At 69.2% G+C, this 113,519-nt stretch carries 100 protein-coding genes, 19 pseudogenes and 1 CRISPR repeat array (1 of these 120 running past the window's edge); of the genes and pseudogenes, 75 read left to right on the plus strand and 44 right to left on the minus strand.

The window, feature by feature from the left end:
- Positions 1-1,027 precede the first annotated feature (1,027 nt).
- From ACQF4J_RS00005 to ACQF4J_RS00020, 4 genes are all read right to left on the minus strand, one after another.
- Positions 1,028-1,393 (minus strand): DUF4440 domain-containing protein, encoded by a 366-nt coding sequence (locus tag ACQF4J_RS00005; RefSeq protein ID WP_427164072.1) that lies wholly within the window; start codon positions 1,391-1,393, stop codon positions 1,028-1,030.
- Positions 1,394-1,588: 195 nt separating this feature from the next.
- Positions 1,589-1,903 carry a hypothetical protein gene (locus ACQF4J_RS00010; RefSeq protein WP_427164073.1) on the minus strand — a complete coding sequence of 105 codons (315 nt, stop codon included), beginning with the start codon at positions 1,901-1,903 and terminating at the stop codon, positions 1,589-1,591.
- A gap of 4 nt (positions 1,904-1,907) precedes the next feature.
- The gene (locus tag ACQF4J_RS00015; protein WP_427164074.1) at positions 1,908-2,399 is read right to left on the minus strand and encodes a nucleotidyltransferase domain-containing protein; all 492 of its coding nucleotides are present in this window, start codon (positions 2,397-2,399) and stop codon (positions 1,908-1,910) included.
- A gap of 192 nt (positions 2,400-2,591) precedes the next feature.
- Positions 2,592-3,104: a hypothetical protein gene (locus ACQF4J_RS00020; RefSeq protein WP_427164075.1), complete on the minus strand. Its 513-nt coding sequence runs from the start codon at positions 3,102-3,104 to the stop codon at positions 2,592-2,594.
- Positions 3,105-4,184: 1,080 nt separating this feature from the next.
- Here ACQF4J_RS00020 and ACQF4J_RS00025 point away from each other — a divergent pair.
- Positions 4,185-4,403 carry a hypothetical protein gene (locus tag ACQF4J_RS00025; protein ID WP_427164076.1) on the plus strand — a complete coding sequence of 73 codons (219 nt, stop codon included), beginning with the start codon at positions 4,185-4,187 and terminating at the stop codon, positions 4,401-4,403.
- A gap of 134 nt (positions 4,404-4,537) precedes the next feature.
- On the opposite strand, the gene ACQF4J_RS00030 is transcribed toward ACQF4J_RS00025, so the two are convergent.
- From ACQF4J_RS00030 to ACQF4J_RS00045, 4 genes and pseudogenes are all read right to left on the minus strand, one after another.
- The gene (locus tag ACQF4J_RS00030; RefSeq protein WP_427164077.1) at positions 4,538-4,849 is read right to left on the minus strand and encodes a hypothetical protein; all 312 of its coding nucleotides are present in this window, start codon (positions 4,847-4,849) and stop codon (positions 4,538-4,540) included.
- Positions 4,850-5,016: 167 nt separating this feature from the next.
- The gene (locus tag ACQF4J_RS00035; RefSeq protein WP_427164078.1) at positions 5,017-5,571 is read right to left on the minus strand and encodes a hypothetical protein; all 555 of its coding nucleotides are present in this window, start codon (positions 5,569-5,571) and stop codon (positions 5,017-5,019) included.
- 190 nt (positions 5,572-5,761) lie between these two features.
- Positions 5,762-5,962, minus strand: a pseudogene (locus tag ACQF4J_RS00040) (hypothetical protein); the annotation flags it as partial.
- A 428-nt stretch (positions 5,963-6,390) separates the two neighbouring features.
- On the minus strand, positions 6,391-6,894 hold the full coding sequence (locus ACQF4J_RS00045; RefSeq protein WP_427164079.1) for a MarR family winged helix-turn-helix transcriptional regulator: 504 nt from the start codon (positions 6,892-6,894) through the stop codon (positions 6,391-6,393).
- Between the two features lie 129 nt (positions 6,895-7,023).
- Between ACQF4J_RS00045 and ACQF4J_RS00050 the strand changes: the two genes are divergently transcribed.
- A complete protein-coding gene (locus tag ACQF4J_RS00050; protein WP_427164080.1) occupies positions 7,024-7,491 on the plus strand; it encodes a DUF6069 family protein in 468 nt (155 codons plus the stop codon).
- A gap of 148 nt (positions 7,492-7,639) precedes the next feature.
- Here ACQF4J_RS00050 and ACQF4J_RS00055 read toward each other — a convergent pair whose 3' ends face one another.
- A complete protein-coding gene (locus ACQF4J_RS00055; RefSeq protein ID WP_427164081.1) occupies positions 7,640-7,807 on the minus strand; it encodes a hypothetical protein in 168 nt (55 codons plus the stop codon).
- Between the two features lie 475 nt (positions 7,808-8,282).
- Positions 8,283-8,744 (minus strand): iron chaperone, encoded by a 462-nt coding sequence (locus ACQF4J_RS00060; RefSeq protein WP_427164082.1) that lies wholly within the window; start codon positions 8,742-8,744, stop codon positions 8,283-8,285.
- Positions 8,745-9,301: 557 nt separating this feature from the next.
- Here ACQF4J_RS00060 and ACQF4J_RS00065 point away from each other — a divergent pair.
- The 6 genes from ACQF4J_RS00065 (at position 9,302) to ACQF4J_RS00090 (ending at position 12,428) form a co-directional block, all read left to right on the plus strand.
- The gene (locus ACQF4J_RS00065; RefSeq protein ID WP_427164083.1) at positions 9,302-9,826 is read left to right on the plus strand and encodes a DUF1877 domain-containing protein; all 525 of its coding nucleotides are present in this window, start codon (positions 9,302-9,304) and stop codon (positions 9,824-9,826) included.
- A 148-nt stretch (positions 9,827-9,974) separates the two neighbouring features.
- Positions 9,975-10,370, plus strand: a complete 396-nt coding sequence (locus tag ACQF4J_RS00070) for a transposase family protein (RefSeq protein WP_427164084.1) — start codon at positions 9,975-9,977, stop codon at positions 10,368-10,370.
- A gap of 74 nt (positions 10,371-10,444) precedes the next feature.
- Positions 10,445-10,663, plus strand: coding sequence for a transposase (locus ACQF4J_RS00075; RefSeq protein WP_427164085.1), 219 nt, complete (start codon positions 10,445-10,447; stop codon positions 10,661-10,663).
- A gap of 34 nt (positions 10,664-10,697) precedes the next feature.
- The gene (locus tag ACQF4J_RS00080; RefSeq protein ID WP_427164086.1) at positions 10,698-11,201 is read left to right on the plus strand and encodes a hypothetical protein; all 504 of its coding nucleotides are present in this window, start codon (positions 10,698-10,700) and stop codon (positions 11,199-11,201) included.
- 3 nt (positions 11,202-11,204) lie between these two features.
- Entirely contained in the window at positions 11,205-11,567 is a 363-nt protein-coding gene (locus tag ACQF4J_RS00085) for a transposase (RefSeq protein ID WP_427164087.1), read from the plus strand.
- Positions 11,568-11,948: 381 nt separating this feature from the next.
- The gene (locus ACQF4J_RS00090) at positions 11,949-12,428 is read left to right on the plus strand and encodes an HIT family protein (protein WP_427164088.1); all 480 of its coding nucleotides are present in this window, start codon (positions 11,949-11,951) and stop codon (positions 12,426-12,428) included.
- Between the two features lie 164 nt (positions 12,429-12,592).
- Here the strand turns inward: ACQF4J_RS00090 and ACQF4J_RS00095 are convergent.
- The 4 genes and pseudogenes from ACQF4J_RS00095 to ACQF4J_RS00110 form a co-directional block, all read right to left on the minus strand.
- Positions 12,593-12,694: pseudogene (locus ACQF4J_RS00095) on the minus strand (aldo/keto reductase); the annotation flags it as partial.
- A gap of 482 nt (positions 12,695-13,176) precedes the next feature.
- A complete protein-coding gene (locus tag ACQF4J_RS00100) occupies positions 13,177-13,338 on the minus strand; it encodes a hypothetical protein (RefSeq protein ID WP_427164089.1) in 162 nt (53 codons plus the stop codon).
- Between the two features lie 237 nt (positions 13,339-13,575).
- Entirely contained in the window at positions 13,576-14,148 is a 573-nt protein-coding gene (locus tag ACQF4J_RS00105; RefSeq protein WP_427164090.1) for a dihydrofolate reductase family protein, read from the minus strand.
- A 536-nt stretch (positions 14,149-14,684) separates the two neighbouring features.
- Positions 14,685-15,323, minus strand: a complete 639-nt coding sequence (locus ACQF4J_RS00110) for a ScbR family autoregulator-binding transcription factor (RefSeq protein ID WP_427164091.1) — start codon at positions 15,321-15,323, stop codon at positions 14,685-14,687.
- Positions 15,324-16,203: 880 nt separating this feature from the next.
- Here ACQF4J_RS00110 and ACQF4J_RS00115 point away from each other — a divergent pair.
- Positions 16,204-17,214 carry a ScbA/BarX family gamma-butyrolactone biosynthesis protein gene (locus ACQF4J_RS00115; RefSeq protein WP_427164092.1) on the plus strand — a complete coding sequence of 337 codons (1,011 nt, stop codon included), beginning with the start codon at positions 16,204-16,206 and terminating at the stop codon, positions 17,212-17,214.
- 459 nt (positions 17,215-17,673) lie between these two features.
- Here ACQF4J_RS00115 and ACQF4J_RS00120 read toward each other — a convergent pair whose 3' ends face one another.
- Complete coding sequence (locus ACQF4J_RS00120) at positions 17,674-18,009, minus strand: relaxase domain-containing protein (RefSeq protein ID WP_427164093.1); 336 nt, start codon at positions 18,007-18,009, stop codon at positions 17,674-17,676.
- Positions 18,010-18,371: 362 nt separating this feature from the next.
- Between ACQF4J_RS00120 and ACQF4J_RS00125 the strand changes: the two genes are divergently transcribed.
- Both ACQF4J_RS00125 and ACQF4J_RS00130 read left to right on the plus strand, forming a co-directional pair.
- Complete coding sequence (locus tag ACQF4J_RS00125) at positions 18,372-20,351, plus strand: hypothetical protein (protein ID WP_427164094.1); 1,980 nt, start codon at positions 18,372-18,374, stop codon at positions 20,349-20,351.
- Between the two features lie 81 nt (positions 20,352-20,432).
- The gene (locus ACQF4J_RS00130; protein WP_427164095.1) at positions 20,433-21,023 is read left to right on the plus strand and encodes a hypothetical protein; all 591 of its coding nucleotides are present in this window, start codon (positions 20,433-20,435) and stop codon (positions 21,021-21,023) included.
- Positions 21,024-21,411: 388 nt separating this feature from the next.
- Here the strand turns inward: ACQF4J_RS00130 and ACQF4J_RS00135 are convergent, their stop codons facing one another.
- Positions 21,412-22,002 carry a phosphohydrolase gene (locus ACQF4J_RS00135; protein ID WP_351581754.1) on the minus strand — a complete coding sequence of 197 codons (591 nt, stop codon included), beginning with the start codon at positions 22,000-22,002 and terminating at the stop codon, positions 21,412-21,414.
- A gap of 642 nt (positions 22,003-22,644) precedes the next feature.
- Between ACQF4J_RS00135 and ACQF4J_RS00140 the strand changes: the two genes are divergently transcribed.
- Positions 22,645-23,928: a hypothetical protein gene (locus ACQF4J_RS00140; protein WP_427164096.1), complete on the plus strand. Its 1,284-nt coding sequence runs from the start codon at positions 22,645-22,647 to the stop codon at positions 23,926-23,928.
- A 300-nt stretch (positions 23,929-24,228) separates the two neighbouring features.
- Here the strand turns inward: ACQF4J_RS00140 and ACQF4J_RS00145 are convergent, their stop codons facing one another.
- The gene (locus tag ACQF4J_RS00145; RefSeq protein ID WP_351581685.1) at positions 24,229-24,354 is read right to left on the minus strand and encodes a hypothetical protein; all 126 of its coding nucleotides are present in this window, start codon (positions 24,352-24,354) and stop codon (positions 24,229-24,231) included.
- A 39-nt stretch (positions 24,355-24,393) separates the two neighbouring features.
- Here ACQF4J_RS00145 and ACQF4J_RS00150 point away from each other — a divergent pair, with 39 nt between their 5' ends.
- From ACQF4J_RS00150 to ACQF4J_RS00180, 7 genes and pseudogenes are all read left to right on the plus strand, one after another.
- A complete protein-coding gene (locus ACQF4J_RS00150; RefSeq protein WP_427164097.1) occupies positions 24,394-24,822 on the plus strand; it encodes a hypothetical protein in 429 nt (142 codons plus the stop codon).
- 331 nt (positions 24,823-25,153) lie between these two features.
- Positions 25,154-25,978, plus strand: coding sequence for a radical SAM protein (locus ACQF4J_RS00155; protein ID WP_427164098.1), 825 nt, complete (start codon positions 25,154-25,156; stop codon positions 25,976-25,978).
- Positions 25,979-25,982: 4 nt separating this feature from the next.
- Entirely contained in the window at positions 25,983-26,126 is a 144-nt protein-coding gene (locus ACQF4J_RS00160) for a hypothetical protein (protein ID WP_351581679.1), read from the plus strand.
- 66 nt (positions 26,127-26,192) lie between these two features.
- Entirely contained in the window at positions 26,193-26,993 is an 801-nt protein-coding gene (locus ACQF4J_RS00165; RefSeq protein ID WP_427164099.1) for an aminoglycoside phosphotransferase, read from the plus strand.
- A gap of 188 nt (positions 26,994-27,181) precedes the next feature.
- A pseudogene (locus tag ACQF4J_RS00170) lies at positions 27,182-27,370 on the plus strand (IS110 family transposase); the annotation flags it as partial.
- 48 nt (positions 27,371-27,418) lie between these two features.
- Entirely contained in the window at positions 27,419-27,727 is a 309-nt protein-coding gene (locus ACQF4J_RS00175; RefSeq protein ID WP_427164100.1) for a hypothetical protein, read from the plus strand.
- Between the two features lie 43 nt (positions 27,728-27,770).
- Positions 27,771-28,165: direct repeats of the CRISPR family, unit length 29 nt; unit sequence GGGACCATCCCCGCGGGTGCGGGGAGCAG.
- 605 nt (positions 28,166-28,770) lie between these two features.
- Positions 28,771-29,340 (plus strand): FG-GAP repeat domain-containing protein, encoded by a 570-nt coding sequence (locus ACQF4J_RS00180; RefSeq protein ID WP_427164101.1) that lies wholly within the window; start codon positions 28,771-28,773, stop codon positions 29,338-29,340.
- On the opposite strand, the gene ACQF4J_RS00185 is transcribed toward ACQF4J_RS00180, so the two are convergent.
- The 7 genes and pseudogenes from ACQF4J_RS00185 to ACQF4J_RS00215 all read right to left on the minus strand — a co-directional run bounded on the left by ACQF4J_RS00185 (position 29,318) and on the right by ACQF4J_RS00215 (position 36,478).
- Positions 29,318-30,337, minus strand: a complete 1,020-nt coding sequence (locus ACQF4J_RS00185) for a carbohydrate kinase family protein (RefSeq protein WP_427164102.1) — start codon at positions 30,335-30,337, stop codon at positions 29,318-29,320. The two genes, ACQF4J_RS00180 and ACQF4J_RS00185, sit on opposite strands and share 23 nt — an antisense overlap.
- A gap of 60 nt (positions 30,338-30,397) precedes the next feature.
- Entirely contained in the window at positions 30,398-31,234 is an 837-nt protein-coding gene (locus ACQF4J_RS00190; protein ID WP_427164103.1) for a carbohydrate ABC transporter permease, read from the minus strand.
- A gap of 2 nt (positions 31,235-31,236) precedes the next feature.
- Entirely contained in the window at positions 31,237-32,169 is a 933-nt protein-coding gene (locus ACQF4J_RS00195; RefSeq protein ID WP_427164104.1) for a carbohydrate ABC transporter permease, read from the minus strand.
- 125 nt (positions 32,170-32,294) lie between these two features.
- Positions 32,295-33,638: an ABC transporter substrate-binding protein gene (locus tag ACQF4J_RS00200; RefSeq protein WP_427164106.1), complete on the minus strand. Its 1,344-nt coding sequence runs from the start codon at positions 33,636-33,638 to the stop codon at positions 32,295-32,297.
- 75 nt (positions 33,639-33,713) lie between these two features.
- Positions 33,714-34,223: a GH32 C-terminal domain-containing protein gene (locus ACQF4J_RS00205; RefSeq protein ID WP_427168541.1), complete on the minus strand. Its 510-nt coding sequence runs from the start codon at positions 34,221-34,223 to the stop codon at positions 33,714-33,716.
- Positions 34,221-35,153: pseudogene (locus ACQF4J_RS00210) on the minus strand (glycoside hydrolase family 32 protein); the annotation flags it as partial. The gene ACQF4J_RS00205 and the pseudogene ACQF4J_RS00210, both read right to left, overlap by 3 nt.
- Positions 35,154-35,428: 275 nt before the next feature.
- A complete protein-coding gene (locus ACQF4J_RS00215) occupies positions 35,429-36,478 on the minus strand; it encodes a LacI family DNA-binding transcriptional regulator (protein ID WP_427164107.1) in 1,050 nt (349 codons plus the stop codon).
- A 136-nt stretch (positions 36,479-36,614) separates the two neighbouring features.
- Between ACQF4J_RS00215 and ACQF4J_RS00220 the strand changes: the two genes are divergently transcribed.
- Positions 36,615-38,774: a glycogen debranching N-terminal domain-containing protein gene (locus tag ACQF4J_RS00220; RefSeq protein ID WP_427164109.1), complete on the plus strand. Its 2,160-nt coding sequence runs from the start codon at positions 36,615-36,617 to the stop codon at positions 38,772-38,774.
- A 449-nt stretch (positions 38,775-39,223) separates the two neighbouring features.
- On the plus strand, positions 39,224-39,505 hold the full coding sequence (locus ACQF4J_RS00225) for a hypothetical protein (RefSeq protein WP_427164110.1): 282 nt from the start codon (positions 39,224-39,226) through the stop codon (positions 39,503-39,505).
- 455 nt (positions 39,506-39,960) lie between these two features.
- Here ACQF4J_RS00225 and ACQF4J_RS00230 read toward each other — a convergent pair.
- Both ACQF4J_RS00230 and ACQF4J_RS00235 read right to left on the minus strand, forming a co-directional pair.
- Positions 39,961-40,176 (minus strand): annotated as a pseudogene (locus ACQF4J_RS00230) (hypothetical protein); the annotation flags it as partial.
- 240 nt (positions 40,177-40,416) lie between these two features.
- The gene (locus ACQF4J_RS00235; RefSeq protein WP_427164112.1) at positions 40,417-41,037 is read right to left on the minus strand and encodes a TetR/AcrR family transcriptional regulator; all 621 of its coding nucleotides are present in this window, start codon (positions 41,035-41,037) and stop codon (positions 40,417-40,419) included.
- Between the two features lie 162 nt (positions 41,038-41,199).
- On the opposite strand from ACQF4J_RS00235, the gene ACQF4J_RS00240 reads away from it, so the two are divergent.
- The 6 genes and pseudogenes from ACQF4J_RS00240 to ACQF4J_RS00265 form a co-directional block, all read left to right on the plus strand.
- Positions 41,200-41,658 carry a cupin domain-containing protein gene (locus ACQF4J_RS00240; protein WP_427164114.1) on the plus strand — a complete coding sequence of 153 codons (459 nt, stop codon included), beginning with the start codon at positions 41,200-41,202 and terminating at the stop codon, positions 41,656-41,658.
- Positions 41,659-41,709: 51 nt separating this feature from the next.
- A complete protein-coding gene (locus ACQF4J_RS00245; RefSeq protein WP_351583323.1) occupies positions 41,710-42,531 on the plus strand; it encodes an alpha/beta fold hydrolase in 822 nt (273 codons plus the stop codon).
- 14 nt (positions 42,532-42,545) lie between these two features.
- Positions 42,546-43,961, plus strand: coding sequence for a DHA2 family efflux MFS transporter permease subunit (locus ACQF4J_RS00250; RefSeq protein ID WP_351583320.1), 1,416 nt, complete (start codon positions 42,546-42,548; stop codon positions 43,959-43,961).
- Positions 43,962-44,046: 85 nt separating this feature from the next.
- Positions 44,047-44,307, plus strand: a pseudogene (locus ACQF4J_RS00255) (transposase); the annotation flags it as partial.
- A 208-nt stretch (positions 44,308-44,515) separates the two neighbouring features.
- Entirely contained in the window at positions 44,516-45,757 is a 1,242-nt protein-coding gene (locus ACQF4J_RS00260; RefSeq protein WP_427164115.1) for an IS110 family transposase, read from the plus strand.
- A gap of 135 nt (positions 45,758-45,892) precedes the next feature.
- Positions 45,893-46,037 (plus strand): annotated as a pseudogene (locus ACQF4J_RS00265) (transposase); the annotation flags it as partial.
- A gap of 862 nt (positions 46,038-46,899) precedes the next feature.
- Here ACQF4J_RS00265 and ACQF4J_RS00270 read toward each other — a convergent pair.
- On the minus strand, positions 46,900-47,487 hold the full coding sequence (locus ACQF4J_RS00270; RefSeq protein ID WP_385246487.1) for a TetR/AcrR family transcriptional regulator: 588 nt from the start codon (positions 47,485-47,487) through the stop codon (positions 46,900-46,902).
- 142 nt (positions 47,488-47,629) lie between these two features.
- On the opposite strand from ACQF4J_RS00270, the gene ACQF4J_RS00275 reads away from it, so the two are divergent.
- Together ACQF4J_RS00275 and ACQF4J_RS00280 are read left to right on the plus strand one after the other, a co-directional pair.
- Positions 47,630-48,691 carry a glycosyltransferase gene (locus ACQF4J_RS00275; RefSeq protein ID WP_427164116.1) on the plus strand — a complete coding sequence of 354 codons (1,062 nt, stop codon included), beginning with the start codon at positions 47,630-47,632 and terminating at the stop codon, positions 48,689-48,691.
- Positions 48,692-48,795: 104 nt separating this feature from the next.
- Positions 48,796-49,011, plus strand: coding sequence for a hypothetical protein (locus ACQF4J_RS00280; protein ID WP_351584970.1), 216 nt, complete (start codon positions 48,796-48,798; stop codon positions 49,009-49,011).
- Between the two features lie 270 nt (positions 49,012-49,281).
- On the opposite strand, the gene ACQF4J_RS00285 is transcribed toward ACQF4J_RS00280, so the two are convergent.
- Complete coding sequence (locus ACQF4J_RS00285; protein WP_351584972.1) at positions 49,282-49,728, minus strand: hypothetical protein; 447 nt, start codon at positions 49,726-49,728, stop codon at positions 49,282-49,284.
- Between the two features lie 188 nt (positions 49,729-49,916).
- On the opposite strand from ACQF4J_RS00285, the pseudogene ACQF4J_RS00290 reads away from it, so the two are divergent.
- The 6 genes and pseudogenes from ACQF4J_RS00290 to ACQF4J_RS00315 all read left to right on the plus strand — a co-directional run.
- Positions 49,917-50,189 (plus strand): annotated as a pseudogene (locus ACQF4J_RS00290) (site-specific integrase); the annotation flags it as partial.
- 323 nt (positions 50,190-50,512) lie between these two features.
- Positions 50,513-51,166, plus strand: a complete 654-nt coding sequence (locus ACQF4J_RS00295; RefSeq protein WP_427164117.1) for a tyrosine-type recombinase/integrase — start codon at positions 50,513-50,515, stop codon at positions 51,164-51,166.
- The gene (locus ACQF4J_RS00300) at positions 51,163-51,549 is read left to right on the plus strand and encodes a hypothetical protein (protein ID WP_427164118.1); all 387 of its coding nucleotides are present in this window, start codon (positions 51,163-51,165) and stop codon (positions 51,547-51,549) included. Before ACQF4J_RS00295 ends, ACQF4J_RS00300 begins: the two co-directional genes overlap by 4 nt.
- A pseudogene (locus ACQF4J_RS00305) lies at positions 51,501-52,061 on the plus strand (DUF5994 family protein). The gene ACQF4J_RS00300 and the pseudogene ACQF4J_RS00305 overlap by 49 nt, the downstream one beginning before the upstream one ends.
- Before the next feature lie 10 nt (positions 52,062-52,071).
- Positions 52,072-52,347: a hypothetical protein gene (locus ACQF4J_RS00310; RefSeq protein ID WP_427164119.1), complete on the plus strand. Its 276-nt coding sequence runs from the start codon at positions 52,072-52,074 to the stop codon at positions 52,345-52,347.
- Positions 52,348-52,414: 67 nt separating this feature from the next.
- Entirely contained in the window at positions 52,415-52,726 is a 312-nt protein-coding gene (locus tag ACQF4J_RS00315) for an STAS domain-containing protein (protein ID WP_351584881.1), read from the plus strand.
- A 612-nt stretch (positions 52,727-53,338) separates the two neighbouring features.
- Here the strand turns inward: ACQF4J_RS00315 and ACQF4J_RS00320 are convergent.
- Both ACQF4J_RS00320 and ACQF4J_RS00325 read right to left on the minus strand, forming a co-directional pair.
- Entirely contained in the window at positions 53,339-53,485 is a 147-nt protein-coding gene (locus tag ACQF4J_RS00320) for a hypothetical protein (RefSeq protein ID WP_427164121.1), read from the minus strand.
- A gap of 123 nt (positions 53,486-53,608) precedes the next feature.
- A complete protein-coding gene (locus tag ACQF4J_RS00325; protein WP_249837557.1) occupies positions 53,609-53,845 on the minus strand; it encodes a hypothetical protein in 237 nt (78 codons plus the stop codon).
- Positions 53,846-54,134: 289 nt separating this feature from the next.
- Between ACQF4J_RS00325 and ACQF4J_RS00330 the strand changes: the two genes are divergently transcribed.
- The 9 genes from ACQF4J_RS00330 (at position 54,135) to ACQF4J_RS00370 (ending at position 63,081) form a co-directional block, all read left to right on the plus strand.
- Positions 54,135-54,605 carry a hypothetical protein gene (locus ACQF4J_RS00330; RefSeq protein WP_427164122.1) on the plus strand — a complete coding sequence of 157 codons (471 nt, stop codon included), beginning with the start codon at positions 54,135-54,137 and terminating at the stop codon, positions 54,603-54,605.
- A 377-nt stretch (positions 54,606-54,982) separates the two neighbouring features.
- Entirely contained in the window at positions 54,983-55,648 is a 666-nt protein-coding gene (locus ACQF4J_RS00335; protein ID WP_351584886.1) for an HAD family hydrolase, read from the plus strand.
- 100 nt (positions 55,649-55,748) lie between these two features.
- The gene (gene tkt, locus ACQF4J_RS00340; RefSeq protein ID WP_427164123.1) at positions 55,749-57,986 is read left to right on the plus strand and encodes a transketolase; all 2,238 of its coding nucleotides are present in this window, start codon (positions 55,749-55,751) and stop codon (positions 57,984-57,986) included.
- A 63-nt stretch (positions 57,987-58,049) separates the two neighbouring features.
- Positions 58,050-59,150: a transaldolase gene (gene tal, locus ACQF4J_RS00345; protein ID WP_351584888.1), complete on the plus strand. Its 1,101-nt coding sequence runs from the start codon at positions 58,050-58,052 to the stop codon at positions 59,148-59,150.
- A 259-nt stretch (positions 59,151-59,409) separates the two neighbouring features.
- Positions 59,410-59,862, plus strand: coding sequence for a DUF5994 family protein (locus ACQF4J_RS00350; RefSeq protein WP_385245507.1), 453 nt, complete (start codon positions 59,410-59,412; stop codon positions 59,860-59,862).
- A 381-nt stretch (positions 59,863-60,243) separates the two neighbouring features.
- On the plus strand, positions 60,244-60,447 hold the full coding sequence (locus tag ACQF4J_RS00355) for a cold-shock protein (RefSeq protein WP_014145516.1): 204 nt from the start codon (positions 60,244-60,246) through the stop codon (positions 60,445-60,447).
- Between the two features lie 342 nt (positions 60,448-60,789).
- Positions 60,790-62,283 carry a DEAD/DEAH box helicase gene (locus ACQF4J_RS00360; RefSeq protein ID WP_427164124.1) on the plus strand — a complete coding sequence of 498 codons (1,494 nt, stop codon included), beginning with the start codon at positions 60,790-60,792 and terminating at the stop codon, positions 62,281-62,283.
- Between the two features lie 50 nt (positions 62,284-62,333).
- Positions 62,334-62,690, plus strand: a complete 357-nt coding sequence (locus ACQF4J_RS00365) for a CBS domain-containing protein (RefSeq protein WP_427164125.1) — start codon at positions 62,334-62,336, stop codon at positions 62,688-62,690.
- 82 nt (positions 62,691-62,772) lie between these two features.
- On the plus strand, positions 62,773-63,081 hold the full coding sequence (locus ACQF4J_RS00370) for an SCO5918 family protein (RefSeq protein WP_351806773.1): 309 nt from the start codon (positions 62,773-62,775) through the stop codon (positions 63,079-63,081).
- Positions 63,082-63,237: 156 nt separating this feature from the next.
- Here ACQF4J_RS00370 and ACQF4J_RS00375 read toward each other — a convergent pair whose 3' ends face one another.
- Both ACQF4J_RS00375 and ACQF4J_RS00380 read right to left on the minus strand, forming a co-directional pair.
- Positions 63,238-64,923: a ribonuclease J gene (locus ACQF4J_RS00375; RefSeq protein ID WP_058920489.1), complete on the minus strand. Its 1,686-nt coding sequence runs from the start codon at positions 64,921-64,923 to the stop codon at positions 63,238-63,240.
- Between the two features lie 201 nt (positions 64,924-65,124).
- Positions 65,125-65,448 carry a MerR family transcriptional regulator gene (locus tag ACQF4J_RS00380; protein WP_351585173.1) on the minus strand — a complete coding sequence of 108 codons (324 nt, stop codon included), beginning with the start codon at positions 65,446-65,448 and terminating at the stop codon, positions 65,125-65,127.
- A gap of 546 nt (positions 65,449-65,994) precedes the next feature.
- On the opposite strand from ACQF4J_RS00380, the pseudogene ACQF4J_RS00385 reads away from it, so the two are divergent.
- A pseudogene (locus tag ACQF4J_RS00385) lies at positions 65,995-67,152 on the plus strand (HAD-IC family P-type ATPase); the annotation flags it as partial.
- 543 nt (positions 67,153-67,695) lie between these two features.
- On the opposite strand, the pseudogene ACQF4J_RS00390 reads toward ACQF4J_RS00385, so the two are convergent.
- Positions 67,696-67,896 (minus strand): annotated as a pseudogene (locus ACQF4J_RS00390) (transposase); the annotation flags it as partial.
- 905 nt (positions 67,897-68,801) lie between these two features.
- Here ACQF4J_RS00390 and ACQF4J_RS00395 point away from each other — a divergent pair.
- Positions 68,802-69,383, plus strand: a complete 582-nt coding sequence (locus ACQF4J_RS00395) for a hypothetical protein (RefSeq protein WP_427168708.1) — start codon at positions 68,802-68,804, stop codon at positions 69,381-69,383.
- Positions 69,361-69,729 (plus strand): annotated as a pseudogene (locus ACQF4J_RS00400) (hypothetical protein); the annotation flags it as partial. The gene ACQF4J_RS00395 and the pseudogene ACQF4J_RS00400, both read left to right, overlap by 23 nt.
- A gap of 13 nt (positions 69,730-69,742) precedes the next feature.
- Here ACQF4J_RS00400 and ACQF4J_RS00405 read toward each other — a convergent pair.
- A complete protein-coding gene (locus ACQF4J_RS00405; RefSeq protein ID WP_351988141.1) occupies positions 69,743-69,985 on the minus strand; it encodes a hypothetical protein in 243 nt (80 codons plus the stop codon).
- Positions 69,986-70,117: 132 nt separating this feature from the next.
- Positions 70,118-70,861, minus strand: a complete 744-nt coding sequence (locus tag ACQF4J_RS00410) for an IS110 family transposase (protein WP_427164127.1) — start codon at positions 70,859-70,861, stop codon at positions 70,118-70,120.
- A 321-nt stretch (positions 70,862-71,182) separates the two neighbouring features.
- Between ACQF4J_RS00410 and ACQF4J_RS00415 the strand changes: the two are divergent.
- The 6 genes and pseudogenes from ACQF4J_RS00415 to ACQF4J_RS00440 all read left to right on the plus strand — a co-directional run.
- A pseudogene (locus ACQF4J_RS00415) lies at positions 71,183-71,518 on the plus strand (ISL3 family transposase); the annotation flags it as partial.
- Positions 71,519-71,553: 35 nt separating this feature from the next.
- Positions 71,554-71,898, plus strand: coding sequence for a hypothetical protein (locus ACQF4J_RS00420; RefSeq protein WP_427168709.1), 345 nt, complete (start codon positions 71,554-71,556; stop codon positions 71,896-71,898).
- Positions 71,899-72,517: 619 nt separating this feature from the next.
- Positions 72,518-73,081 carry an RHS repeat-associated core domain-containing protein gene (locus tag ACQF4J_RS00425; protein ID WP_427168542.1) on the plus strand — a complete coding sequence of 188 codons (564 nt, stop codon included), beginning with the start codon at positions 72,518-72,520 and terminating at the stop codon, positions 73,079-73,081.
- Between the two features lie 24 nt (positions 73,082-73,105).
- Positions 73,106-73,648: pseudogene (locus ACQF4J_RS00430) on the plus strand (transposase); the annotation flags it as partial.
- A gap of 52 nt (positions 73,649-73,700) precedes the next feature.
- Positions 73,701-74,861 (plus strand): IS30 family transposase, encoded by a 1,161-nt coding sequence (locus ACQF4J_RS00435; RefSeq protein WP_427164128.1) that lies wholly within the window; start codon positions 73,701-73,703, stop codon positions 74,859-74,861.
- Between the two features lie 25 nt (positions 74,862-74,886).
- A pseudogene (locus tag ACQF4J_RS00440) lies at positions 74,887-75,122 on the plus strand (transposase); the annotation flags it as partial.
- A 14-nt stretch (positions 75,123-75,136) separates the two neighbouring features.
- Here ACQF4J_RS00440 and ACQF4J_RS00445 read toward each other — a convergent pair.
- Positions 75,137-76,828: a hypothetical protein gene (locus ACQF4J_RS00445; RefSeq protein WP_427164129.1), complete on the minus strand. Its 1,692-nt coding sequence runs from the start codon at positions 76,826-76,828 to the stop codon at positions 75,137-75,139.
- Positions 76,829-77,039: 211 nt separating this feature from the next.
- On the opposite strand from ACQF4J_RS00445, the gene ACQF4J_RS00450 reads away from it, so the two are divergent.
- Entirely contained in the window at positions 77,040-78,596 is a 1,557-nt protein-coding gene (locus ACQF4J_RS00450) for a hypothetical protein (RefSeq protein ID WP_427164130.1), read from the plus strand.
- A 205-nt stretch (positions 78,597-78,801) separates the two neighbouring features.
- On the opposite strand, the gene ACQF4J_RS00455 is transcribed toward ACQF4J_RS00450, so the two are convergent.
- The gene (locus ACQF4J_RS00455; protein WP_427164132.1) at positions 78,802-79,731 is read right to left on the minus strand and encodes a hypothetical protein; all 930 of its coding nucleotides are present in this window, start codon (positions 79,729-79,731) and stop codon (positions 78,802-78,804) included.
- A 215-nt stretch (positions 79,732-79,946) separates the two neighbouring features.
- Positions 79,947-80,351: a winged helix-turn-helix transcriptional regulator gene (locus ACQF4J_RS00460; protein ID WP_067253666.1), complete on the minus strand. Its 405-nt coding sequence runs from the start codon at positions 80,349-80,351 to the stop codon at positions 79,947-79,949.
- 144 nt (positions 80,352-80,495) lie between these two features.
- Here ACQF4J_RS00460 and ACQF4J_RS00465 point away from each other — a divergent pair, with 144 nt between their 5' ends.
- Entirely contained in the window at positions 80,496-81,368 is an 873-nt protein-coding gene (locus ACQF4J_RS00465) for an SDR family oxidoreductase (protein WP_351581022.1), read from the plus strand.
- Between the two features lie 28 nt (positions 81,369-81,396).
- Here ACQF4J_RS00465 and ACQF4J_RS00470 read toward each other — a convergent pair.
- Both ACQF4J_RS00470 and ACQF4J_RS00475 read right to left on the minus strand, forming a co-directional pair.
- Positions 81,397-82,463, minus strand: a protein-coding gene (locus ACQF4J_RS00470; RefSeq protein ID WP_427164133.1) for an IS630 family transposase whose coding sequence is annotated in 2 segments (ribosomal slippage) — positions 81,397-82,017 and positions 82,020-82,463 — 1,065 coding nt in all. Because the reading frame shifts where the segments join, the coding sequence is not laid out codon by codon here.
- A gap of 1,025 nt (positions 82,464-83,488) precedes the next feature.
- Positions 83,489-84,154, minus strand: coding sequence for a TetR/AcrR family transcriptional regulator (locus ACQF4J_RS00475; protein ID WP_351581028.1), 666 nt, complete (start codon positions 84,152-84,154; stop codon positions 83,489-83,491).
- Positions 84,155-84,263: 109 nt separating this feature from the next.
- Here ACQF4J_RS00475 and ACQF4J_RS00480 point away from each other — a divergent pair, with 109 nt between their 5' ends.
- Complete coding sequence (locus ACQF4J_RS00480) at positions 84,264-85,211, plus strand: SDR family NAD(P)-dependent oxidoreductase (RefSeq protein ID WP_351581030.1); 948 nt, start codon at positions 84,264-84,266, stop codon at positions 85,209-85,211.
- Positions 85,212-85,892: 681 nt separating this feature from the next.
- Here ACQF4J_RS00480 and ACQF4J_RS00485 read toward each other — a convergent pair.
- Both ACQF4J_RS00485 and ACQF4J_RS00490 read right to left on the minus strand, forming a co-directional pair.
- Positions 85,893-88,571 carry an ATP-binding protein gene (locus ACQF4J_RS00485; protein WP_427164134.1) on the minus strand — a complete coding sequence of 893 codons (2,679 nt, stop codon included), beginning with the start codon at positions 88,569-88,571 and terminating at the stop codon, positions 85,893-85,895.
- A gap of 16 nt (positions 88,572-88,587) precedes the next feature.
- On the minus strand, positions 88,588-89,391 hold the full coding sequence (locus tag ACQF4J_RS00490; RefSeq protein WP_427164135.1) for an intradiol ring-cleavage dioxygenase: 804 nt from the start codon (positions 89,389-89,391) through the stop codon (positions 88,588-88,590).
- 1,143 nt (positions 89,392-90,534) lie between these two features.
- On the opposite strand from ACQF4J_RS00490, the gene ACQF4J_RS00495 reads away from it, so the two are divergent.
- From ACQF4J_RS00495 to ACQF4J_RS00515, 5 genes and pseudogenes are all read left to right on the plus strand, one after another.
- A complete protein-coding gene (locus ACQF4J_RS00495) occupies positions 90,535-91,587 on the plus strand; it encodes an alcohol dehydrogenase catalytic domain-containing protein (RefSeq protein WP_427164136.1) in 1,053 nt (350 codons plus the stop codon).
- Positions 91,588-93,553: 1,966 nt separating this feature from the next.
- Positions 93,554-94,444, plus strand: a complete 891-nt coding sequence (locus tag ACQF4J_RS00500; RefSeq protein WP_427164137.1) for a glycoside hydrolase family 19 protein — start codon at positions 93,554-93,556, stop codon at positions 94,442-94,444.
- Positions 94,445-94,650: 206 nt separating this feature from the next.
- On the plus strand, positions 94,651-94,776 hold the full coding sequence (locus ACQF4J_RS00505) for a hypothetical protein (RefSeq protein ID WP_351581042.1): 126 nt from the start codon (positions 94,651-94,653) through the stop codon (positions 94,774-94,776).
- Between the two features lie 411 nt (positions 94,777-95,187).
- Complete coding sequence (locus ACQF4J_RS00510; protein ID WP_385245756.1) at positions 95,188-96,036, plus strand: hypothetical protein; 849 nt, start codon at positions 95,188-95,190, stop codon at positions 96,034-96,036.
- Positions 96,037-96,356: 320 nt separating this feature from the next.
- Positions 96,357-96,527 (plus strand): annotated as a pseudogene (locus ACQF4J_RS00515) (helix-turn-helix domain-containing protein); the annotation flags it as partial.
- Here the strand turns inward: ACQF4J_RS00515 and ACQF4J_RS00520 are convergent.
- Positions 96,473-97,189 carry a methyltransferase domain-containing protein gene (locus tag ACQF4J_RS00520; protein ID WP_427164139.1) on the minus strand — a complete coding sequence of 239 codons (717 nt, stop codon included), beginning with the start codon at positions 97,187-97,189 and terminating at the stop codon, positions 96,473-96,475. The pseudogene ACQF4J_RS00515 and the gene ACQF4J_RS00520 sit on opposite strands and share 55 nt — an antisense overlap.
- A gap of 212 nt (positions 97,190-97,401) precedes the next feature.
- Between ACQF4J_RS00520 and ACQF4J_RS00525 the strand changes: the two genes are divergently transcribed.
- The 3 genes and pseudogenes from ACQF4J_RS00525 to ACQF4J_RS00535 all read left to right on the plus strand — a co-directional run.
- Positions 97,402-100,038 (plus strand): fibronectin type III domain-containing protein, encoded by a 2,637-nt coding sequence (locus tag ACQF4J_RS00525; RefSeq protein WP_427164140.1) that lies wholly within the window; start codon positions 97,402-97,404, stop codon positions 100,036-100,038.
- 419 nt (positions 100,039-100,457) lie between these two features.
- Positions 100,458-101,009 (plus strand): annotated as a pseudogene (locus tag ACQF4J_RS00530) (FAD-dependent monooxygenase); the annotation flags it as partial.
- 8 nt (positions 101,010-101,017) lie between these two features.
- A pseudogene (locus ACQF4J_RS00535) lies at positions 101,018-101,617 on the plus strand (response regulator); the annotation flags it as partial.
- A 14-nt stretch (positions 101,618-101,631) separates the two neighbouring features.
- Here the strand turns inward: ACQF4J_RS00535 and ACQF4J_RS00540 are convergent.
- Positions 101,632-101,756 (minus strand): annotated as a pseudogene (locus ACQF4J_RS00540) (helix-hairpin-helix domain-containing protein); the annotation flags it as partial.
- A 184-nt stretch (positions 101,757-101,940) separates the two neighbouring features.
- Between ACQF4J_RS00540 and ACQF4J_RS00545 the strand changes: the two are divergent.
- The 11 genes from ACQF4J_RS00545 to ACQF4J_RS00595 form a co-directional block, all read left to right on the plus strand.
- On the plus strand, positions 101,941-102,972 hold the full coding sequence (locus ACQF4J_RS00545; protein ID WP_351581056.1) for a lytic transglycosylase domain-containing protein: 1,032 nt from the start codon (positions 101,941-101,943) through the stop codon (positions 102,970-102,972).
- Positions 102,973-103,086: 114 nt separating this feature from the next.
- The gene (locus tag ACQF4J_RS00550; RefSeq protein WP_427164141.1) at positions 103,087-104,106 is read left to right on the plus strand and encodes a sigma-70 family RNA polymerase sigma factor; all 1,020 of its coding nucleotides are present in this window, start codon (positions 103,087-103,089) and stop codon (positions 104,104-104,106) included.
- 459 nt (positions 104,107-104,565) lie between these two features.
- Positions 104,566-105,507 carry an ABC transporter ATP-binding protein gene (locus tag ACQF4J_RS00555; RefSeq protein WP_427164142.1) on the plus strand — a complete coding sequence of 314 codons (942 nt, stop codon included), beginning with the start codon at positions 104,566-104,568 and terminating at the stop codon, positions 105,505-105,507.
- Positions 105,504-106,274, plus strand: coding sequence for an MlaE family ABC transporter permease (locus ACQF4J_RS00560; RefSeq protein ID WP_361264054.1), 771 nt, complete (start codon positions 105,504-105,506; stop codon positions 106,272-106,274). Before ACQF4J_RS00555 ends, ACQF4J_RS00560 begins: the two co-directional genes overlap by 4 nt.
- 3 nt (positions 106,275-106,277) lie before the next feature.
- Positions 106,278-107,081: an MlaE family ABC transporter permease gene (locus tag ACQF4J_RS00565; RefSeq protein WP_142146582.1), complete on the plus strand. Its 804-nt coding sequence runs from the start codon at positions 106,278-106,280 to the stop codon at positions 107,079-107,081.
- A gap of 5 nt (positions 107,082-107,086) precedes the next feature.
- A complete protein-coding gene (locus tag ACQF4J_RS00570) occupies positions 107,087-108,319 on the plus strand; it encodes an MCE family protein (RefSeq protein WP_427164144.1) in 1,233 nt (410 codons plus the stop codon).
- Positions 108,316-109,353 carry an MCE family protein gene (locus ACQF4J_RS00575; protein ID WP_427164145.1) on the plus strand — a complete coding sequence of 346 codons (1,038 nt, stop codon included), beginning with the start codon at positions 108,316-108,318 and terminating at the stop codon, positions 109,351-109,353. Before ACQF4J_RS00570 ends, ACQF4J_RS00575 begins: the two co-directional genes overlap by 4 nt.
- Before the next feature lie 203 nt (positions 109,354-109,556).
- Positions 109,557-110,597, plus strand: a complete 1,041-nt coding sequence (locus ACQF4J_RS00580) for an MCE family protein (protein ID WP_427164146.1) — start codon at positions 109,557-109,559, stop codon at positions 110,595-110,597.
- Positions 110,598-110,605: 8 nt separating this feature from the next.
- Positions 110,606-111,712: an MCE family protein gene (locus ACQF4J_RS00585; RefSeq protein WP_427168543.1), complete on the plus strand. Its 1,107-nt coding sequence runs from the start codon at positions 110,606-110,608 to the stop codon at positions 111,710-111,712.
- Positions 111,709-112,986: an MCE family protein gene (locus tag ACQF4J_RS00590; protein WP_427164147.1), complete on the plus strand. Its 1,278-nt coding sequence runs from the start codon at positions 111,709-111,711 to the stop codon at positions 112,984-112,986. Before ACQF4J_RS00585 ends, ACQF4J_RS00590 begins: the two co-directional genes overlap by 4 nt.
- Positions 112,983-113,519, plus strand: partial view of an MCE family protein gene (locus ACQF4J_RS00595; protein ID WP_427164149.1) — the start only. Its footprint extends 741 nt past the window's final position; only the first 537 of its 1,278 coding nucleotides appear in the window; it begins with the start codon at positions 112,983-112,985; its stop codon lies beyond the right edge, outside the window. Before ACQF4J_RS00590 ends, ACQF4J_RS00595 begins: the two co-directional genes overlap by 4 nt.

Raw genomic sequence — 113,519 nt, forward strand, 5'->3', positions numbered from 1 at the left:
CCAAAGACGGCACACCCGCTGCACCCATGTCGGCTCCTTATCGGCTGCCGCCACCGTCCGCCACCGCACTACAGGAACACCTCAGCCCCGCTCAAGAACCACCCGAACCCCCCACCGGCCATTACCTTCCGCCACCGATCCCCCCCGGGACCGAGACAAACACCGGCAGGACGAGGGCAGGCACCCCGGCGGCGCCGGCAGCGACTGACCACGGGCCGCGGGCCGCTCCCTCACAGCCGCCGCCCCCGCCGAGGGGCAGCGACGAACACGGGCAGGTATCCGGTACGAAACCCCCCGGGAAGCGAGCGCCAAAGGGCACGGGCCGCTCAGCCACCCCTCCCGCCCCGCCCGCACCGCCGGCCCAAGCCCCCGACCACCCCGGCCCCCCGGGGGCAGCCGGCGCACCCGGCCGCCGCCGAAGCCGCACCCGCCGGCCGCCGGCACCCCGGCAGCAGGCGCGCATCGCAGCACCCGCCCAACAGCCCCCGAACCACAGCCACTTCACTGGCGCGAACACAAACCCGGCACGCCCCGCAGACCGCCGCCGAAACGATCTGCCAGGCCAGCGCCCCGCCCACCCACACCGAAACCGGGCACTCCCCGCCCCTCCCTCACCGCCCTCCCCCACGCCCGGCAGCACCCGCTTGCGCCGGCGCCCCCTTGCGCCGGCGCCCCACGGCGGCACCGCCCACCCCGGGACGCCCCCCGCCGACACACCCCCCTCCCCCCACCCGCCCGCGCCGACGACTGCGCAGGGTGGGGGCCAGAGGCAGCGCACCGGGGCCCGCCCCCCCTCCCCGACCGGCCGCAGGGCACACCGGGCCGCTCCCCCCTTCCCGGGACAGGCACGGCCCCTGCCGGCCACCGCCCGGCACCGGATGCCGCACAGCAGTCCTCGACCGAGGCCGCCAGAGACAGATGCCGCCCGCCCGGCCGGGCGGCCGCCACCGACGGGCGGCACGCGGCAAGCCCCGACCACTCAACCACTCAACCACTCAACCGGTCAGCCCGTCAGCCCGTCAGCCCGTCAGCCCGTCAGGGTGCCCTGGTGGAAGTACATCCGCCAGCCCGCCTGCGTCAGGCGCCACAACGAGCTCCGCCATACCCGGCGGCCCCGGTTGTCGGCGAAGTACGTCAGATGAACGACACCCGGAGCGACAACCGCCCCGGACATCTCACTGACCTCGACCGGAGAGTCCGGAGAGATCGAGCCGCCGCTGGTCACCGTCAGGATCGACTCCACATCCCACCGGCGTCCCGAAGCCCCGATCTCGGTGAAGTCCGGGTCCAAAAGCTCCAGGACACGCTCCGGCGACGCACGCACCTCGGGATCAAGAAGCCGCCACTCCCCCTCGATGGCCGCCCGCACGGCCCGCTCACTGTCCTCCGTCATGCCGAAAACACTACGGCCACCGCCCGCCCGGGCCCAGCGCATTGATCACTCCACGCGGCGCCGCCGAAACCCCCGACACCTCTCGACGGCGAGGCGATCACCGGCTTCCTCCGCACCCCCGGCCCCCATGCCGGTGCCGAACGGGTTCCGGCCACGACGTGCGGGAAGCAGCTACGAACGGTGATGAGCAGGTGTTCACAAGAGCGTGGAGGATCTGCCGCGCCTCCTGCCTCCCCCGGCGCCGGCACGGTCCACCCAGCCGACCGCCAGGCCTGATCCCCCGACCACCCGGACCAGCGCGCGTTTTGCCAACGTACGAAGGCGGACGGGCAGTTCGGGCAACGGCTCCCCGGAGCCGCCATCAAGGTCGACCACGACGGGGCTGCCCGGCAGGGCGCCGGCGACGAGAGCGCCCGGCTTTGTCGATGACCAGGAACAGCGCATGCCGATGAGTTCTGGCAGCACGTGCTCCGCAAGCGCGAGAATGCCGGTGCGTTTCGACACCGCCATGAGTTCAAAAGTGCGTGGCGATCCCGAAGACGCGGCGAAGCTGTGCCATGTCGTGCCGGTCGCGTTCCGAGGGTTCGTAGCCCTGGTGGAAGTAGACCTGCTGCTGGGCGGACAAGCAGGGCACAGGCGCCCTGTGGACGGTGCCCGTCACGAAGCATGAAGAGGGATAGGTGAAGGGCCGGTGCGGTTCGGGCGAGGCCTGCACTGCTGAGCCGTCATCAGCGAAGACCAGCGGATGAAGGTCAATCTCCCGTCCGTCCGCAGCCGTCACGACGAACCGGATGGGCCTGCAGTTCAGGCTCTGAACGAAACCCGCCGCGGACAGGGCGCCCTGCACAGCGGCTTCCTGCTCCTGGCGGTGCATCAGGTCCAGATCGCGATGGTCCCGGGTCTGCCCCCCGATCAGAGCGTCGATTCCCCATCCGCCACCGACCCAGACATCCACCTCCGCCCGCTGCAGCAGGGCCAGCACGAACAACACGTCCTCAGCTGTCATCACCCCACGCAGGCTAGGAACCTCAGCACCGGGCGGCGAACGATTTCCTTCGGAACACACAGGATAGTCCCCTCCGGCGAGGCCCGCTGTGATCGTCAGTCGGCTGCCCTCGGGAACTCAGGCACACCTGCCGTGCCCCACAGGTTCCGGCACGAGGTACGGGAACCGGTCAGGGTGGGCATGCGGCGCAGCTCAAAGGCCGTGGTTGCGGTGCGCTTGTGCGGCGAGAAAGTCTCGCGCGGCGGAGGTGATCCGCTCGCCAAGGGGCGGCTGGTGCGGAGGTCGGGTGTCCGGCGGGCCGGGTGCTCTCGCCAGATCGACGAGGGGCTGCAACGCGTCGGGGTAGCCGAGTTCGGCGGCAGCTTCCTCATGGATCAGCTTCGCTCCGTGCACGGGATCGATACGGCATGCCACGATCTGGCTGGCCCACCACCACGCTGCGGTCCATCGCGCCTCGGCAAGGTCTTCCAAGGCCGGCGGCAGCAGACCCAGCTCTTCCAGCACCAGGCCGAACAGTTCGCGGGCCTGGGGGTATTCACCACGGGCGAGGCCGGCCAGCAGAGCAAGCGAGGGGGCCTCGAGGCCGGCCAGCAGGGCGTCCAGGCCCACCTGGACCAGGCACGCGTCCGAGGGGCGCTGCCAGGGCTCGCCGGCCAGGTCTGCAGCGGCCATGCGGATCAGGCTGATCGCCACTACCGCGTCCACGCTGCCGCCTCCTGCCCCATCTCTTGCCGTAGAGGGAAGTCCTATCACCGACCACCAGGGCGGGGTTGATCAGGTGGCCGGCAGTACACGCATGCGCAGCGGGCCGCAACCGGCTCGGCCGAACATCCAGCGCTTGAGCAGCTTGAGAGCAGTGGACGTGCCCATTCGACGATGTCGACGACGCCGGAGTCCCCGTGCAGAGCCAGACCCACGATGACCACGTCCCGGCCCCGGCCGACGCCGGCCGCGAGGGTGTGAAGCTGTGAGGGCTGGGAGGGCCGTCCTGGCGGACGGCGTCGCGCCACGGCGGGAGCCGTTCCCCCGCCGTTCGGTGAGCATCCGGGCGACGGGGCGAAGGACCGGACGTGATGGGCCAGGACCGGGAGTTCAGGGCGGTCGGCAAAGCGGGCCTTGAGCCGGAACTGTCCGGGGCGCGGCCGGCGTCCGGGACCGGCTGAGGATCCATCCCGCCACACAGCGCACCCCGCTACGCGCACCCCGCCGCGGCCCACGCGGTGACCGACCGTGGCGGTGCGCCCCCTCGCCTGCAGGCGCTGCCCCGGCCGCAGCCGCCTCGACAGCCCAAGGAAACGATCTCCCCCCAGAGCCTCCGGGCGCCGGCGCGGCCCCCTCGTCCCGGCGTGCGTCCAGGCAGAGCTCGAAACTCACCGGGGACGGAGATCCTGTGGCGCTGCCACTGACCGCGAAAGAAGCCCCCCGGCTCCGCAGCGCCGGCGAGGCGCTTGACCGTGCGACGGTCACGAACGCCCCGGTCAGAAGAACCGCCCGGACCCGCAGTCGCCGGACCACCGGACGTCCCCCGCTCGGCACGTCCACGGGAAGGCTGCAGGCAAGTCCGCCACCGGCATCCGGTCCCGGGCCCCGGGCCTCCTTCGCCCGGCCCGGACCACCGCCGGCGCACGACCACTGCTCCCCGCACCCGCGGGGACGCTCCCGCAGGACCGCGACAGCACCCGATGCCCCCTTCGCCCGGCCCGCCGCGTAGCGTTGCAGCAGCCGGACTTGGGGGCGGGGCAATTGATGACCTTCGGTGGACTCCTGGCGTTTTGCCTCCTCGCCATGGCCGTGGTGGCAGTGACGGGAACCGGGATCGGCATCTACGCCCTGATCAGCAACCGGGTGCCAGGACGACGGCTCGGCAAAACCGTACGCAACCCCAGACTCTGGGGAACCGGAGTACTGTTCATGGTCTGCGGTCTCGCCTTCGTCTCATGGAGCCCTGTCATCATCGGGCTCGGGATCACGGTGGTCGGCCACGCCGTCAAACCCACCGGATGATGCGACGCCCGGCCCGCGCGTGACGGCACCGGCGCCGCCCGGGCAGGTCACAGAGACAGACCTAGCCGGCCGGGCGCGACGCCCCGCGCCGACGCCGGCGTGGGCGCCGGCTGTCTGCACACCGCCGTCGGCCGTCACGGCCGCCTCACCCACGGGCGAGTCCCACAACAGGCCGACAGATCCGATCCGTCCCCGACCACCCGCTCCAGTGCCCGTCCGGCCAACCTGCGCAGGCGGGCAGGCAGTTCGGGCAGTGGCTCCCCGGGGCCGTCATCTGGGTCGATCACGATGGGGCTGCCCGGCAGGGCGCCGGCAACGAGAGCGCCGGCGGCAACGGCCTGGGCCCCGTCCCCGCCCTCGACGCGGACTGCCCAGCCGGTGACGCGCTGAAATGCCCGCTCCAGCCGTCCGATGACCTGCCGGGGGGTGAGTCCCTGGGAGTCCATCGACGAAGTCTGCGGCGGTCACCGTCAAAGGGGTCGGTCCTGTTTCGTCGGCCCCCGGACCACGCCGCAGAACCCACCAAGGCCGGCTGATGCCTGCACCGTGCCGACGACTGGCGCCGCCTCTCGGGCGGGAGGGTGCAGGTCCACGCTGACTGGCTCAAGCCCGGTCAGCGATCGGAGACTCGCTGGCCGTCATCGCACATTCCGGTCCGGCAGCACACGGGCAACCAGTCGGCCGCAATCTCCCGAAGGCGTTGCAGGCGAGCCCTGTCGGGCTCCACGACCGTGAGGATCTCAAAGGCGGTACCCGCCCCGACGGACCGATTCGACATGACCTCCGCATAGAGCAGCCAGCTGCCTTGCACGGCACGATCTCGGCACAGCTGCGGAAGATCCAGTCCTCGTCGGGCAGACGCGGACTCCCCGGCCGTGCCCTCGCCCGCCACCAGGTGCTGCAGCAGGTCGAGAAACCACTCGCGGGCTGGCGGTGCAACGCCGTCCGCGAGGGCCGCCAGGGCGACCGAGGTCACCGCAGGCGCCGGCTCCCACAGCACCACCGCAGACCAGACATGGTCTTCGAGGCTGACATGGCACGGCTGGTGCCCCGGGCCCCTGCCCGCAAGCTGCAGCAGATCCCCGGCCAGGTGCTCTGCCGAGCCGCCGCACCCGCACCGCATGCCCGTCCAGTCCTGCCGGGCAATCTCCCTCTCGACCCCTCGCACAGCCCCACACCCTAGACGGCGCCTGTGAGGCCCAACGACACCCAGGGTGCTGTCAAAAACCCGGACACATCCCAAAGTTGGTCGATCGACAACTGCTGTTCACACTCCCCGGCACATGCTGTCCCCAGAACGGAACGGAGTCGGCCCAGCAACCAGCCACCAGCCCCCGCCGTCTGCCAGGGCGGTTGCTTCAGCCGACGGCCCGCTTGACCAGCGCCGCGATCCGCTCCTCCACCTCGGCCGTCACCTCACTCAGCGCGAACCCGGTCGCCCACATCGACCCCCCGTCCAGCCGGGCCGCATCGTTGAAGCCGAGCGTTGCATAGCGGGCCTTGAACTTCGCCGCGCTCTGGAAGAAACACACCACCTTGCCGTCCAAGGCGTAGGCGGGCGGGCAGTTCGGGCAGTGGCTCCCCAGGGCCGTCATCGGGGTCGATCACGACAGGGCCGCCCGGCCAGGCACCGGCGACGAGAGCGCCAGCGGCAACGGCCTGGGCCCCCTCCCCGCCATCGACGCGGTCCGCCGAGCCGGTGACGCGCTGAAATGCCCGCTCCAGCCTTTCGATGACCTGCCGGGGGGTGAGTCCCTGGGAGTCCATCGACGACGTCTGCGGCGAGGTCGCCGTCAAAAGAGGCCGGTTCCCCACGTCCCCCTGCACGGCTCCCCACATACGGCTGCCCCCGACGACGGCATGATGCCAGCAACCACTGACATCGCTCACTCAGCCAGGAGCACCTGCGCGCTCGCGCCGCAACGCGGTGATCAGCTTGCCGAACTGACGCAGGCTCAACCCGGTGAAGGTGGGCAGATCCTCGGAGTCAGCGGCGATGCCACGGCAGGGCCGCCGGGTAGGCGTCCTCCTCGCTGGCCTGCTGGAGGGAGGCGACCACGGTGGCGGTGATGGTGGCGAGTTGCTCCACCTGTTCGGGGCTGAGCACGTCGAACACCACACGGCGTACGGCAGCAACATGGCCGGGGGCGGCCTTGGCCATCAACTCCATGCCGGCATCGGTGAGTTCGGCCAGCTGTCCGCGCCCGTCGGCCGGATCCTCCCGGCGCCGCACGTAGCCCGACTCCTCCAGACGGATCACCGCGCGCGTGAGGCGGCTGCGGGTGAACTTCAACTGCTCGGCGAGCAAGGACATCCCCAGGGCACGGTCGGGTGCCACGGACAGGCGGCCAAGGAGGCTGTAGTCCGCGTGCGTCATGGCCGCATCCCGCCGCAACTGCTGATCGAGGTAGTCGTTCAGCAGCGTCGAGCAGTCGAGGTAGTTGATCCAGGCTCGCAGCTCTTCGGGAGCCAGCCACCGGGGGGACGTCATGGGGCCACCCTAACCGAGATGTTTGCCTGATCAAACACTTCGGGGTAGCGTTCCACATGTTTGAGAAATCAAACGTCTGCCTTTCCGGTGCTGCACCTGTCGTTGTCGAGCTCTCCGCAGGAGGACCCCATGTCCGGTTCCGTCCCCGAAGCCGCCCCGTCCGCGCCGTCCGCGCCGTCCACCCCGCCCGCGCCGCGCTCCCGCGGCCTGACCGTGCTCGCGGGCCTTCTCGCGGCGGCTGTCGTGGCCGTCCTCGCAGACGCGGTGGTCGCGCTGCTCGCCCGCGCGGCGGGGGCGTCGGGCGATTTCGCTCCGCTGCACCCCTCCGCGTACGGGCCGCTGACGGTGTTCGGCGTCGTCCTCGGCGCCATAGGCTGGGCAGTCGTCCGTCGTGTCGCCAAGAACCCGGCCGGGCTGCTGCGGTGGCTGGTACCCGTGCTCGTGGTCGTGTCGTTCGCGCCCGACCTGTCCCTGCTCGGAGGCGGCACGCCCGGCAGTGGGCCGCTGGCCGTCGCCGCGCTGATGGTGATGCATGTGGTGGTCGCGGCCGTCGCCGTCGCCGCCTACCGGCGCGTCCTGCCGCTGCCTGTCCGCTGACGCCGCCCGGCGTGCGCGACGTGCCGGCCGGCCCGCAAGCCGGCTGGCTGGCAGCCGGCGGTGTCCCTGAGGCCGGGACGGAACGAGCTCCGGGACACCGCCCTTCGCCCGCAGGAACGGTCGTACGGATCCACAGCGGGCCGAACTCCTACAAGGCGAACACCCGGCCTAAAAAGCGGTCGAGGACCTCCTCAATCCGCTCCGGCTTCGCCTCGCGGTCGGCGTCCGGGGATTCCATCCACGTCTTGGTGCGCGGGAAGGCAATGCCGCGGCGGGCGAGCAGGCAGCGCAACGCCGTGCGGCCGATGCGGATCACGTGGCCGTGGGCGTTGCGCGGGCAGGCGACGAGCTTGCGCTGGGACCAACGGGGGTGCAGGGCCGGCCGAGTCCGGCCGGGCGGGTGACGACCGTCTGGACAACGAAGCCTTCGTTCCCCAGCACTGAGTTGGCGAAGGACGGCCTCCCGCCCACCGAGGGTCCAGGCAGGCCAGGCCGAACTCGTTGAACCGTGGATCAGGCCCCGGACGGTGTCCTCGACGGCCTGCACCAGCCGGGCGATCACAGGCACCCGGTTTTGCCGGCCGAGACCAGCAGCATCATCACGCGCCGACAGCGCACCAAGCCGGTGCCGCCCCGACCCACGATCTGATGCCCCTCCTGCCCCTCCTGACCGGTCAGCCTGCGCACACCGACAGGCCCGGCCACTCACGCCTCCAGCGGTCAGAATCGATACGTCACCACCATCCAACCGCCACGACCACCCAACCGATCAACCTTTGCCGGTCACAGCCCTAGCCGACGGCCCGCTTGATAAGCGCCGCGATCTGCTCCTCCACCTCCGCCGTCACCTCCGCCAGCGCGAAACCGGTCGCCCACATCGCCCCCTCGTCCAGCTGGGCGGGGTCGTTGAAGCCGAGGGTGGCATAGCGGGCCTTGAACTTCGCCGCGCTCTGGAAGAAACACACGACCTTGCCGTCCAAGGCGTAGGCGGGCATGCCGTACCACAGCTTCGGCGCGAGCTGAGGAGCGCTGGCGGTGACCACGGCATGCACCCGCTCGGCCTTCACCCGGTCCGCATCCTGCATCTCAGCGATCTTGCCCAGCACGTCCCGCTCCGCCAACGCCGCCTTATCCCCCTGCGAACCACGCCGCGCCGCCGCCTTCTGCTCCGCGGCGTGCTCCTTCATCGCGGCCCGCTCCTCGGCCGAGAACCCCTCATACGAGCCGCTCTCGGTGTTCTTGGTACTGCTCATACTCACTCCCCAAAGCCCATCCATCACCAAGACCGGACTCCCGGTGCGCGCGGCCAGGCCCGGTCCCTGCCGCCAGTACAACATCCCCCCACACCCAAACCCTCGAAGCCTGCTCAAAGACCACTCGAACCCCCTGCGCCCCCACCCCCGGCGGGCACGCCGCACCACCCACCGCGGCCGGCGGCCCGGCTCTGCCTCGACGCGACCGAGCAAACGCTGCGGCCCCGCCGCACCGATGACCGCTCCCCCCTCCCCCGCCGGCGCCCGTCCCGATGCGATACGTGTGGCGGGTAGGTGGGTGTCCCATGCGTTGGCAGCACCTGGCGACCGACGAGGCCCACGAGCCTTTCACCTGCCCGTGCCGACGGCCTCGAAGCCGCGGACAAGCCCAGGGTGGAGCGGCCCATGCCCTACGTCCTCCCGGACCGGCTGATCAACACCAGCCACCAGGTCATCATGAACGGCCCCAGCTACCGCCCCAAGAACCACCGCCGACAAGAACGGCAAGACCTCAACCAGGCAGGAAAACCGGTGGACGCCGTCGGGATACTGCCGCCATGGCCGTCACCCAGCAACTCGCCCGCGTCCCGGTGCGGTATCTCGCCGCCTGCCGCCGGTCAGCCGGAACATCGGCCGATGGAGATCCCCACTGGGATCCGCCGCCGGCGGACGTCCTGGACCTGGACTGGGCACCGGCCATGTTGCAACGGGTCTGCGAGTTGGCAGGTCTGGACGACGCCCACCTCGATGCTCTCCGGCAGGCCACCGAGGGCGACTCGGCGATCGAGCTCGCCTTCCTCAACACACACCCGCATGCCATCGGTCCCTTCGGACCGCCTCCCACCGCCCTTTGCGCAGCTCAAGTGGCCCGCGTCTCGGAACTGCTTGGTCACATCGACTTCCCCGCCGTCCTGGCCGGCCTGCCGACCCAAGACACCGAGGCCGCTTCCTTGATCGGTCATGGAGCGGACAAGATCGCCGGTGGCCCGAGGAAATACCTGCTGGGACACTTCAATGCCCTGCGCGAGTTCTACCTTGCTGCATCCCAACAACACCTTCTCCTCGTGCTCTGGTGGGACTGACCCGGACCTCATAGCCGGCTCACGCCCCAGTCCCCGGGGGAATTGCGTGAGGCTCCGGCTGGGGAATTACGCGGCTCTGTCCGCAGTTCCGTGAATCCCCAGGTCAGCTGCAGGAACGCGGGATCGTTTCGGCAGCGTAATTCCTGCCGTGGCGAGCAAGACGGTTGAGGATGTGCTGTTCCCCGGAATCGCTGTGCGGGTGGAAGGGGTGAGTGACTCCTCCGGCATCCTGGTGGTGGACGCGGTGTCGACGGCCCGCCCAGGCCGGTGCCCGGACTGCCGCAAGCAGGCGAGGCGCGTGCACAGCACGTATCAACGCACCCTGTACAAACGGCCGTTGGGATCGCACCGAGTCGTCGTCCGGCTGCGGGTACGCCGATATTTCTGCGACTGCAGGGGGTGCTCCCGCACGACGTTTGGCGGGCAGGTGCCGGGGCTGTCCGCGCGCTACAGCCGTTCCAGCACCGGGCTGGCGGGCTGGCTGCGGTCGATAGAGCTCGGCGGGGCCGTCCTGCCGCACGGCTGTGCCGCCGGTTGCGGCTGACCGCGGGCCGGACACGGCTGCTCAGGCTGTTGACGGCGCCCTCGGTGCCGGCCCGTGCGCCGAGGGTGCTGGGGGTGGACGAGTTCGCCTTCCGGAAGGGCTGCGCCTACGGCACCGTGCTGGTCGACGTCGAGGCCGGCCGGGTCGTCGACGTGCTGCCCGACCGCACCTCCGAGACCCTCGCGGCCTGGCTCACCGAGCACCCCGGAGTCGAGATCATCTGCCGGGACCGGGCCACCGCCCACACCAAGGCGGTCAGGGAAGCCGCCCCCCAACGGCCTCGAAGTCGCTGATCGCTGGCATCTGCTGCAGAACCTGTCCGCTGCGGTGGAGAAGACCTGCCACCAGCACCGCGACTGCCTGCGCAAACGGTTTGAGGAGGAGCCGGTGACCGAAGTACCCGAGGTGGCCCCGATGCTGTTACCGCTCGTGGAACTGCCCCGCACGCAGATCATCGAGCGCACCCGCCACCGCTACGAGGACATCCACCGCCTGCTGGAGAAACGCTGGACGGTCAGCGCGATTGCCCGACGTCTGAACCTCGACCGCAAGACCGTGTGCCGCTTCCGCGATACCGACCTCGACCAGCTGCTCGCCTCCGCCCGCGAGCGTCGCCCCAACGGCGTCCTGGAGCCGTTCAAGGCATACCTCAACGCCCGTTTCACCGGGGCGCAGGGGCAGGTCAGCGGCACCCGGCTGGTTCTGGAGATCCAGGCGCGCGGCGAGCGCGGCAGCCGCCAGGTCGTCCGTAAACACCTTGCCGCCCTCCGCGCGGGCACCGCCGAACCAGTCCGGGCTGACATCCCCAGCCCTCGCAAGATCACCTCGTGAATCATGCGACCCCAAGAGACGCTCACCGAAAGCCAGGACGAGCGACTCCTTCAAGTCCGGCCCGCCTGCCCGGACATCACCCGAGCCCGCGATCTCGCCCGGGCCTTCGCCCACCTCTTCCGCCACCAGCGCGCATACCTGCTGCCGGAGTGGATCCGCCAGGCCGAGCAGGGCGCACCGAAGCCCATGAAGGGCTTCGCCGGCTTCCTCCGCCAGGACCTCCACGCCGCAACCGCCGGCCTCACGCTCCCCCGGAGTTCCGGCGTCGTCGAAGGACACGTGAACCGGGTGAAAACGCTCAAGCGAGCCATGTACGGCCGAGCCTCGTTCGAACTCCTGCGGACCCGCATCCTCACCCAGCCGTGAGTCTCCGAAAGCTGGGCATACAGTCAGGACCCATGAAGTCGCCACAATCCACGGATCCGCAAGCCGAGGCCGCACAAGGCCGTATCGCTCTATGGCTTGACCCGGAGGACTTGCGCCGGCTGGCGCAGCACTGCTGTTGCGCCGACGACGCAACCGACGAAGACAAGGACCGCTGCGGACGGCTCCGCTTCCGTGCTGGCGCAGCCCTGCACAAGCATCAGCACTCGCCATGAGGACGTAGGCCGTCACGGAACGCGGCCAGAGCCGTGAAAACGGCCGGAGTCGCTCCTCGCCTCGCTTGCTTGGTTCTTGATGTATGTGCGGCGGTGGGGGAGCGAGCGAAAACAGCGAACCTTGATCACCTGTGGCTAAGTTGGGGCCATGACTGCTGACTGGCGGATGGATCGAATCGGGGCTGCTCTGCGAGGTGAGAACCCGACCGTGCTGCGGCGGCTCGAGTCGGGGTTCGCGGTGATCGGCGACGTTCAGTTCTTGCCGGGTTACTCGGTTCTCCTCATGGACGAGCCAGGTGTTCAGCGGCTGTCTGATCTGCCGAGGGCGAGGCGGCTGTCGTTTCTGTCTGACATGGACCGGCTCGGAGAAGCCGTTGAGCGTGTCTGCCGACGCCTGGACCCCGGCTTCCGCCGGGTCAACCTGGAGATTCTGGGGAACACTGACCCGTTTTTGCATGCCCACGTCTGGCCGCGGTTCGAGTGGGAGCCGGCCGAGTTGGTGGGCAAGCCTGTGTGGCTGTATCCGGGTGACCGGTGGAGTGAAGAGGGGTTCAGGCTGGGGCCGCAGCATGACGTGTTGCGGGACGAGATCGGGAGTGAACTGGATCGGTTGCGCTCGATGGGCTGACGGCGTGAGCCCGCCGACCATCACGCGGCCACTTGCTGACGCGAGAGGGGCCGGCTGAGAGTTTGGGACGGTGGAGGCAGCTCAAGGCCACGACGGCAGAGAAACGGTCTCACCGAGACGACGCGCGCGGATTCCGGGTTGTGCAGAAACACCAGGTCCGGCTACCGCCCGAGGCCTCTCGCCGCGTCTTCCACGGCCGAGTTCAACCGCGTGGGATCGAGGGAGTACTCCGCACCGTCGGGCCCCGGAAAGTAGCCGACCTTCATGGAGAGCGTGAACTTCGGCAGCAGGTCAGCGCCACGGCCTGCCCCTCGAACCGCCCTGTCCGGTCAGGCAATGCCGGGCGCGCCACGAGGTGACGGCCCCGCCGGCGGGACGAGAGTCCATCCACCGGGGGGATCACGGCTTCGCAGCGGTGAGGAGTGGGTCATGCCGCCGCGGGCCGGGCGGCGGAGCATGGGCCAGCCACAGGCCCGCCCGGCCGCCCACCGCTTCGGTATGGCGGCGAATCCTCTGTCCTCGGCTCGGGGAAGATGTGGATGGTGACGCACCGGCGGTCAGCTTCTGCCTCGACCCACTCCAGCTGGTGTGTCCGGCACCGTCGACCAGTACCAGCCAGCACCGCTGACGTTGCGGATCGCGGACCTCGGCCCGCGCGAACGCGGCGCTCACCACGTCGCCGGCGTCGTGTTCCGCCGAGGCGGTGAGCCATTCCGCGCGGGCCTTGGGCCCTTTACGCGGGGTGCGTTCACCGGTGGGCCATCGTCTCGCGGGTGATCTCCAACCGAGACAGGACCGCCTCCTGATCCTCCAGACGCCCGGTCAACTCGGCGACGTGCGCGCGCAGTTCCCCCATCTGCTCCCGCGTGGCGGCCTCCCGCCGATCGGCCTCCTCCGATGACGCCACCATAGCCGCCTCCACGACCGCGTCCAGGGACACGACGATTCCGCCCTCCGACCACGAACGGCAACAGCGCACGGCATCACCAGCTCACTTCACTCAAAGCTCGCGCCTTGAAGATGCCGCTCACAGGGCTGGTGGGGATCCTTGATCGCGTGCTCGTGCTCGTACTCGTACTCGTGCTCGTGCTCGTGCTCGTGCTCGTTACAGGCGACTGCCCACGCTCAAGTCCGCCTGCCCGTGCGCTCAGCGACGGACGCGGTAGCGGATGTGGGTGGCCTGCGGCGTGTCGATCACCCGGACGATCTCCAACTCGATCTCCGACGGCAACACATCGAACAGCCGATGGCCACGCCCGAGAAGCACCGGGATCTGATGGATCTGCACCTCATCCAGCACCCCGGCCTCGAGCGCCCGCTGCGCCGTGTACGCGCCACGCACCTGCACGTCTTTGCCTCCGGCCGCAGCCTTGGCCTGTGCCATCGCGCTCTCGATCCCCTCGGTCACATACGTCACCAGGGGATAACCCCAGCGAGCGGCAGGCCCGGGCGGCCGGTGGCTGGGCACAAAGATCGGCAGACCGCCGTGATCACCACCCCAGTGATCCATGAGCTCGGCAGTCCGCCGTCCCACGAGCACCGCACCGGCCGCATCCCACTCGTCCTGGAATTGCCCAGCCGGCCCGGACGGCCGCCCGGACTCCCCCTCGGCGTCGGCCCACTTGTGCAGCCGCTCGCCATCGTCGCCGCCGAGGAAATCGTCGGTATCGGCGATGTACCCATCGAGTGACACCGACATATCCAGCACTGATCTCGACACTTCGACCTCCTGTGGCCTTCCTCCAGACCCGGTTTCCCTGCGTGTAGACCTGGCGCGGCGGCATTACTCATCGCCCTGACAGACGATTCCCCCTCCGGGCACCCGCCCGCGACCCGACGGCCATCCACCGACACCAGCCCCGACGACCAGCCCTTTCCCCAGATACACACCGCTGACTGCAGAAGAGCCGCACCCTGGCGGGATCCGGCAACGGGTGGAGATCAGGCAGTCCGGCTCGGCCAGCACCAGGGGGTGCTTCCACGCGAACGTCCCGTGGTGCGGGAACGCGCCAGGGCCATCCGAAGCGATGTCACCGCCTTGCCCGGCTGCGCGTGGCGTCAGAGCCCTTTCCGAAGGTGTTGCCACAAGCGCCCCACCGGCGGCGCAACGGTTTCGGGCAGGACGGACCTGCCCTACAGCGCCATGCTCCGCCACCCGCCCCCGACCCGCCCGCCCGGCCGGCCGAACACGGGTCGGCAGAACGAGGCCGACAGGGCCGGGTGCGGGCCCGAGGCAGAACGCGGGTCCCGGTGCGGTTACCCGGGGCGGGAGGCTGCGGCCGGGGTGCCGCCGGCCTGCAGCCCGTTCAGGATCTCGGGCGAGGCCAACCGGGGCAGCAACAGGTCCCAGAACTGCACCAGCGTCTGCGCCGACACCCACACCGGGTCCTCCGCGCCCAGCTGCTCGAACCCGACGGTCGCCGCCACCACCGTGACCGCGGCATCCGCCGCGGACACCCCCGGGGCCAGGACGCCGTCCCGCTCGGCATCCTTGAGGACCTCCTCCACCCAGCCCTGCCACTGCCCCCGCAGATCTACGGCCCCGTCCCGGCGCGGCGGGCCGCTGCCCAGCTCGAAACCGGCCCGCACCACCACATCCCGCTCCAAGCGCTCCATCAGAGCATGCGTGGCATCGATGAGCCGCTGCAACGGACGGATGGCACCCGCCCGCGCGGAGGCCCCGATCGCCCGCAGCACCGCGGCCGCCTCCTCCTCCACCGCCCGCGCCAGCGCCTGCTTGCTGGCGAAATGAAAATGCAGCGCCCCGTTACTCACACCCGCCCGCTTGCTGATCGAGGTCAGCGACGCCAGCACGAAACCGTCCCGGGCGAACACCTCGGCCGCCGCCCGCACCAACGACTCACGCGTCCGCGCAGCCCGCTCCTGCTTCACCATCACCCGAACTCCCCTTGCCCTTACGGCCCACGACCAGCCACCACCGACCGGCCCCCACATCTCCCACCCGCCCGCGCGGCCCACCCCCGCCGGACCGCCCCGCCCGCACGTGTCACCACGCCCCGACAACAGACCAGCCCGGGCAGGCAGGGCCGTATACGGCCCCGAACCAAAAAACCCGGGCACGGATTCGCAGGTGTCCAGGCGAATCGGCACGATCCCGCCCACCGGGCCGCACGACACGACCCACATGAGCCGGGAACGCACACACGCTCCCCGGCCGCCGGGCCGTCGCCGCCGGTCGACCCACAGGATTGTAACAAACCGCACACGCGGTCTCTATTTTAAATGTGAAGGTCTTGCAGAGCCAAGGGCCGCGCCCATGCGGTTTTCCGGGGACTTAAGCGCGGGAGCCGGGACATCAGTGGCGACCAGGCCGCCGCGCCCCCTCCCCGCACCCACCAAACCCTCCTGCCCGGCGGGCTCACCCCCGGGCCGCGGCCACCGGCCCTGCCCCGCACGAACCCCTCCCGGCCCGCCGCGATCAGGGAATATGCCGTGCGCATGGGAGACGCCCTCGGTCAGGCCGCTCGAGAACGGCTCGAGAAGACGGGCGGATGACACCCCGCCGACCCCGGGGACCGCCGGAGGCTCCACGGCGCCACCAGGGCGCCGGAGGTGCCCGTTTAGCAGGGGTAGAGAGCGCTTCGAGCACTCCTGCACGGATAGGGAACGCGGTGCTCCACATTTTGCCCACGGGAACTCCGCATTCCTTCTAGAAATTAAACCGGGTGGTATGTATCTTCACTGTCCTCGGCGCTCCACCACCCACATTCCGGCCACACTCAAGGCCACGGCGGCTCGGGGGAAAACCATGTCCATGTCTGCGAGCACCTACCGCACCACCCGCGTGATACCCGGCCTGACGCACCCGCAGCACCCGAGCGCCCCCGCCGGCGCCGCCCCCCTCTTCCAGCCACTGACCAGCACCGTCCCCAAGGAACTCGTCCACCGCGCATCCGTCGCCGAGGTCATGCTGACCGACTGGGCCCGCCGCGGCGAGCACCACTTCGTTCTGGCCGCCCAATGGCCGCGCGGACACAGCTTCTTCACCGCCATCGACGGCTGCCACGACCCCCTCATCGCCGCCGAAACGATCCGCCAGACCGGCCTGTTCCTCGCCCACGCCGAATACGGCGTCCCCCTCGGTCACTGTTTCCTCGTCAGCGACCTCCATGTGACCGTGGCGCCCGCGCAGATGCGCGTGGGCGCCGCCCCCGCCTCCCTCGAACTCGACGTCCGCGTCGGTGATGTGAAGGAGCGCCGCGGCGAGGTGACCGGGTTCCGTATCGACGTGGCCATCCACCGCGACGGCCACCTCGCCGCCACCGGAGGCGGCACCCAGACCTGCATCTCCCCGCGCGTCTACCAGCGCCTGCGGGCCGCCCGCGGCCCCGGCAGCACCCAGGTGCTGCCCCTGACGGCCCCCGAACCGCCGCAGAGGGTGGGACGCATGTCCCCCATGGACGTCGTCCTCTCCCCCCTCCGCGCCCCCGACCGCTGGCAGCTGAGGGTGGACACCCGCCACCCCGTCCTCTTCGACCACCCCCTCGACCACGTCCCCGGCATGCTGCTGATCGAAGCCGCCCGCCAGGCCACCACCGCCACCCTCGGCCACGCCTCCCTGCCCCTCACCGTCGCCAGCGAATTCCTGCGCTACGTCGAACTCGACACCCCCTGCACCATCCAAGCCACCCCCACCACCGGCACCGGCACCGGCACCGGCACCGGCACCGGCCCGGGAGGCAACCGGACCGTTCACATCACCGCCCGGCAGAACCAGACAGACGTCTTCCGCTGCACCCTCACCACCGCCCCACCCCAGAAGTAACCCTCACGGTCTTCAGGGAAAACACAGGCCGCCTGAGCGCACCCGGCGGCCCAGTGGCCGGCCCGGCGGGCGGCCCGCCTGAACATGCCGACGGCGACCACGTCGAAGCAGCGGCACGGCACAAGGGGGCCCCGCCCCGTACACAGACCCAGCCTCCTCACCCGTCCCCGCCCAACGCACCGCTAGACAACCGGCCAGACGACCGGGTCGCCGCAGAACCCGCTGCCACACCCCGTAGCCGAACGGCAAAGCCCCGACGCAGACGCAGATGATGGCCGGACGAAGGCCGTGTTCACGTCCCGGGAATCCCCGTGCGGGCTGATCACGTTCAGGGCATCGTTCGACGCCAACTGATACGTCCCCCGGACAGCGAGAGAATCGTGGTCAACCACCGCTACCTCTCCGAAGCCTCCAAGGCCGAACTCTTCACTGCTCAGCCAACCCCGCCAGAACCGCAGATCACCCCGCAACCGGAAGCGAAACAGCTGCCGTGACTACACCACCCAGCGGGACATGACCCTTGGCCAGCCGGTCGGCCTCGATCTGGTCTGCGTACGGGTGTCGGCCTCGCTCACCGAAAAGGTTCCGCAGCTGGCTCTCGGTGACCTCCTGCCCCCGCATCAGGCCGAGCGCGGCCAGGCCGCGGCCCATCCATCGCCCGGTCGGGACACCGGCTTGCTCCTGAGCCTCGAGCAGCGCGCGCGGGGCCGTGCGGCGGCCGTCGCCGACAACGGTCTCGCGCAGGTAGTAGCGGCACCTCTGACCGGCCCGGATGACCTTGATATCTGCGGTCATGCAGACCACGCCAAACGGCTCTGAGCTGCAAGAAAAGGCCGATCGGCAGGGCGTCCCGCCAGGCGGGAGCAGCGGCCGAACTTTCTTCTCAGGCGCCCGTCACGCGGGAAGCGGCCCCGAGCCGGCAGCAAATGTCATCGCTCTCCGGCAGCCCTCACACCAGCACCCGGACGCCCCTCGCAGCTGTTTCTGTGGGCCGCCTATGGAGTGACCGTAAATGGTCTTCAACTTCCATGATCTTCCCCCATAGGGTCTTGCGCCGTGCGATGAATCGCACACCTGTTTGAGCATTCTGACGGGGAAGGACCCGAATCTTCGTGGATCGACATAAACGCTGGTGGGTACGTGCGGTTTTAGGCGCGATGCTGCTGACGCTGACCGGTGTCGTGCCGGCCTCTGCCGAGACGGCCCCGGTCGACCCCACTACGGCCCGCAGGCTGGATCTGCCGCCGTCGGCCACGCCGGCCGCAGGACCTGAACTGCACGGCGAGGCCCTCGCGGCTGCCGGTGGGCGGCCTGTCTCGGGCAAAAATCCGGAGGCCGGCCCGGCATGGAAGAAGGTGGGGGATACCTGGCAGGTGGATCGCACCACCGTGACCCTGCGCAACACGGTGACCGACCCGGACGGCGACCAGAGTGATCTGACGTTCGATGTGTGGACCGTGAACGCGGACGGCTCGCCCAAGGCGCACGTTGACACCGACAAGAACCAGTACGGCATGCCGGTCTCCGGCTTCGTCAAGTCCGGCGAGAAGGCCTCCGTCACCATCGACTACGGGTACCTCAAGCCCAACACGACGTACGTCTTCCGTACTTCCGCCTACGACGGCAGCCTGTACGAGACTGAGTGGTCCCCGTGGGCGAAGTTCACGATCCGGAACCACACCGTCGACATCACCTTGCCTGAGCCCAACAAGGACGCTCCCGCCGTCGACCTGGACCAGTACCAGAAGCCGCAGGTCACCAACGACCATGTGAATGCGTCCCCGGGCAACCCCGCCTCACTGACCCGGAACGAGCTGCCGGCACCGCTCGGCAAGGGCTGCAAAGAGACAGGCGCCAGGATCTACTGCGCCACGGTTGGCAGACCTGCGGACATGACGCCTGACGAGCGTTCACAGGTGGCAAAGGGACTGCGCACCATCGGTGTCTCCAGTCTCGTCTCCTGGTGCGATAGCGCTGCCGTCGGCCAGGACTACATCAAGCGCACCGAAGGCTGCGTGAAAAAGGCGAACGAAATCACCAACACGATCTATTCCAAACTTCCCAACGGGGAAATCTGGCCGGTGGGTCGCGCGATTTTCGCCTCGCAGATCGCGATCAAGACAGACATCAAGTCCAATACGTTCACGCAGGAGTGGAGCCTGAAGCCCCTGTCCTTCCGCGACGCGACCGGCGAGGCTTCGGAGTGGGGACCACTCACCTTGCGGCCCAAGTTCACCTGCACCCCTCAGTGCATCACCAGTGCCCCCACGTGGTCGGCGCCTGCCACCTGGTCGACGACCGGCGTCGACTACCATGAGGCAACCGCGACGTTCACGCACACTGTCAGCGGCGTGCAGGCCGGCGCCATCGTCCCCGTGCAGCTCATCTGGAAGTGGGACAACACCGTCCCGAATCAGCTACCGGACGCGTTCCCCGACGGAGACATCGGCAACTCGGTCCCTGATCTCGACATCCGCTGTGATGCCGTTGCCACGGCTACGCCGGGATGTGTGTTCTCCGCCTACAAGCCGACCTGGGTCATGAACTTCAAGAAGTTCCCGGCCTCCGTCGCGCACGCCTGGCTGACCCAGACCAAGCTGCCCAACCATCCCGGAAGCCAGACAGCCGGCAAGCCGCTGTTGTACCTGCCAGCTAGCGGCTCCATCACCGGGCGTACACCGACTCAGAACCGTGCCGTGATCTGTCCGTCAGGTTGGGCCGCAAAGTCAGGCAACCCCGACACGACCACACTCCCGGGCAACACACCCAGCGGCAACGATCCTCTGTCGTGCGACGAGTTCGCCTATGCCGCCACCTACAACAGCGGCGGCATGCCAGCCCCCGACGGACTCAACCCCGTCGCGTCGGGTAATCAGTGTGTGCAGACATACTCACAGCGCACCCAGACCGATGTGTGGCACTTCTACGACGACATGCGCCAGGCTGCGCCAACGTGGAAGGAAGTCTGCGGACGCTCCACCATGTCGAACTGGATGAACACGCAGTCCATGCAGCCGTTCCCGGCACAGTTCACGCAGCCGAACCGGCTGCTCGAAGAGGACCCCTACTGGTACTACGCTCCCGAGTTCTCAGGGTGCAGCGCTGCCGCAGCGACCGTGAAGTGCACGGTCAAGTGATCTGAACGACCTGTGGGGGCGGTGCGCACCGACTACGGTGGCGCTGCCCCCGCTCCTTTCCCGACGGGAGACACTGCTTTCATGACCGACGGCCTCCAGTGGCTCGAAGACCCGATTCCGCTCCCCGGCGGCTACTGCACCATCTTCGCGCGCGGTATCGACTCCGAAGACCTCGTACGCCGGCTCGTTCCTGGTACCGAGCCACGCTTCATCGGCCTGCGCACACATCAGGCGTTCGAGGCCGACCTGTTCCAGCTCGACCTCAGCAAGCCCGTGGACACGACCGTAGGCGTCCGTTACGGATCCGTCGGTGACCTTGCTTTCTCCATCGGATACGGCCCCTGGCAGGAAACCCTCAGCCAATTCGACACTCCTGAGCTCTCTCACGGAGGTGCGCGTACATACGAGCTCTATTTCATGGCCGAGCACCCTAACGTCCCTCCCCCGCATTTCCGTTACAACCATGACGGCGTGTACGAAGTGATGTGTGATCTCAATAACGACGACTGGACAGGAGTCGTCAACGTCCTTGGAGACAACGCCGCACTAGTCGCCGCACTGGAAGCCGACAAGCGGCGCCCCATGGAGATCCTGGAACAGCGGTTCGGCCTGACCCTGCCGAAGGAAGCGATCCTCACCGGCACCCTGCCCGCCGCGATCATCAAAACCTGACAGCAACACAACCGGCCCCCTGAGACCCCAGCCGACCAGTTCCGCTCCCCTCCCCACCAACGCAAGGCGACCCGCCCCCCACCGTGGCGTGGTCGGCCGCTCACGCCAGCAGCACCCTTCGCCGGCCAGGTCCACAGCGTGGTCGTCGCCCATCGTGTTCCCTTGTACTGCATACGGCCTACCCGCGCCCGTCGACCCACAGGACGAGGTGCGCTGCGGGCAGGCCCTGACCCGGGTTCTCCGGTCCTTCGAGAACGAGGCTCCACCCTCCGATATCGCCTACGAGTGGCCGCCACCTTCAACGTGCGGCCCACAACCCGGCCCGTAGGCTGAGCCTTTCAACGGTTGCGGATCCGCCCCCAAGAAACAACCCAGCAGCCCTGGGACCTCAGTCGTAGATCGGGAAGGACGCCTGGAACGACAGGCGCTCGTCGGCCGCGTCGCCGATGCCGGCGAGAATCCCGTCGAGCGCGATGAACTCCTCCCATGCCGCCCGGCCAGTCGCTTCGGCCAGCCGAACCACGACGAGATCTTCCAGCTCGGGAACACGCTTGTTCTTCCAGATCTTGTCGGCGAGGCTGACCAGCAGGTCCTCCAGGCCGACCCGCGCGTCCGCCCATGACGCGTGAGTCGCGGCGAAGCGCGCCAGTTCCGGGCTGATGCCGTGGCCGAGCAGAAGGGCCTGCCCGGCCTCCTCGTGCGCCGATCCGGGTCCTGAGAGCTCGGCGAGGTGCATCATTTTCCCTACGTCGTGGGTGGCCGCCCCGAAGAGCACCGCCTCGCGGTCGAAGACCACGGCGGGGTAGCGCTGTTCCACCCAGTCGACCAGCTGGTGCGCGACGTCATGAACGGCGCGCAGGTGGGCCGCCAGCCGCGGCGGACTTCCCAGCTCCGACAAGAGCTCTGCGACACGATCCGGCAGAGGCAGCAGGGGCGGGCTGACGGTACCGCTCATGGCTGTCGACAAGTTGTTGGTCATCACCGCCGTCAGGGTACCGACGGCGGCCCCCTCATGCGTCCGTAAGAGGAACCCTCACCGAACAGTCGCGATCTTGCTTGGCCGGAATGATCGACCTGCGCTGACGGCGTCTCATTGAGGGTGAGCGCGTCTGCGCCTGCGAATAGTCGGTCACATGATTCCCCCTGTGCTCTGCAGTACGGTTACAGGCGATCCAGCGCCAATCCCCCCGGCCACGGCTCCCACCGCTCCGACCATGACGGCCCCAGCCCCGACCATGAGCCCGACCACGGCAGGCCACAGAGTTGCGCAGACGGTCTGGCCGGAACCTGCGCAATCAGCCGCCCCTTGCGTACCGGCAGAAGTCCGTCACCCTTCTCCGGTGCGCAGACCTGCCCACCCTCCCGGTCGCTGCTCCTTGACTGCTCGTCGAGGCACAGAGGTTGCGCAGTAGTCGCGTGTGCGCCCGCGCCCTGCCTGACGGACCATGAGTTGACTGGAGGGTCTGCCTGATATGTGCGTCCGACTGGGCGGTTTTCGTATGGCAAAGACGGCGGGGAGTGATGGACGGGGCTAGCGTGGCGTCGACCTCAAGTGATCGTCGGCCCTATCCACGCTGGCCTTGGCCACCGAGCGGGCTGCCATGCCGAAATGAGTTCGCTTATGCGCCTCGCTTTTCGCCGAAATGGCCTCAAGAGGACGGTCGTGACCGCTTGCGGCCTGTCGGCACTGCTCGCCGCCTCCGTGACGACCGGGTCGGGCGCCTCTGCCGACGAGCCGCGTCCCGGTGGGGCGAGAAACCCCTCCCTCAATGGCCCGGTCATCACCCTCACCACCGTGAAGGTCGGCGCGCCTGGCAACCCGTCGGTGGGTATTCTCCCGTTCAAGGACGCTCTGTATCGCTCGTGCGCCGATGCGCCCTCCCTGAAGGAATGCCTTCGAGTTGGCGGCGTGCCATATCGCTACGAGATCGGCCAGCTTGAAGTCACCGTCGAACAGTGGGTGGCGTTCCTGAACACGGTCGATCCCGACGGACGCAACCGCCTTCGTCTCTACGACGAGACCGAGAGTTCGACCGCGTGGCCGAGGTACGGCCAGATCAACCTCTCTCCAAGTGCCGGCACGGGCCGCCACTACTCGGTGGCCTTCCCTCAGTGGGCGGACAAACCCTATGGCTTCGCGAACTTCCTGAGGGCGGCACGCTTCGTCAACTCCCTCTACAACGGCCGACTGGTCTCGAAGCGGACCAGCAGCAAGGGCACCTTCAACTACGTCACGTACCAGGTGGCGTTGTCTCCGCAGACCGAGCGCGGAATGTACGAACTGGCTAAGCCGAAGACCACCCGCGTGCATCGCACGGGGTTCGTCCTGCCGAGCCAGGACGAGTGGATCAAAGCGGCTTACTACGACCCGCGCGGCGGTGGCACCTACTCCTACTGGAAGTACCCCACCAACCCGGGCGTCTTCGGTGACGGAGCGGCAACCGCCCCCAGCCCCACTGTCCTCGCCCCCGGCACCGGCGAGGTCACCAACGCTGCGACCCAGCCCTTGGCTTCGTACCACGCGGACGGCAAAGCAGCGCCGAGCTGGTGCCCGCAACAGCTGAGCCCCGAAGCGTGTTCCACCGGCAACCCGCTCGGGTTCGACCCGGTCATCTACGCCAAGGCCTACCAGGGAAGCCTCAGCGCCGTCGGCGAGGCGAGGACCACATCGCCGTGGGGCACGCTTGACCAGGGCGGCAACGCGGTCGAGTGGACCGACACGATCACAGCGCCCCCTTCCGGGCAGAGTTCCCTGCGGGTCTGGCGGCGGCTGCACGGCGGAATCTCCAACGCGCCCGCCTACCAGATGTGGCCGTCAGCTGTTGGCCTGCAGCCGCAGGACAACGTGTTCTACAACCACACCTATCCGTGGCTGGGTCTGCGGATCGGCGTGATCGGCGACTGAAGCACGGCCAGCCCGGCCCGGGCGCGTATGCGCCCGGGCCGGGCTGGCCGACGACCCGGTAGCGTCCGGCATGCTGGATGAGCAACGGTGGCGGCACGTCTTTGAGGCGGAGGCCCGGCGCCGAGCGCACAGTACAAGTGCTGCAGTGGAGGCAGCGCAGAGCCGGGCGGTACTGGAGCGAATGGAGCCCGGCCTGCCCCCGCAGGAGGTCACTGACCCGTTCCATCTGGAGGTGCACCGGGTTCCGCGCTCAAGGCGCGGCTCGGCGGCCTCATGGCGCCCGGTGTGGAGGCGCTGTGCCTACCGGCGGAAGCCTCGCCCGGGATCGCGGACGCTGTGGCTGCCGAAGGGCAAGGCGACCGACTCGTCCCGCCCGCCGCTCTGCGCGAGCAACTCGACCTGTTCCAGCCCGCTCCGGTGCCCCACGAAACACTCCTCGGATCCGTACTCAGGAGTGCCTGCCAGATGATCACTGTTCTGCAACCCGAGGCCCGGGCGGCGCGCCTAGAAGTCCTACGCCGCGAGTACGTGAACGACATCATCGCCAGGGCCGCCCGCGCCAACCGCTCCGTACGCATCACCTCGTACGTCCTGGCGGACAGCGGGGAGGAGCGCCGGGCAGATCTCGACCTGATCCGCGCGCACGCGGTGACGCTGGCGTGGAAGGTCGCCTCCACTACGTTCGCCGACATGGGGCAGCCGCCGCCCCTCACACAGCGACCCGGTTTCGGTGCGGCCTGCCGGTACACCACGCAGGGCTACGCGCACGGCATCGGCGCCATCGCCCGCCCCGCTCTCACCACGGACGACGAGGCGTACACGCACGTCCTTGAGTACCTGTACCACCAGGGCGTGTTCCTGGCCTACCTACCCGCCGTCTCGGCAGGCCACTGAGCCCCCCCTGCCGCCGGGTGTCCACTCCCCTCCTCGGCGGCAGGGCCCTATCCCAGAAGGGAAACGACGTGCACGAACTAGTAGCGGCGCAGCTCGGTGAGCGGCGTCTTGTCCTACGGCCAGGCAGCAACAAGGCCCTGCACCTACCGAGGGCCCGGTTCGAGGAACTGCGCTCGTTACCTGATGCCGCCGTGCCTCCGTGGCTCGCCAAGGCCGCCCGGGCTCAATGGAGTCTCAACCTGACGGACCGGCGCGTGGACGACGTGATGCTGTGGCGTGAGCCGGGCCCGTACCAGTTCAGTCGTACCTCGGCTGTGACTACGACTGCGTGATGTGCTACCTCGGTGAGAAGCGGTTCGAGGGCCTTGACCGGGCAGGCAAGCACCGGCTCCTGACGGTGATGCGCAATGCGGGCGTGATCTGGCTGCAGATGACCGGCGGAGAACCACTGATCGACCCCGACTTTCCCGACGCGTACCAGCTCGCCTACAAGCTGGGCATGCAGGTCGAAATCCTCTCCAACGGCTCCCGCCTGCACAAGGACCACATCCTCAACCTACTGCGCACCTACCCGCCAACGAAGCTGACGTTGAGCATGTACGGCGCCACCGCCGAGACCTACGACGCGGTGACCCGCAACCGCGGGGCCTTCCAACGCTTCTCCCGCGGCCTGCGCATGGCCATCGACGCAGGGCTGAACATCGAGCTCTCCCCGATCGTCGTGCGCGCCAACGAACACGAGATCGGCGACATGCGGAGCTGGGCGCGCAGCCTGGGCTTGCGGTTCCGTGAGTACGCGAACATCTCGCCCACCATCCACGGAACCGCGAAGCCGCTGCCCTCCCAGTCTCCGCAGCACCTCACCAACCGGCAGCCGTTCACCGGCTGCCCGGCCGGCGTGACCTTCTTCCACGCCGACCCGTTCGGGCGGGCTTCGATCTGCAAGGTCGGCCGCGACCCGAACGTCGACCTGATCACTGAAGGCGTGGACGGTCTGACTCGGCTCGGCTCCATCGCCGAGTCCCTCATGCTTCGCACCGGAGGATGCAGCGGCTGCACGCTGTCCGGCACATGCCGGGTCTGCAGGCCGATGGCGAAAATCTTCCAGGAGGCGAAGGCACCACTCGCACACTACTGCCAGCACACCGAAAGGTAGCCCGATGACTGCTGTGATGGTCGAACTGACCCGCGCCCCGCAGACCGCCACCCCGCAGGACCCCCAGGAGGTCATCCTCGTAGCGGACGTGGACGCACTCCTCGCCGACGCCCTGCCCGGCTGCGGCGACGACAACCCGTACAACTAGGACCCCGGCCGGGGCCGCAACCGACCGCGGCCCCGACCCCCACCACCGCACCGGAGGCCCCCCTCGATGCCCACGCAGCGGCTCACCGACCTGCCCGACAACGTCCGGCACCTGATCGAAAAGGCCAGCGGCAGCCGAGTTGTCGACGTCGGCACCATCAACGCAGGCCTGAACAGCGCCATCGCCGCCCGCGTGACCCTCGACAGCCGCACGCTGTTCATCAAGGGCCTACCCCTTAACCACCCCCGCGTATGGACCCAGACGCGGGAAGCCCAGGTCAGCCCCTACGTACTGGGGATCGCCCCGCGTCTGCTGTGGCATGCCGAGGCCGATGGCTGGAGCCTGCTCGCCTTCGAGTACATCGCCGGCGCTCACGCCGACTACACGCCCAAGTCGCCCGACCTGCCCCAGGTCATGGCCAGCATGATCCAGCTCTCCGAAATCCCGGCGCCGGCACTCGAGCTGAAAACCATGCCGCACCGACTGAGGACGTATGTCGACGACCCCGCAGACCTGTCCTGGTTCGCCGGCAACCATCTCCTGCACACGGAATGGAACCCGCACAACGTCCTCATGACCGCAGACCACGCCCGGTTCGTGGACTGGGGGTGGGCCTCCATTGGCGCCGCGTGGATCGACCCGGCGCTGTGGCTGCTGTGGCTCATCGCGCACGGCCACACCTGCGAACAGGCGGAGAACGCGGCCTCCGACCACCCGGCATGGGACCTCGCCCCAGCCCGAGGTCTCGATGCCCTCGCCCGCACTCAGCATCGACTGTGGGACTCCATCGCGGACCAGAGCCCCGATGACTGGGCGAAGCCGATGCAAGCGGCAGCCGCAACGTGGGAGGCGTACCGCACGCGCTGACCCGACACCAAACAGTCCCGCCCCCCGCCACCGCGGGGGGCTCATCGCTTCCTCGCCCTCCTATGGTCCGACCTGCAACGCCTGCCGCGGCCACTGCATCCCTAGGACAGCCGTTGACGCAGAGGGGTACGTGCTCCCCGCGCCCGCGGGGATGGTCCCACAGCGGCCAGCCGAGGCAGGGCGGGCAGAGGTCCTCGCCGGGGGCTGGCGCCCACTACCGGCGCCGACCCTAACAAGGAGACTGGCACGCAGCCGTCCAGCGTAACCTCTTCAACCGCATGATCGACCAGCTCTACTTCTGCCTTCAGAAGCGTGAACTCTTCGACGAGCAGTCCGCCTTCCCTTCGCCCTCGCTGGCAGACGGGGCGGCAGCCTGAGCAGCCAAGACGTTGCCCGCGGTGCCGAAGGGAGCCGATCATTCGCCCATGAGACCCGAAGTTCAGGCGTTCGTCGCCGACGGCCCGCTCCCCGACTGGGACGCGAGCGCAGAAGAGGTCGACAGGCGCGCCGAGCAGCTCGAAGCGATTCCGAAGCCGGTCACGGGAGAAGAGGCCCGAGCGCTTGTCTCTTGCTTCGGCCCGGACGACTGCTACGGCGTCGCCGGAACCCTGCTGCACCTTATCGAGACCGGCCCGAACCCCGTCCTGACCACCGACCCAGGGCCCGACGCCAACGAGTGGCACAAGCGGCTCTACGACCGGGCCGTGAACGGAGGGCTTATCCCGCGAACTTGACGGCATAGCAACATGAGGTGTCTGCGCCCTGGGCAGCGGCAGAGAGACCATCCCCGCAGGTGCGGGGAGCAGCCAGGCGTACCGCATTTCAGGGTCCTTGTGCTGGGACCATTCCCACGAGTGCGGGGAGCAGACCAACCGTGCCGTCTGCCGCTCCCGTGAGGCGGGACCATCCCCGCGAGTGCGGGGAGCAGATGAGGCCCGCCTACGGCGCCCAGGCCGCGGTGGGACCATCCCCGCGGGTGCGGGGAGCAGTCGGCCCGGTCGCCGTGCACGAGGACCTTGCCGGGACCATCCCCGCGGGTGCGGGGAGCAGCCACAGTTCGGCCATGGAAGATCCCTCGCGGTGGGACCATCCCCGCGGGTGCGGGGAGCAGGTCCTGGTCCCGATGCCGCCCGAGCCCCTCGCGGGACCATCCCCGCGGGGGCGGGGAGCAGGCGGGCAGTTCGATCAGCGGGACGGAGGAGCCGGGACCATCCGCGACAACCTCATCGACCGCATTGCTGAGGCAGAACAGGAAGGATGGCTGGGCGAGATCGAAGGACTCGAGGTCAGCCTTGCCGGCACCCAAGACAAGCTCGCCTTGCTCGATGCCGAGCAGGCCCGCGCACGGCAGACGGTCGACCTGGGGATGCCCTCCTTCGCCAACCTCGCCGGCCGTACTTCGACGCCGGACCTTGACCAGAGCGCAGGGCCCCGGGCTGTTTCTGACGGCAGGAAGGGGAAGATCGGTGTATGCGGGTGACGATACGCGGTGCCTTGGTATCCGCCTTTGCGCCTGCCGTGCTCGGCGGGGCATCGGGGTCCCTGCCGCAAGGGGCTGTGCGGCACAGTGCGGCGTCGATCGAGGCGGTGTCGGAGAGGGCGGGGCGTGATGGACGACGTGTTACTTCGGAGCGGACACACGAGGTGGCGGACTCACGCCGTCTTCGCCATAGCCGGGTTGATGATCTTCGCCGGATGCGAGGACGACCGAGGCAAGCCGCCCCCGCCACCCAGCGCGCTGTCTGCCAGAGCCACGTGTGTGACGGCATCAGGGGAATTGATCGCCGATGTGAACCACGACGGACACCCGGACCGCGTCTCCGATCCCTCCCGCAGTGGTACTCGCTTCAGCATCACCTTCGGTGTCGGCACGGCCGATGAAGCGACTGTCGGGGCACGCGCCTTGGCCGACTACACCGGCGGCCGACAGGAGTACGTGATCGGCGCCGCCGCGGACTTCAACCGTGACGGATGGACCGACCTGGTCATCGTTGCGGGAGACGAGCAAGCCGGCGATACCCCGATCTACCCCCGGACCGCCGAGTTGCGGCTGGGCCCCTTCTCTAACACGGGCCGCGGACAGAAGATATTGCCTCTCGGTCTGGGGGCCACCTCGGAGATGTCCGTCGTTGACTACAACCACGACCGGTACCCCGACCTGGCGGTCTACGGCCACGTCGGCGACGGTGAACGGATGGCACGTGCTCGCCTCGGCGCCGAGGCCAGCGCACTGGCCGCGACCGGGGGTTACGAACACGGGACGGAGTTCGAGAGCCCGGCCCGGCTGCCCAACTCCGGTCTCGGCCGATTTTATCGGCCATGCTCTACGAGCGACATGACCGAGTGACCTCACCCGTTCCGGGCGCCTGTCCTGGACTGGTCGGGCCGGCGCTGCAGGCGGTCTGCCCATGGGGGGCCGCGCCGGGGACGGAGCAGGTGAGGGCGGCGACGCGGGCAGCGAAGGAGCAGGCGTCGGCGGTGTCCTCGAGGGTGAGGGTGTCGAGCCGGCCGCCGAGGTGGCCGAGTGCGGCGAGGCGGTGCAGCGGGCCGGCGGTGAAGGCGTCGCCGGCCCCTACGGTGTCGACGACGTCGACGGTGGGGGCCGGGACGGTGATGCGGGTGCCGTCGAGGGAGGCGAGGGCGCCGCGCTCGCCGAGGGTGATGATGACGAGACGGGCGCCGGCCGCGTGCCAGGTGTCGCAGGCTTTCTCGGGGGTGGCGCCCGGCAGGAGCAGGCCGAGGTCGTCTTCGCTGAGGCGGAGGATGTCGGCCAGAGCGCACCAGTGCGGGAGCCGTTGGTGGTAGGCGGCGGGCGGTACGAGCAGGGGGCGGACGTTGGGGTCGATGGACACGGTGGTGTGCTCGCGCACCTTGGCGAGGTGGTCCTCGATGTGGCTGCCGCCGGGCCGGCGGATCAGCGCGAGGGAGCCGGTGTGCACGGCGACGGTGTCGACGGGCGCGGTGCTGGACAGTTCGTCGGCGGTCCATTGCCAGTCGGCGGCGCCGTCGGCGAAGAAGGAGTAGGTGGCCTGGCCCCTGTCGTCGAGGTCGGCGATGGCAAGGGTGCTGGGCTCAGGCGCGGTCACGGTGTCGGTCAGGTCGACCCCGGAGGCGCTGAGGTGGTTGCGAAAGAGGGCGCCGAAGACGTCGGTGGACAAGCGCCCGAGGAAACGGGTGGGGGTGCCGAGCCGGGCGAGGGCGACGGCGGTGTTGGCGGGGCCGCCGCCGGGCAGGACGCTCAGGGCGAGCCGGGCGGGAGTGGAGTGCGCGGGGTCGGTGAAGGCGTCGGCGACGCACTCTCCGATGACGGTGACGCTGCCGGTGGCCGTATGCGTCATGCTCATGGGCTGTCTCTCTGTCGAAATGGGCAGCCCTGCAAGGGCTGGTCGGAGCATTCGCCTGAGTCAGCCCTTGACCGCGGAGCTGGCGACGCCCTGGATGAACCAGCGTTGGAAGAACGCGAAGACGATCAGGACGGGCAGGACGAGGAGCACGCCGAAGGCGAGGATCTGGCCCCAGTCGACGGGCTGCTGCACGGAGAAGACACCCATCTCCAGGGGCAGCGGGCGTACCGAGGGGTCGGAGACCATCAGGACAGGCCAGAGGTAGGAGCCCCACTGGGTGAGGAAGGTCAGGATCGCCACCGAGGCGAACGCCGGCTTGCTCATGGGGACGATGATCGCGAAGAAGGTGCGCCAGGGGCCGGCGCCGTCGATGCGGGCGGCTTCTTCGATGCTGGGCGGGATCGCGCGGAAGAAGGTGGCGAACTGGTAGAGGGAGAAGGCGTTGGCGATGAAAGGGATGGCCTGGATGTAGATGGTGTTGCGCTCGTTGTTGAACATGTAGAACAGCGGCACGGCGACCGCTTCGAACGGCACCAGCATCAGCATCAGGACCACGGTGAACACGGCGTTCTGGCCGCGCCACTTCAGCCGGGACAGGCCGTAGGCGGCCATGGAGTTGACGATCAGGCCGCCCAGGACCACGACCGTGGACAGGAGCACCGAGATACCCATGAAGCGCCAGAAGTAGCCGGTGGCGTCGGAGTCGAAACTGTCCAGGACAGCCGCGTAGTTGTCGAAGGACAGGTGGGTGGGCAGGAAGCCGGTCAGGCCGCTGAGGACCTGGTCGGAGGGCTTGAAGCTGCCCAGGATCAGGTACAGGACGGGCAGCACGAAGATGAACGCCAGGACGCTGAGGACGGCGTAGTCGGCGAAGCGGCGCAGGGGTGTGCGGGTCATGATCAGTCCTCGTAGCCGGGGCGGACGACGCGGCGCTGGATGAGTGTCAGGACGACAACGATCAGGAAGAAGACGACGGTGATCGCGGAACCCATGCCGATGTTGTTCTGGTTGAAGGCGGCGGTGACGGCCTGGTACATCACGGTGCGGGTGGCGTCCTCGTCGAGGCCGCCGCCGTTGACGAGGACGTAGATCTGGTCGAAGACGCGGAAGGCCAGCACCGACGTGAGCATGGCGACGAAGACCAGGGTGCCGCGGATGCCGGGCAGGGTGACGTGCCGGAACTGCTGCCAGCGGCTCGCGCGGTCCAGTTCGGCGGCCTCGTAGAGCTCGCTCGGGATCTGCTGGAGGCCGGCGAGCAGGATGACCATCTGGAAGCCGACGCCCTGCCAGATGGACAGGACGATGACCGAGGCCATGGCGGTGAGGCCGTCGCCGAGCCAGTCGAAGGCGCCCCAGTTGCCGAAACTCACCGCATGCAGCACGGAGTTGAGCAGGCCCTGGTCGCTGCGGGCGAGGATGAGCCGCCAGATCACGGCGACCAAGGCCATGGGGAAGACGACCGGCATGAAGAACAGCGACCGGAACAGGCCGATGGCCTTGAGCTTGCGGTTGAGCAGGATCGCCAGCCCGAGCGCGAGGCCGGTCTGCACGGGGACGACGACCACGGCGAAGGTGAGGTTGTTCAGCACCGCCCGCAGGAACGGGCCGGACATGTCGGGGTCGGTGAAAATGCGCCGGTACTGCTCCAGTCCGAAAAAGGTCGGCGGGATCGGGGAGCCGAGGCGCACGTTGTAGAAGGAGAGCACGATCGCGTAGACGAACGGCACGCCGACAAAGGCGATCAGCCCGCCGAGCGCGGGCGCGGACATGAGCAGTCCGGGCACCCATTCGCGGCTCTTGTACGCCTTGCGGGGCGGCTTCGCGGTGGTCACCGGTGGGGCCGTGTCTCGGCCTGCGGGCGTGGCGTGCGGGGGTTCCACGGTTTTCACGGGTCGGTCCTACTTCCCGGCCGGGGCGGGCACGGTCGTCCGCGCGCCCGCCCCGGCCACCGGGGGTTCTACGGGGTCTTGTAGCCGTTGTTGTCGGAGAAGTCCTGGTCGATGGCGCGGGCGGCCTTGGCCAGGGCGGTCTTCGGGTCGGCGCCGCCGTAGATGTCGTTCACGGCCGTGCTGAACTTGGCGGTGACCGTGGGATATCCGGCGGTGACCGGGCGGGTCACGGCGACGCACGCCTTGGTGATGTCACTGTCGCCGCACGGCTTGGCGAGCTGGTCGGCGAAGAGCTGCAGCGGGCCGCCCTGCGTGTAGAGGGTGTTCTTGGCGAGCGCGGACTTGGTGCCGGGAGGGGCGCCGTTGGCCGTGGTCATCGCGGTCACGTTCGTGTCGTTGAGGAGGTAGTCGAGGAACGCGCCGGCGGCCTTGCCGTTCTTGGTGGCTCCGCCGATGCCCCAGGTCCAGGAGCCCTGGCCGGTCTTGGGGCCGTTGCCGAAGTCGGGCAGCGGCAGGGCCACGAGGTCCTTGCCGAGGGCCTTGCTGTCGGCGGGGTAGGCCCAGTGGCCGCTCCAGCTGAGGGCGACGCGGCCCTTGACGAAGGCGCTCTGGTCGGTGTTGGCGTCGGTGTACTTCTTCCAGGACTGGAAGGTCTTCATGGCCGCCGCCACGGCCGGGGTGTCGAGCACGCCCTCGGACTTGCCGTTCTTGATCAGCGCGCCGCCGGCCGAGAAGACGATGGGTGAGAAGAGGTAGGTGCCTCCCTCGTTGGCGTAGCCGCCGCTCTCCGACAGGTCCAGGGGCTTGCCGTCGGAGTCCTTGGCGGCCAGCTTCTTCAGCGCCGCGTTGAACTCGTCCACCGTCCAGGCGTCGGAGAGGCTGGTGGGGTACTTCACGCTGGCAGCATCGAGGAGCTTCTTGTTGCCGTACATGCCGAGCCCGGAGTCGTACATGCCCAGCGCGTACAGCTTGCCGCCGACGGTGCCCTCGGCCTTGATCGCGTCGGTGGCGTTGGAGACCGTCTTGGTCGAGACGTAGGACGAGATCGGCGAGAGCTTCTTGTTCCAGACGAAGTTGGCGACCGTGGGGCCGTCCATCTCCATGACGTCCGGCAGCTTGGAGACGTCGGTGGTGGTGACGGTCTTGGTGTAGTCGTCACCGGGGATCAGCGTCAGCTTGACCTTGATCTTGTCCTGGGAGGAGTTGAAGGACTTCACCGCGTTCTGCACCGCGGCGTCCTCACTGGCCTGGCCCTGGTGGGCCCAGACGGTGATGGTGCCCGTGCCGCTGCCCGAGGAGGACTTGGCGCCGCTGCCGCCACTGCCGCCGCAGGCGGCCAGCGCCGCCAGCGGCAGAGCGAGTGCCAGCGCCGTACAGGCTGTCCGGCGTGGTCTGCTGTTTCCGACGATCATGGGTGGTGCCTCCGTATGTCGTGCGGGGTGAGGGTGAGTGGTGCCGGTGGTGTGCTCGTGTGGGGGCGTGGGGTCTCAGGGGCCGGGCTCTTTGATCACCAGCGGGTGCAGTTGCCAGACGTCGACGGTGTAGCCGAGGCGTGCGCCGGGTGCGCTGTGAGCCTCGAGCCGCCACGGGCCCTGTCCTGTGGGGTAGAAGCGCAGGGTGAGGACCTGGCCGGTGGTGGTGAGGAAGACTTCGGCGATGGAGTGGTCGACGATCACGCGCAGGTCGACGGGTACGTCGGTGGGGCAGGGCATCCGGTAGCTGCCGCCGTGGGCCCGGGCATCCAGGGAGGCGTGGTCACGGTCGACGACCAGTTCGCCGATGACCGGATCGAGGCGGATGTCGAGGTACTCGGAGTCGTCCGGGCTGGTCAGCAGCCGCAGGCCGGCCGATGCGGTCGGCTCCAGGCGGGCCGTGAGGTCGAAGGCCCGGCCCACGGTGCCGAGCTGGACCGGGCCCGGACCGTGCGCGATGCCGGTGGCGTGGACGGTGCGCTCGCCGCGCAGGGCGAGCAGTTCGGCGGCGGGCTGCTGTCGCAGCGAACCTCCGTCGACTGAGACCTCGCGGGGCACCGTGAGGACCCCGGACCATCCGTCTGCGATGCTCCAGGCTTGGTCGCGGGCTTCCCCGGACCAGGCCCACAGCAGCCACCGGCCGCCGGGTGCGCGCAGCAGCGCGTGCGCGTAGCCGTCGGGGCCATGCTCGACGAAGACGGGCGGTCCGCCCTCGAAGGCGTCGCCGTGTTCCTCGCCGATCAGAGCTACGACGCAGCGGGGGCTGTCGTCGTCGTTCCACGCGCTGAAGATCAGGGCACCGGGCCCATCGTCGGCGGCCGGGAGGTACTGGGGGCACTCCCAGCCCTCCCCTGTGTGCAGGCCGATGTTGCCGACGTCCTGCTTGTGACGGGCGGCGAACGGGCCGCGGTAGGTCCAGGTCTCCAGGTCGGGCGAGTCGTACAGCAGGGCGGCGCCGCGGCCGTCGGCGAGGGCGGCGCCGACGAGCATCCGCCAGCCGTCGCCGTGCTGCCAGACCTAGGGGTCGCGGTACATGGTGCAGCCCTCGGGCACCTCGGGGATGAGCAGCCGGCCGCGCGGGGTGAAGGTTGGTCCGCCGTCGTGGGAGGTGGCGGTGGTGACCGGCTGGTGGTGTGGGCTCTCCTGGCGGTAGGCGGAGTAGAAGGCAAGAAGCCGGTCGCCGTCGGAGACGGCGTTGCCGGAGAAGCAGCCGTCGGCATCCACGCCGCCCGGGGTCGGGGCGAGGGCGATCGGGAGGGGTTCCCAGCTGATCAGGTCGGGGCTGCGGAAGTGACCCCAGTGCATGTTCGCGTGCGTCGCGCCGTGCGGGTTGTACTGGTGGAAGACGTGATAGTGGCCGTCATGGAAGACCAGTCCGTTGGGGTCGTTGATCCAGTTTTGGGGCGGGCGCAGGTGTGCGACGGGCCGGTGCGGATCGAGGGGTGCGGTGGACACACGCGTGCCTTTCGGTGGATCGGAGAGCGAACCGCGATCAGCGGCGGGTGCGGGCCATCGGCGGCTCGGCGGCGCCCCGCGCGCGGGGCGGGGAGGGCGCGGGGCGCCGCGGTCAAACCGGTGGGGCTGGGCAGGTCAGGGATGCCCGGCCACACCGGTGGTTCGAAGACGCACCTGCCGTGCCGGACGGGTGCGTGGCCGGGGCGCACTGCGCTGGTCGGCTCGGTTGGGGCGTTGTGTCGTGCACAGGTACATGGCGGCTCAGCCTCTTTGGTTCAGGCGTCCGGTGCGGGGGTGCTGTCGCGGACGACCAACGACGGCTCCAGCAGGACCCGTTCGGGCTCGGCGTCCGGGTCGGCCATGCGTGCCAGCAGCAGCCGGACGCATTCCCGGCCGACGGCTTCCAGCGGCTGGGCGACGGAGGTCAGGCCGGGCGAGAGGATGCCGGCGGTCGGTGAGTCGTCGAAACCGACCACGGCCACGTCCCGGCCCGGGGTGGCCCCGCGCTCGCGCAGCGCGTAGTAGCAGCCCAGCGCGAGGGTGTCGCTGGCCGCGATCACCGCGGTGGCACCCGCGTCCAGCAGGGGTTTGACGGCACTGCGCGCGGCATCGACGTCGTCGGCGCTCTGGGCCCGCCGGGCCCGCGTCGGCAGGTCGTGCCGTCGCATGGCCCGCTGCCAGCCCTCGGCACGGTCGTCACCGACGCCCGAACCGCGCTCCCAGCCCAGGAAGGCGATCTTGCGGTGGCCGAGCGAAATCAGATGCTCCACCGCCGCGTCGGTGCCGGCGGCGCCGTCCACATCCACCCAGTCGCCGATCTGCCGCTTCGACCACATCCGGCCGAAGGCCACGAACGGCACCCCCTGCTTGTCCAGCCAGGGCTGGCGCGGATCCCCCCGCTCGTCGGTGTCGCTGAGCACGAAACCGTCGACATCGTACTGGTCGAGGAGGTCCTCATATCCAGTGAGGCTTGCGCCACCGGGCGGTGAGGCGAACAGCAGGATGCGGTACCCGGCCTCGTCGGCGGCCTCCGACAGGGCGTGCAGGAAACGGTCCATGACCGGGGCCGTGGTGCCGGGCGGGGTGGGCCTGACGCCGTAGCCGATCAGCTTGCTGGAGCGGGTGCGCAGGGTCTGGGCGGCGCGGCTGGGCCGGTAGCCCGTTTCCTCGATCGCCCGCAGCACCCGCTCAAGGGTCTCGGGGCGCAGCTTCTCCGGCGCATTGATCGCGTTGGACACGGTCGGCGCGGAGACGCCGGCCCGGGCGGCGACCATGGCGATGGTCACCGGGCCCTTGGCCGAGGAGCTGCGAGGGGAGCGGGGCATGGCGATCTCCAGGATCGGTCAGACGGAAAGAGGCGAGTTGTGGCCTCTATTTAAGCGATTCAGAGCGGCTTGTCAGCCATGTAGCCTCGTGATTAGGTTCGTTTTATCGATTTAATGAACGAGAGGTTGCGCCCCATTGGACGTCACTGTCAAGACCCACGACGGCAACATTTCCGCCACCGCCTCCGCTGCCGCGGCCCAGAGCCTGCAGCCGTTCCTGCATGACGCCGTCGTCACGCTGCACGCCCCGAGCTTCGTCATCTCGCAGGCAGACGGCCAGGTCACAGGCGGTGCGGACGGCTTCTTCCACGGCGACAACAGGGCACTGTCCCGGCTGACGGTCACCGCCGCGGGCATCGCTCTCGCGCCGGTTTCCGGAGGATTGCAGGGCGCCGACCGAGCCGGCTTCCGGGCGGTCTTCCGGGGCCTGGACGAGGTGACGGAAGACCCGGTGGTGGCGCTGCACCGCCGCCGCAGCGTCATCTCCGGCCGCCTGGAGGAGACCTTCGAGGTCACCAACTCCGGCGCGCAGCCCGTCCGCTTCCGGCTCACCGTTCAGGCGGCCACCGACCTCGCCCCGATGGACCGGGTGAAGTCCGGGCAGCACCTCGACGACATACCCGCCCAGGCCACGGCGGGCGGACTGGTGTGGTCCCGCGACGGGTTCACGGTACGGCTGCTCAGCACCCCGGCGCCCGACGCACTGGACATGCAGGCCGGGCAGCTGTCGTATGACATTGATCTGGCTCCCGGCCGGTCGTGGACCGTGCTCCTGGCCTGCACGGCGGCACAGGCCGAGGACGACCAGTTCCCGGCCGCACCGGCCGAACACGTGCCGTGGAGCACGCCCGTGCTGCGCAGCGCCGACCGCCGCCTGGACCGCTGGCTGCAGCAATCCCTCGCCGACCTGGACCGGCTGCGCCTGACCGACCCGCTCTCAGCCGGCACCCCGGCGGGCCGCCCCGACCAGTTCCTGGCCGCCGGAGCCCCTTGGTACCTGACTCTCTTCGGCCGCGACGCCCTCTGGGCGGCCCGCATGCTCCTGCCCCTGGGTACCGAGCTAGCCGCCGGCACCCTGCGCACCCTCGCCCGACGCCAAGGCACCCACACCGATCCGACGACCGAGGAACAGCCCGGCAAGATCCTGCACGAAGTACGCCGCACCACCCAGCAGTTCAGCGACACCCTCATCCTGCCGCCGGTCTACTACGGCACCATCGACGCCACCCCGCTGTGGATCACCCTGCTGCACGACGCCTGGCGCTGGGGCCTCCCCCCTGAGGAGGTCGAACAGCTCCTGCCGCACGCCGAGGCGGCCCTGTCCTGGATGCGCGAGCAGAGTGATGCGAGCGGCGACGGCTTCCTCAAGTACGTCGACCAGACCGGCCGTGGCCTGGCCAACCAGGGCTGGAAGGACCACGACGACTCCATCCGCCACCGCGGCGGGCGCCTCGCCGCATCCCCGATCGCGCTGTGCGAGGTGCAGGCGTACGCCTATGAAGCCGCGCGCGGCGGAGCCGCACTGCTGCGTGCCATCGGCCGGCCGGGAGCCGACGAGTGGGAGGACTGGGCCGAGCGACTGGCCACGCGTTTCCGCAGGCGGTTCTGGGTGCAGGACTCCCAAGGCGCCTACCCGGCCGTCGCGTTGGACCGTGACGGCCAGCCCGTCGACTCGGTCACTTCCAACATCGGCCACCTGCTCGGCACCGGCCTGCTGAACCATGAGGAAAGTGCCTTGGTCGCGGCCCGCCTGAGCGCACCGGACCTCGACTCCGGCCACGGACTACGCACCCTGAGCAGCGAGTCGGGGGGCTTCAACCCCTACGGCTACCACACGGGTTCGATCTGGCCGCACGACACGGCGATCGCCGTGCACGGTCTCGTCAGGGCCGGCTTCCCCCAAGCGGCCACCTCGCTCGCGGCGGGCCTGCTCACCGCATCCGCCGACTTCGACGCCCGATTGCCCGAACTCTTCGCTGGCCACGCAGCCGAAAGCGGCTCACGTCCAGCGCCTTACCCCGCCTCCTGCCGACCGCAGGCATGGGCAGCTGCAGCGTCGGTCCTCGTACTCCAGGCCGCCCTCGGCCTCGACGCGGACGTGCCCAGTGGCACGGTGACTGTTGCGCCTACGTTCGCGCGTGGGTACGGCCCTCTGTCAGTAAGCGGACTCCAAGTCGCCGGACGCCCTCTGAAAGTCACCGTCGAGCCGGACGGCACGGTGGACGTGACGGCGCCGGAAGGGCCAGCGATAGTCGCACCCAAGACGGTGCAGACGAGTCGAGCACGATCAACCTGAGCGTGGTCTGCCTCCTTGGGCCGTTGCGGCGGGGTCGGCCTACGTCCCTGCCTTGGTCGCCGCGTAGTTCAGAGAAGTCACCAGGCCGAAGCTGATGGCACCTGACCAGATCGTTCGGGGCATACCTCACCTCCGCGACAAGCCCCGAGCAGGTCCAGCCTACGAGCGCCCCCTCCGCCCCGCATGCGTGTGCGCGTCACTTGTGGCACACCGCGGCGGTCGCCAGCATGCCCATGCTCCCGACGTCCGGTGACGGGACTGGCCCGCTGCCAGAGCTGGCTGGGCATACCCCGGTCTGTGGGAGGGCTCTCGCCGACCGTAAAACGGGTCGGCCTCTGGAAGGACCTGAAGCAGCTGCCACGCGCCAAGGCCGAGGCACGGGTGGTGGCCGTCCACCGGGCCGCCCAGCAATGCCGGGACACCTCCAATCTCCTCAGCCGGAGCGCACGATGACGGCACTGACGCTCTACGTCCGCTCGCGCCGGGGACCGGCAGCGCTCGGTACGGCGCTCGCGGGCGCGGTCACCGCCTGGCTGCTGGCGGCGGTCAGCGACCAGAAGAGTCAGGTCACCGGCGTCGTCCTCCCTCTGACGGTGCTCGTCCTCGTGGCCGTCCTCACCACGACGCTCGGCGGTCCCGACGACGCCCTGGACCGCACGGCGGCCCGGCCGTGGGGGTGGCTACGGATGGCGCACCTCGCCGCCGCCTGTCAGGTGTCCTGGTGTTTGTAGCGGCCACGTTGCTCACGCAGACACGCTTCGGTCCCTTCACCTGTGCCCTCGTGACAAGGCCGGTCTGCTGGGTCTGACCGCAGGGGCAGCGATGGTGCTCGGTGCTGCCCGCGCATGGTTCCTGCCGCTGGGGTGGACGCTCGGCGCGGCGGCCTTCTCCGGCACGGGCCCTGTGGGCGAGGCACTGCCTGGCAGACCCAGGCGCCGGGGAGCCGGCCCGCGGCCGTGGTCGCGGCGGTGCTCAGCGTCGTGGGTATCGCCGCGTACGCGAGCCGGGGCCCGCGTCCCCGGCGTTCCTCGGAGAACCTCTACGCAAGACGGCGACGCCGCTCACGCGTCCGGGAGCCGGTGGGCCGCGCAGCCCGGCCGGTCCAGCCGGGGTCTTTCCCGCATCTGCCGCCCTGCGGCCGGCCACGTCCAGGCCATGGGTGAGACGCTCTTTTCGTCCGGCTCCTTCAGCCGAGGTGGAGGATGGTCAGGGCGGTAGTCCAGTCAGTGACGATCGCCTTCTGCGCGGCGTCGAGGGTGAGCTGGCAAACGCAGACCGCAGTGTGCAGCCTTGGTCTCCACCGGGTCCTTCCGGTTGTTCACCCCAGCGCCCTTCCTATGGCCGGGATCGGCCGGCTCACCCACAGGTTGCGAGGGTCGTTGGGATCACCGCCGACCTGCAAGATCCGCGTCACACCGGCAGGCCAGAGCATCCACTGGTAGGTGCAGACCCGGCGTTGCACGGCAATACTGGCGCCGTTATTGCCGAGGGGGCGAAGGCGGGGCAGGATCAGCGCCGACGGCCTCCGGGGCGTCGTAGAGGAAACGACGGGCGACGACGCGTCCGGTCCCTCCACCGAGCAGGCCCGGAACGCCCGGACCACGGGCAGTTTTTCGGGAAGTAACGCCACCCCGGGTGGCTACTACATCTCCCGCACCGCGGCCTTTGTCAACCTCCGCGCCGTCCGTACGGCGCTGGCGACGGCCTCGTCCGGTCCGAGCCCGCACAGATCGGTGAGCGTGAAGAGCGCCTCCGCGCTGACGACAACGGCGAGGTCGCGCTTGAGTTGGGCGAACGCCTCGGGATCCGTCCGCGCGAGCGTGTCCTCCAGGGGGAGCAGGGCGTGGTCGATGAGCCCGAAACGGACCCCGGGGCGGTTGGTCACCGTCTCGGGCCGGGTGATGGTCGCCGAGATCATCGCGCGCACCGCTCCCTGTCGGGCGAGTATGCCGCGGAGCAGGAATTCGCAGGCGAAGGCGATACGTTCGACGGGGTCGGCCGAGTCCGCGACCGGTGCGAGGGCGTCGGCGGGGGGCGGCCATACGCCGGCCAGGGCCTCGCTGATCAGCGAGGGGAGATCGGGGAAGTACCGGTAGGCGGTGGCTTCCGACACCAGGGCCGCGCGTGCGATCGCGGGCATGGTCACTTCGCCACCGGTGCCGATGAGTTGGCGGGCCGCATCGACGATCGCGGTCCGCGTGCGCATCTTCTGGTTGCTGCGGCCGGTGCTCATGCCCGCGCTGGTTCCGGTCCGTGTCGCCATTGGTGCGCCCCCGTTCGTGCCCGTAGGTCCCGGGCCCAGACTATCACTGCCAACCCTCTTTATGAGAGTTCACTTGCATGAAGAGAGGCAACCCTCTAACGTTCCATTTCGTGAGAGCTCGCTCTCACGAGAGTCGAGCACCGAGGCGTGAAGGAGAAAAAGATGAACGACGTCTCCCTGGTAGGGCCGGACGACGGCGAGACCATTCACCTGGGACCGGCACGGATCCGCATCCTCGAGGACGGCAGCACCACCGGGCACCGCCTCGGAATCGGCGAGATCACCATCGCCCCGCACACCCAGGGCCCACCGCAGCACCGGCACGCCCAGCACGACGAGGGCTTCTACGTCGTCTCCGGCACCGTCCACTTCACCATCGGTCGGACCACCCACGCCGCCCCGGCCGGCACCCTCGCGATGATCCCGCCCGGCGCCCCGCACACCTTCGCCAACCTCGGCGACGAACCGGCGGTGATGCTCAACACCTTCACGCCGGACCTGTACGTGCAGTACTTCCGCGACCTGCGCGACATGATCGCCGGCGGCCGGGAGATGACCCCGGAGTCGACGATCGAGGTGATGAGCCGGTACGCCACGGTCCCGGCCACCGACTTCGCGTAAGGCCCACCGACCCACCCCCCTTGCAGAACCACCTACTTGAGGAGTACCTCCATGACCGGCACCACCACCCACACCCTCTCCCTCGCACAGGGCGACGTCGACCTCACCATCGACGTCCAGGGCAGACCGCAGGGCGAGGGACACCCCTTCCTGCTCCTGCACGGCGGCGGCGGCCCCCAGACTGTCGCCCTCTTCGCCGGGCTCCTCGCCGAGCAGCGGCCGGCCAGGGTCATCACCCCCGTCCACCCCGGCTTCGGCGGCACCGCCCGCCCCACCTGGCTGACGGACGTCCCCACCCTGGCCCAGCTCTACGCACAGCTGCTCGACACCCTCGGCCTGGAAGACGTCACCGTCGTCGGCAACTCCATCGGCGGATGGATCGCCGCAGAACTGGCCGCACTCGGCAGCGACCGGATCAGCAGTATCCTCCTCGTCAACGCCGTGGGCATACAGGTCCCCGGCCACCCCGTGGCCGACACCTTCCCCCTCTCCCCCGCCGAACTGGCCCAGCTCTCCTTCCACGACCCCTCGAAGTTCCGCTTCGACCCCAGCACCCTCTCCGACGCCCAGCGGGCGGTCATGGTCGCCAACCGGGCCGCACTGGAGGTCTACTCCGGCCCGAACGCCATGGCCGACCCCACCCTGCTCGAGCGTCTGGCCAAGGTCACCCACCCGACGCTCGTCGCCTGGGGCGAAAGTGACCAGGTCGTCGACACCGACTACGGCCGGGCCTGGGCGAACGCCGTCCCGGGCGCCCGGTTCGAACTGCTGCCCGGCACCGGTCACATGCCGCAGGTCGAGACGCCGGCCGAATTCCTGCCCGTGGTCTGGGACTTCGCGGTCGCGCACGCCACCAACCGGCCGACCCACTGAACAGGGAACCTGCCATGCCCGAACCCGGGAGCAGACGGCACCGGTTGCTCGTCCTGACCATCTGCTGCATGAGCGTCCTGCTGGTCAGCCTCGACGCCACCATCCTCAACGTCGCACTGCCCTCGATGCAGGACGCCCTCGCCTCCCCCATCTCCGGCCTGCAATGGACCCTCGACGCCTACACCATCGTGCTCGCCTCGTTCCTGACGCTGGCCGGTTCCACGGCCGACCGCGTCGGACGGCGGCGGATCTTCCAACTCGGCCTGGCACTGTTCACCGCCGCGTCCGCGCTGTGCAGCCTGGCGCCGACACTCGAGTGGCTGGTGGCCTTCCGGATGGTGCAGGCGGTGGGCGGATGCATGCTCACCCCGGTTGCGATGGCCATCCTGGCCAACACCTTCACCGAGCCGCGGGAGCGGGCACGGGCCATCGGCGTGTGGGGCGGGGTGGTGGGGATCAGCATGGCGGCGGGACCGATCCTCGGCGGCCTCCTGGTGCAGTCGGCGGGCTGGCGCTCCGTGTTCTGGCTGAACATCCCGATCGGCCTGGCCGCCCTCGCGCTCACCGTGCGGTACGTCCCCGAGTCCCGCGCGCCCCGGGCCCGCCGGCCCGACCCGGTGGGACAGCTCCTCGTCATCACCCTGCTCGGCACCCTGACGTACGCCATCATCGAAGCCCCTGACGAGGGCTGGACCTCACCACCGATCTTGGCCTGCCTGATTGCCGCAGCAGGCGCGCTGGCCTGGTTCGTCCCGTACGAGAACCGACGCACCGAACCCCTCGTCGACCCGCGTCTCTTCCGCAGCGCCTCCTTCAGCGCGGCCACAGCGACGGCGGTCTTCGCCTTCGCGGCACTGGGCGGCTTCCTGTTTGCCAACACCCTCTACCTGCAGCGGCAGTTGGGGCTCAGCGCGCTGTCCACCGGGCTGCACCTGCTCCCGATGGCGGTGCTCTCTCTGATCTGCCCGCCGCTGTCTGGGCGGATCGTCGGCAGCCGAGGCCCCCGCATCCCGCTCCTCCTCGCGGGCACGGGCATCTCGGCGAGCGGGCTGCTGGCCGTCCTGGTCACCCGCTCCACCCACCCCTCGCACGCCCTGCTGTCCCTCACCTACGCCCTGTTCGGGCTCGGCTTCGGCTTCGTCAACGCACCGATCACGAACACGGCCGTCTCCGGCCTGCCGCGCGCCCAGGCCGGGGTCGCCGCAGCGGTCGCCGCAACCAGCCGCCAGATCGGCTCCTCCCTCGGCATCGCGGTCGTCGGCGCCGCGATCGCCGCCGACGTCCGCCCCGCACCCTGGTGGATCATCACCGGCTGTGGGCTGGCCGTCCTGATCCTGAGCACGTTCAGCGCGCACGCTTCCGGCATAGCCGGAGATCACGGCTCGTTGCGCGCGCGCAGCGGGCGGCGGATCTCGAGGGCAACGCGATAGACGCGTGGGCCGAAGCGCCGGTGAGGAGGGTCACGGCTTCGACGCGGACACCCTGGCCCTTGTACGGGATCTCCGACGCCGCCGAGTTCCGATTCGCGACGGCGCGGTCGCCCACCGGCCGATCTACGTGGCCCTGGCCGTCACCGCCGAGGGCCGGCGCGAGATTCCCGGGCTGTGGGCCGGCGACGGCGGCGAGGGCGCCAAGCACTGGCTGCACATCCTCACCGAGATCAAGAACCGCGGCGTGAGCGACGTGCTGATGCTCGTCTGCGACGGTCTCAGGGGCCTGCCCGAAGCCGTCGAGACCGTCTGGCCGGCCACGATCGTGCAGACCTCATCCGTGCACACTCCTTGGTGGCGGGAATTCCCCGCCGGTCACCGCGCCAGCGGGAGAGGACCTATGCAGACGCGTTGCCTTCGAGGCCCCCATGCAGACCTGTCCCTCCCGCTGGAGGCGGGCCGCGAACTGGCCAGCGGGAGTCGCGCTTCGAGCGCCGAGATGAGGTACCAGCGGGGCCGCCCGGTCGGTGACCTGGACCGACAGGACGGAACCCATGGACCACTCGTTACCCACCAACACTGCAGATCCAGCCGGGGTGTTCGCCGGCATCGACTGGGGCAACGCCCATCAGCAGCTCTGCCTCGTGGACGAGGCCGGCCAGGTCGTGCACCAAAGGCGCTACGCGCACACTGCTGACGGCCTCGAGCGTCTGGACGGACACCTGCGCCGCCACGCACCACTGGCCGGGATAGCCATCGAACGAGGCGAGGGCCTGCTGGTCGAGCGTCTTCAAGCCGCAGGTCACACCCTCTACTGCGTCTCACCGAAGATCTCCGCGCGAGCGCGGGAACGCTACCGGATGGCACCGAAGAAGGGCGATGCCTTCGACGCGTTCGTCCTGGCCGACAGCCTCCGTCACGAATACCGGCACTGGCGGCCACTGCCGGTCGCCTCACCGGCCCTGGCCGAGCTGCGGGCCGTCATCCGCGACCGCGAACGCGTCATCTGGAACCAGCGCGACCTGGAGAACCAGCTCCGAGCCATCCTCGAGTCCTACCACCCCGCCGTGCTACACCTGTTCTCCTCCCTCGACCGCGACATCAGCCTCGCGTTCCTGCAGGACTACCCCACCCCTGAGCAGGCCCGCCGCGTCGGCCCTGAGCGGATGAAGGCGTTCACCGGCCGTCACGGCTACTCCGGGCGCACTCGTCCCGAAGTGCTGGTGGAACGACTGCGTACGCACCTGCTGACCGCAGCCCCGGGCACGGTCGCCGGCAAGCAACTGACCGCCGTGCTCTTCGCCGAGCAACTCGCCCTGCTCAACGACCACATCCGCATCCTCAACAAACGGATCGATGAACTCCTGGCCACCCACACAGACGCGCCGATCTTCCTCAGTTTCCCTTGCATGGGGCGCTCCTGCGCGGCAACTCTGCTGGCCGAGATGGGCGAGGACCGCGATCGTTTCCCCACCCCGGCCGCGCTCATGGCCGAGACCGGAGTTGCCCCGGTCACCCGTTCCTCCGGTCGCACCCGGCAAGTCCGCTTCCGCTATGCGGCCAACAAGCGAATGCGCCACGCAGTGGACTGGTGGGTCTTCAATATGGCTCGCGAAGTCCCTTGGGTGCGTGAGGCATACGAGGAGGCCAGGGCCCGCCGTCAGCCTCACAACCGCGCTATCCGCGGTCTCGGCACCCGCTGGGTCCGCGTCCTCTGGCGTTGCTGGCAGGACCACACCCTCTACAACCCCGACCTCCACCTCAGCAACCGCACGGAGGCCGATCTGACAGCCTGAAGGCCTCCTGCGCCGTCTGACCGAAGCCGCGGGACGATCACGCCACCGACCCTCGGCTCTTTGGCATGCCGGCAGCCCCTTCCGAAACAACACACGCCTCGTGATCCACAACCCGGAAGGTTGACAGGGGGAGTCTGCGTGGTCCATCTCCTGCGGAACTCATTCCGTTATGCCGCCCGCCAGGGACTGGGACAAGATCGCCCGCCTCCTCAAGCCCGTCCACACGGCGCCGACCGAGGAGGCCGCCCTGGACCGGTTCGCGGAGTTCGCCGACGCCTGGCGCACCCGCGAACGGTGCTCATTCGGGCCCTCGGTCACCAACTGGACCACGCTGCCGGGGCTTTGTGGGGCACCGTAGAAGACGAAGTCCTCATCGCAGTCGCGGGCGTGGCTGCTGCTGCGGGCAGCATCGACGGCTTTCGTCCCTGACCCGTCCGGGGGACCGTCGGGCCCCCGGACGAGGTGTCAGTTCCGGCCGCGGGAGCGTCGGGAGAGTGCTACGGCGATACCACCGGCCAGCAAGAGCGCGCCTGCCGCCCAGAGGATCCGGCCGCCGCCGAATCCGGTGGCGGCCAGCGATCCGGACCCTGCGGAAGGGCCGCCCGCAACGGAGCCGGACCCGCCGGCCGCGCCATCGCCCGCGGCCGCCTCCCGGGCAGCGGACGTGGCAGCCAGTGCGACTCTGTCTGGTGCCGCCCCAGGTTCACCCACCACGTTTTGGCTTGCGCGGCCTCCAGGGGTGGGTGCTCCTGCAGAAGTGCCACTGACTTGCCCGCGCCCCGCTCGCCGAACAGAGCGAGCACTGGAACGTTCCGCAACTCCATCCAGCCGACGGCCGTGGTCTCCTTCAGCGGCAGCCGCTCTGGTTTGCTCGGCCGGGTGCCCGTTCTCCCCGCGGCACCATCTGCCGCGTCCAGGGGCAGATCACTCCGGACCATGATGCTGTCGTCACAGGTCCAGAGCGTAGAGGTCCGCACTGACATCGCCGGTGACGGAACTGACTGGCCATCACCGAGAAGCCTCCGTGCTGGGCTGCGGATCGCGAATGACCGGGCAGCTCAGGGCATGCCGGTCGGGGGCTGGGCTTTGAGGGCCATCCCCGTGCGGCTCCGTGCCACTTCATGAGCAGCGCGCGACATCTCCTACTGCTCCTCACAGGCAAACGCCGTCTCGATCTGTCGGCCGAGCGCGGCGAAATCGGCAGGTGCGTCGACGGCGGCGAGGGTGGCGTAGCCGATGAGCGCGGCCAGGGCCGCCTCGGCCCGGGTGCTGTCCGCCGCGGTCGGCTCTGCGGCCTCGGCGTCGCCCTCGCGGTTCCTCGCGTACAGGCCCGCCAGGTGGTCGCGCAGCGCGGTGTGCCGGGACACGGCGACGGCCGCCAGTTCCTCGGAGGTCGACGCCTCGGCCCAGATCTGGACGACCAGGCGTGCGTGGTCCGCGGACGCGCCGGGCGGCGTCACATAGGACATCAAGCGGCGCAGCAGGTCTCCCGGCGTCTCGTCGGCGGGGAAACCGCCGCCTTCGGTGCCGTCCCGCCCGCTCACGATCTCGGCCACCAGCGCGGCCTTGCTGGGGAAGTACCGGTAGAACGTGCCGGTCGACAGCCCCGACGCCTTGACGATGGCGGCCATCGGCGCGGCGGCGAACCCCTTCTCGGCGAACACGGCGCGCGCCGCTTCCACGATGCCTTGGCGGCGGGCCCGCAGGTACTCCTGGCTGACCCTGGGCACAACTCCTCCTTGCATGACGGGACATGACGGGCGGTCACCGGCGAGCCGGACTGCTAAATTAAAGTGAGCGTTCATTCATTTAGGGGTGACAATGCGTATCCTGTTCAGTGCCGTTCCCGCGGGTGGTCATGCCCTTCCGTTGTTGCCTCTGGCCACGGCGGCACGCGCCGCGGGCCATGAGATCGCCATCCTAAGCAACGCGGAGACGGCTCCCCTGCTGCGGCCGTTCCCGGTCCTCACCGCGGGGCCCACGCTGGAGGCACAGATGGCGGAGACCCAGCGGCGCACCGGGATGCATCCCGCCCAACCCGGGCCCGCCGCGGTCGAGATGTTCGCCGGCACCAGGGTCGACCTCACCTACGACGAGGCACTGCGCGAGGCGACCGCCTTCCGTCCGGAGCTGATCGTGTGTGAACCGTTCGACTACGTCGCGCCGACGATCGCCTCCGCGCTGGACGTGCCCTGGGTGGCGCTGGGCATCAGCGGCAGCGTGCCGTCCGAGCTGATGTCCGCGCTGCGCGGGCGCTGGCACCAGCAGCTCGACCGGTACTCCCTGCGAGCGACGAAGCGCCTCGCCTACCTCGACCCCTATCCGGCCTTCCTGCGCCAGGAGGGCGAGGATCCGGAGCCCGACGCAATTGCCGTACGCCCGGTCGCGTTCGACCGCGAGGACGACGTCTTCGAGCTTCCGGCGTTCCGGGAGGAGGACCGTCCCCGGGCGCTGGTGACCTTCGGTACGAGCGTCATCGAGCCCGAGGCGGAGGAGGCGACGGCCCGTTCCCTCGCCGACTCCGGGTTCAACGTGATCGTCGCCGGGTCCCACACGCCGGAGCGCGTCGCCGGCCACGTCCACCGCGCCGGCTTCGTGCCGCTGGCCCGGGTTCTGCCGTGGGCCGATGTCCTGGTGTCGGCCGGCGGCACCGGCACCATCCTCGCCGCGCTGGCCACCGGCACGCCGATGGTCGTCCGGCCCTTCCACGCCGACCAGCCGTGGAACGCCGAACGCCTTACCCGCATCGGCATCGCCGAGACCATCAGCGCCTTCGACGACTCGGGCCCCGCGGCCGCCAAGATCGTGGCCACGCCCTCCTACCGGGAGGCCGCCGCACGGTCGGCGCAAGAGGTGGGGACGATGACGCCGGTCTCCGAGATCGTTCCCATGCTGGAGACCGCGGTCCTGCGGCACGGGAGCGAGCGTCGCTGATTTCCCGGTCCGGAGTCTGGTGCAAGCGTTCGGGGATCGGTCACGGTGACCGATCCCCGCAGGCAACTGCCGTGGCCCGGGGCGCAGGTAGTAAGAACGGGTCCGTGCCGGAAGAGGTTCAGGTCAGCGCCCCGCGCACGCGCAACCGCTGCAGGGAGGGCGAGCGGCTGCACGGGGAACTCCTCGCCGCGGCCAGCCGGTTGCTGTCCGAGCTCGGCGAGGAGGACGGACCGACCTCCGCGGCGTCGCCCGCGCCGGCCCCTGCGGCTGATGATGACCGCAAGCGCGTCGACTGCGGCCTGCCCTGCACCAACAGGTGACATCCTTCCCCCAAATCGGGGGCGGAACGCGTGCACCTTGCCAGCCGCACCGAGGAAGCGGACGCCGAGCACGCCGAAGCTGACCGCGCCGCGTTCGGCTCAGTCAGCCAGGCCCTCCGTCGGCCTGCCGCAAAGAGCACAGGGCTCGGGAGCCAGAGCGCAGATCAGCACCCCGGCCAGGTGCTATTGGCCTTGCTGGGAACGGTTCGGTCACTCACAAGGGATGTCGTCCGAGCTCGGACCACGGCCGGCCCGCGGCCCCGAGCGCAGTCACTCCACCGAGACCGTGACCTTCCACGGCGTCATCACCGAAGGGCAGACACGGCCCGGGTCGGGCCGGCAGTGTCGTGTCGCGGTGATGGTGACGGTGCCGGCTTCTTCGGCATGGAAGGTTGCCATTGCGCCACCATCCGGCGTCGTACCGCCGTTGGCCAGCCGGGCAACATCGGGGGTACTGGACTGAGGAACGCTCCAGGAGTAGGTGAGTCCGTTGTCCCGGACGGACGTGAGCCGGATGTCGACGTCGTCACCCGTGTTCGCAGTCGCGGACCGGCCGTTGTCCGAGTTCGTGAGCGTCACGCGCTGAGCACGGTTGGATGCCTGGCCGTGGGCAGCCGCCGGTGCCGCGCCAGCGGCAAGGGCCGTGGCCAAGGCCACGGCGAACAACTTCTTGATCATGACCGGGTAACGAGGTTTGCCGATACGGGTCACGGCCACAGCAGCCACCCTGTGCTACGACAAGGGCCTCCTGGACCTACGACTCCGTACCGGGGTGCCGGCAACTGGTCCTGCACCTCGCGACATGTTGACCGGACTACAGGCGGCGACACGCGCGTGTCGTGGGTGTTTCGCTCTGCTGCGTCGGTAGGAAGTCACGCAACCCGATTGGAGGGATCTGCGTGGCGATGCCGAGTGATGTGGAGCGCGATATCGACGCGATCCGGCTCCCGCTGTGGGGCCGGGTGGTGGAGGTCGACGGTGTCGTGCCGTACGAGGTACAAGACGCCGACGGACAGCCGATCGAACCCGTACGCCGGTACCTGCGTGCCTTCGTCGCCCAGGGCCGCCGTGTCGGAAGCGTACGGAGCTACGCCTACGACCTGCTGCGGTGGTGGCGGTGGCTTCTGGTCGTCGACGTTGAGTGGGACAAGGTGACATCGGCGGAGGTACGGGAGTTCGCGCTGTGGCTGCAACGCACATCGAAACCGCGCCGGACCCCCATGAAGAAGACGGCCGCCACAGCCGGCACCATCAATCCGATCACGCGCAAGCAGCACCCGGGAGACCAGTACGCCGTCCGCACGATCCGTCACAGCAACGCGGTGATCCGCAGCTTCTACGAGTTCTGGATCGAGCGCGGGGCCGGACCGCTGGTCAATCCGGTGCCGCAGGAACGCCGCGGGGACGACGGCCGCACGGGCACCACAATCCGCTGGAGCCGTTCCGGCCCGAAGGCCGACTGCGCTACAACCCACCCTTGCCCAAACGCCGTCCGCGAGCGATGCCCGATGAGCAGTGGGACGCCTTGTTCACGGCCCTGCGCTCGGACCGTGACCGGGCCCTGGCCTCGCTGGTCATCAGCAACGCCAGCCGCGCCAGCGAAGTCCTCGGCATCCGCTGCGGCGACCTCGACTGGGGCGACCAGGTCGTCCGGGTGCGGCGCAAGGGAACCGGAGCCGAACAGTGGCTGCCGGCCAGCAACGACGCCTTCGTGTGGCCGCGGCTCTACCTAGACAGCATCGGCCCACTGGAACCGAGCGACCCAGTCTGGTGGACCCTGCGGCGACGGCGCCGCGGCGATGGCACGCCAGCCCGGCAGCCGCTGAACTACGACGCCCTCCGGGCTGTTCTGCGCCGGGTCAACGATGCCCTCGGCACGAACTGGACGATGCACGACCTCCGGCACACCTGCGCCCGCAGGATGCTCCGAGACCGCAACCTCTCGCTCCGCGACATCCAGACCATCCTCGGCCACGCCCACCTCTCGACCACGCAGCTCTACCTCGAAGAGGAGCCCGAGGAAGTCATCCGCCGGGTGCACCAGCACCTGTTGGCCCTCAAGCAGACCGAACCCGCCATCAATGCCGTCCCGGCCCCGGCCCGCGGCTACGACGCCGCGGACCTGGCCGTGCTCTTTGGAGAAGTACCGCGGTGACCACCACGACCAGTAGGCCTGCCCAGTCCTCGCAGGCGAAGCCCTTCCCGGCCTTCATCGGAACCCAGCAAACAGGTCCGGCTCGCCGCCGCGTCGGGCCGATCGACGCCCAGTCCAGCCGCGAGGTACTGCACAAGCTGTCCCAGCTGCGCACCTGGGCCGATCTGCCTGGAGCTGAGGTACGCGCGCGGCTGCGCGCTGCCGAACGCATGCTGGAGTGGCTGGCTCAGCGGCCCGGCGACGGGTGGCAGGAGCGATGGGAGTCCTGCGAAGCCGACCCGGGGCCGCTGAGCTGGGTCGCCGGCGCCGCCGCGGCCGAAAGGCGAAGGGCTGGGTGCAAGGTCGCCGACACGATGCGACCCCGGCAGCGCGTCTGGCCCTGAAGAGGGACGGCGTCTCCCGCGGCCTGCTCGACGGTGCCTGGTGGCCCCGCTCCCGAGACCTGCTGAGTGAACTGCCCGCGCTGACCGACGTGTTGGACCCCTTGTGAGGCCGCATCACGCGCATCGCCGTCAACCCGAAGTACTGGCCGGTCATCCCGCGCCAGGTTCCCGTGGACGGCCACATCGTCAAGGTCGGCTGGTTCACCCCGGAAATCGACCCGCACAAGCTGCTGCTGCTCTCCTACGGCACCGGCCGCTGGGACCTGCTGATCATCCCGCCGGAAACCGGTGCGCAGTCGGTGGCCCGGCTGATGGCTGCCGCGTCCGACTACGACGGCCCGCCCGCGACCGCGAGCGCGCTCATCGCCGCGGACGAGGCCCGGCACGGCCTCGTCCGCGGCGACGAGCCACTGGACCCGGACGAGGCATGGGAATACGAGGGCGGCGCCTCGGTGTCCGCGGCCGTCCCGCATCAGCCCAGTCCGCCCAGTCGCGTGATCGTCGATATGTGAGGCGGCCGCCATGAACGCCTTTCTGACGGCCGCTGCCTTCATCGTCCTCATCGCAGCGGCGGCATACGTGATCCGCCGGCTCAACATCGAGCACGCCGACAGGATCGCCGTGCACCGCTACAGCGCCCCCCTGCCCGGCCGTCGCGGACGCGGCACGCCGCCACCGCCCGTGGCACCCGGCCGGTCCGAGTCGCCGACCTCCGGCGAGCGACGGGACCACCGCGACGGAGGCCGTGGCCGCTTCCCGCCGCGCCGCCGACGCAGCCCTACCACTCACCACAGGTGACCAGCCGGTTTCCGTCACCATGCCTCGGATCTGCGAGTGGCGGCCGGGGCCCATGAACCGAGGCATCATGACCCTTCCGCAGCTGAACATCTACCGGCACGACCGGGGCACGCGAGCACTGATCACCCTGGCCGGCGAGATCGACCCGGTCACCGCGCCCCAGGTGCGGACCGCCCTGGAGCGGTGCCTGTATGACGGCATCACCACCATCGACGTCGACCTGACCACCGTCGGCCTCTGCGACACCAGCGGCCTGCGCGTCTTCCTCGACGCGTCGCGGCACGCCGCCGAGACTCACACGTCCCTGCGACTGCACTACCCGTCCCCGCAGACCGCACGACTCCTCGTGGACGCCGGCTCCGATCGAGTGCTCCTTTGATGAACCGGGCCGGTGCCGGCCTGGCTCGAATTCGTCAGTGGCCTCGCCACTCCGCCAGGAGCAACTGCCGTGCCGGCGCACCAGGATGGTGAATGTGGCATGACGCGGGTGACCCGCTTCTCGTTGATCCGCAGGCCCCGCGCGGAGCTCCGCGGTCACGGGGAGCCGTAGGCACCGCCGGACTCGCCGTGGACCTCGCGAATTCGCTCGGCCAGGAGCCGGTCCTCGCTCTGCCGGGACGACCTCGCCTTCCTCCCGGAGAGCCACTTGTATTAGCCGGGCCGGTTCAGACCGGCCCAAGACCTCGCACAGCCGCTTCACGCCGTAGGCGTCCCGGTGGTCGGCGACGAACTGGAAGCGACTCGCCAGTTGGTCTCCCCGGCGAAACACTTGGCCGCCTTGCGGAGTATGTTGCGCTCGGTCGCTAGCCTCCGCTCGCTCGCTTCGAGTTCGGCCACCCGGGCCTCCAGCTGCCGAATCCGCCCGTCCGGATCGGCGGACGAGGTCATCTGCCCGGCCTGGGCCGCCGGCATCACGTCCGCAGAGGGTCCGGCGGGGGCGACCCCGCGGCGTTCGCGGTCCCGCAACACCCCCTCATGCAGGGTGGCCCGGTTAATGCCCAGGTCGGCGGCGATGCTCTTGTACGTCGCCGCGGGCGTGGACTCGTATCAAGGCCACGGCATCGGCCTTGAACTCGTCCGGGTAGTCCTTCATCGCCATCGGCGGTCTTTTCGCTTCCTCCGGGTCAAGCAGATCCATGTCAGCCTGTCCACCAGCCAGGGGGAGGCCCTGGGGCACGCCCTCACCCGTCAGACACCCGTAGAGCTCGCGCTGGTCCGGCACCGGACAGCTCAACGTGCAGGCGACCACTCTGCGTGCTCGCTACTCGGTGTATCGGACGGCCCTCTTCACCTCAAGCTCCACTCCGGCCCGCATCACGCCCTGCTCTTTCGCGTGCTCGGTGATCGCAGTGTGTGCCTCATGGGCGAGGTCGCGCCATGCCTGCCACGCGGTCTCGTAGGCGGGCGGATCGCTCTGGTCCCGTAGGGCTTGCACGGTCGCGTGCGCCCGGTCGGCGGCGCATTGCATCTCCAGGAGCTCTTCGAAGGTGTGTGTCACGGAAGTAACTTAAGCCGCGCACCGCTGAGCTCCCCGCCGCGACCTGCACATGAGGGGACTTCGCTTGGCTCCGCCTCGACCGGGCCCCGGCCGTGGCCGTTGCACAGACCTTGCCCAGGTGGCGCCCAGGTCGCCCCAGTGGGCAGCGTGGACGGCCATGGCGGAGCGAGACGGGGCGGCGGTTGCCCGCAGAAAGCGAGAGGAGTGCTCTGCTGTGCGTTCACGCCTGCAGCGCAAACGGGCAGTAAACCTCCCTGAATAGTCTCTTCTATTCATTACTTTACATTTCATGAAAATAGGGACTTTCGATATTAATATCATCATCGACCGATATTCCGGTTCTTCTTTAGGGAGGGGGAGCCGTATGCGCACGTGGGTGAAGATTGCCCTTGTGGCCGCCATGGCCTTGGGGGGTATGTCGGGACCGAGCGCAGGAGTCAGTTCTGCTGCGACGAGCTGCTATGGGGGTGCCCGGTCGGCGATGATCCAACTGGCGTACGGCAACAATGCGGTGGGGCCGTACTACACGACCAACCGCTGCGTGGACATCAACCTGCGGCTGACGCGCGTCCGGTATCAGACGGACGCGCGCTCATGCCTGGAACGGGCCAATGGTTCGACGATCAGTTGCAGCCGGTGGAAGCTGATGCCGTATCCCGGTTGGGCGACGCTGTCCACCAACGTGCGGGACAACACACGTTTTCGCCTGGAGTTCCGGACTCAGCCTGGTGAGAGCATCAGCTACCTCGTAGCTGCTTAACACGCTCTCCCCCGGGAGGAGGGCGTGGCCCGCCGTCTGGGAGTCGTGCGCTGCGCGGCTCCCAGGCGGACTTTGCGGCCCGGCATTTCGCCGCATGATGCGGCACCGGTGCCGCATCATGCGCACTTCACAGCGTTGCCCATCGCCGCGTCAGAGCAGTGCCTGATGATCACGCCGATGGGCATCCCTACGGTCGCGCAGGCGGCAAGCCGCTGGTGAGGAGTTCTGCGGTACGAGGCCGTGCGACGTGTGCCGTCGCGGCGGCGAACGGCAGCCGCCACGCCGCGTCGTTCGCGAGTCGGGCCGGCGGCGGCCGGCAGGATGAGCAGGCTGACCGGTCTCCGTGTGGGTACCGGGCCGGCGGGTAGCCGGTGAGCGTGACCGCATCCACCATCGCCGTCCTCGACATCGACGGGACACTCATCGACTCCAACTACCACCATGCCCTCGCCTGGTACCGGGCACTGCGCTCGGTGGGCGAGGTGTATCCGGTGTGGCGGCTGCACCGGCTGATCGGGATGGGCGGGGATCAGGTGGTCACCGCTGTCGGTGGCGAGGAACTGGAGCGCCGGGTGGGCGACCGGGCCAGGGAGCAGCAGGGCCGGGAGGTCGACGAGCTGCTGGAGGAGATGGCGCCTTTGCCCGGTGCTCGCGATCTCCTCGTGGCGGTCAAAGAGCGCGGTCACCGGCTGGTGGTGGCCAGCTCTGCTCAGCAGCGTCACGTGGAGGTCTTTTTGGACAGGCTGGACGCCCGTGACATCGTCGACGACTGGACCACCAGCGCCGATGTGGAGTCCTCCAAGCCGGCGCCGGATCTGCTGCAGGTGGCGCTGAAGAAGTTGGGAGCGCCGCCCGACGCGTCGAGTGTGATGGTCGGCGATTCGGTGTGGGACGTTGAAGCGGCCAAGAGAGCGGGGATGCCGGCGATCGTCGTCCGTTCCGGCGGCTTCGGGGACGACGAGCTGCACAAGGCCGGCGCCATCGCCCTCTATGACACCCCCGGCGACCTCGCGAAGGCACTGGACGACACGCCACTCGCCTGACGCCCCCACCAGCGCCGGGCCCGCCCGGTTGCGGTGCCCGATACCGGCCGCGCGGTGAAAAAGCATCCACCGTCCCACCCCCAAGGGAGTACCGCCACCCATGACCGCCAATGAGGCAGACCCCGCCACCGAGGCGAAGAGCACCCGGCCCGAGGCTCCCGCCGAGGCCGCGAGCGACGCACCCACCGGCACCCCCTTCCAGCCGCACCCCACCCTCCCCGAGGGGATGGGCGATCTCGACCGCCGCGCGATCGACACCGTGCGCGTGCTGGCGATGGATGCCGTGCAGAAGACCGGCAACGGCCACCCCGGCACCGCGATGAGCATGGCCCCCACCGCCTACCTGCTGTTCCAGAAGTGGCTGCGCCACGACCCGGGCGATCCGAACTGGGTCGGCCGTGACCGCTTCGTGCTGTCGATGGGGCACTCGAGCCTCACCTTGTACATCCAGCTCTTCCTCTCGGGCTACGGCCTGGAACTTTCCGATCTTCAGGCGCTTCGCACCTGGGGCTCTGCGACCCCGGGCCATCCCGAGGTCAACCACACACCGGGGGTGGAGACGACGACCGGCCCCCTCGGCCAGGGCGTCGGCAACGCCGTCGGCATGGCGATGGCCGCCCGCCGCGAGCGCGGTCTGCTGGACCCCGACACCCCCGAGGGTGAGAGCGTCTTCGACCACACGGTGTGGGCGTTCGCCTCCGACGGCGACCTGGAGGAGGGCGTCAGCGGCGAGGCGTCGTCGCTGGCCGGCACGCAGGAGCTGGGCAATCTGGTCCTGGTCTACGACGCCAACCGGATCTCGATCGAGGACGACACCGACATCGCGTTCACCGAGGATGTCGGCAAGCGGTACGAGGCGTACGGCTGGCACGTGCAGCACGTCGACGACGGCGAGGACCTGGCCGCGGTCGACCGCGCGCTGGCCGCTGCCCGGGCCGAGACCGGCCGCCCGTCGATGATCGTGCTGCACACGATCATCGGCTGGCCCGCGCCGAACAAGCAGAACACCGGCGCGGCCCACGGATCCGCGCTGGGCGAGGACGAGGTCCGGGCGACCAAGGAGATCCTCGGCTTCGACCCCGACAAGACGTTCGAGGTCGACCCGGAGGTGCTCCAGCACGCCCGCCGGGTCGCCGAGCGCGGCGCGCAGGCGCACGCGACGTGGCAGCAGCGCTTCGACGCGTGGCGGGCCGGCAACCCCGACGGTGCCGCGCTGCTGGAGCGGCTGTCCACCCGCAGGCTGCCGCAGGGCTGGGCGGACGACCTGCCGGTCTGGGACACCGATCCGAAGGGCGTGGCGACCCGGAAGGCTTCCGGCGAGGTCCTCGCCGCCCTGTACCCGGTCCTGCCGGAGCTGTGGGGTGGTTCGGCCGACCTGGCGGAGAGCAACAACACCGCGGTGAAGGGGGAGGCCTCGTTCCTGCCCGAGAACCGGCAGACCAAGATGTGGTCGGGCGGCCCGTACGGGCGCACGCTGCACTTCGGCGTCCGCGAGCACGCCATGGGCGCCATCATGAACGGCATCGCGCTGCACGGCGGGACCCGCGTGTACGGCGGCACGTTCCTGACCTTCTCCGACTACATGCGCGGTGCGGTGCGGCTGGCCGCGCTCATGCAGCTCCCGGTCACCTACGTGTGGACGCACGACTCCATCGGACTGGGTGAGGACGGCCCCACCCACCAGCCCATCGAGCACGACGCGGCGCTGCGGGCCATCCCCGGCCTGGACTTCGTCCGCCCGGCCGACGCCAACGAGACCGCGGTGGCCTGGCGCACCATCCTCGAGCACAACGACCGCCCGGCCGGACTCGCCCTGTCCCGGCAGAACCTGCCCGTCTTCGACCGCACCCGGTTCGCGTCGGCCGAGGGCGTCGCCCGGGGCGGCTATGTGCTGGCCGAAGCCTCCAGCGGCAGTCCCGAGGTCATCTTGATGGGCACCGGAAGCGAGGTGCAGATCGCCGTCGCCGCCCGGGAGACGCTGGAGGCAGACGGCATCCCGACGAGGGTCGTGTCACTGCCGTGCTGGGAGTGGTTCGCGGACCAGGACCGGGCCTACCGCGAGCAGGTGCTGCCGCCCGCGGTGCGCGCCCGGGTGAGCGTCGAGGCCGGCGTGCCCATGGGCTGGCGGGAGTTCGTCGGCGACGCCGGCCGGATCGTCGGCCTTGACCACTACGGCGCCAGCGCGGCCTACACCGTGCTGTACGAGCAGTTCGGGCTCACCGCGGACGCGGTCGTCGCCGCGGCCCGGGAAAGCCTTGCCGCCGCCGAGGCACCGCCGCTGGCCCCCGTCGGCCCGGACAGTTCCGGCGTCCTGCACGCCCCCACCGGCGATCGTTGACCCGCCGGCTCGTCTCCTCCCCCTCGCGCTTCGCCCCGTGCTTCGAGCCAGGAAGGCACTGTCATGACACAGAACGAGAAGCTGGCCGAGCTGTCGGCAGCCGGGGTCGCCGTCTGGCTCGACGACCTCTCGCGCGACCGCATCCGCAGCGGCAATCTGCAGTCGTTGGTCGATGACTACTGCGTTGTGGGCGTCACCACGAACCCGACCATCTTCGCCGCCGCGATCAGCGGGTCGGACTCCTACGACGACCAGGTGCACGCGATGGCCGTCCGCAGGGTCAGCGTCGACGAGGCGCTGCGGACCATCACCGCCGCTGACGTCCGCGACGCCTGTGACCTGCTCGCCCCGGTGGCTCAGCGCACCGGCCGTGACGGCCGGGTGTCGCTCGAGGTGTCCCCCGGGGTGGCGCACGACACCGACGCCACGGCCGCGGAGGCGGCTCACCTGTGGTGGCTGGTCGACCGGCCCAACCTGTACATCAAGATCCCGGCGACGCAGGAAGGCCTGGCTGCGATCACCACGTCCATCGCACGCGGCATCAGCGTCAACGTCACCCTCATCTTCAGCCCCGAGCGCTACCGGGCGGTCATGGACGCCTACCTGTCCGGACTCGAGGAGCGTCTGCAGGCCGGCGGATCGCTGGACGGGATCGAGTCGGTGGCGTCCTTCTTCGTCTCCCGCGTGGACACCGAGGTCGACAAGCGACTGGACGAGGCCGGCGCGGACCCCTCCCTCAAGGGCAAAGCCGCGGTGGCGAACGCACGGCTCGCCTACCAGGCCTACGAAGAGGTCTTCTCCTCCGACCGCTGGCGCGCCCTGGAGGCGCAGGGCGCCAAGCCGCAGCGGCCGCTGTGGGCATCGACCGGCGTGAAGAACCCGGACTACCCCGACACCCTGTACGTCAGCGACCTCATCGCGCCGGGCACCGTGAACACCATGCCGGAAAAGACTCTGAAGGCCTACGCCGACCACGGCCGCCCCGGCACGCCCATCCAGCAGACCTACGACGAGGCGGCGCAGGTCATGAAGGCCGTGGCCGATGCCGGTGTCGACCTCGACGACGTCTTCAAAGTCGTCGAGGACGAGGGCGTCAGGAAGTTCGCCGACTCCTGGGACGAACTCACCAAGTCAGTCCGCTCACAGCTCGAAGACAGGAAGTGAACCAGCTCAACCAGTGCAAGCTCGCCTGCCCGGCTGAACGAACCGGTCACCGCTCCGCTGTACCTTGTGCGGCGGCTGCATTCGCCACCCTTTGTGTCGGCCCTGTGAACGGGCCGGCCATCACTCCCCCGCCCGCTGCCGGCGGTCCGGACGTATGCTGCACCCACCGAGGGCTATTCGCGCAGCGCCATCAGCGGTGCCGTTCCCGGCGAGTGACGAAGCGGGCGGCCGACCTCGGCTCCCGGGACGGGACCGCACGATGGAATCCAGCAGAATGCCCGCCGAAGCCCCGTTCGCGGACGAGGAACACACCTATCGCATGCCCCTGCCCCGTCTGGCCCTCGCCTCGGGTGTCAGCCACGGCCCGCTGGACGGTGCATGGTGGCCGCGCTGTGGCTCTCTGGAACTGGAACTGCCCTCGCTGGTCGCCGCGTTGGAGCCGGGTTGGGGTACCACGGTGTGCGTCACCGTGGACGCCGCCCAATGGCCCGACGTACCGCACAAGGTGATGGCGCCCGGCCGAGTGATCACCGTGGACCCGACGGATTCCGCGGGTGAGGAGCATGTCATCATCCTGGACTGCGACACCGTAGGACGCTGGGTGCTCCTGGTTGTCCCGCCGCGGTCTCCCGTCGGCACGGCCGCACGACTGATGCGTGCCGCTGTCGACCCTGCGCTCCGGCTCGACGCGAGTGCACTCCTGACCCACTGAGATGTCAGATATCTGTCATCTCGAAGGGAGAATTTAAGACGGGCAGAGGAAATTACCCCTTCCTCACCAGCGAAGCAGAGTTACATGGCACTCCGCGGGGGATCAAAGTCTGTGCTCGCGAAGTAAGGTTTCACCTGGCCGCATGGTGAGGATTTTTACCGCACCACGTGGAGCAGAATTGCGTTTTGCGCACGGGCCGTTTCAGTGTGCTACTGTCAGTGCAAGTTGCAGTTGTGGTTCCCAAAACTTCAGGTGCCCCCACCCGGTTCTGCCGGATGGGAGCACTTCTGTATTTCCGGTCATTTCCGGCGGGGCAATCATCGCGGCGACTCGGTGTCCGCACAGTGCGGATTCCGATGTACTGCCCCAAGGAGATATGACATGGCTGCTGGTACCGTGAAGTGGTTCAACGCGGAAAAGGGCTTCGGCTTCATCGAGCAGGACGGTGGCGGCGCTGACGTGTTCGCCCACTACTCGAACATTGCCGCGCAGGGCTTCCGTGAGCTGCTCGAAGGCCAGAAGGTCACCTTCGACATCGCGCAGGGCCAGAAGGGCCCGACGGCCGAGAACATCGTTCTCGCCTGACGCTCACGCACCATCTGTAGCTGGGGCCCGCATCCTTCGGGGTGCGGGCCCCAGCTGCACGCGTCTCCCGCGCTGGTTTCACCCGCGGGACCACGCGGAGGAATCCGCGGTCTCGACCCACGCGACTCCTCCTTCAGGCGCGCAGGCGCATCCTGCGCGCCGTACCGCAGTCGACGCCCAAAACTCAAGGGCCTCCATTGCGTCCCCTTTCGGCGTCTGTGCCCCGGAGATTTCCGCGGGCCAGATCTGCTGTCTTTTGGCTTCGGTCCATACTTGTAATTCTTCGTGCCGCTCAACGCAGCGGGAATTCCTTGATATGTGCCGCATCGAGGAAGGTTCCGCATGAACCGCACACGCACGAACGACCGCTCCGCCCGAGCCCGTCAGGGCGGTGCAGACGCCGGAAAGGGCGGCAGCCGCTTTACGACGCGTGCACCGCACCGTTCCGGCGGCCCTGCCCGTTCCGGCGGTTTCGGCCGCCGGCCCGCCGCGGTGGGCGGTGAGTTCGCGCTGCCGAAGACGATCACCCCCGCGCTGCCCGCCGTCGAGGCGTTCGCCGATCTCGCCATGCCCGCACAGCTCCTGGCCGAACTCGGCAAGCAGGGGGTGACCGTGCCGTTCCCGATCCAGGCAGCGACGCTGCCGAACTCCCTTGCGGGCCGTGACGTCCTGGGCCGCGGGCGCACCGGCTCCGGCAAGACCCTCGCCTTCGGCCTCGCCCTGCTCGCCCGTACCGCCGGACGGCGCGCTGAGCCCCGCCAGCCGCTGGGGCTGATCCTGGTCCCCACGCGTGAGCTGGCCCAGCAGGTGACCGACGCGCTCACGCCGTACGCCCGTTGTGTCGGGCTGCGGCTGGCCACGGTGGTGGGCGGGATGTCTATCGGCCGGCAGGCCGGCGCACTGCGCGGCGGGGCCGAGGTCGTCGTCGCGACGCCCGGACGGCTCAAGGACCTCATCGACCGCGGCGACTGCCGGCTGACCCACGTGGACATCACGGTGCTGGACGAGGCCGACCAGATGGCCGACATGGGCTTCATGCCGCAGGTCACCGCGCTGCTCGACCAGGTACGTCCCAAGGGGCAGCGGATGCTGTTCTCCGCCACCTTGGACCGTAACGTCGACCTGCTGGTGCGCCGCTATCTGACCGACCCCGTCGTGCATTCGGTCGACCCCTCTGCCGGCGCGGTCACGACGATGGAGCACCACGTCCTGCACGTCCACGGGGCCGACAAGCACGCCGCCACGACCGAGATCGCCGCCCGCGACGGCCGCGTGATCATGTTCCTGGACACCAAGCACGCCGTCGACCGGCTGACCCAGGACCTGCTCAACAGCGGGGTACGGGCCGCGGCGCTGCACGGCGGCAAGTCGCAGCCGCAGCGCACCCGCACGCTGGCGCAGTTCAAGACGGGACACGTCACCGTGCTGGTGGCGACCAATGTCGCGGCGCGCGGCATCCACGTCGACAACCTCGACCTGGTCGTCAACGTCGACCCGCCGACCGACCACAAGGACTACCTCCACCGCGGAGGCCGCACCGCCCGCGCCGGCGAGTCCGGCAGCGTCGTCACGCTCGTCACCCCGAACCAGCGCCGCGGCATGGTCCGCCTCATGTCGGACGCCGGAATCCGGCCGCAGACCACCCAGGTCCGTTCGGGAGACGAGGCCCTGAGCCGGATCACCGGAGCCCAGGCCCCGTCCGGCATCCCGGTCGTCATCACCGTGCCGGTGGTCGAACGCCCCAAGCGCAGCGCTACCTCCCGAGGCCGGCGCCGCCCCTCCTCGGCGACCCGGCGCACCCCCGCCCGCCGGCCCGTCCTCGACACCGTGGCCTGACCAGGACCTTCGTGATCAGGAAGTCGACCCCTCTCGACAGGAGGCACCCTTTGACGCTGATTCAGATGCAGCCCCGCACCACGGACACCAACACCCTGCACAGGACGGCGGTGGACGTCATGGACGCGCCCGGACCGCAGGTCTGTGACGACATGAGCGTCGAGGTGGCGCTGGCCCTCATGGCCGCCGCACGCACGGACCGCCTGGTCGTCTGCGACCAGGACGACCAGCCCGTCGGCCTGGTGACCCGAACCGACCTCACCACCATCCGCGCAAGCGGCGCCCGCACGGACCGCGTCCGCCTGCGCGACCTGCGCGGCTTGCACGGATCGTTCACCCCGCTTCCCACGATGACGAAGCCGAGCACGCGATGTGTCCCCCTCGCTTCGGTGTTCCGCCAGTCGTAGCCGAGCAGAACAGCGCCCCGGGCACTTCCGAGGAACTCCTCGCCCCTGGTCGGACCGTCTTCCCTTCTTCCTGTGAGGCCACATGCGCTGCGTCATCGCCCGCTTCCCCTTCGAGCTCACCAAGGGCGGAGTGCTGAAATCGATGAAGGGCATCAAGCCCGAACCGGTCACCGGAGAATCGGTGATCATCGGCCGTCGCCACTACCCCGCCAAGCAAGTCGGCCACGTCATCACCCGCCAGGACCGCCGTGACTTCAGCGCCACCGAAGTCCTGCGGGCCATGACTCAGCTCGGCTTCACCTGCCGCGCCCTGCCCAAGGCCGCACCTTTGACCGTCCCGGGCTCGGTGCAGCACGCATCCGCGATGCTCGGCACTCCCGTGACGGTCTGACCGAGCAACAGGCACCAGCCGACATCTGAGCAGCAGTGGGGGCCCGACCGGTGTACCGGTCGGGCCCCCACTGCGTGCCGCCTCCATGACTGTGGGAGCCGTCGACCTGCGACGACACAGGCCGCCGGCTGACCGGGGTCAGCCGGCGGGCCGGGCTCAGGCGTCGATGATGACGGGGATGATGAGGGGCCTGCGGCGGTGGGTGCGAAACGCCCAGTTCGCCACGGCGCGGGCGACGAGTTGTTCGAGTTGGCGGGCGTCCCCGACGCCTTCCTCGGCCGCGGTGGCCAGGGTCTTCTCGATGACGGGGATGACCGGCTCGAAGGTGGCGTCGTCGTGGACGAAACCCCGGGCAAGGAAGTCCGGGGCCTCGGCGAGGGCGCCGGTGTCCGCGTCGACGATCGCCACCACCGTGACCACGCCCTCGGCCGCGAGGGTGAGACGGTCCTTGAGGGACGCCTCGGTGGCGCCGCCGACTTCCATACCGTCCACGTAGACGTTGCCGGCGGGGACCTTGCCGGTGATGGACGCGCGCCCGTCGACCAGGTCGACGACGACGCCGTCCTCGGCGATGACGACCCGTTCGGGATCGACGCCGGTACGGATGGCGAGATCCCCGTTGGCCCGCAGGTGACGCCATTCGCCGTGCACGGGCATGACGTTGCGGGGTTTGACGATGTTGTAGCAGTAGACGAGTTCGCCGGCGCTGGCGTGCCCGGAGACGTGCACCTTGGCGTTGCCCTTGTGCACCACGTGAGCGCCCCACCGGGTCAGTCCGTTGATCACCCGGTAGATGGCGTTCTCGTTGCCGGGGATGAGGGAGCTGGCGAGCAGGACGGTGTCGTCCTTGCCGATGCGGATCATGTGGTCGCGGTTGGCCATCCGTGACAGCGCGGCCATCGGCTCGCCCTGGGAGCCGGTGCACACCAGGGTGACCTTGTGGTCCGGGAGTTTCTCCAGCTCCTTGGTGCTCACCACCAGGCCGGAGGGGACCTTCAGATAGCCGAGGTCACGGGCGATGCCCATGTTGCGGACCATCGACCGGCCGACGAAGGCGACCTTGCGGCCGTGCTGGTGGGCGGCGTCCAGAACCTGCTGGATGCGGTGCACATGGCTGGCGAAGCTGGAGACGATCACCCGGCGCGGCGCGGTGCGCATCACCTGCTCGATCGCCGGGTTCAGCTCCCGCTCGGAGGTGGTGAAGCCGGGGACTTCGGCGTTGGTGGAGTCGGTGAGGAACAAATCCACGCCCTCCTCGCCCAGGCGGGCGAAGGCACGCAGATCGGTGATGCGGTCGTCCAGAGGGAACTGGTCCATCTTGAAGTCGCCGGTGTGCAGCACCATCCCGGCCCGGGTGCGGATCGCGACCGCGAGACTGTCGGGGATGGAGTGGTTGACCGCCACGAACTCGCAGTCGAAGGGCCCGAAACCGCGCCGGTCGCCCTCGCGCACCCGTACCGTGCGCGGCCGGATGCCGTGCTCCTTGAGCTTGGCCTCCAAGAACGCCAGCGTCAGCTTGGACCCGATGACGGGGATGTCGCGCCGCTCGCGCAGCAGGTACGGCACACCGCCGATGTGGTCCTCGTGGCCGTGGGTGAGGACGATGCCCACGACGTCGTCCAGCCGGTCCCTGATCGAGGTGAAGTCCGGCAGGATCACGTCCACGCCGGGCTGGGTCTCCTCGGGGAACAGTACGCCGCAGTCGACGATGAGCAGCTTGCCGGCGTGCTCGAAGACGGTCATGTTGCGGCCGATCTCACCCAGGCCGCCCAGGGCAGTGACCCGCAGCCCTCCTTCGGGAAGGGGTGGGGCGGTTTTCAGTTCGGGGTGCGGATGGCTCATACCCCTGACGGTACCCGGAGAGCGGGGCAGGATGATCCATTGCCCGTACCAGCGCCCAGGTCTGCACCTGTCTTCCCGGCCACGGGTGCGGTTGGGACCGCGTGTCTGAAGCGCGCCGCCGGCCACGTCGGCGCGAAGGGCGGGGCTCATCGCCCCGCCCGCCGTGGGCGGCCCTCTGCCCGTTCAGGCTGAGGTTGTGGGCTACTGGCGGTCTTGTGCGCGCAGTTGTTCGTTGATGCGCTGGGCTTCCTCGAGCTGGTCTTCGAGGATGATGATGCGGCAGGCGGCCTCGATCGGGGTGCCCTGGTCGACGAGCTCGCGGGCGCGGGCGGCGATGCGCAACTGGTAGCGGGAGAAGCGACGGTGGCCGCCCTCGGAGCGCAGCGGGGTGATCAGGCGGTGCTCGCCCAGGGTGCGCAGGAAGGCAGGGGTGGTGCCGAGCATCTCGGCGGCCCGGCCCATGGTGTAGGCGGGGTAGTCGTCGTCATCCAAAGGAGTGACGGAGCGGGAACTGCCAGGGGGCATAGACCTCTTCTTTCAGCGGACGCGTCGAGGGGCCCGGACGCCGTAGCGGCGCCCGGGCCCCGAGCTTTCAACACCATCTACCGGCCTACTGCGCCGGCCTTCTGTGTCCGCAGGGTCCGCCTGGGAGGGCGGGGCTGCGGGGATCGCGGATGCGTGACCGGGGACCACCTTCCAATCCGGGGCCTTGCGGTACCCGGGCGGGCTACTTCCTTGCCCGGGCGATCCTGATGGCGTCTCGCTCCTTACCTTCGGTTACTTCGGCTGCACTGCTGGGTACCACGGGTACTACTCACGGCCCCTCGTGGGGTCGTGTCCTTCTTGACCTACCGGCACGGCAGTTCGTGTCTGCCGCGCCACATCGACTTCCCGAGTACAAACAGAACGGTACCCCTCTGACGCGCCAATGTCTACTGTCGCCATGACAGGTTTTCTCTGTGGCCGGTGCAGGGACTTCTTCCGCTGGTACAGCCGGAAGAGTGACGTCCCGGGATGAATCCCGGTGCAGCGGGCACATCCGTGGACCTGACGGAGTGACACGGAGCCGCCCTCAGCCCGGACCGGCCCGGCTCCTACGGCTTCGCCTGCGGGATGAACATGATCCACGGCACGCTGGTGGTCGAACCGGCGCAGGCCGCGGAGGGCTCCGGACCGCCCGCCCCAGGCGGGCACGGCACCGCAGCCCCTCCCGCTGCTCCCACCGTTTCCCCCGACGGCGGGCCGCGAGCCGGTCAGGAGCGAACAGCGGCCGAGGCGGAGGCCGCGGACGCAGCCGAACGGCAGACGGAGATCAAGGACCTCACCCGCAGGGTGCTGACGGGAGCGGTGCTCACCGCCCCGGTGCTGTTCGCGGTGATGGCACACGAAGTCTTCGGCGCCGACTGGGTGCCCGGCTGGATGCTGAACCACTGGCTGCAGCTGGCGCTGATCACGCCGGTGATGTTCTACACGGGGTGGCCGATCCACGTGACGGGCTGGCTGACCCTGCGCCACCGGGCCGCCGACATGAACTCCCTGATCACCCTCGGCACCAGTGCCGCCTACGGCTACAGCCTGCTGGTCACCCTCGCCCCCGGGCTGCTTCCGCAGGACGTCCGGGAGGTCTACTTCGAGGCCGTCGGCGTCATCCTGACCCTGATCCTGCTCGGCCGGCTGCTGGAGGCGCGCGCGAAGGCCGGAACCGGCGAGGCCATCCGCGCCCTGCTGGACCTGCAGGCCCGCACCGCCCGCGTCGTGCGGGACGGAACAGAGGCCGAGATCCCCGTCGACGACGTGGTGGTGGGAGACGAGATCGTCGTGCGGCCCGGAGAGAAGATTCCCGTCGACGCCGAGGTGGTCGCGGGCTCCTCGGCGGTGGACGAGTCGATGGTCACCGGCGAGCCGATGCCGGTGACCAAGCGCAGCGGCGACACGGTCGTCGGCGCCACCGTCAACGGCACCGGGTCCCTGCGGGTACGGGCGGCCAAGGTCGGCGCGGACACGATGCTGGCCCAGATCATCCGCCTGGTGCAGCAGGCCCAGGCCTCCAAGGCCCCCATCCAGCGGCTCGCCGATGCCGTGGCGGCGTACTTCGTGCCCGCGGTCATCGCCATCGCGCTCGCGACCTTCGCCATCTGGTTCGCCTTCGGGCCGTCGCCCGCGCTGACCCTCGCGATGGTCTCCGCGGTCGCGGTGCTGATCATCGCCTGCCCGTGCGCGCTGGGTCTCGACGCCGCGCGACTTCCCGTGAGAGAGGCACAGCGCATGAACACCGCCCAACTGTTCGTCGCGGAGGGCACCTTCGGCGTCCTGGACAGCGGGGACATCCCCGTCGACACCGCCGACTGGTCCAACGGGCTGGCCGCACCCATGTCGCACGGCGCCATCATCCTCACCGGCATCCACACCGGCAACGTCCAGGTGACGGCCGAACCACTCGACACCCCGCCCCCGGCCGGCGACCCCACCGCCTGGGAAGAGATCGTCGAGACCAGCGTTCACTGCCCGTCCGGCCAACTGCTCGTGGAGTCCCTCGACCTCGGCCCCGCCGACGAACTGCCCAACCTGGCCACCGCCGGCCCCGGCTGGTACCGCCTGCGCGTCCACGCACACGGCCGCGCCACCAACCCCGACGGCACCGACTGCGAACCCATCGAGCGATACCTGCTGACCGCCTGGCCCGCACCCCCCACCACCACGGCCATCCTCAAACCCAGTGACCGCATCACCGCAGAACTCGCCCGGCACACCGACCAGCCGACCCCAGCCCCCGCCGCGGATCAGGTCGCGGACGGCGGCGAGCACGGCGGGCGTATTGCGGTTCCTGACCTGGGACTTGTCCTCGCCGAAGACGACATCACGCACCCAGTGGACGGTGTTCTCCACGGTCCAGTGCCCGCGAGCCCAGGCGGCGATCTCGGCCGCGTCGGCCTGTTCGGCGGGCAGGTCGGTGATGGCGTAGACGGTCTCGCTGAGGTGTCGACCTGGACGGCCGCGGAGCCGCGCCGCTCACTCCCCGGCTGTCCGAGAGCGGTAGACGTGCCGGAGGCCGAGCAGTTCGGCGACGGCCTCCAGCCAGCGGGCGGCCTGCTCGTCGCCGTCGACCCCGTCGGCTCTCGCCCGCTGGGAAGGCGCCGCAGTGCCGGCCGCGCTGTCCCGCGGCGGTATCACGTTCGCCGCGAGCCTCACGCTGTGCCTGGCCGTTCTTGCAGCACTGGACCGGACGTAGACCCCGACCGGGTCAGGGTTCTTCTGTTCCCAAGGCTTGTCGGGCGGCGTGCTGGAAGGCACGGTCCGGAGCGCGTTTCGCCTGCCACGCCTGCTCGAAGCGCTCATAGCACTCATCGAGTCGGCCGTGTCCCTCCCGCCGAGCCGCCGCGTACCAGTCCATCCCGGCCCTCTCCCACTCATACATCGCTACGCGCAGTTCGTCGGCCGCGGTCGCGGCGGCCCCAGGGCCGGCCACAGTCACTGCTGCGACAGCGGTGCTGAAGTCGGTCCAGGCCTGGTGCGCCTCTGCGAAAGAGGACCGCCACTGCTCTGGAGTGGATCGATCGTCCCAAACCAGATCGGAAAACCCCCCATGCAGCCGACAACAGCTTCGTGGCCGCGATGCACGCGCTATACGCCTCCCGACGGGCAACCTCGCGCCGCTGCTCGCGGTCGGCCTGCACCTGGCGTCGTTGCTGACGCCCTGGAGCGATCACAGACACCCACCCACCGGCCACAGCTCCCAGCGCGCCAATCACCCGTGCCCACCACAACCGCCAGAGACGACATTCAGCACTGGGCTACCGCACCCCGATCGAGTACGAACTACTCTCCGCACAAGACACCACCCACGCAGCCAGTTAGCCATCGCAGCTGGAACCCAAACCGTGGGGCAGGTCAACCTGTCACCCGAACCTGCATCAGACCCCTTGACGTGCGTCATCGCCGTTGCTGCCGAGGTGCTGTTCCAGGTGCGATGGCGACCGCGTTTCCTACGAGCGGTGATGGCCGACCCAGTAGCCACGGCCGCGTTGGCGCGGATGCCGCGCGCCTATCAGCACCAGGCCGCGCCGACCGACGACCCCGCCGTGAACTGGCGCTTCGTGCATGACAATCCGTGGCCAGGTGACTCCTACCAATGTCCCAAAACGAGGGAGACCACGCTCTGGTTCGTCTTTCAGTGGTTCATTCTTCTGGCGCTGCCCGGCATGATGGGTTATGCGGCACTGCTCGTGCTTCCGCTGCGTGCCGTGCTGCCGCCCGTCTGGACGCCGAACTGGTTCTTCAGCGGCTCATACAACGGTGACTGGCAGTCCTACGGCCACTCCCAGCCCGGCGAGAATCCCTGGCAACTCTATGAACGGGTCCGGTCAGCCATCGGACATCCAGGCCAGGCGCCAGCTGGCCGCGGGAGGCCAGTGGCACGGCCCGACAGCGATCATCGGGTCGGTGGACAGGACGCACCGTGAGCTGGACGCCTCCGGCTTCGTCGTGCTGCCCCGCCGCTGGGTCGTCGAGAGGTCGCTCGCCTGGATGATGCACGCCCGCCGCCACACAAGGGACTATGAACGGCTCATCCAGCACTCCGAAACCTTGATCACCTGGGCAGCCATCACCCTCATGACCAGGCGACTCGCCCGGAAAGGCGCCACCCCCAGCTGGCCAAGGAGACCGGCATCTGTCGACGACCAGGGCATCGACGTGGACAAGATGATCGTGGGCCGTGAGCGGAGCATCGTCATCGACACCGTCGACTTGCTCCTGGCTGTCACGGCCACGAGCCGTGCGGATCCGTCGCCAGCCAAGCCCTCATAGAGAGGGCGGCCGCCTAGCCCAGGGAGCAGCTCGACTTCTCAGCCGGGGACGACCCGCATCCTTCGGCCGGGATTGCGAGGATGAGCCGGTAGATCCCGAATGCCAGCGCCCCCAGGATCACCGCGGAGACGACGAGGTGCGCCGCGCGTGTCCATCGTGCCTGCCAGTGGTTGTGAGCCAGGAGGAGGAACAGGGCGGCTAGCAGCCAGACGAACAGACCGACGGCGCTGATGATGGCGATCCCCACTATGTGCACCAGTGGAGGATGCCCCTGGCAAACATGATCACCCGCTCCGGCTGCCCGGGTCTGTGGCCTTCGGCCGGAGGCCCTGTGCCCAATTTGCCCTCTCCTATGTCGTCATGGCCCAGGGCGGTCACCGGCATCGGCTCACGAAGGTGCCATGAAGCTCGGCAAGGCGCTGGCCACCGGAGTCGCGGAAGAGCGGTCGCGAAACCACGAGGAAGAACTCGAACTCCGCCGACTGATCAACCTCGGACTCACCCGAACCGGCACCACCTGGCACCTCACTCCGGCCACCGCGGCCCAGGAGCACAACTTTGCGGGCGAGGCGAAGCGATGGACATCGCCGATCTCGGCCACCATGACGGCGGCCAGGACGGGGCCGATGCCCGGGATGGCCTGCACTGCCCGGTAGCCGGGATCATCACAGAGCAGGCGGCAGGTCTGCTTCTCCACCGCGGCGATCTCTGCGCTGAGGAAAGCGATCAGGCGCAGCAGCGAGTCGACGCGCAGCCGGTAGGTGCCGTGCAGGCCGGCGCGGGCGAGCCGCTCGGCACCGGCGCGGCCGAACAGATGGTTGACGTGCACCTGGATGCCCGCCTTGCCGAGCACTGCGTGCACCTGGGCCTTGGCGGAGGTGCGCGCGCCCAGCAGTCGGTGCCGGTAACGCACCAACTCCCTCACCTCACGCACATCTCGCGGAGCGATCCACGCCTCGGCGAGCCGTCCCATGCGCAGGAGGTCCGCCAGGTCGGCGGCGCCCCTCTCGTCAGTCTTCACCTGCCGGTAGGAGAACATCTTGACTCCCAGCGCATGCGCCAGGTGCACCTCCACGCCCGCCTCGGCGAGAGCGTCGGCCGCCCAGTACCAGCCGTAGGTGGCCTCCAGCACCACCCCCCGGGGCCGGACCCGCCTTGGCGATCTCTGCCTTCAAAGCGGCCGGACTGTTGTCGATGCGTGTCCGGCCCAACCGCTCGCCCGTAGCGGTCGTCCGCACCAGCACCGAACGGCAGCGGTGCAGGTCCACGCCCACGATCTCGGGCTCGGGCTCGGCGTAGCCTGGTTGTCGGAACGTCAGGAGCCTCCTGCCTGTGGACAGCGTCCTTGTCTCCTGGACCGAGCGTCGTCCGCACCCGGCCGGAACGGGAGGCCCCGCTCCTACATCGCATCAATTTGACGGCCCTGTCTCACATTCGGTGGTGACGGAGAGTCGTGAGGGTCGTTGGCCTTCCCGTGAAGGATGTCAACGAGCTTGTGCAGACGGTTTTTCGGGGCTGTCCCCGCTGGTCACAGAGGAGGTGACCGACGAGGGAGAGCGGATGTGGTGCGAGCCCGGACGCCGACGGAGGCCGCTGTGTGCCGGGCGCCGTCCGGGCGGGTGCACGGACATCAGTTGCGGGTGCGGCGCGCCTGGTGTGTCCCACGCGCGGCTGCCGCCACACCTTCCGCGAACAGGTGCCCGGAGTCCTGGAGCGATATCAGCGCCACACCGCCCGCCTCACCAGGCAGGTCAAGGCCGTGGTCAAGGAGTTAGCGGGCCGGAGCGGGTGCACGCGGCCTGCAGGATGGCCAGGACACGTGTCATGCGGGTGCTGCTCTGGCCGGGGCCGGCGTACTGGGGGACCGTGGTCGTGGGCAATGCGGGCACCGGCGGCGGCAGGAGCGTGATCGCCGTTGAGGTTGCGCTCGAAACCGCTGCCCGCACCCGTGGTGTCAGCCTGGACAGGGCGATCTTCCGCAGCGACAACGAAGCCCCGTACGCGTCGAAGGAGTTCGCGAAGGGGTGCCGTCGACTCGGCGTGACAACCGCTGGACGAACGTCCTCAACGAGTTCGACCCGCTCTTCGACGGCCGCCTCACCGCCGGACGAGCGTATGCCGATCAGCCCACCGAAGAACCTGTACGCCAATCGGACGACCTTCACCTGATTCCTGATAGACCCTCGGCGTCGGCGACGTTGGATCCAACGCGCTCCGCCAGGCTCGGGTCGCGGCGGACCAGGAGTCCGGCACCGCAGTCACCAAGACCGCGCTCACCCTCTCCGCGGCCGGGCTGCCCACCCACGTCGACACCACCCGGGCCAGTGTCGGCACCGGCGGCTACGACCTCACCTACGACGCCGCGGGCCGCCTCACCACAGGCTGCGCCCCGCAGCCCTGGGTCACCGGCTGCGCCTCCGGTCGTATCACCTCCTACACCTACGACAAAGTCGGCAACCGCCTGACGTCCACGCTGGGTACCGCGTCCACCAGTTACAGCTACGACGACGCCGACCAGCTCACCTCGACGACCACCGGCACCGCGACCACCGCCTACGACTACGACTACGACTACGACTACGACTACGACTACGACAGCGAAGGCAACCAGACCAAGGCGGGCGCCGACATCTACACCTACGACCTGGCCGGACAGATCTCCGCCGCCACGGTCGCCGGCAGCGCCTACACCTTTGACCACGACGCGAGCGGCAACCAGGTCACCGCCGCCAAGGACGGCACCGTCACCAGCCGCACCCAGTGGGACCCCAACGCCCCGCTGCCGATCCTGGCCACCGAGTACGACAGCGCCTGGACAGTCAAGCAGTCCTACCGCTACGACCCCCTCGGCCAGCCGACAGCGACCAAGAACGCCGCGGGCGCGCTCTTCTACTACCACCACGACACCCAGGGCTCCCCGGTCGACGTCACGGGCAGCACCGGCACCCTCTACCAGCGCTGGGCCTACGACCCCTACGGCACTCGCGCCCTGAACGCGGTCACCAGCGGCGCCCCCACAAGCACCCCGTCGTACACGGGCGCCCGCTACGAGACCACCACCGGCAACCTCGATCTGCACGCCCGTCAGTACACCCCGGCGACGGGCCGCTTCAACCGCCCCGACCCAGCAACACCGGAGCGCAGCAGCCCCTACGTGACGGCGTACGCGTACGCGAACGACACCCCCACCCTCTACACCGACCCCAGCGGCCTGAGCCCCGACGACCCCAACAACGGGCACGTCGACAGCCTCGGCGACTGGTACTGCCCCGGCGCACGATCTGCTGCAGCCTCTGCCCCTCCAGGTCGGTCAGGCTGCGCACACGGAGGGACTGTAAGACGTTCGGTGTAACTCCCGATCATGGAAGATGCATCGATGACCAGTGAGAACGTGTCCGAGTCCGAGACCGTGCGGCCCACGAAGGCTGCGTCGGCGAAGGCCGTGGACGACCAGTTGATCGACGAGCTGGTGGGCCGGGCCCAGGCCGAGGGCCTGCAGCTGACTGGCGAGGGCGGGCTGCTGCAGCAACTGACCAAGCGGCTGCTGGAGTCCGCCCTGGAAGGCGAGATCACCGACCACCTCGGATACGACAAGCACGATGCAGCCGGGAAGAACGGCGGCAACTCCCGCAACGGCAAACGCACCAAGACCGTCCTGACCGATGTCGGCCCGGTGGAGATAACCGTGCCCCGCGACCGCGACGGTTCCTTCGAACCGAAGATCGTCAAGAAGCGGCAGAAGCGCCTGACCGGCGTCGACGAGATGGTCATCTCACTGGCCGCGAAGGGCCTGACCACCGGCGAGGTCCAGGCCCACCTGGCCGAGGTCTACGGCGCCGACGTCTCCCGCCAGACCATCTCCACCATCACCGACAAAGTCCTCGAGGGCATGACCGAATGGCAGAGCCGGCCCCTCGACGCTGCTTGACTTCTATCGGTGATTGCGAACGCCCCGGAAGGAGAGCGTTCGGATGCCGAAGTACGCCCCCAACAAGATGCCGAGCTCGGTGAAGAAGCGGTACTTTGAGTTGCTCAGGGAGGGCTACAAGGGTGCGGCGGCGGCTCGGGTGGTGGGGGTCTCCGCCAGCTGCGGTTCGAACTGGTTCATCGAAGCTGGAAGCATGATCGTCCCCGACGCCGGCCCGATATCGCCGCGCTTCCTGACTCAGAACGACCGCATCGCCATCGCCGACGGACTCCAGGCCAAGCAGACCGTCAAGGAGATCGCCGCGTCGATCGGGAAGAGCTTTCAGACCGTCTACCGCGAGATCAAGCGCAACGCGAAGCCGGACGGCAGCTACCACCCCTGGTGGGCCCACAACCAGTCCCTGCTGCGGCGCCGCCGTCCCAAGGAGGAGAAGATCCGCGGCAGCGAGCCGCTGCGGACGCTCGTGCGCGAGAAGCTCACCGAAAAGTGGTCGCCGCAGCAGATCGCGCGTTACCTGGCCCGCGAGTACGCGAATGACGTGGCGATGCGGGCCTGTCCGGAGACGATCTACCGGGCCCTGTTCGCCGGCCTCCTCGGCCGCCGCGAAGCCAAGCTCCGCACCGGCCGCACCCGCCGCAAGAAGCAGCGCCGTGGTGTCCCCACACTGAACAAGATCAAGAACATGACGCTCATCCACGAGCGGCCCATCGAGGTCAACGACCGTACTACTCCCGGGCATTGGGAAGGGGACCTGATCATCGGTCGCGGCCAGGGCTCCGCGATCGGCACCCTCGTCGAGCGCACGACCCGCTACGTGCACCTGATCCACCTGCCGCACGGCTGGAAGGCCCCGCAGGTCCGCAACGCGCTCATCACGCAGACCGCGCACATCCCGCCCCAGTTGCGGCGGACGCTGACCTGGGATCAGGGCCGTGAGCTGACCCTGCACGAGGACATCGAGGCGCTGACCGGGTTTCGGATCTACTTCTGTGACCCGCACTCACCCTGGCAGCGCGGCTCGAACGAGAACACCAACGGCCTGCTGCGGCAGTACTTTCCCAAGGGCACCAACCTGTCCGTCCACACTGCACGAGACCTCCGCGAAGTCGCGCGTCAGCTCAACCGGCGCCCCCGACTCGTCCTTGGCGACAGGACCCCAGCCGAGGTCATGCGAGAATGCCTCACAGGCCCATTGACCAGGTGATTCGCAACCACTGATAGAAACCGCCCGCCGCATCGTCTGCACGACGAATGCGATCGAGTCGGTTAACGCACGGATCCGTCGGGCGGTGAAAGCCCGCGGGCACTTCCCCAACGAGCAAGCCGCGTTGAAGTGCGTCTACATGGCGATCATGTCCCTCGACCCCACCGGCAAGGGCCAGGCCCGCGGACCATGCGCTGGAAGACCGCGCTGAACGCCTTCGACATCACCTTCGACGGCCGCCTCTCAGCGGCCCGTCAGTAATCCCAACTACCCAGTTACACCACTCGTTTGACAGTCCCCACACGGACAGGCTGCCGGCTGCTTGCGCCCGCGTCCGGGTCGGTCTGGGACGTCTGGCGGCCCAGCAGGTCGTAGTCGAGCGTCCACACCGTCTTGTCGGGAGCCGTGACCTGGTGCTGTTGGCCCGGGGCCGTGTATCCGTAGGTGGTGGCCGAGGTGGTGCCGCCGGTGGCGGTGAAGCCGGTTGCCGCAGTGCCGGACACGGCGGGCGGGGCGGTGTACTGGTCCAGTTCGGTGGTCTGGCCGCGTGCGTCGACGACCTTGGCGGAGACCACCCCGCCCTTGGGAGGCAGGACGGTGGTCCGGTCTCCGGTGTATGCGGTGGTCGTGGTCCAGGTCTTGACCCCGTCGTGTTCCTCGGTGACCAGATCGGGCCTCCCCTGCCCGTCGTAGTCGGTGACGGTGGTGTCGGGGATGGAGACCTGGGAGACCGATATCAGGCTGTTGCCAGGGCTGCCGCCCACGGCGTAGGCGTTGTTGGTGGCGACCGTCCAGCCGTGCGAGTCGTACTGGGTGTCCGAGACCGCGGTGCTTGAGTTCTCCGCTGTCGCCTGTAGCTGCAGCGGCCGCAGCATCGCGTCGAACAGTGTCTCGCTGGTCTGGTAACTGCCGTTGTCGAGGAGTGTGTTGGACGCGACGACCGACGGGGCCGACTGGGACATGCTGTAGGTGTAAGTCGTGTTCGCCGGAGCGCCGTTGGCCTTGATCTCATTGGGCAGCCACACCCCGGTCATGCGGCCGAGCGCGTCGTACGTGAGCGAGGTGAGCAGGCCGGCCGCGTCCGTCTTGGCGGTAAGCAGGGCGCGGGCCGGGTCTACGGTGCTGCTGGTGAGCTGGCAGTCCTTGGATGACGTGGTGGTCGTGGAGCAGTCCACGCCGGGCGTGACCTGGGTGATGGTCGTGCTGCTGGTGGGGAGTTCGCCGCTGGACGGGGTGTAGTGGATGAAGACCGTCTGGGCGAGGCTCTTGCCATCTGGGGAGGTGGATTTGGGGGTGCGGGTCGCCTTGGTGGCGCGGCCGTAGGAGTCGTAGCTGGTGGCGGTCTGGTCCACGAACGTGGTTACTGTGGCGCCGGTGGCCGCTGATGCCTGCTGGACCAGGGTGACGTCACCGGTCGTGGGCAGAGCCGGGTTCTGCTGGCCGTCACCGTCGTAGGCGAAGGCGTTGCTGTCGTAGGAGCTGCGGGTATCGGCGATCAGTGTCCCGCTGGGAGTGGCTCCGGCACTGGAGCAGTCCTGTGCCGTGGTGATGACCTCGGCGGGGACGACCAGGGTGTTTCCGCTGCCGGTGAGGTAGCGGGTGTAGGTGAACTTGGCGACGTTGTTGCTGTCGGCGGTCTCACCGCGGTCGTCGAGCTGCACGGGCATGCCGGTCGTCGACTTGCCCAGGGTGGTGTTGTAGAAGGTGTCGGTCTCGGTCTTGCGCCAGCCGTAGGACACAGTCTGTCGGGTCAGTGTCTTGGCGGGACGGACCATCTGTGCCGTCAGGTCGGGCAGACCGCTGCGGTTGCGGCTGGCCGTGGGGCCGATGACTGTGGGCACGTTGACAACGGCTTTGTCCAGGCTGCCCGTGGCGCTGGTGTAGGTGTCGGTCTCGAACGTCTGGCCGGCCAAGGTGTCGTCGTCCGCGACCGAGGTGGCGCCGTCCTGGCTGGTCAGGTCGGGCACGGAACGGGTCTTACCCCCGGGCAGGGTGTGAGATTCATGGGGCAGGGCTGGATGTTCTTCAGGTCCTCCAGAGGCTTGGGTGCGTATGCCGGGTGTAGGCGCTGGACCAGGGCTGGTCGCTCGCGAAGATCTGGCCTGTCGGCTCCTCACCATTGGCCGTACACTGCCAATTCATAAGCAAGCGGGCTGTATTGACGGGGGGGAGCCCACCATGTCTGGGGATTTCTACGGCCAGAACAGATTCGTACCGCCCATGCCGTCGAGTCCTCCGCCCGCGCCGCCGGACGCAGGCCGGGCCGTCGCCGTCGCCCTGCTCAACCTCAGCGGTCTGGGCCTGGGTTACGCGCTGATGCGCCGCTGGGTCCCGGCCGCCGTGTGCTGGGCGGCGACCGTCGTCCTGCTGCTGATGGCGCTGCCTGCGGACGCCGACGGCGTGCCCGGGCTCGCGCTCGGCCTGTACGTCGTGTTCCTGGTGCTGACCGCCGTCCACGGCGCCGTCGTCGCACTGCGCACGCGCCTGGCCTGGCCGGGACGGTCGCCGATCGCGATCCTGCTGGGCGTGGTGCTGCTCGCCGTACCGGTGGGCGGGTCCGTGCTGTACGACAACGCCCGCCAGGAGGCCATCGAGCAGGCCCTCCTCGACCGGCTCCAGAAGGCCGACGACCTGGTGACGGCTGCTGGCCGGGACTCGTTCGGCGGCGGCAAGTCCGACTACAGGTCGGCGCTCGAGACCTACCGGAACCTCGCGGTCCACCATTCGGGCTCCCGCGCGGCGGCCGAGGTCCCCGACCGGATGAGGACCTACTACGCGACGGTGGGCGCGGCCTACGGTCACAAGAACTACTGCGACGCCGTGGCACCGCTCGAGTACCTGCGCACGGTGCCCGACACCATGCCCAAGGACGCCATCGGCTCTCTGCGCACATGGCCCGACGACCGGCTCGCCACCTCGCTGTACGAGTGCGGTTCGCAGCGGATGTCCGGTGGCGACTCGGACTGGGTCACGCAGTACGGCAACCTGCTGGACACCTTTCCCGACTCCGAGCCGGCCGCGAAGGTCGCCCCCGCGGTGAGTTCGGCCGTCGACGCCGCCGCCAAGGAGGTACACGGCGACGACCCGTGCGCCGCCGTCTCCCAGCTGCGCGAGCTGAAGACCCAGATCGGCGACCTGTCCGGCAGCGCGGGCGAGCAGTTGAGCGACCTCGACAAGGACGCCGACCGGGCGGGCGCGAAGGCCGACGCCGGTGACTACGACTGCGGCGTCCACCAGTACAAACACGGCGACTTCGATGAGGCCCAGCAGACCCTCACCGACTTCGCCTCCGCTCACAAGCACGACAAGAACCGGGCCCGCGCCCAGAAGATCGCCATAGCCGCCGAGATCGCCCAGACCATCCCGGCCGCCGGCAAGAAGCTGCCCACCACCGCCTCCGGCGGCGGCATCTCGGTGACGGTGAAGAACGACAGCCCCGACGACATCACCGTCCTCTACACCGGCCCCGTCACCGGCAGTTTCACCCTCAAGGCCTGCGGCAGTTGCAAGGCCTACTCCTTCACCGACACCATCACCCCCGGCTTCAAGCCCTGCTCCAGCGGCAAGAGCTACCCCCAGCGCACCATCAGCCTGCCAGCGGGCACCACCTACTTCGTCCACAAGCCCAAGAACCGCACCACCTCGTCGCCCGCCAAGGACACCGCCAAGATCAGCTCCGGCTACATCTACACCGAGTGCTCCTACACCACGCAGAGCCTCGGCAGTGGTCACTGACGGGCCGTTCCCTGCCGGTGGCGCCGAGCGTCACCGGCAGGGGCGAACCGCCGGGTGTGCCATGAGCATGTAGTGCCTCCTTCATCACGGGCCACGGTGCGATCACGTGCAGATCCGCGAAAATCCAGGGATCGGGGCTCCATGCGTCCCGTGTCCGAGGCCGGCCGTCGAGGTGGTGCTCGCCGGCCGGCCACCGCACCGGCGCTCAGTCCTTGGTCTGCTCCAGTGTGGACTTGGTGTCCGACTTCAGCCAGTCACGGACCTCGCTGAGATCCGGCGGGCTCGTGTCACTGTCGTACGTCGTGCGGTACTCGGTGAACCCCATGGTGTACGTCATCCAGCCGTCCCGGACGGCGAGAGTGGCATAGATGGATCCGCTGGTTGTGCCGCTGGTGGTGTCGTTGCTGACGAGATACGCCTCGTCACCGATGCCCTTGACGATCTCCACGTCGTAACCCGAGTGGCTCTTGCGGTAGTTCTTCCACAGAGCGGTGAACTCCGCCGCCGGATCGGTCTTCTTGTGCAGGTCCATCTGCATGGTGAGATAGGCGTCCCCGTAGCTGGACGGGGTCTTCTTCAGGCTCAGGCTGCAGTAACTCTCGTCCAGCGCGTCGGACTTGAGAGAGTTGCGGAGCGGCGAGGAGTCGTCATCCGGGTACTCGTCCTTGAACGACGAGTAGTCCGCGCCTGTGCACAGGTTCGAGGGGGTGCTGTAGCCGCGCAGGTCGGCGCTGTCGCCCCGGCCGAGGAGGAACACGCCGCCCGCCCATGCGGCGGAGGCGACCACCGCGCCGACGACCGCCCACAACACGGCCCGCCCGGCGCCGCCACCGCCCCCCGGGGCCGCTGGGACGGGCACGGGGCCGTAGTAGGGCTGCGCGGCATACGGGTTGCCCGGCTGGGGCTGGGGCTGGGGCTGGGCAGGCTGGCCGACCAGGGTGGGCTGGGCGTAGAAGTTCGGCTGGGCCGGTGTGGGCGCGGGAGCCGGCGGCGGGTCGGATCCCGGCGCACCCGGAGCCGCGGGCTGCGGATTCGGGGACTGCGGCTTGGGGTGCGGATACGCGCTCGGCGTCTCCGGCGTCTCCGGGATGCCTGGCTGATCAGATGGCTGCGAAGCCTCGGGTGGCGTGGACATGATGTGAAGATAGTCGGCGATAGGCGTCAAGTCCCATGATATCCAGGATCGTTATGGCCTGGGCACGGCTCTGCTACGGCGCAGAGGGAACCGAACGAAGGAACCGCGTTACTGAGGTTGAACTCGTGATGTCGCCGGGTGGCTTAGGTGGGTCTAATTGTCGGGCCGGTCTCGGCGAGGCGGCCGTCTATGACCAGACCGCCGGCCGCCGCTGATTACCTGGTGCGCTCAGTGCGGTCGTCGTACTCTTCGCGGGCAGTGATGACTTCTTCGATGTGCAGCACCGACCACTCCGTGAGCGCCTTCAGCGGTTCCCGTAGCGTCTGGCCGAGCGCAGTCAGCTCATACTCCACGTGCGGCGGCACCTCTGGGTAGACGGTCCGGCTGACCAGCCCGTCGCGTTCGAGGGTGCGCAGCGTCTGGGTGAGCATCTTCTCGCTCACGCCCGCCAGCGCCTGCCGGAGATGACCGAACCGGGAGGTCCCGTTCCGGCCGAGTTCGCCCAGCACGAGGACCGCCCACTTGCTGCCGATCTGGTCGAGCAGGTCCCGCGACGGGCAGCCGCGCTCGTACGGATCGAATGACGGCATGGGCCCGGTCACATTCTCGACAGCAGCCATACGGCTCACCTCAATGCTTTCGCTGCGGTAAGTACCCTACCAAGAAGTGGCTACTCCCCAACAGAGAGTGTCCAGGTCATTCTGTGTTCCATCCCGCGGCGGACGGACCGCGGCAGGCGTGCAAGGCACGCGCGGAAGGAAGGAATGACCATCATGCCGATCGTCGTCACCGGAGCCACCGGCCAGCTGGGCAGGCTCACCGTCGAGGCACTGCTGCGGCGCGGGATCCCGGCCGCGGACATCATCGCGACCGGCCGGGACATCGCCGGAATCAAGGATTTGGCCGACCGAGGCATCACGGTACGCCGCGCCGACTTCGCGCAGACCGACGGCCTGGCCGAGGCATTCGCGGGGGCGGAAAGGCTGCTGCTGATCTCGGCCTCGGTCCCCGTGGGCGAGCGGGTCGCCAACCACCGCCGCGTGATCGACGCCGCAGCGTCCGCAGGCGTGTCGCTGGTGGCGTACACGAGCACGACGCACGCGGACACGGCCACCACCGTCATCGGTGCCACGCACGGCGAGACCGAGGCGTATCTGCGGGACTGCGGAATCCCCAGCGTGCTGCTGCGCAACGGCTGGTACCTGGAGAATTACACCAGCCAACTGCCGCAGATCCTGCAGAACGGCGCGGTCGTCGGCGCCGCAGGCGAGGGGCGGATCAGCGCCGCGTCCCGCGCCGACTACGCCGAGGCCGCCGCGGTCGTCCTCACCGCTGAAGGCCACACCGGCGCCGTGTACGAGCTCGGCGGCGACGAATCCTTCACCCTGACTGAGCTCGCCGCCGCGATCTCCGCTGCGGCCGGCAAGCAGGTTACCTACGCTGACCTCCCGGTGGCCGACTTCGCCCAGGTACTGGCCGCCGCGGGCCTACCCGCCGAGCTGGCAGAGGTCCTCGCTGACGCTGACCGCGGTATGAACCGCGGCGAGATGTACACCGACTCTGGCGACTTGCGCCGCCTGATCGGCCGCCCGCCCGTGACCCTGGCCGAGGCACTCGCGGCCGCCCTGCATGGCTGAGGTTGAACTCGTGATGTGGCCGGGTTGCTCAGGTGGGTCTGATCGTCAGGCCGGTCTCGGCGAGGCAGCCGTCTATGAGTTCGCTGCGGTACTGGATGTGCCGTAGGCCGCGCCGGATCCGCTGGACGAGGTGTTCAGGGGTACTGAAGGCGACGTTGGAGAGCCAGCCGCGTCGCAGGAGGGACCAGATCCCCTCGACCGGGTTGAGGTCGGGTGCGTAGGGCGGCAGATAGTAGATGGTCAGCCAGTCCCGGGCCTCGGCGAACTTTTGCAGGTCGGCGGCCTTATGGACCTTGAGGTTGTCCCAGACGAGAACGATCGGGCCACCGAGCTGCTGGTGTGCTGCGATCAACAGGTCCCGGTAGTCGCGCCAGGAGAAGCTCTTGCGCCCATCGCGACGGCCGTCGTCATGGCGGGGCCGGTAGATGAGCCTGGAGCGGCGACCGGGTTTGTAGCAGGTCAGCGCGGCGATGGAGATCCGTCTGCGGGAGCGGCCGCGGACCCGCACCACCGGGGTCCGGCCGCGCTGTGACCAGGTCTTCGCGTGCGGCGGCGTCATGGAGAATCCGGCTTCGTCCTCGAAGACGAGCCAGGCTCCACGGGCCGCCGCGAGTCTTCCGCGCAGGGCCACACCTCCTTGACCCACCCGGCCACCACCACGTCGTCCCGCTCCATGGCCCGTAGGGCCGGGACCTGCCAGGACCAGCCGTTACGCGCCAGCAGTTTCCGCACGCCCTGGATCGTGTAGGCCATGTGAAAGCGCCGACCGATCACCGTCTTGATCCGCGCCAGTGTCCAGCGCTGGTCCTCCCAGCCGTGCGCGGCTGGCCCCTTGGCCAGCTCCGCCTCCAGCTGCGCGAACTGCTCCTGGCTCAGCCACGGCAGCGATGCCGGCCCCTGCGACCGCAGGGCCCGCGGACCGCCCTCGTCCCACTTCTGCCGCCACCGTTGTACCGAGCGGACGTTGACGCGCAGAGTCTTGGCGATGACCGAGCTCGCCTCGCCCTGGGCGAACCGCTCGGCCGCCTTGAGCCGTAACTCCTCGCGGAACTGCTGCCGTTCGGCAGTCAGCCCGCCTCCTTGTGGATACCGCATGCTCCGGTGATACCGCACGGACGACGAGCCATCAGCCCCTACGACACCACGAGTTCAACCGCAGTAGAGCACTGCCGGGGCACGGGGTGACCTGACGCGTCCAACCTCACGACGCGCCGCCCCCCGAACCTCCCCGCCAGCTGGCGATGAACGCGGCGACGACGGTGCAACCGCCCGTAATTGCGCCCCCTATGACGGCCCCGAATAGCGCGTACACACTTGCCCCTTTGGTCAGTGGCGCCGAGTCGCGCCGAACCAGACCATTCCACTCCCAACGTCAAGATCGCTACCCGTGTCTATGCAAGTCAGACGGTCTGCGGGGCATGAAATCGGACGGTGGGCTCCAAGAATTTCGTGTAGGAATTCGGCTTGTTTCCGTACAAAAATCCGCGGCGAAATCGTGCAGGTCTCGCCCGCGATGAGACCGCCTTGTGTGAACGCTCCCTCCCTAGCACCGCACTCGCGGCCACCCCTTCGAGATTTCAGCCCGTACTCCTGGCACGTTTCGGAGCTCGCCGCTGGCACGAAATGTCGAGTAGACGGCGGTCGCCGAGCCGTACATCGAATGCCTCCACTGCGGTATGCCTCCGGAGACTGCGCGACACTAGTCCCATCCATGCCTACGGTCCGCGACCATGGTCACGACCGCAGCACCGCACCCGGATCGCCACCCTCACGGCCCGCGCCCAGGACATCGTCAACTCCGGCCCGTGCCGCAGTCGCTTTCGTTGCACCGGAAAAAGCGCGGGTCTTCGTGGACAGGTTCCCGTGGCTCCCCCCGGACACGGGCGGGCGCGAGCCTGTCCGGTCAGCACACCTAGCGCACAGTGTGATTGGGCCGGACGGTCTCTTCCTCCGTGGCGGTGAAGGCAATGGCCAGCCGGTAGTCCAGGGCCGCGGCGATCGGGTCCAGCAAGGCGACGGTCGGCAGATCCTTGCCGGACCCGAGTAGGGTCGAGGTCCGGCGCACTTGACGGTCAGTTCAAGAGTCACAGAGGTTTCCGTCTGTTCAAGTGCAACGCTGGTCAGCCACGGGGTAGCACGCCCAGGAGGGTCGCGGTCAAGGCCTGCTTCAAATAGTCCCTCAGATCCAAGTGGAAGCGGGCCAGCTCAGGCTCGGCCTCGTAGGCCGCCTGCAGGCTGGGTGGGGGTGTGCTGTAAGCCGACAGCGCGCCGGCCATGAGCATGGTCTGCAGGCTGAACAGTGTCGCGTTCTCGCCCAGTTCCGGCAGGTACTTACCCAGCAGGGCGGTCATGGTTGTCAGGCGGTCCAGGGAGGCGCGCTTGTAACGTGCCACGACCTCGACGGAGACGTTGTGCTCCAAGACGCTGCCCTGTGCGCCGAAGAGCTCGCACAGCACCTTTCGACCGGACAGCGAGCGACTGAGGATCTCGGCCACCACTGCCGCCCGCTCGGGCATGGGGAGGTCTTCGTCGATGCCGGCGGCCAGCTCCCCGGCCAGTTCCGTCAGCCACTCCCGCAAATAGCGGTCGAGCAGCTCCAGCAGCACCGCCTCGCGAGACTCGAAGTAGCGCAGCACGTTCGGCTTCGCCAGGCCTACCCGTCGGCTGAGCTCGTTCAGGGTGACCGCGGCCACGGGCATCTCGTCGAGCATCGCCGCTGCCATGTCGAGGATCGCCCGTCGCCGGATCTCCCGCTGCTCTTCGGTTCGCGCCCGCTGGAAAGTCACGTTCCCCAGTCTAGATTAAGTACCTTCGGTACGTTGACAAGATACCGGGGGTACCTTAACGTCGAAGGCGCAAGATACCTTCGGTACTTTAGGCGACTGGGAGTCTGACATGGGCAAGAAGTGGACAACGGCGGACATTCCGAATCAGCACGGGCGGGTGGCCGTGGTGACCGGGGCCAACAACGGACTGGGATACGAGACCGCCAAGGCGCTCGCCGAGCACGGGGCGTCCGTGGTGCTCGCCGTGCGCAACGTCGAAAAAGGCATGCAGGCCGCGGCCCGCATGCCCGGTGAGGTGACCGTGCAGGCGCTGGACCTGACCTCACTCGACTCCGTGCGGACCGCGGCGGCGGCGCTGCACTCCCGGCTCGACCGGATCGACCTGCTGATCAACAACGCCGGCGTGATGTACACCCCGAAGCAGACCACCGCCGACGGCTTCGAGATGCAGTTCGGCACCAACCACCTCGGCCACTTCGCGCTCACCGGGCTGCTGCTGGGCCTGATGCTGCCGGTGCCCGGCTCGCGCGTGGTGACGGTCAGCAGCACCGGCCACCGCATCCGGGCCGCGATCCACTTCGACGACCTGCATTGGCAGCGGTCCTACAGCCGGACCTCCGCCTACGGTCAGTCCAAGCTGGCCAACCTGATGTTCACTTACGAGCTGCAGCGCCGACTCGCCGCGCACGGCACGACCGTCGCCCTCGCCGCCCATCCCGGCGTGTCCAACACCGACCTCATCCGCCACACCCCTGCCCCGCTCCGCCTGCCCGTCACCTGGCTCGCGCCGCTGATCACCCAGACACCGGCCATGGGCGCTCTGCCCACCCTGCGCGCCGCCACCGACCCCACCGCACTCGGCGGCCAGTACTACGGCCCCGGCGGGCGCAACGAGATCAAGGGCCACCCTCGGCCGGTCGCTTCCAGCCCGGAGTCCTACGAGGGGGCCGTCCAGCAGCGGCTGTGGGCCGTCTCCGAAGACCTCACCGGCGTGACGTTCCCCGCCCTTCAGCCCCAGCAGAACTCGCTTCCCTCCGGATCAGCCATCACCATGTAGCCCGCGCCAGCAGCAGGCACCGGCTCGCCCGGCGCTCCGCCGCCCGATGGTCGACGCGACCCAGAAGAGCCACTACCGCAACATACGGCAGCCGCGTCCGCGTAGCGGTGAGACGGGTGAGCATCCGAATGCTCTTCGTCCTCGATACCGGCGGCCGAGCAGGCGGCATGGATGCCGCGCTGGGTCCTACACCGAACAGGTACAGGCCAAGCGCCTCGACGACGCCGGCTTCAGCGACACCAGCGTCCAGACCTGGCCTGCGGTTCAGGGGCCCCGGCCAGCAGCGACACTCCCGGTATCGGCCTGCCGACCCACGGGAACGCCCGCAAGCCAACGGCATCAAACCCGGCGACCTCACGTATTGCTCCCCCGCTGCGTTCTGCGGACCACCACGGCCGGAAGCGCCCCCCTCTGAGAGGGCAGTTCGTGAGGTGACGTCCGCTTCCAGATGATCTTTGGGCGACCGGCGGAACACTGCGGCCTGCTGAGACGAGCCCTCTGCGAGGTAAGGATCCCGCCACCGGTGTGGGAAGCCCTGCCCCACTTCGTCCACGAATTCCATCACTCCGGCAACCTGAGAACATCGAACGCGGAGCGCGCAGAGGACGGCACCGTCACCGCAGGACGACACAGACGCGCTCCGCGCGATGGTGACCGGATCGAGTCACGTGGGTCGCCGACTCATCGCGGCGTGGCGTGGCCGCCTTCGGTCCGTGCGGTCACCCACAGGGCAATCTGCGTGCGTGACCGAAGGCCCAGCTTGTCGCGGACCTTGTCCAAGTGCGTGGCGACCGTATGGACCGAAAGGCCGAGCCGGTCTGCGATCTGGCGGTTGGTCAGTCCCTGGGCGACGAGGTCGACAACCATGAACTCCCTCGCCGTGAGCCCGTACTGCCCGCCGGCGACCTGCACTGAGTCCGGCAAGGTTCGGTGGTCGCCGCTCCGCGTCCGCAGGGCGTACGCGATGAGCCGGTCCCCGTGCAGCCCACGGGCCGCCGCGACCGCGGCGGCCCGCGCGGCTGTCGGCAGCCGTGTCCTGGCGCGAGCGGCGACCTGGTCCATCTTGTGTCGCCACGGAGCCTCGGGCTCGGTGTCCAGTCGGCGCCGCTCCTGCGCGCTCGCCTCGCACAACCGCAGTGCCCGCTGCATGTCTCCGCCTTCGGCGGCCACAAGGGCCAGGCCCTCCACGGGGTACAGCGAGTGGAAACTCGCCCCGGGGGTGATCCGCAGCACCTCGGCGAACAGTGCCTCGGCGCTGTGCAGCCGACCCATTGCCAATCGGACGGCTCCCGCGGTGTGCAGCGCGGCCGCGGTCCGAGGCCAGGGCGCGTGCTTCCTGAGCACCGGCAGGCAACGGGCCATGAGTTCGTCGGCTTCGAGCTCCTCGCCTGCTTGGAGCAGTGCCCAGGCCAGGTGGTGGGTGCACCAGGCGGTGTCCTGCGGGACGCCGAGCGAGGCGACGACATCCAGGCACTCACGCAGATCCGCCACGGCCTCGGAGAACTCACCGCGGCACAGCCGCGCTGCCGCCCTGGCGTCCAGGGCGTTGGCCAGCCCGGCCGGGTGGTGGCCTACCCGCTCCATGTCCACGGCCTGGTCGCCCAGGCGCAGGGCTTCTTCCGGGTCGGCCTGCTGGCAGGCCACTCGCGCCGCGAGCGCCGGCACCTCTCCGCCGAGCGCCCGACCGCGGGTTTCCCGCAGAAGGCCGGTGAGCACCGTACGGGCGGCCGACGGCTGCTCCTGCTGGTAGTGAACACGAGCCAGTTCCAGTGTCAGCCGCGCCTGCGCGCCATCGTCGTGGCCGGTGGCGCAGGCCAGGACCGAGACGAGATTGTCCCGTTCCGCCGCCAAGGGGCTGCTCGCCTGGTCGGCGAACACCTCGTCATGGCCTTGACCGGCTAACTCGGTCAGCCATGCGACAGTTCGTCGCAGGGTGGGGCGTAACTCGCCTGATGCGCGCAGGCGTTCGACGGCGTAGATGCGAATGGTGTTCAACAGCCTGAAGCGTGCGGTTCCTTCGTCTCGTGGCAGACGTACGATCAGGGATTTCGCCTCCAGGGCGCACAGGATACGGAAGACCTGCCGCGGCCCGATGCTGCCGTCGACGCAGACCGTCTGGGCCGCGGCCACGTCGAACCCGCCGACGAGGACCGCCAGACGCCGGAAGACCGCCTGCTCCGCCGGATCCAGCAGCCGATGGCTCCAGTCGACGGCGGCAGCGAGCCCGCTGTGGCGTCGGGGCCCTGTTCTACTTCCGTTGGTGAGGACGTCCAGTTGGGAGATCTGGTCGTTCAGTCCTGCCATGATGTCGCTCAGTGCGAGGGTGCCGACGTGGCGCGCCGCGAGTTCGATGGCGAGCGTGAGGCCGTCCAGTCGACGGCAGATCTCCGCAACCAGGCCGCCGTTGCCGCGGTTGAGGGTGAATCCCGGTGAGCGGCTCGAGGCGCGCTCGACGAACAGCCGCACGGCATCAGCCCGCAGGAGGGCTGGCACGTCGTCTCCGGCATCGGCCGCTGGCAGGGCCAGCTCGCCGACCCGGAACACGGTCTCTCCGGGTACCCGCAGGGCCTCCCTGCTGGTGGCCAGGACCCGCAGCCGGGGGCAGCCGCCCAGCAGGGCCGCGACCAGTCGGGCGCACGGTTCGGCCAGATGCTCGCAGTTGTCCAGAATCAGCAGCCAGGGGGCGTCACCGATCGCACGGACCAGAACGTCGACACCGGTCCGGCCCGTTCGTTCGCCCACGCCCAAAGCGGCGGCCACGGACTGCGTCAGCAGAGTGCCGTCCTCCAGGGAATCGAGTTCCACGAGGTCGACTCGCGGGCGGGGCGGGCGACGGTCAGCTGCGGAGCGGTGCGGTAGTCCCCTGGCGAACTCCAGGGCCAGTCGCGTCTTGCCCACACCGCCCGCACCGGTCAACGTGAGGAGACGCGAAGTCCTCAGCAGCGCGCGAAGGCGCGACAGCTCCTGCTGCCGGCCGACGAAGGAGTCGAGCGCGAGTGGCAACGAGGCGGCAGTCGCCGTGGCGGGTGATGCGGCAGGCGAGCCACCCGACGTCTCCTGGAGCTGCATCCTGCGGGCATCCCCGCCAGCCAGCCGTTGCCGGAGCGCCCGTTGCCTGCAGGCGTTGGAACAGTATCGAGCCGGCCGACCGCCGTGCGGTCTCACGATCAGCGCAGCGCCGCACATCTCACAGGTTCGACTCCGGCTCATCTCCGATTCCTGGCCGCACCTTCCAGCGACGAAACCCTTGCCTTCATCCAGGTGTTCCTTGCGGCGCGCAACGGCCGACGGCGGAGCGCCGACGACCGGAGCGCGACCGTATGCGAGCGGCAGCCGGAGCCGTTGCAGGGGACCGGCCACCGCTCATGGACGTCCGTCAGGGTGTGGCGGCGGGGTTGATACCGAGCACGACGGTTCCGGTCACGCCCTTGCCGAGGTCGCTGCCGGCCTGGCTGAGAGTCAAAAGGGTGGAGGATCCGCCGTTGCGGTAGATGCCGTCCCTCGCGTTGAGCGTGCGGGTGGCCGTGTTGTTCCGGTACGGGGACAGGGCGGCGACCTTGGTGTTGTACGTCTCCGGGAAGTAGAGCTGCCCCGTGTGGGACACGTGGCCTCCAAGGTATGACCCGTTGGATACGGTGCCGCCCACATGGGTTTTGACGTGGATGTGGAGGGCACGGCCGACGTACCAGCCCGGGTAGATGGTGCTGAACTCCGCGACGCCCGCGGAGTCGGTCAGCTGCACGCCCCGCAGGAAGGTCGAGCCCGGGGTGGACCCGCCCGCGACGTAACCGGAGTAGACCCCGAGCGCGTCACAGTGCCAAATGTCAACCGCCGTGTCGGGCAGCGGGGCGCAGCTCGTGGCGTCCACCACCGTGACGCGGAGGGTCAGCGGAACTCCGGCCTTGCCCTCGGTGATGTTCTTCCGGACCGTCTCCAGGTCCAGGTAGTAGGGCCCCTCGGTCTGTTCGGGCGTGAGGATGCAGGCGGCGGCTGGCCGCGCCACGGCGTCGGGTTCTGCGGCGGCGGTCGCCTGCGTGGTGGCGAAGCCCAGCGCAGCCACGCCCAGGGTCGCTCCGCCCAGGGTGGCTATGACGGATCGCCGGGTGGCGCCGGGCGGAACGGCAGTCGGCTCGGCGCCGCGCTGTTGTTCCACGGCGTTGTGGTGGGGGATGTCAGTCATGCTGCGACCATGGCGCGGGCGACGGCCCATGGGATCGATCAAATGAACGATGAACCGGAGGCGTTACGAAAACTCCGCATCTCTCGCGGTCACTGGAGGTGCCGCCTCGAGCTCGTACGCGATCCCCACTCCGCGAGGGGAAGTGCAGCCGCGGCAGGCGCCCTTGGCGGACTCGCCCCGGAACGCGAGCGAAAACCCGGCGGCCGCAGCGACCCGGACGACCAAGGGCACCGCGACGGCTGGGCCGACCGCTACTCCGGGGTCACGTTGGTGTCGGGACGACCGGTCGATCCGGAAGAAGCGCGGCAGTTGATGCTGCGTAATACTGCAAGCCGAAGACCGCCTTTACTACCGTTGAAGGCGGAGTGGGCCTGTATCTGTGAGAGGTGCGAGGCGGACATCACCCCGACGTACGACAGCATCGCCTCGGCAGCGAAGAAGCACGGCGACGCCCCAGGTGGTTGCCGTGACTGCGCCGACCGCGCGGGCGGAGAAGCACCGAATGGACGAGGTGGAGTTGGCGAAGGTGATCGCCCAGGCCACATCAAGCTGCTCGAGCCTTACTCCAGTGCTGCCGATTGTCGTAGGTGACCTCACCGGTGCGGCGGTGGGCGCCCAGTAACGGCACTCCCGTCCCGAGGATCAATGGTCACCGGCACGCTCATCGAGTGGTACGACAACTTATCCAATCGGAGCCAGGACCTGCGGTTCTCCACCATTTCGGCCATCGCGGTCAGCACGGGACGAGGACCGGATCGGTGACCGTGCCGACTCGGCGCCGGCGGACGTACACCGCGCCGCTTCTGTGCCCGGCGACCATCGGACAGGTTGCCGTTCGGCTGCTCCGCGCACGCGGGGTCATCCGCCCTGGACGGCCCTCAGGCGCGACAACGCGACACGGGGAAAGAGTGGACCGGCCAGCGCATGAGCCGTAGCTCGCTCCGGACCCCCTCTTGTCTCTGACTGCACAGTACCCATAGACTCACCGCGCGTACCGACTAGACGGTATGTCCACGGAAGGAACCGCGGGAGATGAGCAGAGGCGACCGCCAGGTGGAACCTCAGCCCACCGACTCGGAGTAGTTCGCGGAGCCGGCCGGGCAACCGGGCGACCGGGAATAGGCCGAGAGTAGGGAGAATTGAGTGAAGGCGCTGACCTACCACGGCCGTCACGACGTCCGCTATGGAGAGGTCCCCGACCCGGCCGTCACCAGTCCGACCGACGCGGTGGTGCGGGTGACCGCGGCCGGCATCTGCGGCAGCGACCTGCACATCTTCAGCGGCAACGGGTTCAGCCAGGACCTTGGCTACACACCGGGTCACGAGTGCGTCGGCGTGGTTGTCGACACCGGCAGCCAGGTCACCCGATTCAGGCGCGGCGACCGGGTTCTGGTCCCCGCCTCTGTCGGCTGTGCGCGGTGCCGGTCGTGCGCGGCCGGGTTCACGGCCCGGTGCGAGCACGCCACGTCCGGCACGGACCTCTGCTATGGAGTGAGCTCGAAGCTCCCGGGCAGCCAGGCTCAGGCCCTGGCGGTGCCCTACGCCGACGTCAATCTGGTGCACGTGCCCGAGAGCATCTCCGACGAGGCCGCCGTCGTCCTGACGGACAACGCCCCCACAGCCTGGTACGGCTGCCGCCGGGCCCGCATCCAGCCCGGCGAGACCGTCCTGGTCATCGGCCTCGGCCCGGTCGGCCTCATGGCCGCCCAGTCCGCCTTCGCCATTGGTGCCGCGCGCGTGCTGGGCGCTGACCTGGTCGCGGAGCGCCGCGCCTTCGCCGCCACCCTGGGTGTCGAGCCGGTCGAGGGCGAGGACGCGCGGGCGGCCATACGGGACATGACCGACGGACGAGGGCCGGACGCCGTAGTGGAGGCCGTGGGTTCGGACGCCACCATCCAGCTCGCCCTCAAGGCCGTCCGACAGGCCGGCCGGGTCAGCGTCATCGGGGTCAGCCAGAGCAAGGCATTCCCGTTCCACATGGGATTGGCGCAGGTCAAGGAACTGGAGTTCGCCATCGGACTGTGCTCGGTGCACTACGAACTCCCTCCCCTGATCGCCCTCACACGCGCCGGCCGGATCAAGCCCGAGGTCGTCGTCTCCCACCGCTTCGCCCTCTCCGAAGGCCCGGCGGCGTACGAACTGTTCGCAGGCCGCTCCGACGGTGTCCGCAAGATCATTCTCGACCCCACTCGCTGACGACGGACGTCCGGGCAGTCCGCAGCTGTACCCCGGCAGCCCTCGCAAGGCCGGCCACCGACGGAACGTCAGGGGGGCCGGCCCGAGGCAGGGCGACGCAGGCACCCTGCACGAACTCCGCCAACCCCAGCTCCTTCATGATCTGCGCCGATGTGCGCCGCCTCGCAGGGATACCACTGTGACGAGGCGGTGCGACGCCCCCCGCTCAGTGACGCCGCCGCAGGCCGCCGGGAACCGTGCCGCCCCATCGCGACGCGGACGATCCGCGCCGGATGACGGGGCGCGCGGCGCCTGTACCGCCGACACCGGGAATGAGCCGCTACAGCGCCAGGCATGCGGAACGAGAAGGAGCGCCCCGGGGTCGCCGCGCTACCTATCCTGGGAAGGGCGCGATGTTGATGGAGCGATGAACGCCACATCCCAGACGACGCTCAGCGGAAGTCCGGAGTATTCGTTCTCGACCTACCAGTCGGTGACGGCCGCGTATGGATGTCCAACCAGCCGAGCGGCGCTCGGGTCACCCACCTGGTCCAGGAGGCCAGGGTCCGCCGGAGCATCGAGCACGACTAGCGCGAACTCGACGCGGCCGGTCCTGGACCACTTCGTCAGCCGATTCTGGCCGAGTGGCACACCACGTCATCTCGTGACCGCCGCCAACGCTTTCCTCACCGAACAGCGCCTCGTCCTGAAGTGCCTGAGTCCCTCACCCTCATCGATTCCTGGACGCAGTCCACATGCCGCACATTGACGGCAGACGGCTGCGTGGTTGTGGCGTCTGTTGGCGCCGCCAAACCCGCTGGCGATGGATGCCGTCCGCGGTCCAGGTCGAGAGATCTGTGCTGGGTAGCCCCGCCAGTGCCTCACCCACCGACTCCCCCTGCGCTGCTCGGTCAGCCACTACTGGTAGGAGAGGCGCTGGCACTGCGGGAAGGACTGACGGAAGGACTTGCGGAGGGCCGCGTGGAAGGGGGCGCCGCCCGTCGGGGCGAGCTGGGGCCGCGGCCACTGGAGGCTCCGGGGGGCTTCGCCTTTACCGGTGGCGGCGCACTGGTGGCTGCGGGAGACCGAGAGACCGGTGACGCGCTGCGGATCGCCGTTGGCGAAGGACGCCGGAACCCCTCACTGTCTCGGCCCCGGACGCCCTTTCAGTCCGGATGAAGGCGGCTGCGGCAAAAGACCGGACGGCTGCGACGCAGTCGGTGGCCCGGGAAGGGGCGAAGCGGAGGAGCTCGGTCCCCCGCTCACATGGACCTCGGCCATCACGGCGTCAGCCACCGGAGCCCCGTCTCTCCGGCGCGGTTGCACGGGATGCAATAGTCCAGAAGCGGCCATCTCAGTCCTTGAGTTGACGGGAGCAAAGGTGCAGCCAGTCCGGGCAGCGGGCAGCGCTGGGGAGACGTCTCTTGGTTTGTTTCGGACCGATCTATGACATCTGCGAACCTCGCGCACCGGTCTGCAGGTGAGTCACCGGTTGCTGAGGCCAACGGAGTTCATCGAATGAGGGCTCACACGCGACCAGGAAAGTGGGATATGTAACTCCTGGATCGACACGGACGACCGGGACGGCGCGGCAGCCTCGGCGTACGAGCCGAACAGTTGCGGCTCGATCCGGGCACCGGGTGCTGTTCACTTCCCGTAGCTCGACGCCCCTGCGCGCCGTTTCTTCGCTCCTGCGATGTCCGCGGGCGGCACGGTCAATTGAGTACTTACCGGCAAAAGTAGTGAGGCGCGCCAGGCCGCCGGGGCCGGCGTCGCGACAGCGCGACCATGCACAGACCTCCGGGCGGAGCAAGTTGACTGGTCTATACCCTTGACTGGTACAGACCAAAGCGGTTGAGTGTGCCTCCATACCCCCCACCACGGCCACGCCCCGCCGTGGCCGGTCCGACCGGCACGCGCCCCCAAGACCCGGCTTCCTGCTGCCCTTGTCCCGGGTGCGCCCGTGCTCCGCAGAGGAGTTGATCCTGTGTCGAAACGCCGCCTCTCCGCCGTGCTCACCGCACTCGTCCTGGGAAGCGCCACGCCTGTCCTGGTGCCGGCCAAGGACGCGTCCGCCGCCGCGTGTTCGAGCTACCCGAGCTGGGTCGCCGGAAGGCCGTACACGACCGGCGACGTAGTGCGTTACACCGACGGCAAGGCCTATATCGCCGAACACGACAACCCGGGCTACGACCCGATCATCAGCACCTGGTACTGGGACCCGTACGCCTGCGACAGCGGCTCCGAGTCCCCCGCCGGCACCTTCGTGGTGAGCGAGACCCAGTTCAACCAGATGTTCCCGAACCGGAATTCCTTCTACACCTACAGCGGCCTCACCGCCGCTCTCAGCGCCTATCCCGCCTTCGCGAACACCGGCAGCGACACGGTCAGGAAGCAGGAGGCCGCGGCCTTCCTCGCCAACGTCAGCCACGAGACCGGCGGTCTGGTGTACGTGGTCGAGCAGAACACCGCCAACTACCCGCACTACTGCGACTGGAGTCAGCCGTACGGCTGTCCGGCCGGCCAAGCGGCCTATTACGGGCGCGGCCCTATCCAGCTCAGCTGGAACTTCAACTACAAAGCCGCGGGCGACGCGCTCGGCATCGACCTTCTCGACAACCCGTGGCTGGTGCAGAACGACGCGGCCGTGGCTTGGAAGACGGCGCTTTGGTACTGGAACACCCAGACCGGGCCCGGCACCATGACACCCCACAACGCCATGGTCAACGGCGTCGGCTTCGGCCAGACGATCCGCAGCATCAACGGCTCCCTCGAGTGTGACGGCAGGAACCCGGCGCAGGTCCAGAGCCGCGTGGACGCCTACCAGCGGTTCGCGCAGATCCTCGGGACGTCTCCCGGGGGCAATCTCTACTGCTGATGCCCGTACACGGCTTCGTGAAGTGATGTGTGGAAGGAGCAGAGCCGGCTTGGTCGCATCTGTCGATGGGCCGTCCCCTTCGGCGAGCTGCACCAGAAGCACGGCGTGCTGCACCCTCGCCGAGCGCACGCATCTCGATCCACCGGCGCTGCCCCCCGGTGGTAAGGCGGCTTGAGGCCAGGGGTCCGGTCAGCCGCGTCAGGGCGGTGTCCGACGAGCGGCGGCTGGAACTCACCGTCACCGAAGCGGAGCGGCAACGACAGTACGAGGCGCGGACCATCCCCGAGACGATGCTGTGTCAGGTGCGTCTGTCCGTCGAAGAACTCCACTGATACGGCATGCGCCGACGGGTCTGCCCTCGCGTCGAGGATCGCAAGATCAGACATGGACGCGCCCTCGCGCGCCGCCGCCGGCGTGCTCATGGCGCCGGTGCGGGCCGTCGTCCCGGCGGTGGGTTGTCCAGGCCCGGCGGCGTCGTCAACGGTCGCGTCCCGAAGCGCCTGCGGCACTGGCGGTCACCTCGGTCTCGATGCACCCGGGGCACGCGGTAGCCATTGGCCAAGGCCCGCTTCCACCCAATCCAGTCAGCCGTGCGGGTCCGCCACCCCAACGTGCCGGGAAAGACGCACTATTTACCCAAAGGATCTTCACTGACTGTGAAACGTGTCCATATGATGCGGAGATCAACAGGCCTGGCCAAGCGGGGGACTTGGGCGGGCCTCTCAATTTCCCGTGGGGGATTCATGCGTATACGCGTTGCGGCCGCCGTCGTTTCCGGTGCCGCCGCTCTGTCCGCGATCGCTCTTCCGGTGACCGCCCAGGCGGCGGTACGGACGGGTGTGGAGGCGAAGCTCAGTTCCTTCACCTCGCGGTCCGTTCAGCCGAGGGACTCGTTGGGGAACATGAAGTTCTCGCACGCGGTCATCAACGGGGGCAAGGACATCGTCCTCGGCACCACCGGCACGAAGACCGTCAACGTCACCTACACCGCCACGGACGAGAGCGGCGTCGCCCTCACCGAGGCCTTCCTGTGGCAGGGCACCGACAGTTCGACCACGGAGGGCATCACCGGCGGCCTGGGCACGGACGACGACCCCGACTGCACGGAGACGGCGACCCAGGGCACGTACACCTGCAAGGCCGTCTTCAACATCCACCCCGCCACCGACATGAAGGACAACGGCGTGGCCGGGACCTGGAAGCTGTTCCTGGGTGGCTGGGACCTGTACGCGAACGCCAGCTACGACGACGACGTCGCCACCGCCTCGATCAAGAAGGCCTCCACGCTGACCGCCGATGCCACGCCTGAGCCGGTCAAGAAGGGCAAGACCATCACGGTCACGGGCAAGCTCGCCCGCGCGAACTGGCAGACGGGGAAGTTCGCGGGCTACGCGTCCCAGCCCGCGAAGCTTCAGTTCCGCAAGAAGGGCAGCAACACCTACACCACGCTCAAAACGGTCAAGACGAACAGCACCGGCGTCCTGAAGACCACCACCACGGCCACGGTCGACGGTTACTACCGCTACGTCTTCGCCGGCACCGCCACCACCGCCGCAGCAACGGCACCCGGCGACTTCGTCGACGTCAGGTAACCCGTCCGAGAGCACCGCCGGTGCCGGGTCGCCACGCATCACGGCGCCCCGGCACCACCCCATTGGGCGCCGACGGCGTGCACCGCGAGAGCCGGCGAATCCCGCCTTGCTTCATGGGTGACGACCGCTGTCCACGGCTTGAAAGCGATCATTTTTCGACGCCACGCCTTCGATTGCCAGTGACCTCTTCCATCCTGTCTCGCAGGTGTAAATGGGCTGGTTGGCAAGGGTGTGGCAGGGCAGGGCCCCTCGTCGTTGGCGTGGTGATCTCACTCATCACACCGGCGACCGAGGGGCCCTTGTTGGTTCCGTATCCTTCCTGGTGGAAGTTGAGCTGCTTCAGGCAGGCTCTGCTCACCTTGGCGCATATACGCAAGAACGAGACGTACCGGTAGGCCGACGCCGGATTCGGTGTGTCCGAGGCGACCGCCTGGCGCTACGTCGACGAGGCGATCGCGGTCCTTGCCTCCTCGGCGCCCGGCCTACACGAACAGGACGACGCGGCCGCGCGCGGCTCTTCACCCGCAGGCCACTCCTCGACGCCGATGTCGGCAAACCCGGCCTCGTCGAGGGGCTTGACCCACACCTGCGCCTGCAGCACCCAGCGCGGCATCCACGCGCCCTCGCGGTCCTGCGTCTTCGCCGCGATCTGCCGGGAGACGACATCGGCCTCGGCGACGTCCCCGGACAGGAAGTGGGCCAGCGTGGAGAACACCAGCCGCCCGCCCGGCGACAACGCCCCCCACGCCGCCGGCAGCAGCTGCCGCGGATCGGTGAAGTCGACCGCCCCGAACACGCTGTACAGCACGTCGTAGGAGCCGCGCGCGGCCTGCAGGTGAGCGACGACATCCGCGCCGACGATCCGCAGGCGCGGCACCAGCCCGAACAGGTCGGCGGCCATCGCAGTCTGGGCGGGCGAGGCGTCCACCCGGGCCACCGGCCGCCGCACCGCCAGGTGCGCGGCGTGCCGGGCGGCCCCCGCGCCGAGATCGGCGACGTACGAGCCCGAGAGCGGGCCGAGGACCTCCGGGCCGGGGCCGCAGTCCTGGCCCCAGATCCAACAGAACGATGCCGGGACCTCGCGGTCCGTTCCAACGCGCGAGCGTCCATAGGCATGCCAGAGATCAGGCGTGGTGGCTGTCACCCGCCCCATCCTGGCCCTCGCCCCAGGACACGCCGCAGCTCGCCAACCTCACCCCGCAGTGTGCGGGAGCCCGGCACCGAACTCACCCCGGAGCCAATTCATCGGATGTATTGAGGCGAGATTACCGAATCTACGGCTGTTTCTTGAGCAATTTATTGACCGAACACAGTCAAAGATAGTAGCTTTCGCGCGATTCTCCCGACTCCAGGAGGACGATGCCCGTGCCCGGCAAACCCCTCGTACCGATGCTCACGGCGGTCGCCCTGACCGTCGCAGGTCTGTTGGCGGCCGCCCCGCCCGGCGCCTCCGGACCCTCGACGCAGGACGTCTACGTGGCGCCGTACGGCAACGACCACTCCCAAGGCAGCGCCACCCACCCGGTCAGAACCCTGGAACGCGCCCGCGACCTGGTGCGACAGCGGGACCGGAACCTGACTGCGGACCTGACCGTCCACCTCGCCGGCGGCACGTACCGCCTCACCGCTCCCCTCGCCCTGGACGCCCACGACTCCGGCAGCGGCGGGCACAAGGTGATCTGGCAGGGCACAGGCGACACCGTCGTCAGCGGCGGCAGGCGGGTCACCGGCTGGCACCCGGTCGCCGGCCACGCCGGTCTGTGGTCCGCCCCCGCGCCCCACGGCCTCAGCGACACCCGGCAGTTGTACGTGGACGGGGTCCGTGCCGACCGTGCGGCGGGCGAGGTGCCGGTCACCCTGACCAGGACGGACACCGGCTACACCGCCTCCGCCGACACCCTCGCCAAGTGGCCGGACATCGCCGGCGCCGAGTTCGTCTACACCGGCGGCCAGGCGCTGTGGAACGTCCAGCGCGACGGCCTCGGCCAGTGGACCCAGCCGCGCTGCCCGGTGGCCGCGGCCTCCGGCACGACCGTCACCATGGCCCAGCCGTGCTGGGACAATTCCAACAAGCGGGTGGAGTTCCCGAACATCCCCGGCCGCACGGTCAGCATGGTCGGCCCGGGCGCGCTGACGAACGGCGGCCACGTCACGTACGTGGAGAACGCCCGCGAACTGCTCGACACCCCCGGCGAGTGGTACCTCGACCGCGCGGCACACACCGTCTACTACCTGCCCCGCGCGGGTGAGGATCCACGCCGGGCAGACGTGGAAGCCCCCGCACTGGAGAAACTGGTCGACGGGCAGGGCACGGCCGGCACCCCCCTGCACGACATCGCCTTCCGCGGCCTGCAGTTCTCCTACGCGACCTGGCTCACCCCGTCCTCGCCCGAGGGCTTCTCCGAGATCCAGGCCGGCTACACCATCTCCGGTCCCACCGGCTGGGCCGACGAGGGCCTGTGCGGCTTCACCCCCGGCGGCAAGTGCCCGTTCGGCGCGTGGACCAAGGAGCCGGGCAACGTCACCATCGCCCACGGGCGCGCCATCGACTTCGCCGACGACGCCTTCGTCCACCTCGGCGCGGCCGGCTTGGACCTCGGCGACGGCACCCAGGACACCACCGTGCGCGGCAGCGTCTTCACCGACATCTCCGGCAACGGCGTCGAGATCGGCGGCGTCGACCAGCCACTTCCCACCGATGACGGCGACGTGACGCGCGACGTTGAGGTCACCGACAACCATCTGTACGCGATTCCGCGGGAGTTCATTGGCGGCGTACCCATCGTCAACGGCTACACCCAGCACGACCTGATCGCCCACAACCAGATCGACCACGTCGGCTACTCCGGCACCTCCATGGGCTGGGGCGGCTGGCCGGACAAGATCGGCTCACCCGCGACGCCGAACGACAGCCACGACAACGCCGTCAGCGACAACCTCATCACCGACTACATGCAGGGCCTCGACGACGGCGGCGGCGTCTACACCCAGGGCCTGACCGGCGCCTCCATGGCCGACGGCGAAAAGGTGACGGGCAACGTCATCCACACCCAGTTCGGCCTCGGCAAGAGCGTCTACACCGACAACGGCTGCACCTACGAGACGGTCTCGGACAACGTGCTCTACGGCGCCTCGTACGCCAACGTCGCCAGCCGCCACACCGACTACCGCGACGCGCTGGGCAACAACGACCCCACCCTGGTGTCCGGCAACTGGTGGGAGCAGGGCGACGCCGACAGCAACAACAAGGGGCTGGTGACCCACGGCAACCACATCATCGCCTCGCCCTCCGACGCCCCCGCCGCCACCGTGGCGAACGCCGGTCTCGAACCTGCGTACCAGTGGCTTCTCGGACGGCGGTTCGGCGCGATCTCGGTGCCCGCCGCGCCCACCCGCGTCGGCACCGCCGCCGGATCCGAGAGAACGCTGCTGGTCACTTTCAACCCGGTGTGGGCAGACGGTGGTTCGCCGGTGACCGGCTACCGTGCGACCGCGGAGGACGCCGACGGGCACGTCGCGGCCACGGCCACGGTGAGCGCCGCGGACTTCGCCTCCTCCGCGCTGGTCCGGCTGACCGGGCTCACCAACGGCGTCCCGTACCGGGTCACCGTATCGGCCCTGAACTCCCATGGTGCGAGCGCTTCTTCGCTGCCCTCCACCCCGCTCGCCCCACGGGCCGGCAATGTGCTGCCCGCCGCGCCCACCGGGGTGAAGCTGCACGCACAGGCCACGGCGGCCACCGTGTCGTGGACCCCGCCGAGTGCGCCAGGCGACTCCCCCGTCATCGGCTACCGGATCACCCTCACCGACCCCGCCGGCCACGCCCGCACGATCGAGGTCGCCGGGCGGGACGCCCTGGTCACGCAACCCTCCGCGAAGGGCATGTTCCGAGTCGTCGGCGACCTGACCCCGGCGACCACCTACACCATGAGCGTCGCCGCCGTCACCGGCACCGGCACTGGGCCGGCTGCCACCGTGACCAGCACCACCCCGCCTACGTAACGATGCCCCGCATAAAGGCGAACGGTACACACGTGGGACCGTTGGAACTGGTCGGACATCCACTGCGCCTGCTGACCGGGCAGCTGGGGTGGAGCCTGCAACTGCCCAGGCGCCAGGCGGTCGAGCGGGACGAGTCCGAGATCGCCCGATGGGTCGCTCAGGAATGGCCACGCATCAAAAGGGGCGGTGAAGAAAGGTGCCTGGATCGTGTTCTTCGACGAATCGGGTATATCGCTGTTGCCTCAGGTGCGCCGCATTTACCCGCCGCACGGCCACACTCCGCTCTTACGGCACCGGCTGAACTGACCGATCAGGCTCAACGGTCACCTGCCCATGGGCGAGAAGAACTCCGACGACGTGGCCGAGGCACTGATGACCTGGCTGAACAAGCGACTGGCGGATGTGGAGGAAACGTCCCGATGACAACCGTGCCGACCGTCGAGACCGATGTGCTCATCGTGGGAAGCGGGCCCGCGGGAGCGACCGCCGCACTGGCGCTGAGCACCTATGGCGTGCCGAACGTCATGGTCACCCGCTACTCACGCCTCGCGGACACGCCCCGGGCGCACATCACCAACCAGCGCACCATGGAAGTGCTGCGTGACCTGGGTGTCGAAGAGGATGTGATCGACCAGGCCACCCCGCAGCATCTGATGGGCAACACCGTCTTCTGCACCGCCATCGCGGGCGAGGAGCTCGGCCGGCTGAGGTCCTGGGGCAACGAACCGCTAGTGCAGGCCGCGCACGAGCTGGCGAGCCCCACCCGCATGTGCGACATGCCGCAGCACCTCATGGAGCCGGTGCTCGTGAACGCGGCCATAGCACGCGGCACCCGACTGCGTTTCGGCACCGAGTACCTGTCGCACGAGCAGGACGCCGACGGCGTGACCGCCACGGTCCGCGACCGGCTGCGCGGCGACACGTACACCATCCGCGCCAAGTACCTGATCGGCGCGGACGGCGGCCGCAGCAACCGGCACCGGATCTGGAGGTGGTCGGGGAGGCGGGCGACGGGCGTGAGGCAGTCCGTCTGGCCAGGTCCGCACGGGCAGATCTGGTGCTGATGGACATTCGCATGCCCGTCCTCGACGGCCTCGCCGCGACCCGCCTGATCACCGGAGACGAGGATCTCGCCGGGGTGAAGGTACTGATCCTCACCACGTTCGAGATCGACGAGTACGTCTTCGAGGCACTGCGCGCGGGCGCCAGCGGCTTCCTCGGCAAGAGCGCCGACGCTGAGGAACTGCTGCACGCGCTCCGCACGGTCAGCCGGGGTGACGCGTTGCTGTCTCCTGCCGCGACCCGATCCCTCATCGCCCGCTTCCTTGCCGCTCCCGCTGCGCCACAGCCCCTGGACGAACCGGCGCGCCGTGGTCTGGAGTCACTGACCGGCCGGGAACGGCAGATCACCACACTCGTCGCCACCGGTCTGTCCAACGACGAAATCGCCGCGCAGCTCGTGCTCAGCCCTGCCACCGTCAAGACCCATGTGAACCGGGCCATGGTCAAAGTCGGCGCCCGCGACCGCGCCCAGCTCGTCGTCTTCGCCCACCGCAGTGGCCTGGCCGCATCGACGTAGCGTCTGCACTCGTGGTGGCCGCCGACCGCCCGCGCGGCCTTCTCGAAGACACTGCCCTGAACGCGTCTCCGCCGGTGATCGAGATCAGGTCGGCGTACACCTGGAGCAGTGCGGCGACCTCGTCGTAGGACCGGGCCACGTCTTCAGGGTCGGGCCTGCCCGCCGGATGAGGTCGTACGCGAGTAACCGAGTGGGGAAGCGCGCAGCCGCAATGCGGAGGAGGCTGATCCGCCAGGCAGGCCCAGAGCACAGCGACGGACGTGCCGCCCGTCCCCGTAGAGCAGTCGAGAGCAGCTCACCGCTCATAGGGAGGGGATCGGGACGTGGCAGGTCAGAGGATCAGACGTGTCAGGGGTACGGCGGTCGCGGCGGCGGCGATGGCGGCGCTGACCGCATCGCAGGCGCCGGGGGCGACCGAGGCGCGGTCCGCCGTGCCGGCTCAGGAGACCGCGGCGCACGGGCCGAGCGTGTCCGGTGACACTCCGTACCGCACGGATCTTCCGCCGCTCACCCGCAGGCACACGGGCACGGGCGCGGGTACGGGGACGGGTACGGCATCGGCGGCGACGGGCGGCGCGGTGCCCGCCACCGTCTTCGCCGCCTACCGGCACGCCGAGGCCGAGCTCGGCCGCACCGCGCCCGGCTGCGGGCTGCGCTGGCAGTTGCTGGCCGCGATCGGCCAGGTGGAGTCGGGGCAGGCGGGCGGTGGGCGGGTGACCTCCGACGGTACGACGGTGACGCCGATCCTGGGTCCGCGGCTGGACGGCGGTGCCTTCGCCGTCGTACGGGACACGGACGGTGGTGCGTACGACGGGGACGCGGTGTACGACCGGGCGGTGGGGCCGATGCAGTTCATCCCGTCGACGTGGGCGCGGTGGGGTGCGGACGGCAACGGCGACGGGCGGTCCGACCCCGACAACGTCTTCGACGCGGCGCTCGCTGCGGGGCGGTATCTGTGCGCGGCCGGGCGGGACCTGTCCGAGGCCGCCGGGCTGGACCGGGCGATCCTCGGCTACAACCACTCGGCGGCGTATCTGCGGACGGTGCGGGCCTGGTACGCGTACTTCCTGGAGGGGCATCGGGTGGTGCCGGACGGTTCGACGAGCACGGCGGATCCGGCGGTACGGTCCTCGACGCGCCCCGAGTCCCCGCGGCCGAAGGCGACCTCGAAGCCGAAACCGTCCCCTCGCCCGAGCACCACCCCTTCCCCGGCCCCGACTCCGTCCGTCCCCGCCTCGCCGACCCCCTCCAACTCCCGTCCGGCGAGCGGGAGTACGGCGGAACCCGTCGCCCCCGTACCCACCCCGAGCATCGCCCTCCCCGTCGGTGACGTGCTCCCCAGTACCGGCCTCTGACCAGTAACGGCGCGGATTCGATGGCCTCCTCCCCCTCCACAACCGCGACTACCCGGCGGTAATGTCGCCACCCGCCGGACCCGAACACCGGCGAGTGAGCGCGAAGGGGCCCTCATGGCGACGGAGATGCCTGCGGAGACGGATGCCGCCGACGAGCGTTGGCGACGCATGTGGAGCCACCGCGAGCAGTTGCTCAAGGTGGCTCGGCGCAGGTCGATGAGCCGGGAGGACGCCGAGGACGCCGTGCACGAAGCGATGCTGCGCGCGGCGGAGCGGCCGGATCTCGACGATGAACGGCTCGGTGCGTGGCTGACGACCGTGACGATGCGGCTGTGCGTCGACCGGTACCGGCAGGTCAACCGCGAGGCCGAGGTCCGCGTCAGCCCGACGTTGATCGCGCCCGGTCCGGTGCCGGTGGAGGAGGCGGTGTGCGACCGGGCGGAGGCGAAGTGGCTTGCGGTGCGCAGCGGTGAGCTGCCCGCCCGGCAGGCGGAGGCGCTGTGGCTGAAGGCGGAGGACCTGGACGTCGGACAGGTCGCCGTGAAGATGGGACTGAGCTACCGCACCGTCGAGTCCCTGCTCGCCCGGGCCCGCCGAACCCTGCGCAACTCCCTGGCCGCGACCCTCGGCTTCGTGCTGTTCCTGCTCGGCCGCGGGCGCCTTAAGGCCGGCGGCAAGGCGCAGGCCGTGGCGGTCGCGTCGACGGCGGCGACGCTGGCGGTGGCGGGGTTCGTGCTGCCGTACGCGCTGGACGGGGGCGGCGGCACCACGACGGCTCCGCATCCTTCGGTGGCTCCCGGCGCGGGGGCCCTGCGGACCGACAGCACCGGCACCAGCCGGGCCCGGCAGTCACCGGCCCCCTCGGCCACGTCGACCACTCCCCCGGCGGCCGGGTCCCCCGGCGACGGAACGCAGGTGGGACCGCTGTCGGTCCCGCCTCTGCCGCAGGTCTCGGTGCCGACGGTCCCGAAGGTGGCGGGGGTACCCAGCGTGCCCACGGTGTCCGGACTGCCGACGGTCACGGATCTCCCCGACCTGCCCACCACGCCGGTCGAGTCCGCTGTCCCCGCCCCCGCGCTACCGTCCGCCCCACTGCCGACCCCGGCCCTGAGCGCGCTCCCGTCGGCCGCTTAACCCCACCCAAAACAGGGCGCAGGCCCGCCCGAATCCGCCCCGCGAGCCACCCCTGCGACCCCGCCCGTATCGACACCACAAGCCCACCCGAACCGCCCCTGCGGGACCTGTTCGAACGGTCCCGCGGGCCGTGCCCGAACCGTAGGGACCACCCAGGCACCGCCCGAGCAATCCCGCGGGCTCGCTCGAACCGGTCCCGCAAACCCCGCCCGCATCAACCCGCAGGCCACGCACCACGCACCCGCAGAGCCGCCCGCATCCCCTGCACAGGCCACACGCCCGCTCGGCCCGCGGCCCCCGCAGCCCCGCCCGAACCCACCCGCAGAGCCCCCTCAGGCCCCAGCCGAACTCCGCCCCGCAGACCCGCCCGAAAAAAATCCCGCTCCCGAGCGACGGACCGCCCGCCGCTCCCCGTAGAGCAGATGTCGGAGCAGCTCCACGGGCCGAGAGGTGGACCGGATGGGTGTCGAGATCTGTGTGGAAGGGCTGACCAAGTCCTTCGGTCACCAGGTCATCTGGCAGGACGTGTCGCTGACGCTGCCCGCCGGGGAGGTGTCCGTCATGCTCGGCCCCTCCGGCACGGGCAAGTCGGTGTTCCTCAAGACGCTCGTCGGGCTGCTGAAGCCGGACCGCGGCAGCGTGCGCATCGCGGGGCGGGACATCACGAAGCTTCGCGAGCACGAGTTGTACGAGGTGCGGAAGCTGTTCGGCGTGCTGTTCCAGGACGGCGCACTGTTCGGCTCGATGAATCTCTACGACAACATCGCGTTCCCGCTGCGCGAGCACACCCGCAAGTCCGAGAGCGAGATCCGCCGCATCGTGCTGGAGAAGATGGACATGGTCGGGTTGATCGGGTCGGAGCCGAAACTCCCCGGCGAGATATCCGGCGGGATGCGGAAACGGGCCGGGCTCGCACGCGCCCTCGTCCTCGACCCCGAGATCATCCTCTTCGACGAGCCCGACTCCGGCCTCGATCCCGTCCGAGTCGCCTATCTCAACCAGCTCATCGTCGACCTCAACGCGCAGATCGACGCGACCTTCCTGATCGTCACCCACGACATCGCCTCTGCCCGCCAAGTCCCCGACAACATCGGCCTGTTGTTCCGGCGCGAGCTGGTCATGTTCGGGCCGCGGGAAGAGCTGCTGACCAGTGACGAGCCGGTCGTGCGGCAGTTCCTGAACGGGCGGATGCAGGGCCCGATCGGCATGGCGGAGGAGAAGGACGCCGCCCAGGTCGAGCAGGAGCTGGCCCAACTGGGCAACGGCACACAGACTCCCGGCAGCCAGGCTCTGACTCCCCGCCTGCTGCCGGGCCCAGGCATCCTCCGACCGCCCCGCTGGGACGCGATCGCCGAGCGAGAAGCGGAGTTGCGGCGGCGGAAGGCGGTGGCGGACGTATGAGACTGTCACCGACCGGTGCGCTGCGGCAGTCGGGGAACCTGTTCGCGATGGCGCTGGACGTCGTCCGGACGATGCCCCGACGGCCGTTCCAGGCAAGGGAGTTCATCCAGCAGGCCTGGTTCATCGCGAGCGTCACCATCCTGCCGACCGCCCTCGTCTCCATCCCCTTCGGCGCCGTCATCGCGCTGCAGATCGGCAGTCTGACGCGACAGCTCGGCGCCCAGTCCTTCTCGGGCGCCGCCTCGGTCCTCGCCGTACTGCGCGAGGCCTCGCCGATCGTCACCGCGCTGCTGATCGCGGGCGCGGGCGGCACGGCGATCTGCGCGGACCTCGGGGCACGGAAGATCCGCGAGGAGATCGACGCGATGCAGGTCCTCGGCATCGACCCCGTCCACCGGCTGGTCGTCCCACGGGTGCTCGCGTCCATGGTCGTCGCCGTACTGCTCAACGGTCTGGTGTCCGTGGTCGGCGTCGCCGGCGGCTACTTCTTCAACGTCGTTCTGCAGAACGGCACTCCGGGCGCCTACCTCGCCTCCTTCACCACCCTCGCCCAGCTCTCCGACCTGTGGGCGGCCGAGATCAAGGCACTCGTCTTCGGGGCGATCGCGGCGATCGTCGCCTCGTACAAGGGACTTACCGCGAAGGGCGGCCCGAAGGGTGTCGGCGACGCCGTGAACCAGTCCGTGGTGATCACCTTCATGTTGCTGTTCGTGACGAACTTCGTGATGACCGCGGTGTACTTCCAAGTCGTCCCGCAGAGGGGCTGAGGCATGGCGCTGTTCGACAGTCTCGAGGCGCTGGGGCGCCAACTCTCCTTCTACGGCCGCTCATTGGCCTGGACGGGCCGCACCCTGCGGCGCTACAAGAAGGAGATCCTGCGGCTGCTCGCCGAAGTGAGCTTCGGCCGCGGCGCCCTCGCGGTCGTGGGCGGCACGGTCGGCGTCATCGCGTTCCTGTCGTTCTTCACCGGAACGGAGGTGGGCCTGCAGGGATACGCCGCGCTGAACCAGCTGGGCACCTCCAACTTCGTGGCGTTCCTGTCGGCGTACTTCAACACTCGGGAGATCGCACCCCTGGTGGCCGGACTCGCGCTCTCCGCGACCGTCGGCGCGGGCTTCACCGCCCAGCTCGGCGCGATGCGGATCAGCGAGGAGACCGACGCCCTGGAGGTCATGGGCGTGCCCTCGCTGCCGTTCCTGGTGACCACGCGGATGATCGCCGGCTTCGTCGCCGTGATCCCGCTGTACGTGATCGGCCTGCTGTCCTCGTACCTCGCCGCCCGCACCATCACCACCGGCTACTACGGCCAGTCGGCGGGCACCTACGACCACTACTTCTCCCAGTACCTGCCGCCGGTCGACGTCCTGTGGTCCTTCGGCAAGGTGCTCGTCTTCGCCGTCCTGATCATCCTCGTGCACTGCTTCTACGGCTACTACGCGAGCGGCGGCCCGGCGGGCGTCGGCGTCGCGGTGGGCCGCGCGGTGCGGACCTCAATCGTGGCGATCAACGTCCTCGACTTCTTCCTGTCGCTCGCGATCTGGGGCGCCAACACGACCGTACGGATTGCGGGGTGAGCCGTATGAGGGTACTGAGACTGCGGTTGTACGGCGTGGTGTTCCTCGCCGTCCTCGCACTGTTGCTGTCGCTGTCCGTCGCCGTGTACCGGCAGGCGTTCACCCCGGTCGTGCGGATCAAGCTGGAGGCCGACAGCCTCGGCAACCAGCTCGACCCGCGCGCCGACGTCAAGCTGCGCAGCCTGCTGGTCGGCGAGGTGCGCTCGGTGCACGCCGACGGGACGAAGGCGACGCTCGACATCGCGCTCAAGCCCCAGTACGTCGCCGACATCCCCTCCGACGTGCACGCACGCCTGCTGCCGAAGACGCTGTTCGGCGAGAAGTACGTCGACCTGGTCGCGCCCGCGCACGCCTCGGCCCGGTCCATCCGCGCCGGCGACGTCATCACCCAGGACCGCACCCGCGTCGGCATCGAGGTGCAGCAGCTGATGAACGACCTGCTGCCGCTGCTGCGGACCGTGCAGCCCGGCAAGCTCAACGCCACGCTCTCCGCCTTCGCCACCGCCCTCGAGGGCCGCGGCGACCGGATCGGCGACAACCTCACACGCGTGGAGGCCTACCTGCACCGCCTCAATCCCCATCTGCCGTCCCTCACCGAGGACTTCGCCCGTCTGGCCGACGTCGCGGAGGTGTACGGCGATGCGGCCCCCGACTTGATGGAGATCCTTCGCAACACCGTCACCACCAGCCGCACGCTGGTCGAGGAGCGGGACCGGCTCGCGAGCGCGCTCACCACGACGGCGACGGCCGCGGACACCGCGGACGGCTTCCTCGACGCGAACGGCGACCGGCTGATCACCCTCGGCCGGGTCTCCCGCCCCACCCTGGCGCTCTTCGCCCGCTACTCCCCCGAGTACCCGTGCCTCCTGGCCGGCCTGGTCCACGAGGAACAGGCCTCCGATCAGGCGTTCCGGGGCGGCAGGATGCACATCACACTCGAAGTCGTACGGCAGCAGGGCGCGTACCAGCCCGGGGAGGAGCCGCAATACGGCGAGCATTCGGGGCCGAACTGCCGTGATCTGCCCGGCCCGCAGGTGCCGTCCCCCGGAACGCACCTCAACGACGGCTCGAAGCAGGGGAGTTCGTCCCCGCTCGGCGTCTCCGCCACCCGGGCCGAGCAGCGGGCCGTCGGCTCGCTGGTGTCGCCGGTGATGGGCGTGCCGGCCGACGAGGTGCCGCCGGTCGCGACGCTGCTGTTCGGGCCGATGGCGCGCGGGACGGCGGTGAGTGTGGCATGAGGACCACCCCGGCCCGGCAGACCGCGCCTCCCCTGGTCAAGTTCGGCGTCTTCGCGCTGGTCACGATCGCGGCGACGGCCCTGCTGGCCGCCACCATCGTCAACGTCTCCTTCACCCCCGAGCGCACGTACCGTGCCGTCTTCAGCGATGTCACCGGCCTGGAGAAGGGCGACGACATCCGGGTCGCCGGGGTGCGGGTCGGCGAGGTCGAGGGCATCCGGATCAAGGACCGGATGCTGGCGGAGATCACCTTCACTGTCGGCGCGGACCGCCCGCTGCTCACCAGCACCCATGCGGTCATCCGCTACCGCAACCTGGTCGGACAGCGGTACGTCGCCCTGACCGAGGGCGCGGGTGACGGCACCCGGCTGAGGCCCGGGGCCACCATCCCGCTGAAGCGCACGCAGCCCGCGCTGGACCTCAACGCCCTGCTGAACGGCTTCAAACCGCTGTTCGCCGCGCTCAGCCCGCAGGACGTCAACCAGCTCGCCACCGAGATCATCAAGACGCTGCAGGGCGAGGGCGGCACCGTCAACAGCCTTCTGGTGCACACGGCCTCGCTCACCACGACGCTCGCCGACCGCGACAAGCTGATCGGCTCGGTGATCGACAACCTCAACACCGTGCTGGGGACGCTGGACAAGCGCGGCACCCGCTTCTCCGGGCTGCTCAAGCAGCTGCGGCGGGTGATCTCCGGACTGTCCGCCGACCGCAAGCCGATCGGCGAGTCGCTGGTGAACATCGGCGATCTGACGGACGCCACCTCTGGGCTGCTGACGGACGCGCGGCCGCCGTTGAAGGACGACATCGCCCAACTGACCGATGTCACCGGGACGTTGAACGACAACGAGAAGACCGTGGAGGGCGTGCTGAAGCGGCTGCCGAACAAGCTCAACGCACTGACGGGGACCGCGTCGTACGGCTCGTGGTTCAACTTCTATCTCTGCGACTTCGACGGCCGGATCGTGCTGCCGAAGACGAAGCAGGTGCTGACCCCCGACATGCACGTGGCGAGGGCGAGGTGCGGATCGTGACGCGCAAGCAGCGCCCGGAGCCCCTGATGAAGGTGCGCATCGACCCGCCGAAGCTGCCGACCCTACGGCTCCCTCGTCGGGCACCTCGCCCGAGCAGGCCGGAACCCCTGATGAGGGTCCGCATCGACCCGCCGAAGCTGCCCAGACCACGGCTTCCCCGGCGAGCACCACGCCCCGGTAAGCCGCAGCCGAAGCCTCAGCCGATGATGAAGGTCCGCATCGATCCGCCCAGGCTCCCGCGCATACGGCTCCGGCGCCCCCGCCTGATCCCCTTCCGCGAGCGCAACCCGGTCGTCATCGGTGCCGTGGGCCTCACCGTCCTCGCGCTGCTGACGGTGGCCGCGTTCAACGCCGACAGCCTCCCCTTCATCGGTGACGGAAAGACGTACAGCGCGGCCTTCTCGGAGGCCGGCGGTCTCAAGCCCGGCGACGAGGTGCGGATCGCCGGGGTGAAGGTCGGCAAGGTCGAGGACGTCGACCTGGACGGCGACCACGTCAAGGTGACCTTCAAGGTCAAGGGCGACCTGGCTTTCGGCATGGAGACCGGTGCGTCGATCCGGGTCAAGACGATCCTCGGCGCGAAGTACCTGGCCCTGCGGCCGAAGGGGCCGGGCCAGTTGAGCCCCGGCAGCGAGATACCGCTGCGGCGCACGGTGGCGGCGTACGACGTCGTGCAGGCCTTCAGCGACCTCACCACCACCTCGGAGAAGGTCGACACCGAGCAGCTGGCGAAGGCCCTGGACACCATCTCCACCACCTTCCAGGACTCGCCCGCCGAGGTTCGCGCGTCCATCAAGGGCCTGTCGCGGATCTCCCGCACGGTGGCCTCGCGCGACAAGGCCCTCGGTGAACTCCTCGACCACGCCAACGGCACCACTGGTGTACTCGCCGACCGCTCCAAGGATTTCACCGCCCTCGTCAAGGACGGCAACAGCCTGTTCAAGGAGATCAGCAAGCGCCGTACGGCGATCCACAAGCTGCTGAAGACCTCGGCCACGCTCGGCATCGAGCTCTCCGGCCTGGTCGACGACAACGACAAGGAGATCGGGCCCGCGCTCAGGGGCCTGAACCGTGTGGTGCAGATGCTCGAACGCAACCAGTCCAGCCTGGACCGCAGCGTGAAGCTGCTCGCGCCGTACGTCCGGGTCTTCACCAACACCCTCGGAAACGGCCGCTGGTTCGACTCCTACGTCCAGAACCTGGTCGCCGCTCCGGTGGTCCCGAAGACGGGAGGGGGGCAGTGAGGAGGAACCTGGTTCTGGTCACCGTTGTGGCGCTGATCGCTGCGCTCACCTACGCACTGTGGCCGCGCCCCGGGAAGATCCACGTCACCGCGTACTTCCCGCGCACCGTCGGCATCTACCCCGGCTCGGACGTCCGTGTCCTCGGCGTCCGCATCGGCGAGGTCCGGAAGATCACTCCCGAGGGCCACCGGGTGCGCGTCGAGTTCGAGTACGACGAAGGGCGCAAGGTCCCCGCCGACGCGAAGGCCGCGATCATCAACTCCTCGGTGGTCAGCGACCGTTACGTGCAACTACTGCCGGTGTACCGGAAGGGCCCGGTCCTGCGGAACGGCGCCGTCATCCCCGAGAAGCGCACCGCCGTACCCGTGGAACTGGACCGCGTCTTCGACAGCCTGCACACCACGGCGGACGCCCTCGGTCCCAAGGGCGCCAACAAGGACGGCTCCCTGTCGCGGCTGCTCGGGGTCAGCGCCGACAACCTCGACGGACAGGGCGAGAACCTCAACCAGACGGTCCAGGACCTCTCGCAGGCGGTCACCACACTGTCGGACGGCCGCACGGACCTGTTCGGCACGGTACGGAACCTGCAGGTGTTCACGGCGGCGCTGGCGGCCGACGACAACGGCGTGCGGTCGTTCAACACCAGCCTCGCCAAGGTCGCCGAGCAGCTCTCGGGCGAGCGCAAGGACCTCGCGGCGGCGCTCACGAACCTCGCCACGGCGCTGGGTGACGTGTCCGCCTTCGTGAAGAAGAACAAGAAGTCGCTGACCTCGGACGTGAAGGGCCTCAGCAAGGTGACCAAGGTGCTCGTCACCCAACGGGCCGCGCTGGACGAGCTGTTGACGGTCGCGCCCGTCGGTCTGTCCAACCTGAACAACACCTACAACCCGTCCTCCGGCACCCTCGACACCCGCAACAACGCCCAGCAGGCCCAGGATCCGGCCTCGCTCCTGTGCTCGCTGCTCAGGACGACGGGCGACGAAGGCGGCAAGAACCCCGACTGCAAGGAGCTGACGAAACTCTTCGACTCCCTGCCCGAACTTCCCACGCAGGGCACCGCGGTGACGGGCACGACCGACAGGACGCTCGGCGGGATCCTGGGGGCGAGCGCATGAGCATACGACGCAAGGCGGGAACCTTCGCCTGGGCGGCGGTCGGCTCGCTGCTGCTGTCCGGCTGCGAGTTCAACGGCTGGTACGACGTCCCGCTGCCCGGCGGTGCCGCCGACGACGGGCACGCCTACCACGTCACCGTAGAGTTCCGTGACGTCCTGGACCTGGTGCCGCAGTCGGCGGTGAAGGTCGACGACGTGACCGTGGGCGCGGTCGAGAAAGTGCAGCTGGACGGCTGGCACGCGCGTGTACGGCTCAGGGTCGCCGACTCGGTGAAGCTGCCCGCCAACGCGGTGGCGGAACTGCGCCAGACCAGCCTGCTCGGCGAGAAGTACGTGGCGCTCGCCGCCCCGACCGGCACGGCCCCCGTGGGCCGGCTGCGCGACGGCGACCGCATCCCGCTGTCCCGCAGCGGCCGCAACCCGGAGGTCGAGGAGGTGCTGTCCGCGTTGTCCGCGCTGCTCAACGGCGGTGGGGTGGCCCAGCTCAAGACGATCACCGTGGAGTTGAACAAGGCCCTGGACGGCCGGGAGAACCGGGTCCGGTCGCTGCTGAAGGAGCTGAACACGTTCGTCGGCGGACTGGACGAGCAGAAGGCGGACATCGTCCACGCGATCAAGGCCGTCGACCGGCTCGCGGGGCGGCTCGGCAAGGAGAAGGAGACCATTGCCAAGGCCGTCGACACGATGCCGCCCGCGCTGAAGGTCCTGGCCGGCGAGCGGCGCAAGCTGACGAAGATGCTCACCGCCCTGTCGAAGCTCGGCAAGACCGGCACCAAGGTGGTCGAGGCCTCGCACGACGACACGGTCGCGAACCTCAAGAAGCTCCGGCCGATCCTGCAGCAGCTGAACAAGGCGGGCAGCGACCTGCCCAACTCCCTCGAGCTGCTGACCACTTACCCGTTCCCGCGCAGCGCCACGGAGGCGGTCAAGGGCGACTACGTCAACCTCCACCTCACCGCGGACCTCGACCTCGCGGACCTGTACGGGAACGTGGCGGGCGGCGACTCCGGTGGGGACAAGGGTGGTTCGCAGCCGCCGAGCACGCCCGACGTGCCGGATCTCCCGGACGTCCCGGACGTCCCGGACCTGCCGAGCGTCCCCACACCGACCGCGCTGCCGAGCACGCCGGGCCTGCCGACCCCCTCGGCCTCCTCGGGCGGCGGCGACGTGCTGTGCCCGCCCGTGTGCACAAGCGCCTACTCCACCGGCGCCCGCGCACCCGAGGGGATCGACCTCGCGCTCGCCGAGCTGATGCTGAAGGGGGTCCAGCCGTGATCACCCGTACCGTCAAGGCACAGTTGCTCGCCTTCGCCGCCGTCACCGCTGTCGGGGTGTCGTACGTCGGCGCCGAGTACACCGGCCTGGTGGACAGCCTCCTGGACCGCGGCTACACCGTGCGGGCCGACTTCGCCGACTCCGGGGGCATCTTCCCGGGCGCCGAGGTCACCTACCGCGGGGTGCCGGTGGGCCGCGTCGGCTCGCTGGGACTGACCGGCGACGACGGTGTGTCGGTCGCCCTCGACATCAAGGACGGGGCGCCGCGCATCCCGGCGGACACCCTCGCCGTGGTCGCCAACCGCTCGGCGGTGGGTGAGCAGTACGTCGACCTGCAGCCGCGCACTTCGCACGGCCCGTACCTCCTCGACGGCAGCGCGATCCCGCGGGGCAGCACCCGGGTGCCGCTGCCCACCACCGACCTCGTCCTCAGCCTGGACCGGCTGGTGAACTCCGTCGGCAAGGACGATCTCCGGGTCACCGTCAACGAGTTGGGCAAGGCCTTCAATGGCACCGGCCCCGACCTGAGCCGG

This window comes from Streptomyces sp. C1-1, assembly GCF_050214755.1.
Taxonomy (GTDB): Bacteria; Actinomycetota; Actinomycetes; order Streptomycetales; family Streptomycetaceae; genus Streptomyces.

What these genes read in the sequence shown, in the direction of transcription:
- ACQF4J_RS00005 (WP_427164072.1), bottom strand. Translation starts at nt 1,393, where the DNA reads ATGACGGAGGACAGTGAGCGGGCCGTGCGGGCGGCCATCGAGGGGGAG.
- ACQF4J_RS00010 (WP_427164073.1), bottom strand. Translation starts at nt 1,903, where the DNA reads ATGGCGGTGTCGAAACGCACCGGCATTCTCGCGCTTGCGGAGCACGTG.
- ACQF4J_RS00015 (WP_427164074.1), bottom strand. Translation starts at nt 2,399, where the DNA reads ATGACAGCTGAGGACGTGTTGTTCGTGCTGGCCCTGCTGCAGCGGGCG.
- ACQF4J_RS00025 (WP_427164076.1), top strand. Translation starts at nt 4,185, where the DNA reads ATGGCCGTGGTGGCAGTGACGGGAACCGGGATCGGCATCTACGCCCTG.
- ACQF4J_RS00030 (WP_427164077.1), bottom strand. Translation starts at nt 4,849, where the DNA reads ATGGACTCCCAGGGACTCACCCCCCGGCAGGTCATCGGACGGCTGGAG.
- ACQF4J_RS00045 (WP_427164079.1), bottom strand. Translation starts at nt 6,894, where the DNA reads ATGACGTCCCCCCGGTGGCTGGCTCCCGAAGAGCTGCGAGCCTGGATC.
- ACQF4J_RS00050 (WP_427164080.1), top strand. Translation starts at nt 7,024, where the DNA reads ATGTCCGGTTCCGTCCCCGAAGCCGCCCCGTCCGCGCCGTCCGCGCCG.
- ACQF4J_RS00060 (WP_427164082.1), bottom strand. Translation starts at nt 8,744, where the DNA reads ATGAGCAGTACCAAGAACACCGAGAGCGGCTCGTATGAGGGGTTCTCG.
- ACQF4J_RS00065 (WP_427164083.1), top strand. Translation starts at nt 9,302, where the DNA reads ATGGCCGTCACCCAGCAACTCGCCCGCGTCCCGGTGCGGTATCTCGCC.
- ACQF4J_RS00085 (WP_427164087.1), top strand. Translation starts at nt 11,205, where the DNA reads ATGCGACCCCAAGAGACGCTCACCGAAAGCCAGGACGAGCGACTCCTT.
- ACQF4J_RS00090 (WP_427164088.1), top strand. Translation starts at nt 11,949, where the DNA reads ATGACTGCTGACTGGCGGATGGATCGAATCGGGGCTGCTCTGCGAGGT.
- ACQF4J_RS00100 (WP_427164089.1), bottom strand. Translation starts at nt 13,338, where the DNA reads ATGGTGGCGTCATCGGAGGAGGCCGATCGGCGGGAGGCCGCCACGCGG.
- ACQF4J_RS00110 (WP_427164091.1), bottom strand. Translation starts at nt 15,323, where the DNA reads ATGGTGAAGCAGGAGCGGGCTGCGCGGACGCGTGAGTCGTTGGTGCGG.
- ACQF4J_RS00115 (WP_427164092.1), top strand. Translation starts at nt 16,204, where the DNA reads ATGTCTGCGAGCACCTACCGCACCACCCGCGTGATACCCGGCCTGACG.
- ACQF4J_RS00120 (WP_427164093.1), bottom strand. Translation starts at nt 18,009, where the DNA reads ATGACCGCAGATATCAAGGTCATCCGGGCCGGTCAGAGGTGCCGCTAC.
- ACQF4J_RS00125 (WP_427164094.1), top strand. Translation starts at nt 18,372, where the DNA reads ATGCTGCTGACGCTGACCGGTGTCGTGCCGGCCTCTGCCGAGACGGCC.
- ACQF4J_RS00130 (WP_427164095.1), top strand. Translation starts at nt 20,433, where the DNA reads ATGACCGACGGCCTCCAGTGGCTCGAAGACCCGATTCCGCTCCCCGGC.
- ACQF4J_RS00135 (WP_351581754.1), bottom strand. Translation starts at nt 22,002, where the DNA reads ATGACCAACAACTTGTCGACAGCCATGAGCGGTACCGTCAGCCCGCCC.
- ACQF4J_RS00140 (WP_427164096.1), top strand. Translation starts at nt 22,645, where the DNA reads ATGCGCCTCGCTTTTCGCCGAAATGGCCTCAAGAGGACGGTCGTGACC.
- ACQF4J_RS00150 (WP_427164097.1), top strand. Translation starts at nt 24,394, where the DNA reads ATGATCACTGTTCTGCAACCCGAGGCCCGGGCGGCGCGCCTAGAAGTC.
- ACQF4J_RS00155 (WP_427164098.1), top strand. Translation starts at nt 25,154, where the DNA reads ATGTGCTACCTCGGTGAGAAGCGGTTCGAGGGCCTTGACCGGGCAGGC.
- ACQF4J_RS00160 (WP_351581679.1), top strand. Translation starts at nt 25,983, where the DNA reads ATGACTGCTGTGATGGTCGAACTGACCCGCGCCCCGCAGACCGCCACC.
- ACQF4J_RS00165 (WP_427164099.1), top strand. Translation starts at nt 26,193, where the DNA reads ATGCCCACGCAGCGGCTCACCGACCTGCCCGACAACGTCCGGCACCTG.
- ACQF4J_RS00175 (WP_427164100.1), top strand. Translation starts at nt 27,419, where the DNA reads ATGAGACCCGAAGTTCAGGCGTTCGTCGCCGACGGCCCGCTCCCCGAC.
- ACQF4J_RS00185 (WP_427164102.1), bottom strand. Translation starts at nt 30,337, where the DNA reads ATGAGCATGACGCATACGGCCACCGGCAGCGTCACCGTCATCGGAGAG.
- ACQF4J_RS00190 (WP_427164103.1), bottom strand. Translation starts at nt 31,234, where the DNA reads ATGACCCGCACACCCCTGCGCCGCTTCGCCGACTACGCCGTCCTCAGC.
- ACQF4J_RS00200 (WP_427164106.1), bottom strand. Translation starts at nt 33,638, where the DNA reads ATGATCGTCGGAAACAGCAGACCACGCCGGACAGCCTGTACGGCGCTG.
- ACQF4J_RS00215 (WP_427164107.1), bottom strand. Translation starts at nt 36,478, where the DNA reads ATGCCCCGCTCCCCTCGCAGCTCCTCGGCCAAGGGCCCGGTGACCATC.
- ACQF4J_RS00225 (WP_427164110.1), top strand. Translation starts at nt 39,224, where the DNA reads ATGACGGCACTGACGCTCTACGTCCGCTCGCGCCGGGGACCGGCAGCG.
- ACQF4J_RS00235 (WP_427164112.1), bottom strand. Translation starts at nt 41,037, where the DNA reads ATGGCGACACGGACCGGAACCAGCGCGGGCATGAGCACCGGCCGCAGC.
- ACQF4J_RS00240 (WP_427164114.1), top strand. Translation starts at nt 41,200, where the DNA reads ATGAACGACGTCTCCCTGGTAGGGCCGGACGACGGCGAGACCATTCAC.
- ACQF4J_RS00245 (WP_351583323.1), top strand. Translation starts at nt 41,710, where the DNA reads ATGACCGGCACCACCACCCACACCCTCTCCCTCGCACAGGGCGACGTC.
- ACQF4J_RS00250 (WP_351583320.1), top strand. Translation starts at nt 42,546, where the DNA reads ATGCCCGAACCCGGGAGCAGACGGCACCGGTTGCTCGTCCTGACCATC.
- ACQF4J_RS00260 (WP_427164115.1), top strand. Translation starts at nt 44,516, where the DNA reads ATGGACCACTCGTTACCCACCAACACTGCAGATCCAGCCGGGGTGTTC.
- ACQF4J_RS00295 (WP_427164117.1), top strand. Translation starts at nt 50,513, where the DNA reads ATGCCCGATGAGCAGTGGGACGCCTTGTTCACGGCCCTGCGCTCGGAC.
- ACQF4J_RS00310 (WP_427164119.1), top strand. Translation starts at nt 52,072, where the DNA reads ATGAACGCCTTTCTGACGGCCGCTGCCTTCATCGTCCTCATCGCAGCG.
- ACQF4J_RS00315 (WP_351584881.1), top strand. Translation starts at nt 52,415, where the DNA reads ATGACCCTTCCGCAGCTGAACATCTACCGGCACGACCGGGGCACGCGA.
- ACQF4J_RS00320 (WP_427164121.1), bottom strand. Translation starts at nt 53,485, where the DNA reads ATGGATCTGCTTGACCCGGAGGAAGCGAAAAGACCGCCGATGGCGATG.
- ACQF4J_RS00330 (WP_427164122.1), top strand. Translation starts at nt 54,135, where the DNA reads ATGAAAATAGGGACTTTCGATATTAATATCATCATCGACCGATATTCC.
- tkt (WP_427164123.1), top strand. Translation starts at nt 55,749, where the DNA reads ATGACCGCCAATGAGGCAGACCCCGCCACCGAGGCGAAGAGCACCCGG.
- tal (WP_351584888.1), top strand. Translation starts at nt 58,050, where the DNA reads ATGACACAGAACGAGAAGCTGGCCGAGCTGTCGGCAGCCGGGGTCGCC.
- ACQF4J_RS00350 (WP_385245507.1), top strand. Translation starts at nt 59,410, where the DNA reads ATGGAATCCAGCAGAATGCCCGCCGAAGCCCCGTTCGCGGACGAGGAA.
- ACQF4J_RS00355 (WP_014145516.1), top strand. Translation starts at nt 60,244, where the DNA reads ATGGCTGCTGGTACCGTGAAGTGGTTCAACGCGGAAAAGGGCTTCGGC.
- ACQF4J_RS00360 (WP_427164124.1), top strand. Translation starts at nt 60,790, where the DNA reads ATGAACCGCACACGCACGAACGACCGCTCCGCCCGAGCCCGTCAGGGC.
- ACQF4J_RS00370 (WP_351806773.1), top strand. Translation starts at nt 62,773, where the DNA reads ATGCGCTGCGTCATCGCCCGCTTCCCCTTCGAGCTCACCAAGGGCGGA.
- ACQF4J_RS00375 (WP_058920489.1), bottom strand. Translation starts at nt 64,923, where the DNA reads ATGAGCCATCCGCACCCCGAACTGAAAACCGCCCCACCCCTTCCCGAA.
- ACQF4J_RS00380 (WP_351585173.1), bottom strand. Translation starts at nt 65,448, where the DNA reads ATGCCCCCTGGCAGTTCCCGCTCCGTCACTCCTTTGGATGACGACGAC.
- ACQF4J_RS00420 (WP_427168709.1), top strand. Translation starts at nt 71,554, where the DNA reads ATGCGGGTGCTGCTCTGGCCGGGGCCGGCGTACTGGGGGACCGTGGTC.
- ACQF4J_RS00435 (WP_427164128.1), top strand. Translation starts at nt 73,701, where the DNA reads ATGCCGAAGTACGCCCCCAACAAGATGCCGAGCTCGGTGAAGAAGCGG.
- ACQF4J_RS00450 (WP_427164130.1), top strand. Translation starts at nt 77,040, where the DNA reads ATGTCTGGGGATTTCTACGGCCAGAACAGATTCGTACCGCCCATGCCG.
- ACQF4J_RS00455 (WP_427164132.1), bottom strand. Translation starts at nt 79,731, where the DNA reads ATGTCCACGCCACCCGAGGCTTCGCAGCCATCTGATCAGCCAGGCATC.
- ACQF4J_RS00460 (WP_067253666.1), bottom strand. Translation starts at nt 80,351, where the DNA reads ATGGCTGCTGTCGAGAATGTGACCGGGCCCATGCCGTCATTCGATCCG.
- ACQF4J_RS00465 (WP_351581022.1), top strand. Translation starts at nt 80,496, where the DNA reads ATGACCATCATGCCGATCGTCGTCACCGGAGCCACCGGCCAGCTGGGC.
- ACQF4J_RS00480 (WP_351581030.1), top strand. Translation starts at nt 84,264, where the DNA reads ATGGGCAAGAAGTGGACAACGGCGGACATTCCGAATCAGCACGGGCGG.
- ACQF4J_RS00490 (WP_427164135.1), bottom strand. Translation starts at nt 89,391, where the DNA reads ATGACTGACATCCCCCACCACAACGCCGTGGAACAACAGCGCGGCGCC.
- ACQF4J_RS00510 (WP_385245756.1), top strand. Translation starts at nt 95,188, where the DNA reads ATGCGTATACGCGTTGCGGCCGCCGTCGTTTCCGGTGCCGCCGCTCTG.
- ACQF4J_RS00520 (WP_427164139.1), bottom strand. Translation starts at nt 97,189, where the DNA reads ATGGGGCGGGTGACAGCCACCACGCCTGATCTCTGGCATGCCTATGGA.
- ACQF4J_RS00550 (WP_427164141.1), top strand. Translation starts at nt 103,087, where the DNA reads ATGGCGACGGAGATGCCTGCGGAGACGGATGCCGCCGACGAGCGTTGG.
- ACQF4J_RS00555 (WP_427164142.1), top strand. Translation starts at nt 104,566, where the DNA reads ATGGGTGTCGAGATCTGTGTGGAAGGGCTGACCAAGTCCTTCGGTCAC.
- ACQF4J_RS00560 (WP_361264054.1), top strand. Translation starts at nt 105,504, where the DNA reads ATGAGACTGTCACCGACCGGTGCGCTGCGGCAGTCGGGGAACCTGTTC.
- ACQF4J_RS00565 (WP_142146582.1), top strand. Translation starts at nt 106,278, where the DNA reads ATGGCGCTGTTCGACAGTCTCGAGGCGCTGGGGCGCCAACTCTCCTTC.
- ACQF4J_RS00570 (WP_427164144.1), top strand. Translation starts at nt 107,087, where the DNA reads ATGAGGGTACTGAGACTGCGGTTGTACGGCGTGGTGTTCCTCGCCGTC.
- ACQF4J_RS00575 (WP_427164145.1), top strand. Translation starts at nt 108,316, where the DNA reads ATGAGGACCACCCCGGCCCGGCAGACCGCGCCTCCCCTGGTCAAGTTC.
- ACQF4J_RS00580 (WP_427164146.1), top strand. Translation starts at nt 109,557, where the DNA reads ATGATGAAGGTCCGCATCGATCCGCCCAGGCTCCCGCGCATACGGCTC.
- ACQF4J_RS00590 (WP_427164147.1), top strand. Translation starts at nt 111,709, where the DNA reads ATGAGCATACGACGCAAGGCGGGAACCTTCGCCTGGGCGGCGGTCGGC.